General features: G+C 52.9%; 85 protein-coding genes and 1 riboswitch (2 of these 86 only partly in view). Of the genes, 57 read left to right on the top strand and 28 right to left on the bottom strand.

The annotated features are described in order from the left end of the window. The 6 genes in view from R3I13_RS14395 to R3I13_RS14370 are tightly spaced (at most 11 nt apart) and all read left to right on the top strand, a layout consistent with a single transcriptional unit that may run on beyond the window. Window positions 1-202, top strand: the 3' portion of a protein-coding gene (locus tag R3I13_RS14395) for a DUF2062 domain-containing protein (protein WP_346318663.1). 989 nt of this gene lie to the left of the window's left edge; only the last 202 of its 1,191 coding nucleotides appear in the window; the start codon falls outside the window, past its left edge; its stop codon occupies window positions 200-202. A gap of 8 nt (window positions 203-210) precedes the next feature. Further along, window positions 211-4,080, top strand: a complete 3,870-nt coding sequence (locus R3I13_RS14390) for a 1-acyl-sn-glycerol-3-phosphate acyltransferase (RefSeq protein WP_346318662.1) — start codon at window positions 211-213, stop codon at window positions 4,078-4,080. After that, on the top strand, window positions 4,073-5,581 hold the full coding sequence (locus tag R3I13_RS14385) for an NAD(P)/FAD-dependent oxidoreductase (protein ID WP_346318661.1): 1,509 nt from the start codon (window positions 4,073-4,075) through the stop codon (window positions 5,579-5,581). Before R3I13_RS14390 ends, R3I13_RS14385 begins: the two co-directional genes overlap by 8 nt. Before the next feature lies 1 nt (window position 5,582). Continuing rightward, entirely contained in the window at window positions 5,583-7,262 is a 1,680-nt protein-coding gene (locus R3I13_RS14380; RefSeq protein WP_346318660.1) for a C45 family peptidase, read from the top strand. Further along, window positions 7,262-7,624 carry a holo-ACP synthase gene (acpS, locus tag R3I13_RS14375; RefSeq protein ID WP_346318659.1) on the top strand — a complete coding sequence of 121 codons (363 nt, stop codon included), beginning with the start codon at window positions 7,262-7,264 and terminating at the stop codon, window positions 7,622-7,624. The genes R3I13_RS14380 and acpS overlap by 1 nt, the downstream gene beginning before the upstream one ends. A gap of 11 nt (window positions 7,625-7,635) precedes the next feature. Beyond that, complete coding sequence (locus R3I13_RS14370) at window positions 7,636-8,925, top strand: AMP-binding protein (RefSeq protein ID WP_346318658.1); 1,290 nt, start codon at window positions 7,636-7,638, stop codon at window positions 8,923-8,925. On the opposite strand, the gene R3I13_RS14365 is transcribed toward R3I13_RS14370, so the two are convergent. Continuing rightward, the gene (locus R3I13_RS14365; protein ID WP_346318657.1) at window positions 8,922-9,410 is read right to left on the bottom strand and encodes a DUF6702 family protein; all 489 of its coding nucleotides are present in this window, start codon (window positions 9,408-9,410) and stop codon (window positions 8,922-8,924) included. The genes R3I13_RS14370 and R3I13_RS14365 overlap by 4 nt on opposite strands. 69 nt (window positions 9,411-9,479) lie before the next feature. On the opposite strand from R3I13_RS14365, the gene R3I13_RS14360 reads away from it, so the two are divergent. Continuing rightward, a complete protein-coding gene (locus R3I13_RS14360; RefSeq protein WP_346318656.1) occupies window positions 9,480-10,067 on the top strand; it encodes a HupE/UreJ family protein in 588 nt (195 codons plus the stop codon). 10 nt (window positions 10,068-10,077) lie between these two features. Continuing rightward, window positions 10,078-12,399: a M1 family metallopeptidase gene (locus R3I13_RS14355; RefSeq protein ID WP_346318655.1), complete on the top strand. Its 2,322-nt coding sequence runs from the start codon at window positions 10,078-10,080 to the stop codon at window positions 12,397-12,399. Between the two features lie 196 nt (window positions 12,400-12,595). On the opposite strand, the gene R3I13_RS14350 is transcribed toward R3I13_RS14355, so the two are convergent. Then, the gene (locus tag R3I13_RS14350; RefSeq protein ID WP_346318654.1) at window positions 12,596-12,781 is read right to left on the bottom strand and encodes a hypothetical protein; all 186 of its coding nucleotides are present in this window, start codon (window positions 12,779-12,781) and stop codon (window positions 12,596-12,598) included. A gap of 3 nt (window positions 12,782-12,784) precedes the next feature. After that, window positions 12,785-13,657, bottom strand: a complete 873-nt coding sequence (locus R3I13_RS14345; RefSeq protein ID WP_346318653.1) for an SPFH domain-containing protein — start codon at window positions 13,655-13,657, stop codon at window positions 12,785-12,787. Between the two features lie 242 nt (window positions 13,658-13,899). Between R3I13_RS14345 and R3I13_RS14340 the strand changes: the two genes are divergently transcribed. The 4 genes from R3I13_RS14340 (at window position 13,900) to R3I13_RS14325 (ending at window position 20,710) form a co-directional block, all read left to right on the top strand. Continuing rightward, the gene (locus R3I13_RS14340; RefSeq protein ID WP_346318652.1) at window positions 13,900-14,484 is read left to right on the top strand and encodes an RNA polymerase sigma-70 factor; all 585 of its coding nucleotides are present in this window, start codon (window positions 13,900-13,902) and stop codon (window positions 14,482-14,484) included. Window positions 14,485-14,563: 79 nt separating this feature from the next. Beyond that, on the top strand, window positions 14,564-15,592 hold the full coding sequence (locus R3I13_RS14335) for a FecR domain-containing protein (RefSeq protein ID WP_346318651.1): 1,029 nt from the start codon (window positions 14,564-14,566) through the stop codon (window positions 15,590-15,592). 4 nt (window positions 15,593-15,596) lie between these two features. Then, window positions 15,597-19,046 carry a SusC/RagA family TonB-linked outer membrane protein gene (locus R3I13_RS14330; protein ID WP_346318650.1) on the top strand — a complete coding sequence of 1,150 codons (3,450 nt, stop codon included), beginning with the start codon at window positions 15,597-15,599 and terminating at the stop codon, window positions 19,044-19,046. A gap of 29 nt (window positions 19,047-19,075) precedes the next feature. Further along, entirely contained in the window at window positions 19,076-20,710 is a 1,635-nt protein-coding gene (locus R3I13_RS14325; RefSeq protein WP_346318649.1) for a SusD/RagB family nutrient-binding outer membrane lipoprotein, read from the top strand. Between the two features lie 136 nt (window positions 20,711-20,846). On the opposite strand, the gene R3I13_RS14320 is transcribed toward R3I13_RS14325, so the two are convergent. Continuing rightward, window positions 20,847-21,722, bottom strand: coding sequence for an AraC family transcriptional regulator (locus tag R3I13_RS14320; RefSeq protein ID WP_346318648.1), 876 nt, complete (start codon window positions 21,720-21,722; stop codon window positions 20,847-20,849). Window positions 21,723-22,031: 309 nt separating this feature from the next. Here R3I13_RS14320 and R3I13_RS14315 point away from each other — a divergent pair, with 309 nt between their 5' ends. Then, window positions 22,032-23,066: a substrate-binding domain-containing protein gene (locus tag R3I13_RS14315; protein ID WP_346318647.1), complete on the top strand. Its 1,035-nt coding sequence runs from the start codon at window positions 22,032-22,034 to the stop codon at window positions 23,064-23,066. Window positions 23,067-23,168: 102 nt separating this feature from the next. On the opposite strand, the gene R3I13_RS14310 is transcribed toward R3I13_RS14315, so the two are convergent. Together R3I13_RS14310 and R3I13_RS14305 are read right to left on the bottom strand one after the other, a co-directional pair. Next, complete coding sequence (locus R3I13_RS14310) at window positions 23,169-24,755, bottom strand: SusD/RagB family nutrient-binding outer membrane lipoprotein (RefSeq protein WP_346318646.1); 1,587 nt, start codon at window positions 24,753-24,755, stop codon at window positions 23,169-23,171. A gap of 19 nt (window positions 24,756-24,774) precedes the next feature. After that, window positions 24,775-28,023 carry a SusC/RagA family TonB-linked outer membrane protein gene (locus R3I13_RS14305; protein ID WP_346318645.1) on the bottom strand — a complete coding sequence of 1,083 codons (3,249 nt, stop codon included), beginning with the start codon at window positions 28,021-28,023 and terminating at the stop codon, window positions 24,775-24,777. A gap of 1,122 nt (window positions 28,024-29,145) precedes the next feature. Here R3I13_RS14305 and R3I13_RS14300 point away from each other — a divergent pair. Together R3I13_RS14300 and R3I13_RS14295 are read left to right on the top strand one after the other, a co-directional pair. After that, the gene (locus R3I13_RS14300; RefSeq protein WP_346318644.1) at window positions 29,146-32,436 is read left to right on the top strand and encodes a SusC/RagA family TonB-linked outer membrane protein; all 3,291 of its coding nucleotides are present in this window, start codon (window positions 29,146-29,148) and stop codon (window positions 32,434-32,436) included. Between the two features lie 17 nt (window positions 32,437-32,453). Beyond that, window positions 32,454-34,145: a SusD/RagB family nutrient-binding outer membrane lipoprotein gene (locus R3I13_RS14295; protein ID WP_346318643.1), complete on the top strand. Its 1,692-nt coding sequence runs from the start codon at window positions 32,454-32,456 to the stop codon at window positions 34,143-34,145. A 73-nt stretch (window positions 34,146-34,218) separates the two neighbouring features. Here R3I13_RS14295 and mutS read toward each other — a convergent pair whose 3' ends face one another. Continuing rightward, window positions 34,219-36,819 (bottom strand): DNA mismatch repair protein MutS, encoded by a 2,601-nt coding sequence (mutS, locus tag R3I13_RS14290; RefSeq protein WP_346318642.1) that lies wholly within the window; start codon window positions 36,817-36,819, stop codon window positions 34,219-34,221. A 54-nt stretch (window positions 36,820-36,873) separates the two neighbouring features. Between mutS and R3I13_RS14285 the strand changes: the two genes are divergently transcribed. The 7 genes from R3I13_RS14285 to R3I13_RS14255 all read left to right on the top strand — a co-directional run bounded on the left by R3I13_RS14285 (window position 36,874) and on the right by R3I13_RS14255 (window position 41,914). Further along, window positions 36,874-37,407 (top strand): RNA methyltransferase, encoded by a 534-nt coding sequence (locus R3I13_RS14285; protein ID WP_346318641.1) that lies wholly within the window; start codon window positions 36,874-36,876, stop codon window positions 37,405-37,407. Between the two features lie 5 nt (window positions 37,408-37,412). Beyond that, window positions 37,413-38,282, top strand: coding sequence for a UbiA-like polyprenyltransferase (locus R3I13_RS14280; RefSeq protein ID WP_346318640.1), 870 nt, complete (start codon window positions 37,413-37,415; stop codon window positions 38,280-38,282). 3 nt (window positions 38,283-38,285) lie between these two features. After that, the gene (ruvX, locus tag R3I13_RS14275; protein WP_346318639.1) at window positions 38,286-38,702 is read left to right on the top strand and encodes a Holliday junction resolvase RuvX; all 417 of its coding nucleotides are present in this window, start codon (window positions 38,286-38,288) and stop codon (window positions 38,700-38,702) included. 55 nt (window positions 38,703-38,757) lie between these two features. After that, the gene (def, locus tag R3I13_RS14270; RefSeq protein ID WP_346318638.1) at window positions 38,758-39,336 is read left to right on the top strand and encodes a peptide deformylase; all 579 of its coding nucleotides are present in this window, start codon (window positions 38,758-38,760) and stop codon (window positions 39,334-39,336) included. A 103-nt stretch (window positions 39,337-39,439) separates the two neighbouring features. Further along, a complete protein-coding gene (locus tag R3I13_RS14265) occupies window positions 39,440-39,991 on the top strand; it encodes a sigma-70 family RNA polymerase sigma factor (RefSeq protein ID WP_346318637.1) in 552 nt (183 codons plus the stop codon). Window positions 39,992-39,996: 5 nt separating this feature from the next. Further along, a complete protein-coding gene (locus tag R3I13_RS14260; protein WP_346318636.1) occupies window positions 39,997-40,848 on the top strand; it encodes an anti-sigma factor in 852 nt (283 codons plus the stop codon). Between the two features lie 148 nt (window positions 40,849-40,996). Further along, on the top strand, window positions 40,997-41,914 hold the full coding sequence (locus tag R3I13_RS14255) for a hypothetical protein (protein ID WP_346318635.1): 918 nt from the start codon (window positions 40,997-40,999) through the stop codon (window positions 41,912-41,914). 64 nt (window positions 41,915-41,978) lie between these two features. Here R3I13_RS14255 and R3I13_RS14250 read toward each other — a convergent pair whose 3' ends face one another. Both R3I13_RS14250 and R3I13_RS14245 read right to left on the bottom strand, forming a co-directional pair. Next, window positions 41,979-43,583: a RagB/SusD family nutrient uptake outer membrane protein gene (locus R3I13_RS14250; protein ID WP_346318634.1), complete on the bottom strand. Its 1,605-nt coding sequence runs from the start codon at window positions 43,581-43,583 to the stop codon at window positions 41,979-41,981. An 18-nt stretch (window positions 43,584-43,601) separates the two neighbouring features. Then, complete coding sequence (locus R3I13_RS14245) at window positions 43,602-46,508, bottom strand: SusC/RagA family TonB-linked outer membrane protein (RefSeq protein ID WP_346318633.1); 2,907 nt, start codon at window positions 46,506-46,508, stop codon at window positions 43,602-43,604. A gap of 502 nt (window positions 46,509-47,010) precedes the next feature. Between R3I13_RS14245 and R3I13_RS14240 the strand changes: the two genes are divergently transcribed. Continuing rightward, on the top strand, window positions 47,011-48,201 hold the full coding sequence (locus tag R3I13_RS14240) for an ROK family transcriptional regulator (RefSeq protein ID WP_346318632.1): 1,191 nt from the start codon (window positions 47,011-47,013) through the stop codon (window positions 48,199-48,201). A gap of 58 nt (window positions 48,202-48,259) precedes the next feature. On the opposite strand, the gene R3I13_RS14235 is transcribed toward R3I13_RS14240, so the two are convergent. Beyond that, the gene (locus R3I13_RS14235; protein WP_346318631.1) at window positions 48,260-49,903 is read right to left on the bottom strand and encodes a gliding motility-associated C-terminal domain-containing protein; all 1,644 of its coding nucleotides are present in this window, start codon (window positions 49,901-49,903) and stop codon (window positions 48,260-48,262) included. Window positions 49,904-50,126: 223 nt separating this feature from the next. Then, on the bottom strand, window positions 50,127-51,185 hold the full coding sequence (locus tag R3I13_RS14230; RefSeq protein WP_346318630.1) for an RluA family pseudouridine synthase: 1,059 nt from the start codon (window positions 51,183-51,185) through the stop codon (window positions 50,127-50,129). Between the two features lie 45 nt (window positions 51,186-51,230). Here R3I13_RS14230 and lipB point away from each other — a divergent pair, with 45 nt between their 5' ends. Then, the gene (gene lipB / locus R3I13_RS14225; RefSeq protein ID WP_346318629.1) at window positions 51,231-51,947 is read left to right on the top strand and encodes a lipoyl(octanoyl) transferase LipB; all 717 of its coding nucleotides are present in this window, start codon (window positions 51,231-51,233) and stop codon (window positions 51,945-51,947) included. Here the strand turns inward: lipB and R3I13_RS14220 are convergent. The 4 genes from R3I13_RS14220 to R3I13_RS14205 form a co-directional block, all read right to left on the bottom strand. Continuing rightward, the gene (locus tag R3I13_RS14220) at window positions 51,931-52,656 is read right to left on the bottom strand and encodes a hypothetical protein (RefSeq protein ID WP_346318628.1); all 726 of its coding nucleotides are present in this window, start codon (window positions 52,654-52,656) and stop codon (window positions 51,931-51,933) included. The genes lipB and R3I13_RS14220 overlap by 17 nt on opposite strands. Window positions 52,657-52,724: 68 nt before the next feature. Further along, window positions 52,725-53,540, bottom strand: a complete 816-nt coding sequence (locus tag R3I13_RS14215) for a pyridoxal-phosphate dependent enzyme (protein WP_346318627.1) — start codon at window positions 53,538-53,540, stop codon at window positions 52,725-52,727. Between the two features lie 55 nt (window positions 53,541-53,595). Continuing rightward, window positions 53,596-55,848: a family 20 glycosylhydrolase gene (locus tag R3I13_RS14210; RefSeq protein ID WP_346318626.1), complete on the bottom strand. Its 2,253-nt coding sequence runs from the start codon at window positions 55,846-55,848 to the stop codon at window positions 53,596-53,598. 30 nt (window positions 55,849-55,878) lie between these two features. Further along, window positions 55,879-57,213 (bottom strand): alpha-L-fucosidase, encoded by a 1,335-nt coding sequence (locus tag R3I13_RS14205; protein WP_346318625.1) that lies wholly within the window; start codon window positions 57,211-57,213, stop codon window positions 55,879-55,881. A gap of 293 nt (window positions 57,214-57,506) precedes the next feature. On the opposite strand from R3I13_RS14205, the gene R3I13_RS14200 reads away from it, so the two are divergent. The 9 genes from R3I13_RS14200 (at window position 57,507) to R3I13_RS14160 (ending at window position 68,507) form a co-directional block, all read left to right on the top strand. Beyond that, window positions 57,507-58,403, top strand: coding sequence for a sugar phosphate nucleotidyltransferase (locus R3I13_RS14200; protein WP_346318624.1), 897 nt, complete (start codon window positions 57,507-57,509; stop codon window positions 58,401-58,403). Window positions 58,404-58,410: 7 nt separating this feature from the next. Next, window positions 58,411-59,478 carry an aminoglycoside phosphotransferase family protein gene (locus R3I13_RS14195; protein WP_346318623.1) on the top strand — a complete coding sequence of 356 codons (1,068 nt, stop codon included), beginning with the start codon at window positions 58,411-58,413 and terminating at the stop codon, window positions 59,476-59,478. A gap of 429 nt (window positions 59,479-59,907) precedes the next feature. Further along, window positions 59,908-60,810 (top strand): branched-chain amino acid transaminase, encoded by a 903-nt coding sequence (locus R3I13_RS14190; RefSeq protein WP_346318622.1) that lies wholly within the window; start codon window positions 59,908-59,910, stop codon window positions 60,808-60,810. Between the two features lie 256 nt (window positions 60,811-61,066). Continuing rightward, window positions 61,067-62,746 (top strand): dihydroxy-acid dehydratase, encoded by a 1,680-nt coding sequence (gene ilvD, locus R3I13_RS14185; RefSeq protein WP_346318621.1) that lies wholly within the window; start codon window positions 61,067-61,069, stop codon window positions 62,744-62,746. After that, a complete protein-coding gene (gene ilvB, locus R3I13_RS14180) occupies window positions 62,712-64,463 on the top strand; it encodes a biosynthetic-type acetolactate synthase large subunit (RefSeq protein ID WP_346318620.1) in 1,752 nt (583 codons plus the stop codon). The genes ilvD and ilvB overlap by 35 nt, the downstream gene beginning before the upstream one ends. A gap of 28 nt (window positions 64,464-64,491) precedes the next feature. After that, complete coding sequence (ilvN, locus tag R3I13_RS14175; protein WP_346318619.1) at window positions 64,492-65,034, top strand: acetolactate synthase small subunit; 543 nt, start codon at window positions 64,492-64,494, stop codon at window positions 65,032-65,034. A gap of 59 nt (window positions 65,035-65,093) precedes the next feature. Further along, window positions 65,094-66,137 (top strand): ketol-acid reductoisomerase, encoded by a 1,044-nt coding sequence (ilvC, locus tag R3I13_RS14170; protein WP_346318618.1) that lies wholly within the window; start codon window positions 65,094-65,096, stop codon window positions 66,135-66,137. A gap of 129 nt (window positions 66,138-66,266) precedes the next feature. Beyond that, window positions 66,267-67,523: a threonine ammonia-lyase IlvA gene (gene ilvA, locus R3I13_RS14165; protein ID WP_346318617.1), complete on the top strand. Its 1,257-nt coding sequence runs from the start codon at window positions 66,267-66,269 to the stop codon at window positions 67,521-67,523. A gap of 114 nt (window positions 67,524-67,637) precedes the next feature. After that, on the top strand, window positions 67,638-68,507 hold the full coding sequence (locus R3I13_RS14160; RefSeq protein ID WP_346318616.1) for a hypothetical protein: 870 nt from the start codon (window positions 67,638-67,640) through the stop codon (window positions 68,505-68,507). Here the strand turns inward: R3I13_RS14160 and R3I13_RS14155 are convergent. Next, window positions 68,504-68,848: a HigA family addiction module antitoxin gene (locus tag R3I13_RS14155; protein ID WP_346318615.1), complete on the bottom strand. Its 345-nt coding sequence runs from the start codon at window positions 68,846-68,848 to the stop codon at window positions 68,504-68,506. The genes R3I13_RS14160 and R3I13_RS14155 overlap by 4 nt on opposite strands. A gap of 26 nt (window positions 68,849-68,874) precedes the next feature. Next, entirely contained in the window at window positions 68,875-69,315 is a 441-nt protein-coding gene (locus tag R3I13_RS14150) for a type II toxin-antitoxin system RelE/ParE family toxin (RefSeq protein WP_346318614.1), read from the bottom strand. Window positions 69,316-69,425: 110 nt separating this feature from the next. On the opposite strand from R3I13_RS14150, the gene R3I13_RS14145 reads away from it, so the two are divergent. The 9 genes from R3I13_RS14145 to R3I13_RS14105 all read left to right on the top strand — a co-directional run bounded on the left by R3I13_RS14145 (window position 69,426) and on the right by R3I13_RS14105 (window position 81,356). Beyond that, window positions 69,426-70,535 (top strand): FAD-dependent oxidoreductase, encoded by a 1,110-nt coding sequence (locus R3I13_RS14145; protein ID WP_346318613.1) that lies wholly within the window; start codon window positions 69,426-69,428, stop codon window positions 70,533-70,535. Between the two features lie 92 nt (window positions 70,536-70,627). Continuing rightward, window positions 70,628-73,009 carry a glycoside hydrolase family 95 protein gene (locus R3I13_RS14140; RefSeq protein WP_346318612.1) on the top strand — a complete coding sequence of 794 codons (2,382 nt, stop codon included), beginning with the start codon at window positions 70,628-70,630 and terminating at the stop codon, window positions 73,007-73,009. Window positions 73,010-73,024: 15 nt separating this feature from the next. Beyond that, a complete protein-coding gene (locus R3I13_RS14135) occupies window positions 73,025-74,500 on the top strand; it encodes an alpha-L-fucosidase (RefSeq protein WP_346318611.1) in 1,476 nt (491 codons plus the stop codon). Window positions 74,501-74,646: 146 nt separating this feature from the next. Continuing rightward, complete coding sequence (locus R3I13_RS14130) at window positions 74,647-76,287, top strand: sodium/sugar symporter (RefSeq protein ID WP_346318610.1); 1,641 nt, start codon at window positions 74,647-74,649, stop codon at window positions 76,285-76,287. Between the two features lie 41 nt (window positions 76,288-76,328). Next, on the top strand, window positions 76,329-77,816 hold the full coding sequence (locus R3I13_RS14125) for an FGGY family carbohydrate kinase (RefSeq protein ID WP_346318609.1): 1,488 nt from the start codon (window positions 76,329-76,331) through the stop codon (window positions 77,814-77,816). Between the two features lie 11 nt (window positions 77,817-77,827). After that, window positions 77,828-79,156 (top strand): xylose isomerase, encoded by a 1,329-nt coding sequence (xylA, locus tag R3I13_RS14120; RefSeq protein WP_346318608.1) that lies wholly within the window; start codon window positions 77,828-77,830, stop codon window positions 79,154-79,156. Between the two features lie 103 nt (window positions 79,157-79,259). Then, window positions 79,260-80,189, top strand: coding sequence for an aldose 1-epimerase (locus R3I13_RS14115; protein WP_346318607.1), 930 nt, complete (start codon window positions 79,260-79,262; stop codon window positions 80,187-80,189). 96 nt (window positions 80,190-80,285) lie between these two features. Next, window positions 80,286-80,471 carry a CsbD family protein gene (locus tag R3I13_RS14110; protein WP_209143006.1) on the top strand — a complete coding sequence of 62 codons (186 nt, stop codon included), beginning with the start codon at window positions 80,286-80,288 and terminating at the stop codon, window positions 80,469-80,471. A 108-nt stretch (window positions 80,472-80,579) separates the two neighbouring features. Then, complete coding sequence (locus tag R3I13_RS14105; RefSeq protein WP_346318606.1) at window positions 80,580-81,356, top strand: carboxypeptidase-like regulatory domain-containing protein; 777 nt, start codon at window positions 80,580-80,582, stop codon at window positions 81,354-81,356. A gap of 63 nt (window positions 81,357-81,419) precedes the next feature. Here the strand turns inward: R3I13_RS14105 and R3I13_RS14100 are convergent, their stop codons facing one another. Together R3I13_RS14100 and R3I13_RS14095 are read right to left on the bottom strand one after the other, a co-directional pair. Further along, the gene (locus R3I13_RS14100; protein ID WP_346318605.1) at window positions 81,420-82,532 is read right to left on the bottom strand and encodes a trypsin-like peptidase domain-containing protein; all 1,113 of its coding nucleotides are present in this window, start codon (window positions 82,530-82,532) and stop codon (window positions 81,420-81,422) included. Next, window positions 82,516-83,070, bottom strand: a complete 555-nt coding sequence (locus R3I13_RS14095) for a sigma-70 family RNA polymerase sigma factor (protein ID WP_346318604.1) — start codon at window positions 83,068-83,070, stop codon at window positions 82,516-82,518. Before R3I13_RS14095 ends, R3I13_RS14100 begins: the two co-directional genes overlap by 17 nt. A 146-nt stretch (window positions 83,071-83,216) precedes the next feature. Here R3I13_RS14095 and R3I13_RS14090 point away from each other — a divergent pair, with 146 nt between their 5' ends. The 8 genes from R3I13_RS14090 (at window position 83,217) to R3I13_RS14055 (ending at window position 91,487) form a co-directional block, all read left to right on the top strand. Next, window positions 83,217-83,423, top strand: coding sequence for a hypothetical protein (locus R3I13_RS14090; protein ID WP_346318603.1), 207 nt, complete (start codon window positions 83,217-83,219; stop codon window positions 83,421-83,423). A gap of 745 nt (window positions 83,424-84,168) precedes the next feature. After that, window positions 84,169-84,999, top strand: coding sequence for a prephenate dehydratase (locus R3I13_RS14085; RefSeq protein ID WP_346318602.1), 831 nt, complete (start codon window positions 84,169-84,171; stop codon window positions 84,997-84,999). Window positions 85,000-85,018: 19 nt separating this feature from the next. Next, entirely contained in the window at window positions 85,019-86,203 is a 1,185-nt protein-coding gene (locus tag R3I13_RS14080) for an aminotransferase class I/II-fold pyridoxal phosphate-dependent enzyme (protein WP_346318601.1), read from the top strand. Further along, window positions 86,200-87,042 (top strand): prephenate dehydrogenase, encoded by an 843-nt coding sequence (locus R3I13_RS14075; RefSeq protein WP_346318600.1) that lies wholly within the window; start codon window positions 86,200-86,202, stop codon window positions 87,040-87,042. Before R3I13_RS14080 ends, R3I13_RS14075 begins: the two co-directional genes overlap by 4 nt. A gap of 36 nt (window positions 87,043-87,078) precedes the next feature. After that, window positions 87,079-88,164, top strand: a complete 1,086-nt coding sequence (locus tag R3I13_RS14070; protein ID WP_346318599.1) for a chorismate mutase — start codon at window positions 87,079-87,081, stop codon at window positions 88,162-88,164. Between the two features lie 19 nt (window positions 88,165-88,183). Further along, window positions 88,184-89,209, top strand: coding sequence for a 3-dehydroquinate synthase (gene aroB, locus R3I13_RS14065; RefSeq protein WP_346318598.1), 1,026 nt, complete (start codon window positions 88,184-88,186; stop codon window positions 89,207-89,209). Next, the gene (aroA, locus tag R3I13_RS14060) at window positions 89,206-90,480 is read left to right on the top strand and encodes a 3-phosphoshikimate 1-carboxyvinyltransferase (protein ID WP_346318597.1); all 1,275 of its coding nucleotides are present in this window, start codon (window positions 89,206-89,208) and stop codon (window positions 90,478-90,480) included. Before aroB ends, aroA begins: the two co-directional genes overlap by 4 nt. Before the next feature lie 11 nt (window positions 90,481-90,491). Then, window positions 90,492-91,487 carry a chorismate synthase gene (locus R3I13_RS14055; RefSeq protein WP_346318596.1) on the top strand — a complete coding sequence of 332 codons (996 nt, stop codon included), beginning with the start codon at window positions 90,492-90,494 and terminating at the stop codon, window positions 91,485-91,487. A 51-nt stretch (window positions 91,488-91,538) separates the two neighbouring features. On the opposite strand, the gene R3I13_RS14050 is transcribed toward R3I13_RS14055, so the two are convergent. The 3 genes from R3I13_RS14050 to R3I13_RS14040 all read right to left on the bottom strand — a co-directional run bounded on the left by R3I13_RS14050 (window position 91,539) and on the right by R3I13_RS14040 (window position 95,138). Continuing rightward, window positions 91,539-93,482, bottom strand: coding sequence for an ATP-binding protein (locus R3I13_RS14050; protein WP_346318595.1), 1,944 nt, complete (start codon window positions 93,480-93,482; stop codon window positions 91,539-91,541). A 175-nt stretch (window positions 93,483-93,657) separates the two neighbouring features. Then, window positions 93,658-94,401 (bottom strand): FKBP-type peptidyl-prolyl cis-trans isomerase, encoded by a 744-nt coding sequence (locus tag R3I13_RS14045; RefSeq protein WP_346318594.1) that lies wholly within the window; start codon window positions 94,399-94,401, stop codon window positions 93,658-93,660. Between the two features lie 35 nt (window positions 94,402-94,436). After that, window positions 94,437-95,138 carry a hypothetical protein gene (locus R3I13_RS14040; RefSeq protein WP_346318593.1) on the bottom strand — a complete coding sequence of 234 codons (702 nt, stop codon included), beginning with the start codon at window positions 95,136-95,138 and terminating at the stop codon, window positions 94,437-94,439. Between the two features lie 94 nt (window positions 95,139-95,232). Between R3I13_RS14040 and R3I13_RS14035 the strand changes: the two genes are divergently transcribed. Beyond that, entirely contained in the window at window positions 95,233-95,742 is a 510-nt protein-coding gene (locus tag R3I13_RS14035; RefSeq protein ID WP_346318592.1) for a DinB family protein, read from the top strand. 233 nt (window positions 95,743-95,975) lie between these two features. Continuing rightward, window positions 95,976-98,945, top strand: a complete 2,970-nt coding sequence (locus tag R3I13_RS14030; protein WP_346318591.1) for a hypothetical protein — start codon at window positions 95,976-95,978, stop codon at window positions 98,943-98,945. A 64-nt stretch (window positions 98,946-99,009) separates the two neighbouring features. On the opposite strand, the gene R3I13_RS14025 is transcribed toward R3I13_RS14030, so the two are convergent. After that, window positions 99,010-101,793: an outer membrane beta-barrel protein gene (locus tag R3I13_RS14025; RefSeq protein WP_346318590.1), complete on the bottom strand. Its 2,784-nt coding sequence runs from the start codon at window positions 101,791-101,793 to the stop codon at window positions 99,010-99,012. Between the two features lie 221 nt (window positions 101,794-102,014). Beyond that, window positions 102,015-104,897 (bottom strand): aminomethyl-transferring glycine dehydrogenase, encoded by a 2,883-nt coding sequence (gene gcvP / locus R3I13_RS14020; protein WP_346318589.1) that lies wholly within the window; start codon window positions 104,895-104,897, stop codon window positions 102,015-102,017. 173 nt (window positions 104,898-105,070) lie between these two features. Between gcvP and R3I13_RS14015 the strand changes: the two genes are divergently transcribed. Further along, complete coding sequence (locus tag R3I13_RS14015) at window positions 105,071-105,562, top strand: YkgJ family cysteine cluster protein (RefSeq protein WP_346318588.1); 492 nt, start codon at window positions 105,071-105,073, stop codon at window positions 105,560-105,562. 71 nt (window positions 105,563-105,633) lie between these two features. Here the strand turns inward: R3I13_RS14015 and R3I13_RS14010 are convergent, their stop codons facing one another. After that, window positions 105,634-106,890: an MFS transporter gene (locus R3I13_RS14010; RefSeq protein ID WP_346318587.1), complete on the bottom strand. Its 1,257-nt coding sequence runs from the start codon at window positions 106,888-106,890 to the stop codon at window positions 105,634-105,636. 128 nt (window positions 106,891-107,018) lie between these two features. On the opposite strand from R3I13_RS14010, the gene R3I13_RS14005 reads away from it, so the two are divergent. After that, on the top strand, window positions 107,019-108,200 hold the full coding sequence (locus R3I13_RS14005) for a PQQ-dependent sugar dehydrogenase (RefSeq protein ID WP_346318586.1): 1,182 nt from the start codon (window positions 107,019-107,021) through the stop codon (window positions 108,198-108,200). A gap of 220 nt (window positions 108,201-108,420) precedes the next feature. Next, window positions 108,421-110,559, top strand: coding sequence for a carboxy terminal-processing peptidase (locus R3I13_RS14000; protein WP_346318585.1), 2,139 nt, complete (start codon window positions 108,421-108,423; stop codon window positions 110,557-110,559). 72 nt (window positions 110,560-110,631) lie between these two features. Here the strand turns inward: R3I13_RS14000 and R3I13_RS13995 are convergent, their stop codons facing one another. After that, window positions 110,632-111,582, bottom strand: a complete 951-nt coding sequence (locus R3I13_RS13995) for a LysR substrate-binding domain-containing protein (protein WP_346318584.1) — start codon at window positions 111,580-111,582, stop codon at window positions 110,632-110,634. Between the two features lie 145 nt (window positions 111,583-111,727). After that, window positions 111,728-112,948, bottom strand: a complete 1,221-nt coding sequence (locus R3I13_RS13990) for a hypothetical protein (protein ID WP_346318583.1) — start codon at window positions 112,946-112,948, stop codon at window positions 111,728-111,730. 172 nt (window positions 112,949-113,120) lie between these two features. Between R3I13_RS13990 and R3I13_RS13985 the strand changes: the two genes are divergently transcribed. Together R3I13_RS13985 and R3I13_RS13980 are read left to right on the top strand one after the other, a co-directional pair. Next, on the top strand, window positions 113,121-113,858 hold the full coding sequence (locus R3I13_RS13985; protein WP_346318582.1) for a glycosyltransferase family 2 protein: 738 nt from the start codon (window positions 113,121-113,123) through the stop codon (window positions 113,856-113,858). Between the two features lie 3 nt (window positions 113,859-113,861). Continuing rightward, complete coding sequence (locus tag R3I13_RS13980) at window positions 113,862-114,653, top strand: class I SAM-dependent methyltransferase (RefSeq protein WP_346318581.1); 792 nt, start codon at window positions 113,862-113,864, stop codon at window positions 114,651-114,653. 39 nt (window positions 114,654-114,692) lie between these two features. After that, window positions 114,693-114,788: riboswitch (TPP riboswitch) on the bottom strand. Between the two features lie 11 nt (window positions 114,789-114,799). On the opposite strand, the gene R3I13_RS13975 is transcribed toward R3I13_RS13980, so the two are convergent. Then, window positions 114,800-115,343, bottom strand: partial view of a DUF4142 domain-containing protein gene (locus tag R3I13_RS13975; protein WP_346318580.1) — the 3' portion only. 53 nt of this gene lie beyond the right edge of the window; the window shows 544 of its 597 coding nt (coding positions 54-597); its start codon lies off the right edge, out of view; the stop codon is at window positions 114,800-114,802.

Here is a 115,343-nt window from a genome sequence, read left to right as displayed (position 1 = left end):
CACCGGGCGCATATATGTGGCGGAAGACGCTACCTGGGTGATCTTCAGCAAAGACCTTACGATCGAATCTATGCGGCAGAACCTGTTCCAGTACGTCACCGGCGCCATTACGCTGGCCGTGATCGCGGGGCTGCTGGCGGGAACGGTAACGTACCTGCTGCTGTCTGTTTTCCGGAAAAAACGCGTGGCGGTTAACCAGTAATATTGACCATGGGAACATTCTTTATATCCATCTATAATTTTTTTAACGCCCGTAAATGGCTGCTGTGGCTGTTTACGCTGGCTTTGTTTGCCGTGGCCGGCGTGCTGGCCTCGCAGGTAAAGCTGGAAGAAGATATCACCCGCATCCTTCCCAGGGATAAAAAAATTGACCGGCTGAGCCAGTTCCTACAGAACTCGAAGTTTGCAGACAAGCTGGTGATCATGGTGTCGCAGAAAGATACCACCGCGCAGGCGGAGCCGGACAGCCTTACCGCCACGGCGCAGGAATTCCTTGCCGGGCTGCAGAATGAACAGCTGGCGGCAGATATCAAAGCCGTGCAGGGCCAGTCGGACGACGGGATGATCATGGGCCTGGTGAGCACCGTGCAGAAGCATCTGCCGGTTTTCCTTGAAGAAAAAGATTATGCGCAGATCGATTCGCTGACTGCCCCGGAAAAAATAAAGCAAACGGTTGAATCGAATTACAATACATTGATCTCGCCTGCGGGCATGGTGTTGAAACAGGTGATACAGGCGGACCCTGTGGGTATTTCATGGCTGGGCGTTAAGAAGTTGCAGGCTTTGCAGGTAGACGACCAGTTTGAGCTGTACGACGGGTTTGTGATGAGCAAAGATCATCGCAACATCCTGTTGTTCATCACGCCCGTGCATCCGCCGAATGAAACGGGGAAAAACAAAGAATTCCTTGGTAACCTTGACCATTGGATAGACACTGTGCAAATGGTTCACAAAACCACCGGCATCAGCTATTTCGGCGCAACGGCGGTATCCGTCGGCAACGCCATGCAGCTGCGCCAGGATACTTATCTCACGCAAGGCATTACCGTGCTGCTGCTGATCGTGCTGATCGCGCTGTTCTTCAGGCGAAAACGCGCGCCGTTATTGGTGATGCTGCCTGTTGTGTTTGGCGCGGTGTTCTCCGTAGCCATGGTATACCTCGTACAAGGCGGCATTTCCGTGATCGCGCTGGGCGCTGGCTGCGTGGTGCTGGGCATTGCCGTGAATTATTCCCTGCACGTGTTCAACCACTACCGTCATTTGCCGGACATCCGGCAGGTGATCCGCGACCTGGCCATGCCCATGACAGTGGGCAGCTTCACGACCGTGGGCGGTTTTCTCTGCCTGCAATTCGTGAAATCGCCCATGCTGCAAGACGTTGGACTGTTTGCCGCATTCAGCCTCATTGGCGCTTCGCTGTTTTCCCTCATCATCCTGCCGCACCTGATCGTGCTTGGCAGGCCCGCACAGGAGAAAGCGCCTCATCATAACATCATCGACAGGCTGAGCCAGTGGCGGCCTGAGCGTAATAAATACCTCGTTGGCGGCATCCTGCTGCTCACGGTCGTGTTCTTTTTCTCCGCCAAAAAGGTGACGTTCGAAAGCGATATGATGCGGATGAACTTCATGCCGGAGCATTTGAAGAAAGCGGAAGAACAATTGAACCGGCTGAATGCGTACACCGCGCAGAGCGTCTACATGCTGTCTGAAGGCAAGGACCTGGACGAAGCCCTGCGGCACCGCGAACAGGCGGACACCGTGTTGCAGCGCCTTATCCGGACCGGCGCTATCAAAAAAGTAGCCGGTACCGGCGGGCTGTTGCTGTCTGAAAAGGAACAGGCTGAAAGGATCGCCCGCTGGAAAGCTTACTGGACGCCGGAGAAACAGCAAAGGCTGATGCAGCAACTGCGGGCGGAAGGACAGGTATACAAATTCAAACCCACGGCCTTCGACCCGTTCGAACAATTGATCACAAAAGATTACGGGGTGATCTCCCCTGAAAAGTCAGCGCTGCTGGAAGTGAACATGATCAACGACCTGGTGACGCTGAAGCCGCAATCCGCTTCCGTTTCCAGCCTGCTGAAGGTGGACCCGGCCCGGAAAGCAGTGGTGTACGCAGCCCTGGAAAAACAACCGGGCACCGTAGTGATAGACAAACAATACACCGCCAACCGCCTGGCTGAGCTGATCAAAGAGGAATTCAATACGATAGCATGGATGACCTCCCTGCTCGTGTTCTTCGCGCTGCTGCTGTCTTACGGCAGGATAGAACTTGCGCTCATCACCTTCATTCCCATGCTCATCAGCTGGGTCTGGATACTCGGCATCATGGGCCTTTTCGGCATACCGTTCAATATTGTCAATATCATCCTCTCCACCTTCATTTTCGGCCTGGGCGACGATTACAGCATTTTCACGATGGACGGGCTGCAACAGGAATACAAGACCGGCAGCAAACATCTGCCGTCTTTTAAATCTTCCATCTTTTTCTCCGCCATCACCACCATACTGGGGCTGGGCGTGCTTATTTTCGCGCAACATCCCTCCCTGCGTTCCATCGCGCTGATAGCGGTGATCGGGATCAGCTGCGTAGTAGTTACTTCGCAGGTGCTCATTCCTTTCTTTTTTAACTTCCTGATCACCAACCGCGTAAACAAAGGGAAGCGCCCACCATGGACGCTTTGGAGCTGGTCCAAGTCTATGTTCGCTTTTACCTATTACACGGTGGGCGCCATTTTGCTGACGGTGATCGGTGTGATACTGACCCGCATCAACTTCATCCATCTCGAAAAAGGAAAGAAGATCTATCACTGGATATTGTCCAAGTTCACGTGGAGCCTGCTGCACATCATGGGCAACATCAAAAAGGTGACGATCAACACTTCCGGGGAAGATTTTAAGAAACCCGCGGTGATCATCAGCAACCACCAATCGTTCCTGGACATCCTGATGTCTACCGCCATGACGCCCAACGTGGTGTTGCTCACCAATCAATGGGTATACAACTCGCCGCTGTTCGGCTACGTGGTGAAGATGGCGGACTATTATCCCGTGGCCGAAGGCGCGGAAGCCAGCATTGATAAGCTACGAGACAGGGTGGAGCATGGTTATTCCATCGTCATCTATCCCGAAGGCACCCGTTCCACCGACGCCAGCATCAAACGTTTTCATAAAGGCGCTTTCTACCTGGCGGAAGAACTGAACCTGGATATTATTCCCGTGGTGCTTCACGGTACCGCCTACACGATGTCTAAAGGCGACTTCCTGCTCAAGAACGGCACCATTTCACAAAAAATATTACCACGCATAAAACCTGACGATACCCGCTGGGGCGATAATTACAGCACGCGCACCAAGCTCGTGAGCCGTTATTTCAGGCAGGAGTACGAGCAGATGCGGAAGTCCATCGAAACGCCCGCCTGGTGGCGCGAGCAGCTGGTGTACCAGTATCTTTACAAAGGGCCTGTGCTGGAATGGTACATGCGCATCAAAACGAAGCTGGAAAACAATTACGCGCTTTTTCATGAACTACTGCCCGCGAAAGGGAACATCATGGACATTGGCTGCGGCTACGGTTTCATGAGCTATATGCTGCACTTCCTGAGCCCTGAAAGAACCATGCTGGGCGTGGATTACGACGAAGATAAGATCGCTACCGCGCAGCATTGTTACATCCGCAACGAACATGTGCGCTTTGAAGCGGCAGACATCACACAGTACCAGCTCCCGCACCAGGACGCATTCGTGATACTGGACGTGTTGCATTACCTGCAGCCCGAAGCGCAGGAAAAGCTGATCCGCCAGTGCCTGCAAAAACTGAATCCCGGCGGCGTGATCATCGTGCGGGACGGCGATGCAGACCTTACCGAAAGGCATAAAGGCACCCGTTTAACTGAACTTTTCAGCACACGTTTGCTGGGTTTCAACAAAACAGGCAATAAGCTGTCTTTCTTTTCTTCGTCCACCCTGCGCAGCATCGTGGAGAAAAGCGGGGGTACCGTGGAACAGATCGATAACACGAAGTTCACTTCCAATGTTATTTTCATTATCAAACATTCATTCAGCGAGCAATATGCATAATTACGATGTAGTGATCATTGGCAGTGGCCTGGGCGGCTTAACCTGTGGGGCGATCCTCAGCAAGAACGGCTACAAAGTGTGTGTACTGGAAAAAAACAAACAGATAGGCGGATGCCTGCAAACGTTTACCCGCGACCGGACCATTTTCGATTCCGGCGTTCATTACGTGGGCGGGCTGGAGCCGGGGCAGAACATGTACCAGATATTCAAATACCTGGGCATCATGGAAAAGCTCAATCTGAAGCGGCTGGACATGGATTGTTTCGACCGCATCGCGTTTGCGGGGGATAACAAGGAATACAAAATGGCGCAGGGATACGAGCTTTTCATAGAAGGGCTGCTGAAAGATTTCCCCGGTGAAGAAAAGGCCCTGCGTGAATATTGCGAAATGCTGCAATACATCTGCACCAAGTTCCCGCTGTACAACCTGCGCATGGGCGGCTTCGACGAAAAGGAATCCGTGCTCAGCATCAATGCCGCCGAATATATCAACAGCCTCAGCTCCAACCGCCGCCTTACGCAGGTGCTGGCGGCCAACAACCCGCTATATGCAGGTGTGGAAAGCAAAACGCCGATGTACGTGCATGCGCTGGTGCTGAACAGCTACATCGAAAGCTCCTGGAAATGCGTGAACGGCGGGTCGCAGATCGGCAAGTGGCTGGGCCGCGTGATCCTTGAGAACGGCGGCACGCTCATCAAACACCAGGAAGTGAAACGCATCGTTGCGGAAGGCCATGACGTGAAGTTCGTAGAAACCGCTACAGGACAGCAATATACGGGCAAACACTTCATTTCCAACGTTCACCCGGCCAACACGCTGGACATGCTGGAGGCCGACGTGATCCGCCAGGCTTACCGCTCCCGCATCAAATCGCTGGAGAACGGCAACTCCACCCTTATGCTGAACGCCGTGCTGAAGCCGGGCATGTTCCCACATATGAATTACAACTACTACTACCACGGTGTGGAGAGCGTTTGGGGTGGGCATGACTATACGGAAGAAACCTGGCCCACCGGTTATGCCATGTTCATTTCTCCCGATGCGAAAGATCACCGTTTTGCCAACGGCCTTTCTATTATGGCGTACATGAACATCAAAGACGTTGCGCCCTGGATAGACACGTTCAACACCGTTTCCCGGGAAAGCGACCGTGGCGCGGATTATGAGGCATTCAAAAAAGAAAAAGCAGAGAAACTGCTGGACATCGTAGAGAAACGTTTCCCCGTGATCAGGCAGTGCATACAGAGCTATTACGTGGCCACGCCGTTGTCTTTCCGCGATTACATCGGCACGTCGGACGGCTCGATGTACGGTGTGCTGAAGGACAGTAACGATCCTTTGCGTACCTTCATCTCTTCCCGGACGAAGCTGAACAACCTGTTCCTCACCGGGCAGAACCTGAACATGCACGGCATACTTGGCGTGAGCATGAGTTCCGTAGTAACCTGCTCCGAGCTGCTGGACATGGAAAAATTATTACACGATATCAAGATGGCATAAAATGGCTGTGAAGAAAAGATCGATATGGAAGAAATTGCTGAGGTTCTTTTTATTTACCCTCGGCTTTTTCGTGTTGCTGCTGGCGGGCCTGGCTGTTTACCTTTACATTGTTGCCCGCATGCATCCGCCGGAGATAGCGGACAAAAGCAGCCTGCAATGGAAGCGCAGCCAGGTGGATTCCACCGCTTTCACGCTGAACAACAGCTGGTTCAGGAAAAGCCGCAGCGGCCTGTATGAGATGTACATTGAAGGAAAGCCGTTCGAGAGAGGCGTGGTGTACGGCAAGCTGGCGGAAGAGCTGGTGCAGCGGCAGGAAGACCATTTCACGGAACAGATCGGCAAAATGATCCCTTCCAAAGCTTACCAGCATTTCCTGAAATACCTTATCGGCTGGTTCAACCGCCATATGGACGAAAACGTTCCCGAAGAATACAAAGAAGAAATTTACGGCGTGTCTTTCGCCGCCAGCTCCCAATACGAATTCATCGGTTCCAACTACCAGCGTATCATGAACTATCATGCCGCGCACGACATCGGTCATGCCCTGCAAAGCATGGCCCTGGTAGGTTGTACGTCTTTCGCCACCTGGAACGACCGCTCGGAAGACAGCTCGCTGATCATCGGCCGCAATTTCGATTTTTATGTGGGCGACAAGTTTGCGGAAGAGAAGATCGTCGCGTTTTACAAGCCGGATAAAGGATACCGTTTCATGTTCATCACCTGGGCGGGCTTTACCGGCGTGGTTTCCGGCATGAACGAGCAGGGACTTACCGTTACCATCAACGCCGCCAAATCCAGCATGCCTTCCGGCTCTGCTACGCCGGTGTCGCTCGTGGCGAGGGAAATATTGCAGTACGCGAAGAATATTGATGAAGCATATGCCATTGCGCGGAAAAGGAAAATGTTCGTATCAGAATCTTTCCTGATCGGCTCCGCGAACGACAACCGCGCCGCCATCATCGAGAAAACGCCGGAAGAGCTGGCGCTGTACGATCCCAAAGACAACGAAATATCCTGCGCCAACCACTTCCAGAGCAAAACGCTGGGTGCTTCCGCTCCCAACAAAGAGCAGCTGGACGAAAGCGCATCGCCTTACAGGTATAAACGTTTGCAGGAACTGCTGCAACGCAACGGCAAAAACTCCGTTACCAAAACCATTGCCATCCTACGCGACCAGAAAGGCCTGAACGATGCGGACATCGGCATGGGCAACGAAAAAGCGTTGAACCAGCTGATCGCCCATCACTCCGTAGTGTTTGAGCCGAAGCAGCTGAAAGTGTGGGTGAGCACAGCGCCCTGGCAGCTGGGTGAATTTGTGGCGTATGACCTGAAAAAAGTATTTGCCATGAACGGCCTGCAAACCGACCACGAGATCTGCGACAGTGCGCTGACCGTACCGGCAGACAGTTTCCTGCAAACCGCCGACTACCGCAAGTTCGTGGACTTCCGGGCGCTGAAGGCCGCGGTGATGGATAAACAGGCCGTTGATGTGGAGCGCCTGGTAGCGGATAATCCCGCCTATTATCATGCCTATGTGCTGGCAGGTGATTATCTTTACCGGCAGAAAGATTACAGCAAAGCCAAACAATATTACCAGCAGGCGCTGACAAAAGAAATAGCCACCAAGGCAGAGAAAGACCACGTGCTAAAGCGCATTGCGGATTGTGATAAAAAAATATAATGCGAGGCATCGGAACAGATATCGTTGAAGTAGACCGCATAGCCGCCAAGATCGGGAAAGGGCAGGGCTTCCGCGAGCTGGTGTTTACACCGCTCGAGATAGACTATTGCGAAAAGCTGGTGAATAAATTCGAAAGCTACGCCGCAAGGTTCGCTGCCAAGGAAGCATTCCTGAAAGCCCTGGGATTGGGTTACGGCGGAAGCGGCATTCATTTCAACGAGATCGAGGTGAGGAACGATGCGGCCGGTAAACCGGAACTGTTCCTTATCGGCAATGCAGCAGCGAAGATGGAGGGTTTGAACGTACTGCTGTCCATGTCTCACATAAAAGCCGTGGCCATGGCCACTGTTGTGATTTTCTAACCGGAAGAACTATGTACATACCTGATATAGAATTGCAATCCCCCGCCGCCATCCGGCAGTTCCAGGAAAAGGCCCTGCAGCACCTGCTGGGTTACCTGCGGCAGTTCTCGCCCTTTTACAGGGAATGGTTTACCCGCCACGGCCTGGATACAGACAGCATCCGCACGATAGACGACCTGCGCCGCATTCCCGTGGTCGGCAAAGAAGACCTGCAGCAGCGGAACTGGGATTTTTTGTGCGTAGATAAAAGCAGGATCGCGGAGTATACCTCCACCTCAGGCACTTTGGGCAAACCGGTGATCATTCCTTTAACGGAGAAAGACCTGGAGCGCCTTACCTATAATGAATTTATTTCCTTCAGCTGCGCCGGTGGTACCGACGAAGATATTTACCAGCTGATGCTCACGCTGGACCGGCAATTCATGGCCGGGATGGCGTATTATTCCGGTATCCGGAAAATAGGTGCGGGTGTGCTGAGAGTGGGGCCTGGCGTGCCTTCCATGCAATGGGAGAACATCAGCCGCATACAACCCACCACCATCGTGGCCGTTCCTTCCTTCATCCTCAAACTGATCGCGTTCGCGGAAGAACATGGCATCGATATCAATGCATCGTCCGTCAAAAAAGCGGTTTGCATCGGCGAGAACATCCGCAATACCGATTATACCTACAACGTACTGGGTAAAAAGATCACGGATAAATGGAACATCCGGCTCTTTTCCACCTATGCTTCCACCGAAATGCAGACCGCCTTTACGGAATGCAAAGCCGGCAGGGGAGGGCACCATCACCCCGAACTGCTGATCGTGGAGCTGCTGGACGAGAACGACCAGCCAGTGCCTCCCGGCGCCCCCGGCGAAGTGACCATCACCACGCTGGGCGTGGAAGCCATGCCGCTGCTGCGTTACAAGACCGGCGACATCTGCCAGTACGATACAACTCCCTGCAGCTGCGGCCGCCAGACGCTCCGCCTTTCCCCCGTGATAGGCCGCCGCAAGCAAATGATCAAATACAAAGGCACCACGCTGTACCCGCCCGCGCTCTACGACCTGCTGAGCGATATGGAAGAAGTGAAAGAGTTTATCGTGGAAGTGTTTTCCAACGAGATCGGCACGGACGAAATACTGCTGCACCTCAGTCCCGCGGAAGTGACGGAAGACGTGGACCGCAGGATCAAATCCTACCTCCAGGCCAAGCTCAGGGTAATCCCGCAGGTGAAGTACTGCACCATGCAGGAGATACTCAAAATGCAGTTCCCCGAAGGCAGCCGCAAACCCGTAAAATTCCTGGATAACCGTTAAAGATCGAAGCTGGCAGCAGCTTTAGGGTTATCGATCTTCGTGCTTTTCCGCTGGCCGTTCACGACCAGGTGGATCATATGCCCCTGCGTGTCATGCTCCGCGTAAAGCACGTCATTCTGAATATCAAGATGCCTGAAAGGCGCCATAGGCGTTACTTCCAGGAAACACCAGGCAGCGTCTTCGGAGACCTGGTAGCCGAGATACTTCAGCGCAAGTGTTTTACCGTCTGCGCTCAGCGCAAAATGCTGGCGGAGATACCGGGCGATCATGGTATCTACCGCGGGGCGGTCTTTGGGTTTGATAATGTCCAGGCTGGTCTTATTGTACTTTTTGAGCGCATTCTCCAGGTCGTCCGTAAAGATGCGGCAGCTCACCTCCAGGCTCTTACGCGGCTGGTTGTACCTGATCTCCGTTACGCTCATATAAAAGGGATGCACTGCGCTCATCCATATGGGCAACAACCATTTGCATAATAATACTCCCATTTGCCACCAAAAATTTTATTTTTAAACTTGTCTTGCTTATACTTACGAAGTTACACAAAAATCTACGCCATGGAGGAGTTCAGCTTGTATTTTGCAGAGGGCTGGAAACATATCGCGGATCTGAACGGTTATGATCATATTCTTTTTGTGATGGCGCTGTGCGCCGTTTACCTGGTGAAAGACTGGAAAAAAGTGCTGGTGCTCGTTACAGCGTTCACGGTCGGGCATTCCGTTACACTCGCGCTCAGCGTGCTGAACATCATCAGGGTACCTACTGCGCTCATCGAGTTCCTGATACCCGTTACCATCGTGATCACCGCGCTGGTGAACATTATCCGGCGCGATCAACCCGGCAGCGCCCTGCAGCTGAATTATCTCCTGGCGCTGTTTTTCGGCCTCATACACGGGATGGGCTTTTCCAATTACCTGAAAAGTATGCTGGGCACGCAGACCAATGTCGTAAAACCTTTGCTGGCCTTCAACCTTGGGCTTGAATTTGGGCAGGTGTTGATCGTAGCCGTGATCCTGCTGCTGGCACAGATCGTAGTGAACCTTACCAGTATGGCGCGCCGGGATTGGATCATGTTCCTTTCCTCCGCCATCTTCGGCTCTGCTTTTATTATGAGCATTGAAAGACTCAGAGAATTAATGAATTGAATATATGAATATGAGGAAGCAACTAACCATTTGCCTGCTGGCCGCCGCCCCGGCGATGCTCCGGGCACAGAACCCGGGCTCCAATCATGGCAACCGCTTTGAGCAGCTCAGTTACCTGCTGGCGGACCCAAACATGTACCGGTCCGCTTCCGGCGTGCCGGGGCCGAAATACTGGCAGCAGAAAGCCGATTACGACATCACCGCCGAGCTGGATGAAGCCAAACGCAGGCTCAATGGCACAGAGACCATCACCTATTACAACAACTCGCCCGACCCGCTCACCTATATCTGGCTGCAGCTGGACGAAAACGAGCACGACCCGAAAAGCGACAACAACAGCTTCGACGGCAGCAGCATGAAAGACAGGATGACCTCCCGAGCCATCACCCGGATGCTCGGCATGGAAGCAGGCCATGGCGTGAACATCGAAAAATGCACCGATGCGGCAGGCAATGCCCTGAAATACACCATCAACCAGACCATGATGCGCATTGAGCTGCCCAAAACGCTCATGCCCGGCGAAAAGATCCGTTTCAATGTGAGCTGGTGGTACAACATCGCCAACCGCCTGACCCTCGGCGGCCGCGGCGGGTACGAAAATTTCCCGGAAGACAATAACGACCTTTATACCATGGCCCAGTGGTACCCGCGGCTGGCTGTGTATTCAGATTTCCAGGGCTGGCAGAACAAGCAGTTCACCGGCAGGGGAGAGTTCGCCCTCACATTCGGCGATTTCAAAGTGAAAATGACCGTTCCGGCAGATCATGTGGTGGGCGCTACCGGCGAATGCCGCAACTACAAGGAAACGCTGACGCCCGCGCAATACCAGCGCTGGCAGCAGGCCCAGGGCGCGAAAGAGCCGCTGGAGATCGTTACGCTGGACGAAGCAAACAACGCGATAAAAAACAAAGCTACGGGTAAAAAGACCTGGATCTTCGAAGCGCAGAACGTGCGCGACTTTGCCTGGGTAAGTTCCCGCCGCCTCGTATGGGACGCGATGGGCACCAACGTGGAAGGCAAAAAAGTAATGGCCATGAGCTATTACGGTCCTGAAGCATACCCGCTTTACCGCCGTTATTCCACCAAAGTAGTGGCGCATACCCTGCGGGTGTATTCCAAACATACCATCGCATATCCTTACCCCGTGGCCATTTCCGTGGAAGCGGCCAACGGCATGGAATACCCGATGATCTGTTTCAACTTCGGCCGCGCTGAAAAAGACGGCACCTATTCAGAAGCTACCAAAAACGGCATGATCGGCGTGATCATCCACGAAGTGGGGCACAACTTCTTCCCCATGATCGTGAACTCAGACGAGCGCCAGTGGAGCTGGATGGATGAGGGATTGAACACATTCTGCCAGTTCCTCGCAGAGCAGGAATGGGACAACAACTTCCCTTCACGCCGCGGGCCAGCGCAAAAGATCACAGAGTATATGTCGCTGCCGAAAGACCAGCTGGAGCCCATCATGAGCAATTCGGAAAACATCATACAGTTTGGCCCGAATGCCTATGCAAAACCGGCCACCGCGCTGAATATTCTCCGCGAGACCGTCATGGGGCGCGAGCTGTTCGACTATGCTTTCAAAGAATATTCCCGCCGCTGGGCCTTCAAACATCCCACGCCGAGCGATTTCTTCAGGACCATGGAAGATGCCTCTGCGGTAGACCTGGACTGGTTCTGGCGCGGGTGGTTCTTCGGTACCGAGCCCGTTGATATTTCTCTTGATTCCGTAAAGTGGTACCGCATGGATACGAAGAACCCTGCCGTGGAGAACAAGCTGAAACAGCAGGCCGCCAATGCGGATGACGCGCACATCGCGCAGGCGCGCAACAAAGCGGCAGGCGTGAAATTCGCCGTGGAGCAGGATACCAGCCTGCAGGACTTCTACAACAAATGGGACCGCTATGCTGTAACGCCCGACCAGACCGAGGCTTACAATAAAATACAGGCAAGCCTCACGCCCGAAGAAAAACGTTTGTACGAAAGCAAAAAGAATTTCTACGAACTGACTTTCTCCAACGTAGGCGGCAACGTAATGCCCCTGATCATCGAATGGACGTTTGCAGACGGCACAAAAGAAGTGGAGCGCATTTCCGCCTACATCTGGCGGCACGACGAGTTGAAAGTGACGAAAGTATTCGCGAAAGATAAGCAGGTAACCGCCATCCGCCTGGACCCTTACAGGGAGACTGCGGACATTGACGAACTGAATAACTCCTGGCCGCGCCAGGCTGTGCCTTCAAGGTTCGAGCTGTTCAAAATGGAAGGCGGGGGAGGCCCAAGAGGCAGCAACAACAGCGGCAACCCGATGCAGCGGGCAAGGCAGTAGGTAAACCCCGGTCAAGCCCGGGTCAAAGGCGACTCAAAGGCAAGGATAAAGCTACTTTGGCAGTACTTTGAGGCGTCGTATATCACATCTGATACAGGTTTGTAACACATTTGATACAGGTCTGTATCACTTCTGATACCTGTATCACTTTTGATACCCGGAAAGCAAAAAAAGCTGGTCATTGGACCAGCTTTTTTTATGACTTTTTATTGTTGGGGTCTTTCTTTTTTTCTCCCCTGCCAGCCTCTTTCAGCGCCTTCGCGATGATCCACTCCATCTGCCCGTTCACGCTGCGGAACTCATCCGCAGCCCAGCGTTCCAGGGCTTCGTAAGTGGCATTATCTATGCGCAGCACAAAAGATTTTTTTTCCTTCCCGGCCATGGATCAATGATATAAGGAACCAGCGTTTAATACAGGCGTGGCGGCCTTCTCGCCGCAAAGCACCACCATCAGGTTGCTCACCATGGCTGCTTTTTTCTCTTCGTCCAGCTCCACGATCTGTTTTTTCGATAATTGTTCAAGGGCCATTTCTACCATGCCCACGGCGCCTTCCACGATCTTGGAGCGGGCGGCTACGATGGCGGTGGCTTGCTGGCGTTGCAGCATGGCGCCTGCAATTTCAGGGGCGTAGGCGAGGTGGCTGATGCGCGCTTCCTTCACCAGGATGCCCGCGGCGAACAGTCTTTCGTTCAGCTCCTGCTCCAGCAGCTCGTTCACTTTCTCGCCGCCGTCGCGCAGGGTGATCTCCGCATGCTCGGCTTCCATGCGGTCGTAGGGACAGCTGGTGGCCAGGTGGCGCACTGCGGCCTCGCTTTGTATCTGCACATATTGATTATACCCTTCCACTTCAAACGCCGCCTTGTACGTGTCTTTCACCTGCCATACGATCACCGCGGCGATCTCGATGGGGTTGCCCATCTTGTCGTTCACTTTCAGCGTTTGCCCGTTCAGGTTATTGGAGCGCAGGGAAATATTCTGCGAGCGGAACAGCGGGTTCACCCACAACAGCCCGTTCTGTTTCACGCTGCCTACATACTTGCCGAAGAAAGTGAGCACGCGGGAGTGGTTGGGGTTTACGATCATGATGCCTTTGGAAATAAAGATGAAGGCGATAAAAAGCACAACGGCAAGGGCAATCCAGGAACCGGTGTCTTCCTTACCTGCTGCCTGTACAAAGGCGTAAATGCAGCCGAGAAAAGTGAGGATGCTCAGTACAAATGCAAGGTAGCCGCTCATGGGCTTGACGATCTTTTCCATATGGGGATAATTTAAAGTAATATCAATTTGATATCAAAAATAATAAACTTTCCCTAATTTCCAAAAATGATAGTGTACAACGGACACCATCAGGGATTTAAAAAATTGCTTCGTAAAAAAGTTTTAATTTTAAAGAGAATTACTATTTTCAGACCCGGTTAACCGGATCATGACACGTTAGCATAAGCAAAGAATTTCAGTACAACCAGGATCGACGCCGTTTTATCAACCTTAATCTTTTTATGTACAATAGCTATTCAGACGAGCAATTGTTATCGTTATTGCGTGATGGCGACGGTGCGGCTTTCAATACCATTTACGACCGGTACAGCAGGCCTTTGTACCTTTACATCCTCAGCAAAACGGACCGCGGCGAAACCAGCAAGGACGTGCTGCAGGACCTTTTTGCGACCCTCTGGGAGAAACGCTGCTCGCTGGATATCCACCAATCCCTCCGCTCTTACCTGTACCAGTCTGTGCGCCACAAGATCATAGACCTTTACCGCAAAGACATTACCTACCGAAAATACCTTCAGCAGCTGATCGAGCATTTCGATGCGCAGCCGCATAATATTTCAGAGACGTACGACTACAAGGCCAAAGCCGCCGAAGTGTTTGAGGCCATCAACCGGCTGCCGGAGAAAATGAAGGAGATATTCATGCTCAGCCGCTTCGAAAACCTTAGTATTGAACAGATTGCATGCCGTTTGGACCTCTCCCAGCAAACGGTGAAGAACCAGATATCCAAAGCGCTTAAGATACTCCGCACCCATTATACCCAAACGGACCTGCTGGTGCTGGCCGTAGCCCTTTCCATCCTCCGCTGAAATTTCTTTTGATCCCGATGGTACTTTTCTGAAGCTGGCCCGACTTCCTTATATCACCAACTTCTAAAAACTTACCGCTGTGGATATTGAACAGATCAGGAAAGTCCTGGAGCGTTATACGCAGGGAAAATGTACCCGGGAAGAAATCCGCATTATAGAACAATGGTTTGCAAGCATTAACCAGCACCGTTCCGCCATGATAGAGGATGATTTCCTCAAGGAGCAGCTGGAGGAAGTACGCGTGCGCATCCAGGAGCAGATCGCGTTGCCTGCTGCCCGGCCGCCGGCCCGCAGGCGCCGCCTCCGCGCATGGATCTACACCGGCGCCGCAGCCATGATCACGGGAGCGATCGCATTTACCCTGCTATATCAACCTATGCCGGCCACTCATCCGGCAAACCCAGGCCATCCGGCAGTACAATCTACAGTGGCTAAAACAAACAAGGTGATCAGGAACGGCTACGTAGAAATTTCCACCACCAGGGGCTCCACAGAAAAGGTTGTACTTGCTGATGGTTCTACCATCATGGTGAACGCTTCTTCAAAACTCCGTTATCCCGAACATTTCAACGGCGATACCCGCAGCATTTATTTAGAAGAAGGCGAAGCTTTCTTTAAAGTGGCCAGCGACCCGAAACGCCCGTTCATCGTGCATTCCGGCAACATCGCCACCACCGCGCTGGGCACTTCCTTCAACATCCGCGCCTATAGCCGCGAGCACCGCATTACGGTCGCGTTATTGACCGGTAAAGTGAAAGTGGATCACGCGGAAACCCAACAGCCCGTGATACTGTTGCCCAGCGAACAGGTGAGTATCGACAAGCAGTCGATGGCCATGGCGAAATCTGTGTTCGATAAGGAAGATGATATCATCGGCTGGAAGAACGGCTACATCGCCTTTAAAGATGCAAGCTACGACGAGGTGGCGACGGAACTGGAGAACCGCTATAATGTAACAGTGATCAACGAATCAGGCGTTACGGAGTGGACTTATACGGGCTTTTTCAAGGATGAAAGCCTGCAGGAGATCATGGAAACCATTTGTCTGACCAAAAACATCAGCTACACGCTCAAGAACGACACAATATTCCTTACCCGCAAAAACTAGATGTATGAAAAAATGCCTACGCCTTGTTTCCCTGGTTTTGCTTGCGATGGCCATTACACTGGCGGCTCCTTACACCGCCAGTGCTCGTGCCGAGTCGCAGGACACCAAGAACGTCAGTATCACCATCCAGGTCAAGAACAAAAACATGGAGGATGTGTTTACTGAAATTTCTGCTAAAACAGGCCTCAGTTTCCATTACGACAAATCCGATCTGAATCTCAAAAAGAAGATCAACCTGAATTGCGTGAAGCAGCCTATTGACGAGGTGCTTCAGCTGCTTACAGAACAAACCGGACTGAAATTTACGAGAAAAAGTAATAAGATCATAGTAAATCAGGAACAACATGCCGCCGGCTCCTTAACGACGGTTGCCCTGATGAGCGGCGCGGGCGTTCCCGAAAAGGAAGTGCGCGGCACCGTAAAAGATGCTAAAGGCGGCGCCCTCCCCGGCGTTACCGTAACCATCAAAAACACACAAAAAGGCACACAAACGGGCGCTAACGGCAGTTTTACCATTGCCGCCAATCCCGGGGATATACTTGTTTTCCGTTTTTTGGGATTTTCCACCCAGGAGGTGACGGTGGGAAACGCGGACGAGTACAATGTCGTACTCGCTGAAAACACACAATCCTTAAGCGAATTCGTGGTTACCGCCCTGGGCGTTCAGCGCAAGGCCAAGGAATTGTCATACGCTACCCAGCAGCTCAATAACGACGACCTCTCCCGGGTAAAAGACGCAAACGTGATCAACAGCCTGGCAGGTAAAGCCGCCGGCGTAACCATTAGCAGGAGCGCTTCCGGCCTCGGCGGCACTGCCCGCGTGATCATGCGCGGCAACAAATCTACCCGCGAGAACCAGCCGCTGTATGTGATAGACGGCGTGCCCATGGCCAACTACTCGCCCTCGCAGCCGGCGAACGTATACGGCCAGTCGTCAGACATCCAGTCCGGCGCAGGCCGCGACGGTGGCGACGGTATTTCCAATATCAATCCAGACGACATCGAATCCATCAACATCCTCAAAGGCGCTTCCGCAGCCGCGCAATACGGCAGCCAGGCCGCCAACGGCGTGATCCTGATCACCACCAAACGCGGCCGCGCAGGCAGGATGAGGATAGATTTTTCTTCAGACCTCACCATGGACAAAGTGATGCTGCTGCCCAAGCTCCAGTGGCGTTACGGGCAAACCAACGACCCCGCGCCCGGCGCAGACAGCTGGGGCCCGAAAGTGAACGCGACAGACCATGTGAAGGATTTTTTCAACACCGGCAACACCTGGACCAATTCCCTCGGCGTGAGCGGAGGCACTGAAATAGCGCAGTCCTATTTTTCCTATTCCAACACCAGCAGCAAAGGCGTGATCCCCACGAGCCGCTTCAACAGGCATACCTTTAATTTCAGGGAAACCCTCAAACTGCTGAACGATAAGCTGAGCCTCGATGCGAACATCACCTTTATATCGCAGAACGCACGCAACAGGCCGGTAAGCGGCTTGTATTTCAACCCGCTGGTAAGCGTGTACATGTTTCCCCGCGGCCTCAATTTTAACCAGTATAAAGACCAGTTCGAGACCTTTTCACAATCCCGCAACATGTACACCCAGAACTGGTGGAACATCAATGCAGACCAGGGCCTGAGCGGCGACGCGGAACTGGCGAACCCTTACTGGATACTGAACAGGAATGTGCGCGAAGAAGAACGTACCCGCGGCATGGCTTCGCTGGCGATAAAATACCAGTTGCTGGACTGGCTCTCTATCCAGGCGAGAGGCAACTTCGACCGCTCATACGATGAGTATGAAATGAAAGCCAACGCTACCACGCATCCTTCACAGGCGCCCCTCAACGGGCGCTACACGCTGGAAAAAGAATTCAATACCCAGATGTATGCAGACCTGATGCTGAACGCCAATAAGCAGCTGTCTGACAACTTCCGCATTTCGGGCATACTCGGTACCAGCGTAACCGACTTCAAGCTGCGCGATCGTACGCTGAACGACGTGAACGTGGGCAGCATCAAAGGCCTGTTCTACGCCAACGTATTCCAGCTTGCCAACATCGATCCCACGGCTATGACCGTGCAGCAGGGGCTGGACCGCAAACAGATCCAGGCCGTGTTTGCCAGTGCCAACCTGGGTTACAAAGATTACCTGTTCCTGGACCTTACCGGCCGCAACGACTGGTCCAGCACCTTCGCTTTCACGCCCACCAAAAGCAAGGGATATTTCTACTACTCCGCCGGCCTCACCGCCGTTTTAAGCGAAATGCTCAAGTTGCCGGAAGCATGGAACTTTGCCAAGCTGCGGCTGTCTTACGCGAAAGTGGGTAACGACCTGCCGTCTTACATCACCAGGCCCGCCACCTACACCCTGCGCGTTCTCGGCGGCGTGAAACAGCTCACCTTCAACACCCGCGTGCCCTTCCCGGGAGAATACATCCAGCCTGAAGACAACCGTTCCTTCGAAACCGGTATTGAGACCCGTTTCCTGAACGACCGTATAGGCGTTGACGTTACCTATTATAACAACAACAACTACCGCCAGTACATCGAGATTCCGGCCCCGAACGGTTCCGGCTATGCCTCTTATTATCTCAACCTCGGCAACATCCGCAACACCGGTGTGGAAGCCATGCTTACCATCGTGCCCGTGAAATCGAAGAGCCTGACCTGGACCTCCAATATCAACTTCTCCACCAACCGCAACAAAGTGGTGAAGCTGTCAGATGGTGACAAAGTGGTATCCAGCAACAAATTCGTGCTTACTGAATTTGGTTCCAACATGTACGGCTCCGGTATGCAGGAAGGCGGCGAGTGGGGCGATATCTACACGCCCACCATTACCAAACGCAATGCAGCAGGGCAGATCGTGCTGAGTGCAGACGGTTTTGTGCAGGACTCCGTGTCCGGCAACGGTTTCGTTGTGGGCAACCCCAACCCTGATTTTAATTTGGGCTGGAACAACCGTTTCGATTATAAGGGCTTTACGCTCACATTCTTAATAGACGGCCGTTTTGGCGGTGAAGTAATGAGCCTCACACAAGCCGTGCTGGATGCTTACGGCGTGAGCGAAGCCAGCGCACAGGCAAGGGATAACGGTGGGGTGACCTTAGACGACGCGGTGAAAGCAGACGGCTCCAAATTCACCGGCAAGCTGGATCCGAAGATCTATTACCAGAATACGGGCGGCCGCAACGGCAACGGCGACATGTACATGTACGACGCGACCACTATCAGGCTGCGCGAACTTGCGCTTAGCTACAACATACCGGTGAAGTCCAAAGCCTTCCGCAGCCTGCGTGTAGGGCTGATAGGCCGCAACCTTTTCTTCCTGAAACGCGAAGCGCCGTTTGACCCGGAAGTATCTGCCGGAGGCGACAACAGGCTGCAGGGCATAGACGTGTTCGGCCTGCCTGCCACGCGCAGCTTCGGGGCCAGCCTGAAAGTAGGATTCTGATCCAGTTAATCACCTAACAAGCAAAGACAATGAAACCATTCAAACATATATTCACCCGCAAAACCCTTGCAGCAGGGCTGGCCGCTTCGATATTCATGGCTTCCTGCACGAAGGATTTTGAAAGGCTCAATACAAATCCTTATGGTGTATCTGAAGACGATCTGAAAAAAGATTTCCAGTACATCGGGGAACCGTTCAAGCAGATCCAGATGAGCATCTTCGCCGCGAATCCCAGCTGGGTGTTCCAGGTACAGCAAAACCTCATGGGAGATCTGTATTCCGGTTACATGGCCGTGCCAAACCCATTCGGCAACTTCGGCAACAACAACACCACATACAACCTGCAGGACGGCTGGAACCAGGTACTCTGGGGCTGTGCTTACGGTACTTACGCTCCTTCGCTGGATAACTCGGTGATGCCGGTTTGCCGTTACGTGGGCAATCTCACCAAAACCGATTATCCCAACTTCTACGCCTGGAGCCTGCTGCTGAAGGTGCTCACCATGCACCGCCTGGCAGACGTTTACGGGCCGATCATCTACACCAAATACGGCGTGCAGAACCCTGACGGGAGCATCGACTACGACAGCCAGCAGGAGGCTTACAATGCGTTCTTCAAAGACCTTGCAGAAGCCATTACCACACTTACCAAATATCATAACGACGGCGCTCCGAAAAACTTTGCCGAGTTCGACCTTTCCCCGTACCAGGGCGATTATTCCAAATGGGTGCAGGTAGCCAACACGCTGCGTTTGCGCCTGGCCATCCGCATCAGCAAGGCGGATCCCGCGAAGGCAAAGACAGAAGGAGAAGCGGCGCTTGCCCATCCTCTTGGTTTATTGACGGCCGCCGCGGATAATTTCACCATCAATATCGCGCCGCTGGAACACCCGCTCCGTACCTTCTCGGAAGGCTGGGGGGATATCAGGATGAGCGCGCCGATGGAATCTATCCTGAAAGGGCTGAAAGATCCCAGGCTGGTGAAATACTTTTCGCCGTCCGATGAGTTCCCGGGCCAGTACAAAGGTATCCGCAACGGCATCAACCTGCCTGCAAAAGAAGTATATGTAAACTTCTCCAAGCTCAATAAAGACCTGCTCGGCAACAGCAAAATACAGGTAATGACGGCTGCTGAAGCCTGGTTCCTGAAAGCTGAAGCCAACCTCCTGGGCTGGACGGGTGCCGGCGCTGCCCAGCAGAACTATGAAAAAGGCGTGGAAGCATCCTTTGCCCAGCACGGCGTATCCGGCAACCTGGCTGAGTACCTCGCTGATAATACCAGCACTGCCGCGCCTTACGTGGATCCAAAGAATGCCGCGAACAACATCAATACCGGGAGCCCCTGGCTCAGTACCATCACCGTTAAATGGAATGATGTGGACGCACCGGCGCGCAAGCTGGAAAGGATCATCACGCAGAAATGGATAGCAGGCTTCCCCGAAGGGCAGGAAGCATGGGCGGAATTCCGCCGCACAGGCTATCCCAAACAATTCCCGGTGATGATCAACAACAGCGGCGGAAAAATTTCCACCACCGCATTCATCCGCAGGATCAACTTCTCCAGCACGGAATACCAGGCCAACCCGAAAGGGGTGGAACGCGCAGTTACTTTACTAGGTGGACCTGATAACGGGGGCACCCGCCTCTGGTGGGACAAACCATAGCATTAATAGACATAGCTCATCTAAGAATGACCGGCCGGCCCTTTTGGGCCGGCTTTTTTGTGGGGAAAACAGTTCGCATAAAAAAAGCGCAGGCCCTGTGGCAGCCTGCGCTTAAAAAACATATGGTGTAAGGGATCTATGCTTCCTTCAGCCTCAGTTCATTCTTGTATTCCTTGGGCGTTTTGCCGACGATCTCCTTAAAGAAGCGGTTGAAATTGGAAAGGTTCTTAAACCCGCATGAATAGGCTATTTCAGCGATCGACCAGTCTTCTTCCGTAAGGCGTTTGCAGGCATGGCCGATGCGTACTTCGTTGAGGAACTGCACGAAGGATTTTTTGGTCCTGTTCTTGAAAAAGCGGCAGAAGCTCTGCGGGGAGAGGTTGGTGATGCTGGCAACGTCCTGCAGGGAAATTTCCTTGGAGAAATTGTTCATCACATATTTGAACACCTCGTCGATCTTATGGTTGTCTTTTACGTTGTAAGCGTGCGAATAGCCGGTGCTGGCCAGGAAGTAGCAGTCTTTGGTCTCCGAAAGCGTCTTGAGTATCTGCAGCAGTGAAATGATGCGCTCCAGGCCGTCTTTTTTCGGCAGCGACAATATCTCGTCCTTCAGCTTCTCCTGCGTGCTGCCAATGATCTTCATGCCGCGCTGGGCACGGTGGAAAAGATCGGTAAGCGCCTTGGTTTCCGGCAGGCCGTAGAATTTGTCGCCAAAGATGTCTTTAGGGAAATAGATCACCACCGAACGGGCTTTGAGCGACTCATCATTTTTATGATAGGCCTCGTCGTTGTACCACACATGCGGTATGTTCGGCCCCAGGAATACCATGTCGCCTACGTCAAAACTTTCAATGCTGTCTCCTACGATGCGTTTACCCTGGCTTTCAGTAACGTACACCAGCTCGCATTCGGGATGAAAATGGAAAGGTGTGTTGAAATAAGGATCACAGCGTTCGATGATGGTGATCTGGTTGTCGGCAAAGGCCCCCACTTTTATCAGAATGGGTTTCATATTTGCTTCCTTGTTGGTTTAGTCCTATGAAAATATTAGCAGGTAGTAATTCTGCCATTTTGAATTCTATTTTGCCAAATTATTAAATTTCGGTTAAAAAAATACTAGTCGGCACTATTTTCCCATAATATTTAAGGGGCTTGAAAATTATGACCTGCGGTAAACATGCCGGGGCCGTTGCAGTGGCCGGTTTGCCGCCAAAACCGGCCCTCTGGCGGCATCCGGGCGGGGAATTCTTTTTTGTTTTATCGAATTTTCCGTACCTTGTTTATGCTAAATCGTTATAGCGCGTACGACCTATAATTCCATATGAAGGGTATATCAATCAAAGATATTGCAAAACAAGCCGGCGTTTCGCCTACCACCGTTTCATTTGTACTGAACGGCAAAGCCAAGGAAAAACGCATCAGCGACCAGGTGAGCAAAAAGATACTGAAGCTCGCTGCTAAACTCAAGTACAAACCGAACCAGCTCGCGCGCGGGCTCAGAACCGGCAAAACCAAGACCATCGGCCTTATCGTGGAAGATATCGCTAACCACTTCTTTGCCAATGTTGCTAAAATAGTGGAAGAAGAAGCGGATAAATTCGGCTACAAAGTACTGTATGGCTCCACGGAAGACAATCTTACCAAAGCCCGCGGCCTGCTCGAAGTGCTGGAATACCGGCAGGTAGACGGCTATATCATTACGCCCACGCCCAACCTCGACAAAGAGATAGAAGTGCTGAAGAACTCCCGGAAACCCATGGTGCTCATGGACCGTTATCTGCCGCAGATACCCACCAATTACGTGATGGTGAACAACTTCCAGGGCTCTTACGATGCGGCGGAATACCTGCTGGAACTGGGCTACCAGAAGATCGCGCTGGTTACCACCACTTCGGAGCAGATACAGATGAAGGAGCGTTTCAACGGCTTCACAGCCGCTATGAAAGCCCACCGCGCCAGCCTTCCCCGCAAAATGTGCAAAAAGATACCGTTCGGCGCCAGCAAAGAGGAAGCGGTAAGCCAGATCATGGAGTTCATCAAAGGCCTGCCCGGGCTGGACGCCATTTTCTTCACCACCAACTACCTCGGCATTTACGGCATCGAAAGCGTGAAGGAGCTGGGCATGAAGATCGGGGAAGATGTTGCCCTCATCAGCTTCGACGACCATGATCTCTTCCGCCTGCATACCCCCGGCATCACCTGCGTGGCGCAACCTATCCACGACATTGCCCGCAACGTGATACAGGTGCTGATGAACGAGCTGAACCAGCACAATAACCAGATCAACCAGGTGGTGCTGCCTGCAACGCTCATCAAGCGGGAAAGCTGCCGGAAAAGGGCTAAAACAGTGGCTTAAAAAGATTTTTCACAGGTGTACATACAAAAAGGCGGAGCCAGGGGCTGCCGCCTTTTCTTTTGAAAAGAAGTAAAAGAGGCCGCAGCCTCTTTTTGGAAATAATTACCTGCCCGTCCACCAAACCGGGGTGGTGTAGTTGTTGGCGGCTTTCACAGCCTGGAAGTTTGCCGGGTTGTTCAGCTCTTCACTGGTCGGGTATACGGTTCTCTCCATCATCCGGATATTGCTCGGCGCTTTGCGCACCCTTGCGCCCAGCTCTTTCATCAGCCTGCGCGTATCCGCCCATAGCTCGTAAGGTTTGAGCATGTTGTAGTGGATATACCGCTGGTCGTAGATCAGCCCGATCTTTTCATTGCCCGCTGCCGTGTTGAACTCGGCCACTTTCTGGTCGAGGAAAGTGTTGATCACGGCGTCTGAAGGCTTGGTGGCCTTGGAGGCGGGAATGAAACCGGTGTAATTCTGGTCCTGGTTGAGCGCGTTGATCTCGTAATAAATATCGATGGACTCTTTGATGGCCGCACGGTATTCGTCTGCCGCGGTGATCGTAAGGTCTGCCCAGCGCAGCTTCGCTTCCGCTTTCAGGAGATGTATCTCCGAAGACGTAATGATCTGGTAAGGCATGCCGAAGTTGCGTTCGAAAGTAGTGCGGTTATAAAAAGAAGGGAAAGTGGCCGCCAGGTTGCTGGTAGTGATCTGGCCTGAAATTGCGGTTACATCCGGCGCTTCAGTCGGCATGGCGGTGTAGTTGCCGTCTTTGTCGGGCTGGAACAGTACGGGGATGCGAGGATCGTCCGCAAAACCGGGCTTGCGCATTAGATTCAGCATGTTTGCCGGCACGAAGAGGCGCGCTGTCATCCTTTCTGAAAGCGAGCGGAAAATGAGCAGCTCCATGGCCCTGTCCTGCTGTTTGTCTACCAGCGTGATGGAAGTAGCCCTGTCTTTTGCATACACATCATCGGCCAGCACTTCCTGGATAGTGCTTTTTGCCAGCGCGGGCGATACATTGGTAAGGCGCAACGCCAGGCGCATCCGCAGGCTGTTGATGAACACCCGCCATTTGGTGATATCGCCGCCGAAATAGATGTCGTTGCGGGGAAACTGCTGTTGTATAAAACTACTGTTCAGCGTGTATCCCTTCAGGTTAGTGGATATTTCTTTCAGGCTTGCCAGCATGGCCGGGTATATGTCCGATTGTTTGTCGAACGGGGGCGTGAAATTAAGCTCCGCTCCCTGCATGGCTTTGAAGTAGGGCACATCGCCGCAGATGTCCGTCAGCTGGTGGTAGATGTACTCTTTCACCGCGCCGCCCGTCCACATAAAGATCTCGTAATCTTTCTTGTCCTGCTCGGGCAGGGTGTTGTACAACTGCTGCATGGCTGCATAGGATCGCAGCTTGCCGAATGCGTCGGAATACGGGTCGTGCACCCATGAAAAGCTGCTGGGCGCGCCGTCGTTCTGGAAACCGCCGGAGCCCAGGATGGGATTGAGCGTATTGAAATTATGGAACATTTCCCCGTAGGAATACCTGAAGATACCAAGCTGTTGCTGCAGGTTCGTATAAAAACCTTCTATGGTCGGGTCGGTGAATCCGTCGGGATCCAGGTAAAGGTCTTCCAGTTTGCTTTTGCAGGAAACGACCGATAGCAGCAGCAACCCGGCTAGTATGTTGAATATGTTTTTCTTTTTCATGTTGTTCAGTTTTGTGCTGTTAAAACGATGCCCTGATGCTTGCGCCGTAGCTCCTGGTAGTGGGGAATGCGTTGTTTTCGTAGAATACGTTCGTGCCGTTCAGCGCTTCCGCATCTACGTTCGGCATTGTTTTGTAGATATACCAGAGGTTATTGGCAAACAGCGATACTGCAAGCCTCTCAAAACCGATCCTGCCAATGGTCTTCTTCGGCAGCTCGTAAGTGAGCACAATGTTGCGCAGCTTGATGTAATCGTTTTTATACACGATGTCCGGCTGGATGTCCATGAACGTTTGCCAGTAGTAAGAGTGCTTGTCTGCCGCGGTAATGATGGTCTCATTCTGTTTCCCGTCCGCATCTACGCCTGGCAGTATCACGCCGTCGTGCATGATGAACGGATACTTGGAATCGCCCGGTACCGGCGAAGTGTGGCTGGGCAGCAATACCAGTGTGCTGTTGTTGTTGATGTAGTAGGGGAGGCCGCCGTGCGCTTCGTCGCGGTACGCGGTGGTGGAAGCCGCGGAGCCGTTGCCCACCATGTACATATTGGTTTGGGAAACGAGCGTGGAACCGAACTGGTAATCGATGTTGAAGTCGAGTGAGAAACCTTTGTAGGCAATGGTGTTGTTGAAACCGCCGGCAATGTCTGGCAGCACTTTGCCGATCACTTCTTCCTTGGTGGGATCGGTGGAATAATAACCTGCTTCGGTGATCCTCACGCCGTTTTCATTCACTTTATAAGGTCTTACCACCACCTGGCCCCATGGCTGGCCTTCTACCGCCACCACTTTGGCGCCGGACATGCCCCAGAGGTTTTGCGAGGTAATACCCTGCGCCAGCTTTTTCACTTTCGGTTTGTCGCTGTGGAAGTTCAGCACGGTATTCCAGTTGAAATCCGCAGTTTTGAGCGGTGTGGCGTTGATGAATACTTCAATGCCTTTGTTGGAGATCTGCCCGGCATTGATCCTGGTGGAGTTATAGCCGGAAGAGGGGGATACACTCAGCCCCATGATCTGGTCGTAGGTGTTGCCGTTGTAATAGTTCACTTCCAGGCCCAGGCGGTTGTTGAGGAATTTGGTCTCAAGCCCCAGTTCAACTTCGCGTTTGCGTTCCGGCTTCAGGTCTTCAGGCGGGCGCGCATCGCGCGGAGCGTAGGTGATCACCCCGCCGTAGTTGCTGATGTCGTATACGTTGTTGGAAAAGTATTCCGGGCCGGGGCGGCCAACGTCTGCCCAGGCGATCCTGAACTTACCGAAGCTGACCCAGGACGGCATTTTCAGTTGTTCGCTGAATAACCAGGATACGCTGGCCCCGGGGTAGAAGTAGGAGTTGTTGGCCGGCGGAAGGATGGACGACCAGTCGTTCCTGCCCTGCAATTCCAGGTACAGCCATTCCTTAAATCCTATCTGCACAGAGCCAAATGCTCCGTACAGCAGGCTGTAGCGGCGGAAACCGTCACTTTCGGTAGGCGTATTTTTTGAATTCTTAAAGGAGAACCAATCCCGGGTGATGAAACCGTTTCTCGTGGTCCTGCTGGTCCAGTCGCTGGTGCGCTTCTGTATCACGCCGCCTACGAATGCATTCAGGCTGAAGTTGGGATTGAGTTGTTTCTCGTAGTTCAGCAGCGCCTGGCCATTGTAATATACGTCGGTGCTGTTGTAGAGGTAATACTTGCCGCCTTCGCCCATGGCGAGCGGCCTGCGGAGTTTTTCCTTCTGCTCGTTCTTATTCGTTATCCAGTCGAAACCGCCCAGCAGCTGGAATTTCAAGCCCTTGGCGATATCCACATCGATGGTGGCGGAATTGATGAAGTGATTGCGGGTATTGTCGTAATCATTTTGCATCTGGTTCCAGAAATAATTGCCTGCAAGCCCTTCACGTACGATACCGCCGGTAGGGTAGCGGCTCTGCCGGTTGTCCATAGCCCACCAGAAGTAGTCGTCGTTCGCATGGTCCACGATCTGCGTGCGCAGCAGGTCAACATCCAGCTGCCGGGGCACGCCGTAGGTCACAAACACGTCCTGGTTGGTAGGCGGCGAGTTGTGGTTGAAGGTATTTGCATAAGTGCTCACCAGCTTGAAGTTCACGCGGTTGGTGATCTTAATGTTGCCGTTGAAGGTGAAGTTGTTGTCGTGCAGCTTAAATCCTTCGAAGATGCCTTTGTAATCCTTGCGGGTATAGGAAACGCGGAAGCCGCCGTTTTCGCCGCCGCCCTGCAGGGAAACGTTGGCGGTGCTGGTGTTGCCGTTGCGGTAGAATTTGCGGATGTTATCCGGCTGGGGCGCGTAGGGTCTCATCACGCTGTCGTACCAGAGTATCTGGCGGCCGTCCATTTTGGGGCCGAAGTTGTAGTTGGTGGGATAGTAGGCTTGTTTGCCGAAACGCTGGTAAAAGCCTTCTCCGTCTACTACGCCGGGGTTCACCCATGCGGCGGGGAAACCGGAGCCGAATTCGTTCTGGAATTCCTGCATGATCCATACACGGTCCATGGAATTGGAAAGATTTACGTCCACGCCGAAGCCTTTCTTTTTAGCGCCGCTTTTGGTGGTGATGAGTATCACGCCATTGGCGCCCTGTGAGCCGTAAAGCACAGCGGCTTTGGCGCCTTTCAGCACGTCGAACGTGGCAATGTCGTCCATATTGAGGTCGTTGAGCCCGTTGCCGGTGCTGCGGTTGATCTCCGTCGGCCCGTCCACCATGGGGATGCCATCTATCACAATGAGCGGCCTGGTGCTGGATTGCTCGGTGAGGGCCACGGCATTGCGGACGTTGATGCTGATGCCGCCTGCGGGCCCGAGCGCGGTGCCGGTGATCTTAAGACCGGCCACCTGGCCATAAAGCGCGCTGAAGGCGTTCACGGACGAACCGATATTTTCCAGCTGCTCTGCTTTCACGGTGCCCTGTGAGTAGCCCAGGGCTTTGCGGGCGCGGGGAATGTTGAGGCCGGTCACCACCACTTCGTCCAGGCCGGTTACGTCTTCCTGGAGAGTGATGTTGTAGGAAGCGGATTCACCGGTCCTGACCTCCTGGCGGAGGAAGCCGATGTAATTAAATACAAGGGTAGCGTTGGGCGCTACGCTGAGGCGGTAGCTGCCGTCTGCCTGGGAGATGGCGCCGTTGCTGGTGCCTTTTTCGGTGACGGTAACACCGGGAATGCCTTCCCCGCTGGCGTTACGCACGGTTCCGGTCACGGTCTTTTTAGCCTGTGCAAAGGAGATCTGGTTGCACAGGCTAATGAAGACCGCTAAAAGTAGTAGCGTTCTTTTCATTGTACTCTGTTTTAGTTTAAATGCGTAAAAAGATATATCCCGGGGCTCAATGCCGGGTTGGTTGAATGGGGAAATAGAGGACCCAGGTGCTGATGATCCTTATTCGTTCAAGCGATTTTTGGTTTACGATGCTGTTAGTGTACTGTGTTGCGTTATTCGTGTTTTGGTTGTTTGTTGCTTCAAAAATGGCCTGTTTATAGTTTAGATCTGGTTCACTGCTGACGTTATCTTGCCGGTATATATTTTGGTTGACCACATGGAATTTCACTGTCTGCGGGGCCGCTGTCCGGGCTCAACACTAAAACGTTTTAGCCTCTCTTTCAAAAAAAAGAACCCGGGTGAGTAGTTTGCCCTGTTCTGAGATTATTTCCTAACGTTTCATTTAATTGTTACCCAAACTTACCTAATTTTTTGAAAACGGCCATAGCCGTTTATCAAATTTTTAAGGGAGGGCGTAACAAGATGAGATTACCCTCTTCGCTATACGAAATCGGTTGCATGATGCTGCCGAAACTGAGTGTTGGCCAGATTTTGCAAGCGATGCAAAAAGATTTGCATAGGATATTCGCGCGGAGTGATATTTTTTTCCGGATTGTTAGCGTAATCTTAAGAGCATATCAAAAAAAAGTTAAATTTTCTTTTGTGACCTTGTAAAGTTTAACTAAGTTGCAGGCGTTCGTTTTTTCCGAACCAAATCTGTGCGAGTTGAAAGAAAATGAAGCGCCCCGGAACGTCACAGGTTTTTTTTATTGGTAAAATGCTAAAACGTTTTATGCAATAAATTAAAACCCCTGACCCGTGAAAATGAAGGAGGAGCAAAGGATGCACAGTTTTTTTATTGATAAAATGCTAAAACGTTTTATCTGGTGCCGGGAAAAACGGAGAAAAGTGAACATCGCTGGCTTTAGAGAACAAAAAATGGTAGCAACGAACTAAATCGATCTCTTTTTTACAGCCACACTATATGTAAACCAGCCCTGACAGGGCAGGAAGGAATTGTATTGCATTGTAACTGATGCGAACGGGCTTGTTATGCCCTGCCCGCAACATCAGCTTCAAACAATAATGGATAACTATTAACTATTTGTTTTCACGTTTCAAAACTTAAAATCTAAGGAAGCTATGCGAAGAATTCTTCTGCTCGCCACGCTGCTGTCTTTCTGCTTCGCCCCGCTCGCATGGGCACAGAACCAAAAAGCAGTGACCGGCACTGTCAAGGATGTTAACGGTCAGCTGTTACCAGGCGTAACAGTCATGGAAAAAGGAACACAGAAAGGCACCGTGACCGCTGCGGATGGTTCCTTCAAGATCAGTGCAGACCCCGCCGGCACACTGGTTTTCACGTTTATGGGATACGCCCAGCAGGAAGTGCCCGTTTCCTCCGCTTCTTTCGACATCATCCTGAAAGAAGATTCAAAGAATCTCAATGAAGTAGTGGTAACCGCCCTCGGCTTCAAACGCGAACAGCGGAAACTCGGCTACGCCGTTACAGAACTGAAAGGCTCCGAAGTAGCCAAAACCAATGCCATCAACCCCGTTGCAGCGCTCCAGGGTAAAGTGGCCGGCCTGGATATTTCCGGCGCGGCAGGCGGTCCGCAGGCTGCCAACCGCATCGTGTTGCGCGGCGCCAAATCGCTGAATGGTAAAGACCAGCCCATCTTCGTGATAGACGGTACCATCTTCGAAAACGATGATGCGGACAACGCAGTGAACTTCGGTAACGTGCTCAAAAACTTCAACCCTGACGATTTTGAATCCGTGACCGTGCTCAAAGGTGCAGCCGCTACCGCTCTTTACGGTACCCGTGCCATCAACGGCGCCATCCTCATCACCACCAAAAAAGGCACTACCCGCAAAGGCCTCGGCGTAGACTTCAGCCAGACCGTGCAGTTCGAGCAGGTATACCGCACGCCCATCGCATTGCAGAATACGTATGGCGCAGGCTACAATCCTTTCTTCAACACGGACGCTGACGGCAATGTAGTGCAGTGGGCCGGCGCATACAGCTTTGGCCCGAAAATGGACGGCACCATGGCCAAGATCATCAATGGCGATATTGTGCCATTCAGCGCACAGCCCAACAACTGGAAAAACACTTACCAGACCGGTAAATATTTTAATACCAACGTGGCCGTGGAAGGCGGCAACGAAAAAGCGAACTTCCGCTTTTCTTACTCCCACGTGGACAATAACAGCGTGATGCCGAACAACGGTTTCAAGAGAGACGCATTCTCCCTGAAATCATCCGCCGTTATTTCCAAATTCCTCTCCGCTGAGGGCGGCGTGGCCTTCACTTCCAGCGAAACCACCAATCCCACCCGCCAGGGCGGTGATTACACCAACGAAAACGTTGGCCGCAAATGGATCTACATCTTCCCGCGCAACTACGATCCCGGTTACTGGCAGGCACGCTACATGGGCCCGGACCCCGGCAAGCAGGACCTGAGCAATTACCTGGGCCAGTATCCCGGCGCAGATTATTGGTTCTCCCTGGAAAACGACAACTGGGTGCGCAAGGAAAAGCTCCTCATGGGTAATCTCTCCCTCACCGGCACGGCTACCGACTGGCTGAAATTCATCGCACGCGGTAACTTCAGCTACGAGCAGCAGGCAGACGACCGCCGCCAGCTGGGCTGGGGACCTAACTACACCGGGAGCCGCGGCCTGTTCGTGCTTTCCGGCCAGAACAAAACGCAGTACACCTTCACCGGTATGGCGGTGATCACCCCGAAACTGGGTTCAGACTTTACCGCCAGCCTCAACCTGGGTGCTGAAACCTGGACCTCCGGCATCGGCAACAGCTTCCGCACCAGCACCTCCGGCGGCCTTCGCATCCCCGGCATGTACGCCATGACCAACAGCGTAAACCCGCTGGAAGCACAGGCAAAAACGCTCGCGCAGAAAAGGATCAACTCGCTTTTCTTCGCAGCCAGCTTCTCTTATAAGAACGCATGGTTCCTGGATGTGACCGGCCGTAACGACTGGTCTTCCGCGCTCATGTACCCTGATGGCCACGGAACGCCTTCTTACTTCTATCCGTCAGTGGGCGCAGCATGGGAATTCACTGAAAGCCTGAAGAGCAGCATGCCTTCCTGGATCAGTTACGGTAAGCTCCGCGCTTCTTACGCCTTTGTAGGCGGCGACATGGTGCCCTGGGAAAACAACGCCGGCTTTGTCACTTCCTCCCTCTGGAATGGCGCCGGTTCCGGCAGCGTGCCCATCAACGAATACTACCAGTCCAACACCCTGCCCAACATGAACCTGAAACCGTCCACTTCCAGCTCTGTTGAGGTGGGTGCTGACGTGCGTTTCCTCAATAACCGCCTCGGCCTGGATGTGGCCTGGTACCGTTCCACCATCAAAGACCAGATCATCAAGATCCCGGTAACGATGGAATCGGGCGTGAGAGAGCGTTTCATTAATGCAGGCAAATTCAGTAACAGCGGTATCGAGATAGCCATCAACGCGAAAGCCATCGAATCCAAGAACTTTAACTGGGACGTAACCCTGAATGGCAGCAAGAACAATAACAAGATCATTTCCCTTTTCGGTAACGAGAAAGAATATGAAATGGCTAACGACCAGGACGTGAGAGTGCTGGCAATGGTTGGCGCCGCGTATGGCGTGATCCAGACCAACTATGGCTACACCCGCTACGTTGGCAAAGACGCGAACGACCCGAACAACGGCAAACCCATCATTTCACCCAACAGCGCGGACCAGCCCTATAAATTCAAGCGCGGCGCCGCAGTGGTGGGTAATATCACGCCTGACTTCAACCTGGGCCTGAGCAACAATTTCAACTACAAGAACTGGAGCCTTGGCTTCCTCGTACAGGCAAGGATCGGCGGCGACATGTTCTCCGCTTCCCACCAGTATGGCACGGGCCGCGGTACGGTAGCCAGCACCATCAACGGCCGTGATGCAGAGCACGGCGGTCTTGCATGGACGGACAACTCAGGCCGCCAGCGCAACGACGGTATTCTCCCCGAAGGCGTATTTGAAGACGGTTATAAGATCACCCACAACGGCCAGGAAGTGAATCTCGGCGGCATGAGTTACCGGGATGCATACGATAAAGGGTATGTGAAGCCATTGAGCCCGTACCAGTATTACAGCATGGTGGGCGATTGGGGTATCGGTATCCGCGAGGCATCCGTGTTCGACGCATCTTATGTTGCACTGCGCGAAGTGTCCATCGGTTATACTATGCCCAGCAGCATTGCTGAAAAGATCCGCATGAATAAAGTGCGTGTGCTGCTCATCGGCCGTAACCTCGGTTACCTCTACAACAACCTGCCCGACCACATCAACCCGGAAAGCCTCCGGAACAACAGCACCAGCGCATTTTCTGAATACGGCGGCGCGCCGTTCGTGCGGAATATGGCAGTAACCCTTCAACTTGGCTTCTAATTTCAAAACAGACAATCATGAAAGCGATTCATAAATTTGGAATAGGCGCGCTGGCCCTCGCAACACTGGTCAGCTCCTGCACAAAGGACTTCGAGAACATCAATAAAAATCCCGAGATCACGGACGATATTTCACCCGAACAGCTCATTACCACGTCCCAGAAAGCAATGGTAGACCGCGATTTTGACTGGTTCTACGAGCACTACCAGTACCTCATGCGTTACATGCAGTTCACCGTAAGCTATGCAGACGGTAATACCGGCGGCATGTTTTCCAACCCCCGCGTGAATGAGTATTACAACGGGTTTTACACCAACATCGGCCGCAACCTGTCTGCCATCCAGCAGATCGTGGACAAGAAAACGGGAGATGATAAAACGTATTATTCCCAGGTAAGGGCGGTTGCCACTGTGAACAAAGTATACGCAGCCTTCCGCGTGATGGATGTGAACGGCAGCATTCCCTACACCGAGGCTTTCCAGGCCCGTGTGGGCGAAGGCAGCTTCCTGCCGGCTTACGATAACCAGGAAAAACTCTTTGGCGTATTCGACGCGGAGCTGAAAGCGGCTGTCACGGCGCTAACCACTCCGGGCCAGTATATGTCTATTGGTTCCATGGACCTGTTTTACAACGGCGATGCCGCCAAGTGGGCCAAAGCCGCCAACGTGCTGCGCCTGAAGATCGCGATGCGCCTGAGCAAACGCAATCCCGACAGGCTGAAAGCGATCGCTGCCGAAGTAATGGCCAGCCCGGCCGGTCTGTTTGCAGGCAATGCGGAGGAATGGAAATTCATTTCCACTACCAACTTCGCAAGAGGCGGCAACTGGAATGCGCAGGGCAACCCTACCAGGGGCGGCAAAACTTTGATAGACTTCATGTACGATACCCAGGACCCGCGCCTGAGCCTGTTCTTCAAAAAGAACGCTTTCACGCTGGCTACCTTTAACCGTCTGAAAGCCGGCGGCGCATTCCCTGCATCAGCGGTGTACAATCCCCGCCAGTATGTAGGCATGCCCGAAAGCCCGGATGACCAGAACAATGCGGTTTATAAGCCTTTGTTCGGCGTGAAACGTTACAACATCGTGGAAGGCGGTAAAAACGTAACGGTGGAAGTGGATACGCTTTCCTCGTTCCAGAACCGCATCTTCGACCTTGGTTCAGACGGCAACCTGGACGGTAAATACACCCAGCCGATGATCACTTACGCAGAAATGTGTTTCATGCTCTCAGAACTTTCCCTCAAGGGCATCATCACCGGCGATGCGGCAGACTGGTACAACAAAGGCGTAACGGCTTCCGTGAATGCCTACAGCGCCATCGCTACGCTGGCTGCAGCCGTGGAATTTGTGCCTGCAACGCCTGAGGCCATTACCGCGTACCTGGCCAAACCAGCCATCGCCTTTACCGGCACAAATGCGGAGAAGCTGGAAAAGATCGGTATCCAGCAATATATTAACAGCTTTAAAACTCCCTGGGAAGCATGGGGTTATTACAAGCTGCTGGGCTACCCGAAAGTTGGGGGCATCCTCAACCGCAGGGAATTCATCGCGAGTGGTGTGAAGCTGGAAGTTCCGCGCCGCTGGCCTCTGCCCGTTTCCAACCAGAATATCGACAACTACAATAAAGCAGTAGCTGAGATGAAGGCATCCGGCGAATACGGCAACGCGGTGGAAGATATCACCGGCCGTGTTTGGTGGGATAAAAAATAGTGAAGAATGAAATAATAGCTGAAAAAGCCCCGGTGGTTTGCCGGGGCTTTTTATTTTAGTATATACGTTACCGTTATTGCAGCAGGTCCTTGATCTCGCTCAGCTTCATTAAAGCCTCCACGGGTGTGAGCCGGTTGATGTCCACCGCGGTGAGTTTCTCGCGGATGTGCTGGAAGGTGTCGCTGTGCGCGTCAAAGATGCTGAGCTGTACTTTCTGCACGGGCGCCGCGATCTGCTGCATAGGCGCTTCGATGTGCTGGCTTTCCAGCTGGGAGAGTATTTCGTTGGCCCGGTTGATCAGCTGAGGCGGCATGCCCGCGATCTTCGCTACATGGATACCGAAGCTGTGCCTGCTGCCGCCCGGCGCCAGCTTACGCAGGAAGATGATCTTGTTGCCTACTTCTTTGTTGGTGATGTGGAAATTCTTCACGCGGGAATGCGTGTTCTCCAGCTCGTTTAGCTCATGGTAGTGCGTGGCAAACAAAGTTTTCGGGCGGTGATCGGTCATGTCGTGCAGGTACTCCACGATGCTCCAGGCGATGGAGATGCCGTCGTAAGTACTGGTGCCACGGCCTATTTCGTCGAGGATGATGAGGCTGCGCGGAGTGATGTTGTTGATGATGCTGGCGGTTTCGTTCATTTCCACCATGAAGGTACTTTCGCCGCCGCTCAGGTTGTCTGACGCGCCCACGCGGGTAAATATCTTGTCCGTAAGCCCGATCTCCGCTGCGGAAGCGGGTACGAAGCTGCCCATGTGCGCCATGAGCGTGATGAGCGCCGTTTGCCGCAACAGGGCCGATTTACCGCTCATGTTGGGCCCGGTGAGAATAATTACCTGCTGTTCGTCGCGGTGCAGCAGCAGGTCGTTCGTTACATAACTTTCGCCGGCAGGCAGGCCCTGTTCGATCACGGGGTGACGGCCTTCTTTGATATCGATGTTATAAGATTCGTTCACTACAGGACGGCGGTATTTGAACTGCACGGCGTTGTGCGCGAAGCACAGCAGGCAGTCCAGCCGGGCGAGCGCCTGCGCATTGCGCTGGATGGGCACGATGTATTCCTGCAAAGCCAGCAGCAGCGCATCGTACAGCTGCATTTCCAGCGAGAGTATCTTTTCTTCCGCGCCGGTGATCTTTTCCTCGTATTCCTTCAGCTCGGGCGTGATGTAACGTTCGGCGTTGGCCAGCGTTTGCTTGCGTATCCAGGTGTTCGGCACTTTGTTCTTGTGCGTGTTGGTCACTTCCAGATAATAACCGAACACGTTGTTGAAGGCCACTTTTAGCGAAGGGATGCCGGTGGCTTCGGATTCCTGCTGCTGGATGCGCAGCAGGTATTCTTTGCCGGAAGTGGCAATGGCACGGAGGTCGTCCAGCGCGGCGTCTGTGCCTTCGCGGATCACGCCGCCCTTGTTGGCCAGTACGGGCGGGTTGTCCGCTATCTCGCTCAGGATCCTGTCCAGGATGGGCTGGCAGGGATCGAGCTGCTCCTGCAGCTGGCGGAGCAATGTATTGTCGGTGGCCGATAATGTATTGGCTATTTCGCTTACCTGTTGCAGGGCTTTGGCCAGCTGCATCACTTCGCGCGGGTTGATCTTTTTGAGCGGTATCTTGGATACCAGCCTTTCGAGGTCTCCCACGATCTTGAGGTGTGTTTGCAGCAGGCGGGTGTTGTCTGCCTCGCGGATGAGCGTTTCCACGGCATCCAGCCGCTCGTTGATCTTCGTGATATCGCGCAGCGGGAAAATGATCCAGCGTTTCAGCAGGCGTGCGCCCATGGGGGAGAGGGTATTGTCCAGCGTGCCGATCAGCGATTTGCCCTGCTCCACGGTGCTTTGCAGCAGTTCGAGGTTGCGGATGGTGAACCGGTCCATCCAGAGGAAATCTTCCTGGTCTATCCGCGTGAGCGCGGTGATGTGCTGGAGGTTCGGATGCTCGGTATCTTTCAGGTAATGCATGGTGGCGCCCGCCGCGATGATCGCGTCGTTCAGCTCTTCCACGCCAAAACCTTTCAGTGAATGCGTTTCGAAATGTTTATGCAGGATCTCCCTCGCGTAAGTATTGGTAAATATCCACTCTTCAAGGTTATACGTATAAAACCGGCTGCCGAAGGTCTGCCGGAAATGTTTCTGCTGCTGTTTGGCAAACACCACTTCCTGCGGGCGGAAACTTTGCAGGAGCTTGTCGACATACTCCAGGGTACCCTGGGCCACGAAAAATTCCCCGGTGGAAATATCGAGGAAAGCCACGCCGGCCTGGTCGTTTTGCCCGAAATGCACGGCGGCGAGGAAGTTGTTGGTACTGTTGTCCAGCAGCTTGTCGTTTACGGCCACGCCGGGCGTTACCATTTCGGTCACGCCGCGTTTCACGATGCCTTTCACCATTTTCGGGTCTTCCAGCTGGTCGCAGATGGCTACGCGGTGGCCGGCTTTTACAAGTTTGTGCAGGTAAGTATCCAGCGAATGGTGGGGGAACCCTGCAAGGTCTACATAAGAAGCGCTGCCGTTGGCCCTTTTGGTGAGTACAATGCCGAGCACTTTGGATGCGATCACCGCATCCGCGTTGAAAGTTTCATAAAAATCCCCGACCCTGAAAAGCAGCACCGCGTCCGGGTATCGGGCTTTGATAGCGTTGTGCTGCTGCATCAGGGGCGTTTCTTCCGATTTACTTTTAGCCATGCGGCAAATATAAGAACCTGCGGGCATTTACTTACTTCAACTATCTTTGCACCCATGCGGAAGTTAAACATGCAGGAGCTGGGCCGTAAAACGGTGGCTGAGTTTAAGGCGGCGGACAAAACGCCGCTGGTGCTGGTGCTGGACAATGTGCGCAGCATGCACAACGTGGGGTCTGTGTTCAGAACGGCGGATGCTTTCCTGCTGCAGGGCATTGCGCTGTGCGGCTACACGCCCGTGCCCCCGCACCGGGATATCCAGAAAACGGCGTTGGGCGCCACGGAAACGGTGGAATGGCAGTATTTTTCCACCACGGTGGAAGCCGTGCAGGCCCTCAAATCGCAGGGTTATGCCATCATTGCCATCGAGCAGGCGGCGCAAAGCGTGATGCTGGATGTTTTCCGGCCCGGGAATCAGCCGCTTGCGCTGGTGTTTGGCAACGAAGTGTCTGGCGTGGACCCCGCGGTGATGCAGCTGGCAGACGGCTGCATAGAAATTCCCCAGCTGGGCATGAAACATTCCCTCAATATCTCCGTGAGCACGGGCATCGTGATCTGGGACCTGTTTTGTAAACTGAAACCTGTAAATTAGCGGCCATGTCCTCAACTGTTAAGAACTATTTGTCACTGGTAAAGTTCAGCCACACGATCTTCGCCATGCCCTTTGCCATGACGGGTTTTTTTATGGCGGTGGCCTGGGCCGGGCATTCCTTCAGCTGGACGCTGTTGCTGCTCGTGGTGCTCTGCATGGTGTTTGCCCGCAGTGCGGCCATGGCCTTCAACCGCTGGCTGGATGCTGAATTCGACAAAAAGAACCCGCGTACCGCGCAAAGGGAGATACCCGCCGGTATTATTTCCGCTTCAAACGCCCTCTGGTTTGTGATCGGCAACGTGCTGCTTTTTATGGCCACCACCTGGTTCATCAATCCCCTGTGTTTCTTTTTATCCCCCGTTGCCATGCTGGTAGTGCTGGGGTACAGTTATACCAAACGTTTCACCGCCCTCTGCCACCTGGTGCTGGGCGTGGGCCTGAGCCTGGCGCCCATCGGCGCTTTCCTGGCGGTTACCGGGTATTTCAGCCTGCTGCCCGTATTGCTGAGCGTGATGGTGCTGTGCTGGGTGAGCGGCTTCGATATTATTTATGCTTTGCAGGATGAAGAGTTTGACCGCTCCCAGCAACTGCATTCCATTCCCGCCTGGCTGGGCAAGGCCGGCGGCCTGCGTTTTTCGGAAGGGCTGCACCTGGTAGCCGCTGCCATGGCCATTACCATCGGGGTGATGGGGCATTTCAGCTGGCTGTACTGGATCGGCGCGGGTGTTTTTATTTTAATGCTTTTCATGCAGCACAGGCTGGTGAAACCGCATGACCTTTCCCGCGTGAACCTCGCGTTTATGACCACCAACGGCATCGCCAGCGTAGTGTACGCGGTATTCGCGATTGCGGACATGCTGATCTTCAAACCATAAGATATGCCCAGGATACTTGCCATCGATTATGGGAAAAAGCGCACGGGCCTGGCGGTAACGGACCCCCTGAAGATCATTGCCAGCGGCCTGGGCACCGTTCCCTCGCATGAACTGATCCCTTTCCTCAAAAAATATTTCGCCGCCGAACCCGTGGAGCTGATCCTGATAGGCCTGCCCCGCAACCTGGACGGCAGCGCGACGGACGCTACCGCGCTGGTGGAGGAATGCATCAGGATACTGGGGAAACATTTCCCGGATATGCCGCTGAAAAAAGTAGATGAGCGCTTTACCTCCAAAATGGCGTTCAGGAGTATGATAGACAGCGGGATGAAGAAGAAGGACCGGCAGAACAAAGGGCTGGTGGACGAGATCAGCGCGACGATCATTTTGCAGGAATATCTCCAGCACAGCGGCGGGTAAGCCCTTCGCGGAAAAAAAACTAACTTTGCATTTTTCCATTTTTGACTGATAACAGATGATTTTACCAATCGTAGCCTATGGGGCGCCCGTTTTAAGAGAAGTAAGCCAGGACATCACGCCTGATTACCCCGATCTGCAAAAGCTGATCGACAATATGTGGGAAACCATGTACGCCTCCAGCGGGGTAGGCCTGGCCGCACCGCAGATCAACAAGCCCATCCGCCTTTTCGTGGTGGACAGCGAACAGATCATCAACAATCTTGAAGAAGACGAGGAAAACCTCTACCCCGGCGACCATGGCATCAAGCAGGTGTTCATCAACGCGAAGATCGTGGAAACGGAAGGAGACGACTGGTCGTATAACGAAGGCTGCCTGAGCATCCCCAAGATCCGGGAAGACGTGTACCGTCCTGAAAAACTGAAGATCAAATACCTGGATGAGAATTTCCAGCCCCATGAACGCACTTTCCATGGCATTACTGCACGTGTTATTTTCCATGAATATGATCATATAGAAGGCAAACTTTTCATCGATTACCTTAAACCTTTGAAGAAGAGAATGATCAAAGGCAAGCTGGATGACATTTCCAAGGGAAAAGTGAGGGTGGACTACAAAATGTCATTCCCTAAATAGTTGATGGATTTTTCGGGCATTAAAAAAAATAAATATGCCTAAGAATTTCATATTGTAAGTTTTTTCATTATTTTAGTGCCACTATATTTTTTGCTAAGTACACTTGGGAACTGAAAATACATATACCGAACAAGAACTGGTGCAGGGCTTAAAGTCCCGGGACCAGCAGATATTCGGCTACCTGTACGACCATTACTCTCCTGCGCTTTACGGCGTGATCCTCAAGGTACTGAACGACGAAAACTCGGCAAGCGACGTGCTCCAGGAAGTCTTCCTGAAAATCTGGCGGAGCATTGATAAATATGACACAGAAAAAGGGCGCCTCTTCACGTGGATGCTCAACATCGCCAGGAATACCGCAATAGATTCACTCCGCTCCAAAGGTCATAAGCTGGAACAGAAAATCCAGGAGCTTACCAACGACGTATATCTACAAACAAGTCAGTTAACGGTTCAACCTACCGTGGATCACCTGGGCCTCTCGAAGGTGCTGGAAAAGCTCAACAAAGAACAGCGGACTATTATTGATCTTGCATACTACAAGGGATGTACCCAGGAAGAGATCGCCAGGGTACTGGATATTCCTTTGGGCACAGTAAAAACTAGAATGCGAAACGCAATTATACAATTGAGGAATATCTTAAAACAATTGTAAGCAAAGTGGACGTACAACGTTACATATCATCCGGTATCATTGAAAGCTTCGTAGCTGGCTTAGCTACGGACCAGGAGGTCCGTGAGCTGCAGGCTGCGATGGCGCAATACCCGGAAGTAAAAGCTGCGGCGGATGCCGTACAGCTTGATATGGAGCGTTACGTGACCATGCAAAGCATTGCGCCGCCGCCCGCCGTGAGGGACCGCATTTTCCAGCTCATCAATAATGAAGGGGTGGAAACGGCTGTTCCCGTAAGCGCTTACGCCGCTGAAGAACAATCTCTATATGCCGCTGATGAACCCAAAGAGGTGAAACTGGTGAGCCCTGTATGGAGATATGTGGCCGCTGCAGCCATCCTGGGATTGCTGGCCAGCGTTTGGATGAATGTACAGTATTCCAACAGCAGTAACGACTGGAAAGGCAAATACGAGGCGCTGCTGACGGAGAAAGATAAAATGATCGCGGACAACAGCGCTATGCAAACCCGCATGCAAACGTCCGAGCAGATGCTGCAAAGCCTCCGCGGCATGAAGATGGTGCCGATGTATACCGTAACGCCCACCCGCCCGGGCCTGCTGGCAACCGTATACTGGAACCCGAAGTCTGAAGAAGTAATGCTTACGGTAACGAATCTGCCCGCACCCGCTGCAGACCAGCAATACCAGCTCTGGGGCATCGTGAATGGCAAGCCCGTAGACGCCGGCGTGTTTGAAATGGACGCCGCTGTGAAAGGTTTTGCGAAAATGAAATCCATGGTGCCCGGTGCGCAGATGTTCGCCATCACCCTCGAGAAAAAAGGCGGATCCCCCACGCCTACGCTTACCGCCATGTATGTTGCCGGCAAGGTCCAGGGTTGAGGCCCTTTTTTAATTTTCCGTTAAACATCACCGTTATTGCCGTATTCCCGGCGCAACCTGCCGCCCGGCTGCATTTGCCTGTGTTCTGCCGCGCTTCTGGCCTGAATATTGCACTTCCAGAACCCGATGAATTGCTTAAATTTGCCCGATGCGAAAAATCCTGCTACTGTTATACCTGATCCCCTGCATTCCCGCATTGGCGCAGGATACCGCCAGATATAAAGGCATGACCATAAACCTGGACGAACATGTGGTGAAAGCCAAACGTATAGGCTTCGACGTGAATGGTTTTATACAAAGAGTGGAAGAAGACACCACGTTCTACCGCGCATTTAAAAATCTCCGCATCATCGGTTTCACCGCCGACAACGACATCCGGGTAACGGATAAAAAAGGCGGCAAAACACTTGCCTCGCTCAAGTCGCGCACCAAACAGGTGATGACCGGCAACTGCCGGAAAATGGAAGTGCTGGAAGAAAATACCACCGGTAATTTTTACAACCGCAAAGGCGGTTATAATTACTACACTGCCGAATTGTACGCCAACCTGTTCTTCACCCGGGGCACCGTTTGCAACGAAGAAGGCGGCGGCGACAAAGGCAGCCTGGCGCGGCATAAATCGCAGCTCAAGCAACTGATATTCAATCCCGGAAAACCCATATCCGGCGTGCCGGTGGTAGGCAATAAAGTGGCCATTTTCGACCGCAACCTTATGCGTTATTACGACTTTTCCATTACCTCCGAAAAATTCACGGACGGCACGGATTGTTATGTATTCAGCGCCATAATGCGGAAGAACCTCAGCGGGATAGACCGCGCGGAGATCGTGTACGACGAGCTGATCACCTGGTTCAATAAAGAAACGATGGAGATCGTGGGCCGTAAATATTCCCTTTCCTATAAAACCCTCGTGTTCGATTTTAATGTGCGCATGAATGTGCAGATGACCAAGCTCGGCGACCTGCTGCTGCCCGCGCTCATTACTTACGACGGTACCTGGAACGTGCCGTTCAAGAAGCGCGAGACCGCCGTTTTTACTGCCAGGTTCTACGATTTTGGGAAATAAGATATGCAAATAAAAAAAAGGGGCGCCCGGTTTGGGCGCCCCTTTTTTGTTGACGGAGATATGGTTAATATCCTTCGTTTTGCCTGAGTCCCGGCTCCACTTTCAGGCTGTTCTCATGGAACGGCCAGAGGTAATTGTTGGGACGGAAAGCGCGGTCTTCTATCTTGAGGGAGACCTTTTCACCATTCACTATCCGGGTGTGGCCGAGGGCCGGCTGGTTGAGCACCTGCCCGGCGATGCGCCAGCGGATAATGTCGTCGTACCTGCGTCCTTCTCCCGCCAGTTCGATCCTGCGTTCGTTTCTGATCAGGTCTGTCCACTGCTGCTGCGTGTAGGCTGCATATTTTGGCAGGGTTACGTCGGCGAAGTTCATATCAAGGCCGGCGCGGCGGCGGATGTCGTTGATGCACTTTTTCGCGAGGGCGTCTACCTGGTTCTGCATGATCTTGGCTTCGGCGTAGGTCAGCAGCACCTCTGCGTAACGGATGTAGGGGAAGTGCATATTGCCGCCGGACCTGAAGGCGTCCGCCTGGTCTACAAACTTCCGGAACCAGTAACCTGAACTGCTGGCGCGGGGCCTTTCATAATACATTGGGTTGTTGGGATCGTAGATGTTGATCGGTTCCGTCCCGAACATGTCCTCGTGCATGTAAATGCTGGCGGCCAGGCGTGGGTCGCGGTTGAGTTTCGGGTTCAGCTCGTATGCTTCCTTTGTGTGAAGCGGGCTCGCGTCGATCGGGTCGCCCTGCATCGTCCAGTAAGCGTCTATGAGGGATTTGAGGGGCACAACGAAGGATTGCCCGTTGCCTGTGCGGTATTGCGGCGCCAGGTGCTGGAAAGAGTTGGTAGCCGTATTGTTGTGGCTGGCCATATCCATGGTCAGGATGAACTCTTTATTCGTTTTGTCCGCCTTATACTGGAACAGGTCCCCGTATTTAGGATGCAGCTCGTATTTCTGGCTGGTCATGATCTCTTCCGCCAGCCTGGCCGCAACGTCATACCGCTCAAAATAGAGGGCATAGCGCATGATGAGGGCTTTCAGCGAGTAGCGGTTGAACATGTAGGCGTCTGAAGTATATTCGTCCGGGGGCAGGTTGTTGGCAATGTTTTCCGCCATGGGGAAGAGGTCGTTCAATATCTCTTCTTTTGATTTGGCGGGTTGCGTGGCCGATCCGAGGTCCGCCGGCTCCAGGTAATATGGTACGTTGCCCCAGCGGGATACCAGCCAGAAGTAGTGCCAGCAGCGGATGGCTTCCAGCACGCCCTTGTATTTCGCGCGTACGGCCTCGTCTTCCACGTAGGGAACATCGACGTTGGCGATGAACACGTTCAGGCGGCCGAGGTGTTTCATGTGAAGCTCGTAATAATACAGGAACGCCTGGGTGTTGGAGTTGAAGTTGCCGTTGGCGATCAGCTGGTGATGATGGCTTTCGGTGCGGCTGTAGGCATTGTCGCTCTTGCCGTCTTCCATGTACGGGAGCTTTGCCGTGAGGCCGGGGCCGGAATATACGTCCAGCATGCTGGAATATACCACGCGGCGGAGGTCTTCTTCTGTATTGAAGAATTCCGAGAATTTGGTAGCGGTCGGGTCGGTCTTATCGAGAAATTTCTCGCATCCGCTAAGCGCTACAGTGCAGACCAGGGATGCATAAATTAGCTTCTTCATCATATACACGAAATAAATTGATTAGAAAAAGGTGGCTTTGAACCCAAGGCTGTAGATCGCCATGCGCGGGTATCTCCCGCTGCCGCCGTTCCTTTCCGGTTCCAGGCCTTCCCATTTGGTGATAGTGAGCGCATCCTGTGCGTTCACGTAAACGCGTAAGTTGCGGATGGCGCTGCCAATCTTCGGAAAGGTGTAACCCAGCTGGATCATCTTGAACCGGAAGAATGAGGCATCGCTCAGCCATACATCGCTCAGGTAGGTGTTGGTGCTGGCGCCGGTCCATACGCGGGGGAAGCGGCTGTTCTGGTTTTCAGGCGTCCAGCGGTTGTCTGCGTAGTACTGGCGGGGTGCGCCCAGCGCGTTAGTGGCCCCGTCTACGAGAACGGGATAACCTTCCATACCACCCAGGCGGCCGAGGCGTTTGCCCACGCCCTGCCCGATCACGGAGAAATCCCAGCGTTTGTAGCCCAGGTTCAGGTTGATCGCGTAATTCAGGTGCGGGAACGGGTCGCCGAGGTTCACGCGGTCGAGGTTGTTGATCACGCCGTCGCCATTCTGGTCAACGTACCTGATGTCGCCAGGAAGGGTATTAGGCAGTTTTGCCGCGGTATGCTCCACATCATCTGCGTCGCGGAAGAAGCCGTTGGACTGGTATCCGTAATAGTTGTCGATCGCTACGCCGGGGTACCAGATCTTGTCGGTGTTGTCTTTGAAGATAAGGGAGTCGGAGGCAGTGTAACCCGCTTTCAGCACTTCGTTCTTGTTGTCGAACAGCATGCCGCCGATGCTATAGGTAAAGTCGCCGATCTTGTCGTTCCAGATCATGGTGATCTCATATCCCTTGTTGTCAACTTCGCCGATATTCACGGCGGATTCCAGGCTGTAAGAGCCTGTCAGCGGCGGTACGGGGAAGTTGGAGTAAATAAGGTCGAAGGAATGCTTTTTGTAAACCTCCAGGCCCGCGGTCAGCCTGTTGTTCAGCGTGGTCAGTTCCACGCCCACGTTCCACTGCTTCTGTTTTTCCCAGGAGAAGTTGGGGTTGGGCATGCGCATGGTCCATCCCCAGGTGTTCACGATCTCTTCCCAGAGGTAAGGGTCCACGTTTTCGTTGCCGATGCGGCCGTAAGACAGGCGGAACCTGAGGTTGTTAACTGCGCCGCTGCGTACGAGGGGCTCCATGAACTTTTCGTTCGTCGCGTTCCACGCGAGGGCCGCGGAGGGGAAGAAGCCCCAGCGGTTGCCCGGTGCAAACTTGCTGCTGCCGTCCCCGCGGGCGGTAACCTCAAGGATGTAGCGGCTGTCGAATGAATAGTTCAGTTTGCCGAAGAAGGAAGCCTTGCTGATCTCGTTGAAATTGGAGTATGTCCAGTTCATCGTTTCCGCACCGCCTGTAAAGTAGATCTTGTCCTTGTTCTTGCGCAGGTTGCTGGTGTAGTTGACGAGCAGGCGCGAGGTGATCTGGCTCCGGCTTACGTTCTGCGTGGCGTCTACAGCGTTGCCCCAGGTGGTAACAGGTTTGCCGTTCCCATCATAGAATTTGAACGTTTTGCGTTCCCACTTTTCGGCTGATTTGTTGATCAGGTAGGAAATGTTGCCTTCGATGTTGAGATTTTTCGTGATAAAATATTTCGGGCGGAGGTTGATGGTGCTCCAGTCGTGCAGGTAATTCTTGGTGCCGCCGCGGTTGATGGAGGCCACGGGATTGAGGTTGTTGTGCAGCTGGTAATGCTCCGGGATGCTGGAATTCGGGTAATACACCTGCTGGGAGGAGTTCATCTTCCAGGCGTTGGTATAAAGACCGTGCCCGTCGTCGTTGGCGTACAGGCGGTCCACTTCCAGGCGGTGCGCGTAGAAATCGGCCAGCAGCACAAACTTATCGGCGATGTTGATATTTGTGTTGAAGCGTGCGGAATATTTCTGTGAGCCCTCGATGTCGTTGAGGCCGCCTTCATTCAGGTAGCCGAGCATGAGATTGAAGGTGCCCACGCCGCCGCCGCCGGATACGCTCAGGGCAGTGTTGCTGGAGGTGGCTCTCCGCTGTATCACTTCATCCAGCCAGTCAACGCTGGGCATCTGCCCTGTTTCCATCTGGCGGATGGAGTCTTCGGAGAAGGTAGGCGTCTGCCCCTGCATGATCCTGGCTTCGTTGTTGAGGCGCATATAATCGGCGCCGTTCACGAATTTCGGAAGGTCGATGGGTTGCTGAACGGCGAACCAGGAGTTGGCGTCTACCTTGAATTTGCCGGTCTTGCCCCTTTCTGTTTCGATGATGATCACGCCGTTGGCGCCGCGGGAGCCATACATGGAGGCGGAGGCGGCGTCTTTCAGGATAGTGATGCTTTTAACCTGGTTAGGGTCTACGTCCGTGAGGGACATTTCCATCCCGTCCACGATCACCAGCGGTTCGGCATTCTGCAATGTGCTGATGCCGCGGATGGAGATCGTGCCGGGCACGCTGCCGGGCAGGTTGGTGCCCTGCTGCATGGTAACGCCCGGGATAGTGCCGGAAAACGCTTCCTGGAGCTTGGCGATGGGCCGCGTCTTGGCCTGCTTCATGTCCATCTGGGCCACGGAGGAGGCGACGTGACGGCGTTCCACCGTTGAGAAACCCATGACTACAACGCCGTCCAGGTCTTTGCCGCTTTGCATCAACCTTATGTTGATGACGGATTGATTGCCCACGGCCACCTCGCGGTCCTGGAAACCGATGGAAGTGAAAATGAGCGTTACGTTGTTGTTCGGCACTTTGATTTCATAACGCCCGTCGGCGCCGGCTGCGGTCCCGATATTGGTGCCTTTTATCAGGACTGTGGCGCCGGGTACAGGGCTGCCCGCGGAATCTGCGACGCTGCCCGTGATGCTTCGTTGCTGCCCATAGGTTTGCAGCATGCAGAGCATAAACGATGAGATTAAGAGTAAATACTTCATATGTTTGGCTGATTGAAGGTGCGTATTCAGCTAAGCATAGCTCCGCCAGCGCCGCCGGTAACTTCTTTTGCCGGCCGGCAATAAACTGTCTGTAAACTGTACAGGATGAGAGGTAGGGACTCGTTCCCGGAACGCGCTTAGATTATGCCTGGTTTTAAATTAAAGTTTTTGCAACGCTTTAAAAGTATTCGAAATGGCCTTTTGGTGCAATAGATTATTTTTTGATAACCTTTTTTTAATAAAAAGAAAGATTCTTTTTTTGCTTTTCTTTAACTCCTGCCCGTGAAAATCTTCAAATAATTGTTGTATGCATTTCAAATATGCGTACTATTTTCGCTAAAGAGTAAAGTTTTTTGATATTTTATTCAATTGAGAAAACTTATTTAAATTAATAGCAGAAGTTTTGGGTGAGAAGTAAAAAAAATGAAAGAACATGAAAGCAGATTTGTTAAATAGAAAGTTGTTTTGGTTTCAAAAGACAAATAGTAAAAAGCAGGAGCAATTGAAATACAGGATTTTGCAACACCTGTATACTGTCGGCCCGTCTTCTGTTGCCGCACTTTGCGAAACGCTGGGCATATCCACGCCAACGGCGGTGAAGCTGCTTTCAGAAATGAGCAGGGAACGTATCGTCGAAAAAAAGGGGCAGGGAGAATCCATCGGGGGAAGGCGCCCGGATCTTTTTCGTTTACGCAAGCACGTGCTTTTTATTATCTGCATCGATATCGAACTGTTCAGGACCAGCATGGTGATCGTTGATAATAACAATAACTTCATTACTCCCATAAAGTCCCTGCCAATACCGCTTTCACGTAACCGCAACGCATTCTTCGAGGCGTTGCTCGGGCACGTGGAAGAGTTGATCCATTCCGCCAATATCGATTCGGCAAGATTGATCGGGTGCAGTATCGGCATGCCCGGGCTGATCGATACACAATCGGGCGAGAACTTCAGCTACCTGCTGGACGAATCAGGCCGCATCAGCCTGCGTGACGCATTCGAAAACCAGCTGCGCATGCCTGTCGTGATCCAGAACGATGTGAAAGGCTCTGCGCTGGCGGAATTGAGGAATGGTCACGCGAAAGGGAAAAAGAATGTGCTGGTGATCCTGATGGATTGGGGCATTGGCCTGGGTATTATCATGGACGGCAAAGTGCAGCAGGGCAGTTCGGGTTTTTCAGGTGAAATGGGGCACATGCCTTTTGCGGAGAATGGAGAGCTGTGTTATTGCGGGAAGCATGGCTGCCTTGAGACCGTGGCTTCGGGCATGACCTTGTCCAAGATTGCGCGGCAGGGCATTCTTTCAGGGCAAAACTCGATCCTCAATGATCTTTCCAACCAGGAAGTATACCGCATTGAAACGGAGCTGATCATCCGTGCGGCCAACAACGGCGACCAGTATTCGATCCAGCTGCTTTCCAATATCGGTACGAACCTGGGCAAGGGGATCTCCGTGCTCATCCAGCTGTTTAATCCCGAACTGGTGATCCTCAGCGGGAAGATCGCGGCGGCGCGCCAATATATCACGCTGCCGATGCAGCAGGCGATCAACACTTACTGCATGACGCAGATCCGCGAAAAGGCGCAGATCGTAAGCTCCGAGCTGGGTGAACATTCCCGCCTGCTGGGCTATGCGGCCGAAGGCATCAGCCAGTTCTTCGACACGATGATCGCGCAGGCAAAAGCGGCGTGATTGTAATTGTTTTCACGGCGATTGCGCTTTAGAATGGTCTGAAACAGGAACCCTGCGGTTATCTCAGTAAGGTAACCGTGCCCTGCCTGCGGTAATATTTCGCATTCAGCTCGTCCACGTATTCCACTATCCACACATATGTTCCCAAAGACGCAGGCTCCCCGTTATGCTTGCCGTTCCAGGCTACGCCGGGGTCTGTGGTGAAGAAGATGAAATCGCCCCAGCGGTTGTAAATGCTGAGCTTATACTGGCCTATCTGGCACCGGTATTTCGGCCTGAACAGGTCGTTGATGCCATCGCCATTTGGTGAGAAAGCGGTTGGATAAAAGAGCTGGCAATCGCAATTCTGGTAAAAGATGTTCACGGAATCCGTCGCGCGGTTGCACACGTTCTGGGCCACGATGGCGTAAATGCCGGGCTGGGTAACGGGGAAGCTGGCAACGGAACTGCTGTCCTGCCATTTGTAATTGGTGCCCGCGCCCCTCGGCATCAACTGCAGTGTTTCACCCACGCAAAGCACGGAATCCATGCCCAGCGAAACGTGCAGCGAATCCTGGAAATCCACGCGGATGGTATCCATTTCCACGCAACGGCCTATCTGCACGCGCACGTAATAATAACCGGAACTGTCCACATGATACGTTGCCTGGTCGGACCCGTCCTGCCAGAGATAATTGCCCGTACCATAGTCTGCAGAGAGCACGAGGAAGTCGCCGTAACACAGCGTGGTGTCGTTCCCAAGGTTCACCTCTCCCAGGCGGCTGTAACGCACGCCGATGGTGTCCAGCACGTCACAGATGCCGTTGATGTTGACGAATACGGAGAAGTCGCCGCTGCGCCTTACGGTAATGCGCGGCGTGGTGGCGCCGGTGTTCCAGCGGTAGCTCAGGCCTTCGGGGCGCATCGCGTCCAGCACAACGGATTCGCCGGGGCAGAGCAATGTATCAGGACCAAGATTAAAAGGATAAGGCGCGCCGGTGAAGGTGATGGTCACCTGGTCCGGGAAATCCCCGCAACCGGCCACATGCGCCACAACAGAATAGGTTTGCGTAACGCCGGTGGTCAGGATGGTGGGCGTGGTTTCGCCGGTGCTCCAGGTATAGGTGGCGTTCTGTGCCGTTGCATCCAGCGTCATCAGTTCGCCGGTGCAAAGTGTGCGGTCTGGCCCAAGATCGAAATCAGGAATAGGGGAGTAGAAGACGTTCACCGAATCTATTTCCGTGCAACCGTTGATCGCCACGTGATAGGTGGCCATTTCGGTAACGGTGAAGGTATTGACAGTGCCGGTAGACACGGTGTCTTCGAGGTAATACCAGGTGTAGGTGGCGCCCGGTACAGCCGGCGCCGTTAGAACGGTGGTGCCGTTCTCGCAAAGCGTAAGGTCTGGGCCAAGATTGGCATTTTGCCTCGGCACGATGGTGATGGTTTGCGTAGTGATATCTTCCACGCCGTTGCGGTACGCCTTCAGCGTAATGGTGTAGGTGCCGGGCGCAGTGTAAACGTGCCAGGCGTCTTCCACGAGGTCCGATGAATCTTCCGGGAGCAACGGCGGGCTCACGAAATACCATTTCACCGAATCGATGACGGTAATATCGTCTGTGATCGTGAATCTCACCGTATCGTTGAGGCAGGTGGTGCTGTAGGTAAAATTTGTCAGCAAGGGGCGAATGCCTGCTACAGCTGTTGTCGAAGCTGTAAGCATAAATAGTAGGATAAGTGCCTGGAGCCTGGCTAGGTCTTTCATCGGAACCATGGTAGCACTAAATTAGTAGAAATATTGATATGTAGATTGTTTTTAATAAAATAATTAATCCTTAACATCGCGTGGATGCCCGCACAGGAAAGGGCTCATAGGTTTGCGGCCTACAGCTGTAATTCGGTTGAATAAGTAAACGGGGAATTAACAGGGAAAGTATGGATGTGGATTATTCTTCTTTCCGCTTGTACCTGCGCCATTTTTCCAGCACGCCGGTGAAATCTTCCGGCAGCTCGCTTTCGAAGAGCATGGGCTTGCGGGTGCGCGGGTGGATGAACCCGAGGGTTTGCGCATGAAGGGCATGCCGGGGCATGATCTCGAAACAATTATCCACGAACTGCTTGTATTTCGCAAACACGGTGCCTTTCACGATGCGGTCGCCGCCATAGGTATCGTCGTTGAAGAGGGGGTGGCCGATGTGCTGCATATGTACGCGGATCTGGTGCGTGCGGCCCGTTTCCAGCCTGCAGGCGATGAGACTCACGTAGTTAAACCGTTCCAGCACTTCGTAGTGGGTAATGGCTTCTTTGCCATGCTCCCCGTCAGGGTAGGCGGTCATGATCTTGCGGAGCCGCTGGTGGCGGCCTACGTGGGCTACTACGGTACCATTGTTCTCTTCGAAATCGCCCCATACGAGGGCCAGGTAACGGCGCTGAACGGTATGGTCGAAAAATTGTTTGGCCAGGTCCGTCATGGCTTTCTCGGATTTGGCCACTACCAGCAGGCCGCTGGTGTTCTTGTCGATGCGGTGCACCAGCCCGAAACGCGGGATCTCCGGTTCCACGGCGGTTTCGTTGCCATCGCCAAGGTAGAAGGCCAGGGCATTTACCAGTGTGCCGGTATAGTTGCCGCAGCCGGGGTGCACCACCATGCCGGGCGGTTTATTGATGATGAGAATGTCTTCGTCTTCAAAAACGATGTTCAGCGGGATATTCTCCGGTTTAACCTCGGTGGTTTCGGGGTTTTTGGTGGAATACACGATCAAACGGTCCAGCGGGCGGACCTTGTAGTTGGATTTGACGGGCTTGTCGTTTACGAGCACCATGCCCGCTTCGATAGCCTGCTGCACTTTGTTGCGGGTGGCGCCTTCTATCCTGTTCTGGATGAATTTGTCGATCCGCAGGGGCTCCTGGCCTTTATCCACTACCAGGTTCACCCTTTCATACATTTCCTCGCTGCCTTCGCCGTTGTCCAGTTCGTCTTCCAGCTCCAGGATTTGATCGGTCATCAGTAAAAATTTTTGCAAAGATACTTATAGTTATCTTTGCAGGCGATGGCGAAAAAGATTAAAGTGAGCGACCTGGGGGTGATCCCTTACCAGGAAGCGTGGGACCTGCAGGAGCGGTTATTGCAGGAAAGCGTGGCCCTGAAGGCCGACCTCCGCAACGGCCTGGCGGCGCCGGGCGCAAGCGTGCAGCATCACCTGCTGTTTTGTGAACATCCCCCCGTTTATACCATCGGCAAAAGCGGCCACATGGAAAACCTGCTGGTAAACGGCCGGACGCTGGCGCAGAAAGGCATCGGCTTCGTGCACACCAACCGCGGCGGCGACATCACCTTTCACGGCGAAGGCCAGATAGTAGGCTATCCCATCATCGACCTGGAACAATTTTTTACGGATATCGGCCGCTACCTGCGGTTCCTGGAGGAAGTGATCATCCGCACCCTGGCGGATTACGGCCTCAAAGGCGAACGTTCCAAAGGGGAAACCGGCGTGTGGCTGGAGCCGGACGTGCCCGGCAGGGCGCGCAAGATCTGCGCTATGGGCGTGCGTTGCAGCCGCTGGGTCACCATGCACGGCTTTGCCATCAATGTGAATACAGACCTGGATTATTTCTCCAACATTATAGCCTGCGGGATACAGGACAAAGCGGTCACTTCCCTGCAAAAAGAAACCGGGCGCGCCATCCCTTTAGAGGAAGTACAGGCCCGGATCTTATATCATTTCTCCCAGGTATTCGAAGCTGAAATGGTTATGACCGGTAATTGAGCGGGATATAAAGGCTCCATTTCTCCAGCAGCTTCCCGTCTTCATAAATCTCGAAATTAAACCAGCCGGCGTGCATAAAAATGGCCTTTTCCAGTATCAGGAAAGGTTCCATTACCTGCTCCACTTCAAACAGGAATGCACCGGTGGGCTCAAAGAATTTTACGGAATATTTTTTCTGCGGCGCCTGCGGCAGGCGGATGTTCACATTCCCGTCCGCCGTCGTGTAAATATAATTGGACGGTTTCCAGGGAATTACTTCCTTAGTGCCGGTGGCATTGGTATTGGCAGTAGCGGCGGCTACGTCCTGCGCGCTGAGCTTGGTATTGCCCGCAATGGTGGAGTCGGGTACGGCCAGCACGGTCTTGCTGTACATGTACTTGTTGTTCCTGAACAGGATGAAGAGGCGGTAGTAGTTCTTCCCGGGCAGCGGTTTATTGTCGAGGTAAGCGTTGCGCGTTTGGTCGGGGTAGCTGGCGTAGCCGATGGTGGTGAAGTTCAGCACACTGTCCAGCGAGCGCTGGACGCCGATCTGCACGGCGTTCGGGAATCCTGATATCCAGTCCAGCTGGATCTTCCCTGTTTTGATGAGGGCCGAAAAATCGGGCAACACGGGCGTTGGCGGCCCCGGCACTGCATCCTGCGCTTTGGCTGTGGCGATGGTACCTATAAAAATCACGGTGGCGATAATGCATCTAACAGTCTGCTTCATACAGTACATCAAAAACGTCTTAAGTTGGCAAAAATACGATCTGGAGGTCAAATATACGGCTCCGTGTTTTAAAAGCATAGAACGCCCGGGCTTAAAGATTCATTGCCCTGCAATCCGCCGGAATGTATCAGCAATATGCGGCTTCCCGCCGGGAAGTACTGCTGTTGCAGCAATTGCCTGAACGCCAGTACCATCTTGCCCGTATATACACGGTCGGTAGGAATGCCTGTTTCTGTATAAAAATCATTCATCGCATGAATGAGCGCCGGCGTATATTTCGCATACCCGCCTTCGTGAAAGTCATGCAATATCCGCCAGTGTGGAGATGCGGTGTGCAACAGGCTTTCCACTTCTTCTTCCAGCGAAAATGCGCCTTTTAATGCCGATATGCCGGTGACCTGTTGTTGTGTGCCTGCATTGACCAGGCCTGCCAGCGTAGTGCCCGTTCCCACCGCGCAGAGGATGTGGGTGTAAGCTGAAGTGTCTGCCAGCGTGAGTATTTCTTCGCAACCCCTTGCGCCTTCCGCATTATGCCCGCCTTCGGGGATGATCCAGGCATCGTGCAGCAGGTGCTGCATAAGACGGGTCATTTCACCGCCGGTCTTTAATTCAGCATATAATTCGCGGCTTACGTAATGCAGTTCCATGCCCAGTTCTGCCGCTTTCAGCAGGGTATGCCCCGGCTGTGCCGGCTTTTCGCCGCGGATGATGCCCACAGATTGCAGCCCGTACAGCTTGCAGGCTGCCGCCGTGGCTACTATGTGGTTGGAGTATGCGCCGCCGAAGGTCACGATCTTCCGGTTGCCGGCGGCTTCCAGGTTGTATTTCAGCTTGAACCATTTGTTCCCCTGTACCAGCGGATGGATCCGGTCCAAACGCAACATGGCCGCCCGGATATTTTCGGGCAGCCATGTTGTATGGAAAGGTTGTAATATATCCTCAGTGGAAAAGCGCATTCCGCAAGTTAATGCTTTGTTTGCCTTTCAGGCCAAAGCTTACCTGCAATTGCTGTGCGCCCCCCGCATTGAAGTATTGCACACGGATCTTGTGAAATCCTTTCAGGAGCGGCACCATGCCGGTTTTTTCCACCGCGCCGTGCTCCCCGTCGTTGTCCGCGATCACTTCACCGTCTATCGTCAATACCGATCCATCGTCTGAATTGGTCTTGAGCTCATACAGCCCCGTTTCATCGATCCGGATATATCCTTCATAGCTTACGCCGTATTGATCGCGGTGCATGAAGGGGCGGATGGAAAAATCAGGCAGCGTGCCGGTGCTGTCTGCCGTTCCCCCGGTTTGTTTAGCCTGTGTAAAGGTTTTATTATATACGGAAAACTGTACGCCTTTGCGCGTGGGATTCACGGGTTGCGCACTTTTGTAGGGCCTGCGGGTATAAGTGTTGGAATATACGGCGCTGCTGCGGCCGGAAGGCAATACCACGATGTATTTCAGCGTAGCGCTCTCGTTTTGCGCGAGCGATATGGTGAAGGGCCCTGTATAAGCTTTGCCGTTGGGCGAAGGCTGTGTGCCATCCAGCGTATAAAAAATGGACGCGCCGGGTAAGGGCTGCAGGGTGACGGTGGTCTGCGGGCCGGACAGTACAAGGTCTTCCGCTCCTGCAACTTCCGGTATGCGGAAGCTGACCCCTCGTTTGTCAAGGTCCTGCAAAGCGCCCCGCAGCCTGCGGGTAAACGATGCGTAGTCTTTTTTGGAAGCCGGGCTCCAGGCTATTTCAGCCAGCGCCAGCGCACGCGGATAGGTGAAATAATCCACGCCTTTTGCATCGGGAATGTATTCCGTCCACACGTTGCCCTGCACGCCTTTGATATACTTTTGTTCTTCCGCGCTCAGCGAGGAGGGATAAGGCTCGTAGCTGTAGACTTTCTCCAGCGGCAGGTATCCGCCGATGGCCAGCGGCTCGGTGGCCGGGTTGCCCTGGTGATAATCGAGGTAGAGATAGGTGTTCGGCGTCATGATCACATCATGCTTTTGCTTCGCGGCTGCAATGCCGCCGGCTTCGCCGCGCCAGCTCATCACGGTGGCGTCCGGCGCAAGGCCGCCTTCGAGTATCTCGTCCCAGCCAATGATCTTTTTGCCTTTGCTGTTCAGGAATTTTTCCATGCGCTGGATGAAATAACTCTGCAATTCATGTTCGTCTTTCAGGCCCAGCGCCTTCATGCGGGCCTGGCATTTGGGGCATTCTTTCCAGCGGTCCTTCGGGCATTCGTCTCCCCCGATATGTACGTACTGCCCGGGAAAAAGCGGCATCACTTCCGCGAGCACATCTTCCAGGAACGCATATACGGAATCGTTGCCGGCGCAATACACTTCTTTGTGAACGCCCCATTTGGTGGACACTTCATAAGGCCCGCCGGTACAGCCCAGGTTGGGATACGCCGCCAGCGCGGCCTGCGCATGACCGGGCATTTCAATCTCCGGCACTACGGTGATGAACCGTTCCGCGGCATATTTCACCACGTCTTTTACTTCTTCCTGCGTATAAAAACCGCCGTAAGGCTTGCCGTCATATTTGCCGTCGCGGTAAGGGCCCATCATGGTCTCTTTCCGGTTGGAAGCCACGCTTTGCAGCTTCGGGTATTTTTTGATCTCGATGCGCCAGCCCTGGTCTTCGGTAAGGTGCCAGTGGAAGCGGTTGAGCTTGTAATGCGCCATCACGTCTATGAACTGCCTGATGTAAGCCACGGAAAAGAAGTGCCTGCCCACATCGAGCATGAGGCCGCGGTAAGCGAAGCGGGGCGCGTCTTTGATGGTAACGGCCGGAACATAAATGAGCTGTTTGGCCTGGCCTACCAGCTGCTGCAGCGTTTGCACGCCGTAAAACAAACCGGCTTCGTGGCCCTGCAGCACAATTTTATTGCGTGCGGCGGTGAGCTGGTAACCTTCCGCGGGCAGCATGTCATCGTCCGAGAAAATGAGCGTGCTGTTCTGCATGGTGCCTTTTTCGAGACGGATCTTGTAGTTGGCTTCCAGGAATGTGTTGAACAATGCAGCCGCGCGTTCGGCGCTTTCGCTGTTGCTGAAATATTTCATGCGCGCATTGATGGCCACATGACCTTCCGCCGGTTCTACCGACTGCGGTTCGGGAATAATGCCCGGCCGCGATACTTTTACCTGCGCAAAGCCCGCAATGGAAGCCAGCGCCATTGAAATAAATAGGAGCGTTTTTTTCATATGAATGATCTGATAGTATATGCGTTTCCGTTAGCCGTTCAGCCCGCCTTTGCCCCGGTAGAGCTTCACAGGCTTGTCAAGTTTCAGTTCCAGTACCGTCATGTATTCATCCTGCACATTGGCGGGCACAGTGATGTAAACCAGCCCCGGTACGGGGCTCCAGGATATTTTCCCCACGATTTTGTGCTGCAGCTTCGCGCCGTTGCCTACCACGGTGATGTCCTGTATCTTGTTGTCGAGCCCTTTCAGCATGATGTTGCCGCTTACTTTGCCGGGCAGGAAAAGATAGAGGCTGGTGCTGTCTTTACTGAGGGTGGTAGGCCCGTAAAAATGCCCCTGCGGGATGCCGCCGATGGTGCTGAAGATAGCTTTTTCATGTTTTTTATTCCATTTTCCCAGCTCTTTCAACACGTTCACCTGCTCGGGCGGGATGGTGCCGTCTGCCTTCGGGCCAATGTCCAGCAGCATATTGCCGCCGTTGCTGATGGCGTCTGCGAAGATGGTGATGATCTCGTAAGGGGTTTTCCAGTTGGTGTCCTGCGGCTGCCAGCCCCAGTTGTTGTTGATGGTCATGCAAAGCTCCCACCAGTTGTAGTGCGGGCGCTCCACGGGAAAGTTCTGCTCGGGCGTCTCGTAATCGCCATAACCCGTGAGCCTGCCGTTGATGATGGCATTGGGATTGAAGTCCGTCAGCATCTTGCGCACTTTAACCGCCTGCCATTCGTCGGCGCTGCGTTCCCAGTCACCGTCAAACCACCAGAGGTCGGGGTTGAACTGTTTCATCACTTCGGCCATCTGCCCCTGGTAAAAGGCCTGGAATCTGGCCCAGCGCTGCGGCTGCTCGCTGATCTTGTAGCGGCTGCTGTCTTTCAGGAAACCGGGGTAATCGGGCGAGGTCCAGTCCAGCAGGCTGAAATAAGCCCCTGCCTTGATATTATTTTTGCGTAATGCGTTAAAGAAAGGGGCGAGCACATCCCTTTTGGCCGGGGTGCTTTTGGCGGTGCTGAGTTTGTTGAATTTGGTATCCCAGAGGGCAACGCCATCGTGGTGTTTGGTGGTGATCACGGCGTAGCGGGCGCCGGATTCGCTGATGAGGTCCGCCCAGGCCTGCGGGTCGTATTTGTCTGCAGTAAAGCCTTTAAGCTGGGCCATATAGTCTGCGTGACTGATCTTTTTATTATGAAAGCTCCAGCTTTCATCCACTCCTTTCACGGAATAAATGCCCCAGTGGATAAAAATGCCCAGCTTGGCGTCTGCAAACCATTGCATTTTGGACCTGATCTCTTCGGGGCTGGTTTTCTGCTGCGCTTTCGCCGGTATCATACAATGCAATGCCATGGCTCCCGCCACTACGATTCTTTTCATCTGCTTTTTTTTGTTTTGAACTAAGATTAAATTACGTTAAATGCCGGCTGGCGCTTATCATACTCTGGTAGCCGGGCTATTGGGGCGTACGTTGGATCGAAAAAATAAAAATAAAGAAATTACCGTTCCCCGGGGCATTTCTTTTACTGGTTTAAGTAGCTGGTAAAGTTTAATTTCCCCCTAAATTTGGCACATCTCTTAAAATTTAAGATTTACCCGGATTGGGAAAAATTTATGTTTAATTTTAGCCCCCGATATAAAACCGGGTGAAATTTATAAACTAATATCAAAAAATGCAACCGACATTATTGATCCTGGCAGCCGGTATGGCCAGCCGTTACGGAAGTTTAAAGCAAATCCAGCAGTTTGGCCCCAGTGGAGAAACGATCATTGATTATTCTATCTATGACGCTATCCGCGCGGGTTTTGGCAAGATCGTGTTTATCATTCGCGAGAATTTTGCCGAAGAGTTCAAAGAGATATTTGAGCCAAAGCTGAAAGGGAAAGTAGAGACAGCATATGTTTTCCAGAACATGAATGCGTTTACAGACGGATTTGACATCCCGGCAGACCGTACCAAACCCTGGGGCACCGCGCATGCCGTATTATGCGCCAAAGGCGCTATCAATGAGCCTTTCGCGGTGATCAACGCAGACGATTTCTATGGCCGGGACGCATTTGAGAAAATGGCTGCCTTCCTGAAGAATGAATGTGCGGATGACAAGTACAGCGTGGTAGGCTACGAGCTGGGCAAGACCGTGAGCGACTACGGCTCCGTAAGCCGCGGCGTATGCGAAGTGAGCAACGGCAACCTCTCCGGCATCACCGAGCGCACCAAGATCACCGTGGAAGACGGCAAGATCGCTTACGAAGACGGGGACGTAAAAGTGGAACTGGGCCCTAAAACCCCCGTTTCCATGAACTTCTGGGGCTTTGCGCCTTCCGTGTTCCCGATCAGTGAAAAGCTTTTCAGCCAGTTCCTCGAGCAGAACATCAGCAATCCCAAATCCGAATTTTTTATACCCATCGTAGTAGACCAATTCATCGCCGCAGGTATGGGGTCCGTGAAAGTGATACCCACCAGCAGCCAATGGTTCGGCGTAACTTACAAAGAAGACGCGCCCGGCGTACAGGCCAGCCTGTCAGCCCTGGTCCAAAGCGGAGAATATCCGGACAATCTCTGGAAATAATGACATAATGGTGAATACAGACATCCTCCGAGCCTTCGGATTGGAGCCTGCCAGCTTTAGCGTACAGAAATTCGGGAGCGGCCACATCAACAACACGTTCTTATTAGGTGGCCAGAGCGGTGAAAAATACATCCTCCAGAAGATCAACACCTACGTATTCAAAGAACCGGGGGTAATAGCCCGGAACCAAAGGCTGGCGGCCGATTTCCTGGCCGAGAGACACCCAAGCTACCTCTTTATTACTCCCATCCCTACCACCACGGGGGATGAGCTCTTTCATTTTAATGATGAGTACTGGCGCATGATCCCCTTCATACCGGATTCCACTTCGGTAGACCAGGCGGATACGCCCAAACAGGCATTCGAAGCGGCCCGGCAGTTCGGGCTCATGGCCAGGATGTTTCACGGCATAGACCTGCACGACTTCAAAGCCAGCATTCCCAACTTCCATAACCTGACCCTGCGTTACGCTTCCTTCCAGGAGGCGATACGCCAGGCGAAGGAAGACCGGAAGCAGTTTGCGGAAGAGCTGGTAGAGCAGTTCCTGCGCCACAGCGACATTGCCATCACCTTCGAAGCGCTGAAGACCAACCCGGAATTCAGCGACCGCCTCATGCACCACGATACCAAGATCAACAACGTATTGCTGCGCAAAGGCAGCTACGAAGGCATTTGCGTGTGCGACCTCGATACGCTGATGCCCGGCAAGATCATTTCCGACCTCGGCGATATGGTGCGTACCTACGTATGCCCGGTATCGGAGGAAGAGCGCGACTTTTCGCAGATCCATGTGCGCGAGGAGTATTTCGAAGCGCTCATGAAAGGTTATCTTTCCGAAGTGGGCGGCACCCTTTCAGCTACTGAAAAGGCGCACCTGTTCTACGCCGGCAAGTTCATGATCTACATGCAGGGCATCCGCTTCCTGACGGATTACCTGAACGGGGATGTATATTACCCGGTCAAATACCCGGAGCACAACTTCAACCGGGCAAAAAACCAGCTCACACTGCTGGAAAAGCTCATGGAGAAGGAAGCTGCGCTGCAGGCGGTGATAGACAGCTGCCTGAAGAACTGAGGCATTACACCAAAAAAATAGTCAAAAGGCCTCCCCCGGGAGGTCTTTTGCGTTTGACAGGAGTAGGGTGAAATTGTTGTTTTTTGAATATTTTTCAATCAGAAGACTTCTTTTTTCGATATTTTAAAAAATCCCTTAATGGGTTGATTTTTCTCAAAACTTTCCCGCCTGTATTGTTTTTTATTTTAATCACCAATACATTTGTAGTGATAATAAAAAATCAACAGCACCTCCATGTGGGTAAACAAAGACAATAACAAGATCAGTCACATCGTGCCGCAGCTCAATTGGGCTATTACGCTCGTCGTGATCGTCGTTGTCATTATTACCCGCCAGCCGATTGGAGGATAAAACGCGTGTATAATAACAACTCAAAATAAACGCCTTCCTCCACCAGGAAGGCTTTTTTTATGTGCAAATTCCAATTATATGTATAGCTATTACAACGAAAACACGATTCTTTACTTTGATGGGGCTTATATGAAAGCCACAGAAGCCAAAATCGACCTGTACGGTCAGTCGCTTCACTATGGATACGCAGTATTTGAAGGCATCCGCGCTTATAAGACCGCCAGTGGTGAAGTGAAAATCTTCAAACCCAAGGAGCACTTCGACCGCTTCAAGCGCTCCTGCGAGCTGATACATATACCTTACAAGTACAACAACGACGAGCTGATCGCCGCTTGCTATAAAGTGCTGGAGCTGAACAACCTGGAGGAAGCATACATCCGCCCGCTGGTGTTCTGCCCGCCGAACATGACCCTGAAGGCCGCTTCAGATACCCACCTGCTGATCTGCGCATGGGACTGGGGTGCTTACCTGGGTGAGAAACTGCTCCGTGTATGCGTTTCCTCTTACCAGCGCCCGAATCCGAAAGCGTTCAAGATCGAATCCAAAGCGGCCGGCCTGTATGTGAACTCCATCCTGGCTTCGCAAGAGGCGAAAGAGAAAGGGTACGACGAAGCTTTGCTGCTGGATATCAATGGTTTCGTAGCGGAAGGCCCCGGCGCCAACCTGTTCTACGAAAAAGAAGGCACCATCTACACGCCAGCCACCGGCAACATCCTGCCTGGCATTACCCGCGCCACTGTTATCGAGATCTGCGGCGAGCTGGGTATTCCCCTGGTGGAAAAACAAATTACCGTAGAAGAGCTGAAACAGGCTGAAGCGGTGTTCTATTGCGGTACCGCAGCCGAAGTGATCGGATGGGACAGCCTCGATGGCCAGGGCTTCTCCAAACCCTGGGCCCAATCCCTCGGCAAGGTCATCCAGCAGGCTTACAAAGCCAAAGTGCTGGAAAAAGAATTCAAACGCGAGGCAATTCCTGCCTGATCCATACCGGAAGCTCCCCCTTCCGCCGTTGCAACCGGGAGGGGGAATTCCTTAAAAAAAGCGTGCTGCAGCCCGTTGAATGGCGTAAACGCTTTTCTTTCTAACTCACACCCACAGCGGATTTTGGCCACCAAGGCCACCTTTTGAAGACCGGGAACAGCCGGATTATTGGTTTGAATATCAGCCGCACCGGGAATAACTTGTACGATAATTAGAAATTCAGATAGCCGTGACCCGGTATTAACGACCTTTTATTATGGAGTTGAACAAATACAGCAAGACGATTACGCAAGACCCTACACAGCCCGCCGCACAGGCCATGCTGTACGGGATAGGACTGACGGAGGAAGACCTGAAGAAAGCACAGGTGGGCATCGTAAGCATGGGCTACGATGGCAATACCTGCAACATGCACCTGAACGACCTCGCGAAGGAAGTGAAAAAAGGCGTATGGGCCAATGACCTGGTGGGTCTTATTTTCAATACCATCGGCGTGAGTGACGGTATCAGCAACGGTACCGACGGTATGCGTTATTCCCTCGTAAGCCGCGACCTGATTGCAGACTCCATTGAAACCGTTTGCGGCGCGCTTTATTACGACGCCGTGATCACCGTGCCCGGCTGCGATAAGAACATGCCCGGCTCCCTGATCGCCATGGGCCGCCTGAACCGCCCTGCCATCATGGTGTACGGCGGAACGATCGCGCCCGGAAAATACAAAGGACAAGACCTCAACATCATATCCGCATTTGAAGCGCTCGGCCAGAAAATAGCCGGTAACCTCAACGAAGGCGACTTCAAAGGCATCGTGCAGAACTCCTGCCCCGGGGCAGGCGCCTGCGGCGGGATGTACACGGCCAACACCATGAGCTCCGCTATCGAAGCGCTGGGTATGAGCCTGCCATACAGCTCTTCTAATCCCGCCATCAGCAAAGACAAACTGGAAGAATGCCTGGCAGCCGGCAAATATATCCGCCTGCTGCTGGAAAAAGATATCAAGCCGAAAGACATCATGACGCGCGAAGCATTCGAAAATGCCATCGTCGTGATCATGGCCCTCGGCGGCAGCACCAATGCAGTGCTGCATTTCATCGCCATCGCGAAATCTGTAGGGGTGAATATCACCATGGCCGATTTCCAGCGCCTGAGCGATGCCACGCCGCTGCTGGCAGACCTGAAGCCCAGCGGCAAATACCTGATGGAAGACCTCCACAACATAGGAGGCGTTCCCCTGGTGATGAAATACCTGCTGAAACAAGGCAGGCTCCACGGAAACTGTCTTACCGTTACAGGCAAGACCCTGGCGGAAAACCTGGAATCCGTGCCCGACATCGACTTTACAAAACAAGACATTATATACCCGCTGGAAAAGCCGCTCAAAACCACCGGCCACATCCAGATACTGTACGGAAACCTTGCAGAGCAGGGCTCCGTGGCGAAGATCACCGGTAAGGAAGGCGAAAAGTTCGTTGGTCCTGCCCGTGTTTTCGACGGTGAATTTGAACTGATCGCAGGCATACAATCCGGCAAGGTGAAGGCGGGAGACGTCGTCGTCATTCGCTACGTAGGCCCCAAAGGCGGCCCCGGCATGCCTGAGATGCTGAAACCCACTTCCGCCATTATGGGCGTTGGCCTGGGTAAAAGCGTAGCCCTGATCACAGACGGGCGTTTCTCCGGCGGCACCCACGGCTTCGTGGTAGGGCATATCGTACCGGAGGCTTACGAAGGCGGTACCATTGCACTGGTGAAAGATGATGATGTGATAGAACTGGATGCCGTTAACAATATCATCAAGGTTAACCTGACGCCTGAAGAGCTGGCACAAAGAAAAGCAGCATGGAAAAGACCGGCTCTGAAAGCAACGAACGGGATATTATTCAAATACGCAAAACAAGTTAAAAATGCAACAGAAGGATGTGTTACCGATGAAGACTGATGAGTCTGACAAGCGGGCCGCCGCTACCCCCGAGATCATCACCGGCGCGGAAGCAGTGATCCGGTCACTGATTGCGGAAGGCGTGGACACCATTTTTGGTTACCCCGGTGGGGCTATCATGCCTATTTACGATGCACTCTACGATTTCCAGGACCAGGTTCATCATATCCTGGTGCGCCACGAACAAGGCGCTACACACGCAGCACAAGGTTATGCCCGCGCCAACGGCAGGGTAGGCGTGGTGTTCGCCACCTCAGGCCCCGGCGCCACCAACCTGGTGACCGGCCTTGCAGACGCACAGATGGACTCTACCCCCATGGTATGCATCACCGGCCAGGTGGCCGCTGCATTGCTGGGTACAGACGCCTTCCAGGAAACAGACGTGATCGGCATCACCACTCCCATCACCAAATGGAACATACAGGTCACCAGGCCTGAAGATATACCCGGCGCCATTGCCAAAGCATTCTACATTGCCCGCAGCGGCCGCCCCGGCGCCGTGCTGGTAGATATCACCAAGAACGCGCAGTTTGGCAAGCTGGACTTCCAGTACAAAGCCTGCGAAAGCATCCGCAGCTACCACCCGCACCCCGTGCTGAACATGGAGCAGGTGAAAGCCGCCGCAGAACTGATCAACAGTGCGAAACGCCCATACATCCTCTGCGGCCATGGCGTACTGATCTCCGGCGCTGAAAAAGAACTGCTCGCCGTAGCCGAAAAGGCCGACATCGCGATCGCCTCCACGCTGCTGGGTCTTTCAGCGGTTCCCGTAAACCATCCCTGTTATGTGGGTTACACCGGCATGCACGGCAATTACGGGCCGAACATCAACACCAACGAATGCGATGTGCTCATCGCCGTGGGCATGCGCTTCGACGACCGCATTACCGGCGATGTGAACGAATTTGCCCGCCAGGCGAAAGTGATCCACATCGAGATCGATAAAGCGGAGATCAACAAGATCATCCCTGCCGATGTAGCCGTACATGCAGACGCAAAAGAAGCGCTGGCTGCATTGCTGCCGCTCCTCAAAGAAGCGAAACACCCTGAATGGCTGCAGCTGTTCAAGGACGCCGATAAAAAAGAAGATGAAAAAGTACGCCACCGTGAGCTGCACCCCACCGAGGGCCAGATCAAAATGGCGGAAGTGATCCGCATCATTTCAGAGCAGACCAAAGGAAAGGCCATACTCGTAACGGATGTAGGCCAGCACCAGATGATCGCTTCGCGTTATTACCGCTTCGAAGATCCGAACACCAATATCACCAGCGGCGGCATGGGCACCATGGGCTTCGCGCTGCCTGCGGCCATGGGCGCCAAAGTGGGCGCGCCGGAGCGGGAAGTGGTAGCCATTATCGGCGACGGCTGCTTCCAGATGACGCTCCAGGAGCTCGGCACCATTTACCAGTCTGAAATAGGCGTGAAGATCGTGATACTGAACAATAATTTCCTCGGCATGGTACGCCAGTGGCAGCAACTGTTCTTCGACAAACGTTATTCCTCCACCGTGATGATCAATCCCGATTTCGTGCAGATCGCAAAAGGATTTTACGTGCCGGGCCGCAAGGTGACCGAACGCGCGGACCTGGAAGGCGCAGTCAAAGAAATGCTGGACACCAAAGGCGCTTACCTGCTGGAAGTAGTGGTGGAACAGGAAGACAACGTATTCCCGATGGTACCGGCCGGCGCGCCGATCTCATCCATCCGCCTCGAGTAGCAGTTCATCACCATTAATCAGACACAACATGCAAAAGGAATATACAGTTACGGTATACACTGAAGACAGGGTAGGGATCACCAACCGCATCTCTGTAATCTTCACGCGCCGTGGCATCAATATCACCAGTCTTACCACCGCCGAAACAGAAATAACCGGTGTGTACAAATTCATCATCACCGTGATGTCTACGCGCGACAGGCTGGAAAAAGTAGTAGGCCAGATCGAAAAACTCATCGAAGTGCACCGTGCATTTGTGCACGACGAAGATGAAGTGGTGTACCAGGAGCTGGCGTTGTATAAAATATCCACCAAAAGTCTTCACAATGGCGACATTGAGAAGATCATCCGGGACAACAACGCGCGCATCCTCACCATTACGCCTGATTACTTTGTAATCGAAAAAACAGGCCACCAGCAGGAGCTGATTGCCATGCTCCAGAAACTGGAACCATACGGCCTCATAGAATATTCCAAAAGCGGCCGCGTAGCGATCGTGAAATGGAGCCGCCGTTTCCACGAACATCTCAAAGACCTGTCCCTCATTGAGGCAGACAGCCTGAAAGACTGATGCGGCAGAAGAATGCAATAACCTAGAACTTAAAACTTTTTAAAAAACACTATTAAAACATGGCAACGATCAATTTTGGCGGAGTACTGGAAGACGTAGTAACCAGAGAAGAATTCCCCATGGAAAAGGCAAGGGAAGTACTGAAAAATGAAACCATCGCGATCATCGGTTACGGCGTGCAGGGCCCCGGCCAGGCGCTGAACCTGAAAGACAACGGTTTCAACGTGATCATCGGTCAGCGTAAAGATTCCAAAACCTGGGATAAAGCCGTGGCAGACGGTTGGGTTCCCGGCCAGACGCTGTTCGAGATCGAAGAAGCTGCCCAGAAAGGCACCATCATTCAGTACCTGCTGTCTGACGCCGGCCAGATCCAGCTGTGGCCTACACTGAAACCTTTCCTCACCAAAGGTAAAGCCCTGTATTTCTCACATGGTTTCGGCATCACTTTCAAAGAAAAGACCAATATCATTCCTCCTGCAGATGTAGACGTGATCCTGGTGGCTCCCAAAGGCTCCGGTACCTCTCTCCGCAGGCTGTTCCTGGCCGGCCAGGGGCTGAACTCCAGCTTCGCCATCTTCCAGGACGCTACCGGCAAAGCACGTGAGCGTGTGATCGCACTGGGTATCGGCGTGGGTTCCGGCTACCTGTTCGAAACTGATTTCAAAAAAGAAGTATACTCCGACCTCACCGGCGAACGCGGTACCCTGATGGGCGCTATCCAGGGCATTTTTGCTGCACAGTACCAAACGCTGCGCAATAACGGCCACTCTCCCTCAGAAGCATTCAACGAAACCGTTGAAGAACTGACCCAATCCCTGATGCCGCTGGTAGCAGAGAACGGTATGGACTGGATGTACGCCAACTGCTCCACCACTGCCCAACGCGGTGCGCTGGACTGGTGGAAGAAATTCAAAGACGCTACCCAGCCCGTTTTCGACGAGCTGTACGCTTCCGTTGCTACCGGCAAAGAAGCACAGCGCTCCATCGACCTGAACGGTCAGGCAGACTACCGCCCCAAGCTGAACGCTGAGCTGGAAGAGCTGCGCAACAGCGAAATGTGGCAGGCAGGCGCGGCAGTAAGAAAGCTCCGCCCCGGCAAATAATAAGCTATAAAAAATAAAATATGAAAAGTACCAGGATGGATATTGGCAACGGTTGCGGAGGAGTGTGTTCGATTTGAAGCCGATACATGTCCCGGTACTTTTCTTTTTTATTTTTTAATTCCATTCAAAATGTCTGAAGTTCTTCCAACCATCGATACCAACCAGATAAAAGAAGCAGCCGAAAGGCTGCGGTCCGTAGTGATACGCACCCCTTTAACCTACAGCGCCAACCTTTCCCGCAGATACCAGTGCGATGTATATCTCAAAAGAGAGGACATGCAGGTGGTACGTTCCTACAAACTGCGCGGCGCCTACAATCTCATGAGCAGCCTTACGCCCCGTCAGCTGGCCAACGGCGTTACCTGCGCCAGCGCGGGCAACCATGCGCAGGGCTTTGCCTACAGCTGCCGCCTGCTGAAAGTGAAAGGCGTGGTGTTCATGCCCATCATTACACCCAAACAAAAAGTTAATCAAGTCAAAATGTTCGGCGGCGACAACATCGGGATACGGCTCGTCGGCGATACGTTCGACGATTGCTCCGCCGAAGCGCAGGCCTTTACCCGTGAGCAGCGCATGACCTTCATCCCGCCGTTCGACGATCTGAAGATCATCGAAGGGCAGGGTACCGTGGGATTAGAGATACTCGAAGAACAGCCGGAAGTGGATTTCCTCTTCGTGCCCGTCGGGGGCGGCGGGCTGGCTTCCGGAACTGGAGCTTATTTCCGCACATACAGCCCCAAAACGAAGATCATCGGCCTTGAGCCGGAAGGAGCGCCCTCCATGCTGAAAGCGCTGGAAAACGGCAGCCCTGTGACCCTTCCTGAAATAGACAGGTTTGTTGACGGCGCGGCAGTGAAAAGAGTAGGGGAGCTGACCTTCCGCATCTGCAAAGACGTGCTTGATAAGATGAGCCTGGTGCCGGAAGGGCGCGTTTGCTCCACGATCCTGAAGTTGTACAACGAAGATGCGATCGTGGTGGAACCCGCCGGCGCACTGTCTATCGCTGCCCTGGAAGATTTCGCTGACGAGATCAAAGGGAAGAAGGTGGTATGCGTAGTGAGCGGCAGCAACAACGACATAGACCGCATGCAGGAGATCAAAGAGCGGTCGCTGCTGTACGAAGGGCTGAAACATTACTTCATCGTGCGCTTTGCCCAGCGGCCGGGCGCTTTGAAGGAATTTGTGAACCATGTGCTGGGGCCTAACGACGATATCACCCGCTTTGAATTCATCCAGAAACATAACAAAGAAACCGGTCCTGCACTGGTGGGAATTGAGTTGAAGAACAGGGAAGATTATGATGTGCTGCTGACCAATATGACGAAATACAACGTCCATTACACCGAGCTGAATAAAGACGATAATCTTTTCGGCTACCTGGTGTAATGCCAAATGAACTATATAAGTGCGAAAGCTCCGCCCGGTTTGGACGGGGCTTTTCTCTTTTGTATCCCAATATTTTGTAAGTTGCCGGCGTTATTAATATCCAAAATCCGGTCTATGTCGAAAAACCTGCTGCTGTCGGGGTGCTTAGCGGCGCTTGCACTCTGTTCCGCCTGTTCCAAAAAGGAGCAATCTGCCGGCGCGGACGGCCCCAAACTCGTTTTCAAGTACAAGTTCGATCCGAACCAGGAGCGCCTGGGCAACCTGGGCCAGCCGGTATCGGTGCCTGCCGGGAATGCCGCGCAGAGCCCGGTTTTCAGGGCTATGAGCTCTCATTACCTGGAGCTGGCGCCGAATGCGTTTACGGCCCTGGGCAAGGGAGCAGTGCTGTACAGGCACCAGGAGACCAATAAAGGCGGGGAGATGGCGATAGACTTTGCCAGTGCGAAGCTGGCGGCGGACGGGGAAGTATTTTACGAAGTGCCGCTGAAGGATGTGCCGGCCGGGAAATATGAATACCTGCGTGTATCGCTGGCTTACCAGAACTACGATATCCGGTTCAACGCCCTGGGCCAGGAGTGGACGGGGTCTGTGGCCTCTTTCATCGGGTTTAACAGCTATATCGGCAGTTATAAGATCAAAGACAGTACGCTCACGGTGAATGCGAACCGGAAGCAGGGATATTGGGCGCTGGAAACGAAATACAGCGTGGTAAGCGGCCAGGCGCCGGCGGGCGCTACTACGGTGCCTAACCCGATCGCGGTCACTTCGCCGATACCGGCGGGTTCCTGCGTGGTGACGGGGCCCTTCAACAGTGCTTTACAGATCACGGGGCAGGAGAAGGAGGATATTGTGATCACTGTTTCGTTGTCTGTCAATAAAAGCTTTGAATGGAAAGACCTGAACAGCAATGGCAAATATGACCCGCTGGAAGGAGAGGCGGTGGTGGATATGGGTGTTCGCGGGTTGAAGCCGCTGGTGAACTAGGCTTGTGCAACTTTTACTTTACGGTCCCTGCTCGTTTTTTCTTTGACGGGCAGGGACTTTTTTAATTTCGGTTTGTAGCGTTTGAGCTTGAGCTTGGCGATGCGGGGGACTGCTTCCTGGAGATTGTAGCCTGTCTGCATGCGTTGCCACCACTCAGCAGTACCGCCGAATACAATGGACATGCGTATGCTCATATCAACAGAAATATCCGCTTTCCCGTTGGCTACGTTGGAGAGTGCAGTACGTGTAACCTGCAACATCTCTGCTGCATCAGTGATGCTAAGTCCCAGGTAATCCAGTACATCTTCTTTAAAGATGATACCTGGATGTTCAAATTTCATTTTGCGCTCCATGTTTTCGTTTTTAATTAGTGATAATCTAAATAATCCAGATCGTATGCATGTCCGTCGACAAATGCAAAAATTATTCTATAGTTTCCATTAACAACCAGGCTCCAATAGCCTTTAAGAGAACCTTTTAATGCATGTATTTCAAAGCTTATCTCCCTTTTAAGATCATCAGGAATGACCCGTGCATGTTCTATGCTTTGCAACATTCTTTTAATTCTCTTGATACGCTCTGCAGGCAATTTACTGGGATCACCATCCTCCCAGAATAACTTCAATGCTTTGCTTTTAAAACTTTTTATCATCGCTTTTATTTTACTCTTATAAAGAGCCAAAAACGATGTAAAAAGGGGGGATAAAAACCCTGAGAATATCTCCGCTTTTCGATAGCATTTCTCAGTATTTCGAAGGGAAATTTTTCCGTGCAACAAGCTGGAAATTTCCCCATTATTCGGTAACATTTTTCACTATTTCGAAGAGAATATTTCGAAAAGAAAAAGTGTAAAGCGTAAAGTTACGCTTTACACTTTTTCGATCCAAAAATATCCCGGATTTTCAATACATTCGCATCATGCTCAGCTACTGGGAAAAACAAAGCCTGCTCCATTACGACTGCATCCTCCTCGGGAGCGGCATCGTCGGGCTTTCCACAGCTATCAGCCTTAAAGAACGTTTTCCCAGGCAGCGCATCCTCGTACTCGAAAAAGGCCTCCTCCCCACCGGCGCCTCCACCCGCAATGCAGGCTTCGCCTGCATCGGCAGCCTCACGGAAATACTGGACGATCTGCAGCATATGCCCGCCAAAGACGTAGTGGCCCTCGTGCAAATGCGCAGGAAAGGCCTCCAGCTCCTCCGCAGCCGCATTGGCGACGACCGCATGGAATACCGCGAAAATGGCAGTTTCGAACTCATCAGCGAAGCGGAAGCCCCGGCCCTCGAACAGCTTGAGAGAATCAATGAGTTGCTGTTCGATATCCTGCCCGGCCCGGCCTTTTCAATGGCAGACCACCAGATCGCCGCAAAAGGGATCGTTACCAAACACCTCGTGCAGAATAATTACGAAGGCGAGCTGCATACCGGCAAAATGATGCGCACGCTGATAGACGTAGCCATCGAACGCGGCATCGAAATAAAAACAGGCTGCAACGTTACACACTTCGAAGAGACGGCAAACGGCGTGGAAGTAACGGTGAACGATGAACTGACCTTCTTCACCGCACGCATCGCCATCTGCACCAACGCATTTGCAAAAGGCCTGCTCCCGGAACTGGATGTAACGCCGGGCCGCGGCCAGGTGCTGATTACCGCGCCCGTTAAAAACCTGCCTTTTAAAGGCATTTATCATTTCGACCAGGGATATTATTATTTCCGTGAGCTGAATGGCCGCGTACTCTTCGGCGGCGGCCGCAATCTTGACTTTGCAGGTGAAACCACCACAGCATTTGAACTGAACAGGCGCATACAGGACGATCTTGAGACGAAACTCAGCACCATCATCCTTCCCCATCACAAGTTTACCATAGAAGACCGTTGGGCGGGCATTATGGCCTTCGGCAAAACCAAACAGCCCATTGTGCAGGCGCATTCGGCGCGCATCTGGCTGGCAGTACGCATGGGCGGCATGGGCGTAGCCATAGGCTCCGAAGTGGGCAGAACGCTCGCTGCCATGATGCAGGACTAGCTTATAATAGCAAATAGTGGTATTTAATTAACGGGCTTCTTGTAAGCCAGCTCCCCGGTTATTATATTTATTATCCTATATCGTTTACAGTTATGAAACAGTTCCTCCTACTCCTGTTACTCCTCTCCAATGCCGCCATGGCACAGCAATCTATGCAACTGTGGTACAGGCAGCCTGCCGGCAGGTGGGAAGAGGCCCTCCCCGTAGGCAACGGCCGGATGGGCGCCATGGTGTATGGCCGCCCCCAAAAGGAAATACTCCAGGTGAACGAAGAAAGTGTCTGGGCGGGCGTCAAGTTCAATGATGCCAATCCCAATGCGTATAAAGTGCTGGATACCATCCGCCAGCTCCTTTTTGAAGGCAAGAACCAGGAAGCGCTCGTGATCGCGCAGGCCAACTTCCTAGCGGTGGATGCGGAAAATTCAAGCAAGACCGCCCGGGCTTTCCGCTCCCACCAGACGTTGATGAATGTTTATATAGATTACGGTTTCACCGCATACGACGATTATAAACGCAGCCTGAACCTGGAAACCGGCATCGCTGCCACCACCTTCAAAGTGAACGGCGTGGAATACAAACAGGAAGTGCTCGCTTCCGCGCCGGACAACGTGATCGCGGTGCATATCAGCGCATCGAAACCTGGTTCCATCAACGCTGTGTTCAGCATAGACAGGCCTGATACCAGGGACACCGCTTCCCGCTTCACCGATTGCAAAGTGACGGCTGCGGGCAATCAACTGGTGCTCAGCGGCCAGATCAACGACAGGAACGGCAGGGAAGACCGCGGCCCCGAAGGCCTGCATATGAAGTTCGCCGGGATATTGCAGGTAGTCAATAGCGGCGGCAGCAAAACCACAGCCGGCCAGGAAATACAGGTGAAGAACGCGAACGCTGTAACGCTCTACATCCAGGGCGCAACGAATTACAATCATACCAGACAGGATTTCGAGAATGCAGTTTCCGCGCTCAACAAATGTAAAAAGCTGCTGCAGGCCGCTGCTGTAAAAAGTTATGCATCTATCTCCGCCCGCCACATCCAGGATTTGAGGCCAATCATGGAAAGAGTCAGCCTCCGCATCAACGGCGAACATGCGGATGATATACCGACAGACGAACGTTTGAAAAGAACCAGGGAAGGCATTGAAGACCCGCACCTGGTCAGTCTTTTCTTCCAGTACGGCAGGTACCTGCTGGTATCCAGCTCACGCGCGCCGGGCGTTTTACCCGCCAACCTGCAGGGTATCTGGAACCAGCATATCGACGCGCCCTGGAATGCGGACTTCCACACCAATATCAATCTCCAGATGAACTACTGGCCGGCGGAAGTGACGAATCTTTCCTTCACCACAACCCCTTTATTCGACTTCATAGATTACCTCCGGCCGCAGGGGCGCATTACCGCGAAGAAGATGTACAACGCGCGCGGCTGGGTAGTGCATCACGCCACCGATGCGTTCGGGAAAACCGGCGTGCAGAACGGTGTGGCATGGGGCACTTTCCCCATGGCCGCCAGCTGGATGTGCCTTCACTTCTGGGAACATTTTGCATTTACGCACGATTATGCTTTCCTGAAGAACAAGGCATACCCCGTAATGAAGGAGCACGCGCAGTTCGTGGAAGATTACCTGGTGAAGAGCCCGGAAGGATACCTGGTGACCTCGCCCGGCAGCTCTCCTGAAAACCAGTTCGTGCACCCGGTTACCGGCAAACCCACAGGTTTAACTTATGGTCCTGCGATGGACAGCCAGATACTGCGTGAATTCCTCGGCAAATGTATTGCAGCCGCTAAAGCGCTCAAAACGGATTCCGCTGATATCGTGCGCTGGGAAGGCATCGTCGCGCAGCTGCCCCCCACCAAGACCGGCAAGGACGGCCGCATACTGGAATGGATGCAGGAATACCAGGAAGTGGAGCCCGGCCACCGGCACATCTCTCACTTATTCGGCCTGCACCCCGGCACGCAGATCACGGAGCAAACGCCGGCGCTCTACGAAGGCGCATTGCGCACGCTCACCGGCCGTCTTGCCAAAGGCGGCGGCCATACCGGCTGGAGCCGTGCATGGATCATCAATTTCTACGCGCGGCTGAAACAGGCAGACAGCGTGAGAAGTCACCTGCAGGCGCTTTTCGCAAAATCCACCTTGCCTAATCTTTTTGACAACCATCCTCCTTTCCAGATCGATGGCAACTTTGGCGGCACTGCGGGTATCGCTGAAGCATTGCTGCAGAGCCATGGCGATTACGTTGAGCTGCTGCCTGCCGTGCCTGCGCAATGGAGTTCCGGTAAAGTGACGGGCCTTTGCGCCCGCGGCGGTTTTGTGCTGGATATTACCTGGGAAAACGGTACGCTTGCCGGCGTGAAAGTACGCTCCACCACCGGCCGCAACCTTGTGCTGAAATACCGCCAGCACCTGTTGCCGCTGACCGTTGAAAGAGGGAAAGAGATCATTGTGCCCGTTGAGCAATTGTTATAAAACCACGTTTAACATATGAAGCCACTGAAATGTTTGTTATGGCTGCTATTGCCATTTACCGCTGCGGCGCAGCAGTACAAACCCACCTGGGAATCGCTGGACAGCAGGCCGGTTCCCGCATGGTTCGAGAATGCCAAGTTCGGGATCTTTATTCACTGGGGTGTGTATTCCGTTCCTGCATGGGCGCCTAAAGGCGTATATGCCGAATGGTACCAGTACTGGCTGCAATCCAAACGGGTAGGCGGCAACAACAATCCCAAGCCCACCGCTGTATACGATCATCACGCCAAAGTATACGGAGCTGATTTTTCGTACTACAAGTTCGCGGATATGTTCAAAGCCGAAGATTTTGATCCTGATGCATGGGCGAAGCTCCTTGAAAGATCCGGCGCGAAATACATCGTGCTCACCTCCAAACACCACGACGGGTTTGCGCTCTGGCCCAGCAAAGAAGCCACCAAAGCATTCAATACCCCCTGGAACGCGATGGATGCAGGCGCAAAGCGCGACCTGCTGGGAGATCTTACCGCCGCCGTGCGCAAAACGCCGGTGAAGATGGGTTTCTATTATTCGCTTTATGAATGGTATAACCCGCTGTACAAAAACAAACAATACAAGGAATATGTGAATGAACATATGATCCCGCAGCTGAAAGACCTCGTGAACCGCTACGAGCCGGACATCATCTGGCCCGACGGTGAATGGGAGCAGTCGGATACGCTGTGGCAAAGTCGTGAGTTCCTTGCCTGGCTTTACAATGAATCGCCCGTAAAAGATAAAATAGCGGTGAACGACCGCTGGGGCAAAGGTATGCGCCAGAAACACGGCGGTTATTACACCACGGAATACGAAGTAGGCGCCAAATTCGCCCGCCCCTGGGAAGAATGCCGCGGCATGGGCTTTTCATTCGGCTATAACCGCAACGAGGATATAGAAGACTACAACAGCGCCCAATCGCTCATCTACCTGCTGCTGGACATCGTAAGCAGCGGCGGCAACCTGCTGCTGGATATCGGGCCTGATGCGCAGGGGAAGATACCGCCCATTATGCAGGAGCGCCTGCTGCAGATCGGCAAATGGCTGGAGGTGAACGGCGAGGCCATTTACAACACCCGTGCCTGGAAAACGCATGTGCAATGGTCCGCAGGCCGGCAGGACTGGAAACCGCCGCATAGCGGCTACGTCAGCGGCGAAGTGATGCTCAAGCAGACCGTAGACCCGGACCCCGGTTACGCCCGCAAAGAGCTTTTCTTTACCGCAAAGGAAGATACTGTATATGCCATTGCGCCCATCCTTCCCGAAGGAAAGCTGCTGATCAGGAGCATACAGCCCGCGGCCGGCACGAAAGTGCAGCTATTGGGCCTGAAGCGGGACCTGCCCTTTAAAAAGGTGAACGGCGGCATCGAGGTGACCGTGCCGAGGCTGAGCGTGAAAGAGACGCCCTGCGAGCATGCGTTCGCGTTCAGGATCACGAAAGCTAAAGCCATATAATTGATTGTGAATGGATTGAGCCGGCCCGGGACAGACTGTTCCCGGGCCGGATTTTTTTATCCAATATTTTTAAATGTAGATTTAACAATTAAAAATAGTTTGCTATCTTGACACGCTATTGAATTTTCACGTTATTCTGATACAAAATGGAACATAAGCTTCTGAATCTGGATTACTTTGTTTTTGCCATTTACTTCGTGATCGTGGCAGGCTACGGTTATTATATCTATAACCGCAAAAAGAAAGCCTCCGCCGATACGAAAGATTTCTTCCTGGCTGAAGGATCCCTTACCTGGTGGGCTATCGGCGCCTCGCTGATCGCTTCTAACATTTCTGCGGAACAGTTCATCGGCATGAGCGGTTCCGGTTTTAAAATGGGCCTTGCCATCAGCACCTATGAATGGATGGCGGCTGCCACCCTGCTGGTAGTGGCCATTTTCTTCCTGCCTATTTACCTGAAGAACAAGATCTACACCATGCCGCAATTCCTGCTGCAACGGTACGATTCGAGGGTAAGTACGGTAATGGCCGTGTTCTGGCTGCTGCTGTACGTGTTCGTAAACCTCACGTCTATCCTGTACCTTGGCGCGCTCGCGGTGTCCACCATCTCCGGTTTCAGCTTTACGGCGTGTATGATCGGCCTGGCGATATTTGCAGTGATCATTACGCTTGGCGGCATGAAGGTGATCGGGTTCACAGACGTGATACAGGTATTCTTCCTGATACTGGGCGGCCTGGCCACAACTTACCTCGCGCTGAACCTCGTTTCGCAAAACGTGGGTACCGGCGGCGATTCCTATTCCATTAACGGCATGATGGAAGGCCTGGGCCTGCTGCGGCAGAAAGCACCGGAGCATTTCCACATGATATTCGATAAAAGCAATGAGAACTACATGGAGCTGCCCGGCCTGGCCGTGCTGATCGGCGGCATGTGGATCGTGAACCTGAACTACTGGGGCTGCAACCAATACATCACGCAACGCGCACTGGGCGCCGATCTGCGGACAGCGCGCAGGGGCCTGCTGTTCGCCGGTTTCCTCAAGCTCCTCATGCCCATCATCGTTGTGCTTCCCGGCATCGCAACTTACGTGCTGTGGAGAAACGGCATGTTCCAGGAAGAAATGCAGGGCATGGTAGACGGTGTGAAAAAAGTGAAGCCCGACCAGGCTTATCCCATCCTGCTGAACCTGCTGCCCGCCGGCCTCAAAGGCCTGTCGTTCGCAGCGCTCACCGCCGCCATTGTGGCTTCGCTGGCAGGTAAGGCCAACAGTATTGCAACGATCTTTACACTGGATATTTACAAACATTTCTTCAAGAAAGATGCTACCGAACAGGACCAGGTGAAAGTGGGCCGCATCGTGATCATCGTTTCCTGCATCATTGCAGCGATCGTGGCGCCCGCGCTGAAGAGCCTGGACCAGGGCTTCCAGTTCATCCAGGAATACACCGGCTTCATTTCTCCCGGCGTATTCGCGATATTCATCCTTGGCTTCTTCTGGAAGCGCACTACCGCCAATGCCGCACTGGCAGGCGCTGCGCTGGCGATTCCTTTGTCTGTATGGCTTAAATTCCAGTTCACCACATTGCCTTTCATCAACAGGATGGGCTGGGTGTTCCTGATCATCGTGGCGGTGATGGCTGTGATTAGCCTGGCAGACCCGCGCAGCAAAGACAATCCGAAAGCGCTCAGGATCGACGCTTCCATGTTCAGGCTTGATACCGCATTTACCATCGGCGCCATCCTGATCTGTGGGATACTGGCGGCCTTATACACGGTGTTCTGGTAAAACGAAACAACATTTTTTAGTTCTACGTATACGATAGTATTATGTTCCTGATAGGTTATGATATAGGATCTTCTTCCATCAAGGCTGCCCTGCTGGATGCTGAAACAGGCCGGTGCCTGGCGGCATCCACAGGGTCTGCCGGGGAGCTGGTCATGAATGTGCCCCGCTCCGGCTGGGCTGAGCAGGACCCCGAAATGTGGTGGCAGGAAGTGATCAAAGCTACCCACGGGCTTCGCCGGCAATACGATTTCGATCCTGCCGCGGTAAAAGGTATTGGCATTGCTTACCAGATGCACGGTCTTGTATGCGTGGATGAAAATCAGCAGGTACTGCGGCCGTCCATCATCTGGTGCGACAGCCGGGCTGTGGCCATCGGCGACAAAGCCGCGCAGGAACTGGGCAACGATTATACCCTTCCCCACCTGCTGAATTCTCCCGGTAATTTCACCGCGTCCAAACTGAAATGGGTGCAGCTGAACCAGCCCGGGATCTACGCCCGCATCAGGCATATCATGCTGCCGGGCGATTTCATCGGCATGCGGCTAACCGGTCAGCCTGCTACCACGCTCTCGGGCCTGTCTGAAGGTATTTTCTGGGACTTCGCGGAGCAGCAGGTTTCAAAACGTTTACTCGATCATTATGGTATAGACCGCAGCCTGCTGTCGCCCATAGTGCCCACTTTCGGCGAACAGGGGCGCGTAACGGAAAAGGCGGCGGAACTGCTTGGTTTACGTGCAGGCATTCCCGTTACCTACCGCTCCGGCGACCAGCCCAACAACGCGTTTTCGCTGAACGTGCTGCAACCCGGCGAAGCCGCTACCACGGCGGGCACATCAGGAGTGGTATACGCCGTTCACGACACTGCGGCCTACGATGCAGAAAGCAGGGTGAACACTTTTATGCACGTGAATCAAACGGAAACGGATATACGCAACGGTGTGCTGATGTGCCTCAACGGTACCGGCATTCTCAACAGCTGGCTGCGCGGCATTACCGGCGGGCTTTCATACGAGAGTATGAATGAGCTCGCTGCCAAAGCGCCGGTAGGATCGGAAGGATTGCAGATATTTCCTTTCGGCAACGGCGCGGAGCGCATCCTGGCAAACCGCCAGCCCGGCGCGAGAGTGGAAGGCCTGGAATTCGGCGTTCATCACCAGCAGCACCTGCTGCGCGCAGGGCAGGAGGGGATCGTGTTTGCGCTCACCTACGGCGTAGACATCATGCGGCAGATGGGCCTGCAGATCAGCCGCGTAAGAGCAGGCAAAGCCAATATGTTCCTCAGCCCGCTGTTCAGGGAAGCATTTGCCAATACAGTTGGCGTTACGATCGAATTATACAATACGGACGGCGCTTTGGGCGCTGCGAGAGGCGCCGGCATTGGCGCGGGCGTTTACAACAGCTTCCCCGAAGCATTTATTGGCATGGAATGCCTGGCGTCCATTGAGCCGGAACCTGCCCTCAGCAAGGCTTATGGCGAATCGTACGCTGCCTGGAAGAACCGCCTTGACGAGATACTTTCTATATTATAAAACTTTGAACAATGAATATCGTTACAGGAAACAAGACCTACTTCCCGACCGTGGGAAAGATCAGCTTTGAAGGCCCGCAGTCGGACAATCCATTTGCCTACAAATGGTACGACGAAACCAAAGTGATCAACGGCAAACCTCTTAAAGAACTTTTCCGTTTCGCAGTATCCTACTGGCACACCTTCTGCGGCACCGGCGGTGATCCTTTCGGTCCGGGTACGAAAGCATTTCCCTGGCTGACGGCCACAGATCCCGTACAGCAGGCGAAAGACAAAATGGATGCTGCATTTGAGTTCATCACCAAACTGGGCGTTCCTTATTACTGTTTCCACGACATCGACCTGGTGGACGAAAGAAGCAGTCTTGCACAATATGAAAGCCATCTGCAGCAGATCGTTGAATACGCAAAAGAGAAACAGAAAGCCAGCGGCGTGAAACTGCTCTGGGGCACTGCAAACGTGTTCAGCAACCCCCGTTATATGAACGGCGCCTCCACCAATCCTGATTTCGCCGTGCTGGCCTATGCCGGCACACAGGTCAAAAATGCGCTGGACGCAACGATCGCGCTGGGCGGTGAAAACTATGTGTTCTGGGGCGGCCGCGAAGGTTACATGACCCTGCTGAACACCAATATGAAAAGAGAGCTGGACCACCTGGCCCGCTTCCTCACCATGGCGCGCGATTACGCCCGCAAACAGGGTTTCAAAGGCACGTTCTTCATCGAGCCCAAGCCTTGCGAGCCCACCAAACACCAATACGACTACGACAGTGCAACCGTGATCGGCTTCCTGCGCGAATACGGCCTAGATAAAGATTTTAAACTGAACATCGAAGTGAACCATGCTACCCTGGCAGGCCATACCTTCCAGCATGAATTGCAGGTGGCGGCAGACGCTGGCATGCTGGGCAGCATAGACGCGAACCGCGGCGATTACCAGAACGGCTGGGATACAGACCAGTTCCCCATGAACCTTAACGAGCTGGTGGAAACCATGCTCGTGATCCTGGAATCCGGCGGCTTTGCAGGTGGCGGTGTGAACTTCGACGCAAAAGCGCGCCGCAACTCCACCGACCTGGAAGATATTTTCCACGCACACATCGGCGGTATGGACGCATTTGCCCGCGCAGCTATCGTAGCGGACAAAGTGCTGAGAGAATCTCCCTACCGCAAATTCCGCACGGAGCGCTACGCTTCCTTCGACAGTGGCCAGGGTAAAGCCTTTGAAGAAGGCAAGCTGCAGCTGGAAGACCTCCGCGCTTTCGCCGTTGCCAATGGCGAACCGAAGCAGACCAGCGGCAGGCAGGAATGGCTGGAGAACATCATCAACCAGTACATTTAACAATAACAGGAATTATCAATAGCAATAAAAGGGCGTCGCAACAGCGGCGCCTTTTTCGTTGAACTTTTTAATGCCATTTTGTATTTTACCGCAAATTGACAGCATGGGATTTAGCATAGAACACCTGGAGGAGAACGGTTTCTCCATTATTGCCCTGAAAGACGATGCAGGAGCGGAAGTGCAGGTCATTCCCGCATATGGCGCGCTCCTTCATGCATTCATTGTGCCGCTCGGGGAGGGGAAACTGAATGTGATAGACAGTTATAAGAACATAGGCGACCTCAACGCCGGCGTTACCGGCAGTTTCAAAAGCGTAAAGCTCAGCCCTTTCGCCTGCCGCATCAAAGACGCGCATTTCAGCTGGCAAGGCAAAGAATATACCGTGCAGAAATCGCCCATCCACGGCCTGCTGTACGACCAGGCATTTGCCATCACCAAAGAGGAAGTGACGGACAGCTATGCGGAGATCTCCCTGGAACATCATTACCCGGGCACAGACGCGGGTTATCCCTTCCCGTACAGCTGTGAGGTGCAATACCGCCTGCTGCCTGATCAAACGCTGCAGGTAACCACCGCCATCCTGAACCAGCACTCGGCGCCCATCCCTATGATGGACGGCTGGCACCCGTATTACAGCACCGGCACCCCGGTAGACCAGCTGGAGCTGCAATTCTGGTCCAAAGAGATCGTGGAATTCGACGAAAAGCTGATCCCCACCGGAAAAGTGCTTCCTTTCAATGGCTTCAGCACAAGCAAAAGCCTCAGCGGCGTGAACCTGGATAATTCCTTCCTGCTGGACTTCAACCGCCAGGCGCCGCTCTGCACCCTGAGAGACCCTGTGAAAGGCGTGCAGATCGAGTTTTATCCTGAACAGTCTTACCCCGTACTGCAGGTATACACGCCGCCTCACCGCAACAGCATTGCCATCGAAAACCTGACCGGCGCCCCCAATGCCTTTAATAATGGCATGGGTCTGGTAACCCTGGAAGCCGGCGAAAGCATGCTGTTTACCACAGCTGTGCGTGTAAAATAGCTACCATGGCTGATCTTGATTAAAAACAGCCGTTTGGCACAAACTTTGGAATTCATATCATGAACCCCTCATTTTTCACAATTAAAATGTCATGATATGGACATCCTGATGATCAAGGACCGGTGGACGGAGATTAAGAGCAAGCTGAAACAAATGTTTGATGATCTGACAGATAAGGACCTGTATTACGAACAGGGAAAGGACGACCGGCTGATCGGGCAGATACAGATCAAGCTGGGCAAATCCAGGGATGAGGTAATATCACTCATCCGGTCCTTGTAAAAAAACAGTATAACGGCAATTCCCGGGAGAACGGCGCACTCCCGGGAATTGATATTTATATTACATTCGTGTATTAACTATTCTCAAGGCACAATTGTTAGTAAATACATGATCAACAGACTGTTATTAGTTACCATGCTTTCCTTCCTGCTTGCGGGAAGCACGCTGCACGAGGCCCGGGCGCAGGAATTGCAAAACCCTGTTACCCTCCGTGGCCAGATCACCAGTACAGACGGGCAACTGGTACTTTACCCCGCAACGATCCGGAATAAAAACACCGGCGCCAGGGTGTTTTCGGACCAGGGCGGTTATTACCGCATCAACGCCAACCCGGGAGACCAGGTATTGATCTCGTTCATCGGTTATGTGTCTGACAGTGTAACGGTTACCAACGTGGCCGGCACGCAGATTTATAATGCACGCCTGAAAATGAAGGAACGTTTCCTTCCCCAGGTGGAAGTATCCGGCCGGTGGAACCCTTACCAGCTGGACTCTATAGCGCGTTATGAAGAATTCAGGCCTTTCCTCGAAGAAAAAAGCCATACCCTGGTGGATACTTCCAAACGCAGCAGCGGCGGTTTCGGGATCACATTCAGTCCTTTTACACGAGGTTCCCGGCAGCAGAAAGACCTGCGGAAATTCAAAAAGCTGTATGAGCAGAACGAAGTGCAGCAGTATATAGACTACCGGTATTCCAAGAGTTTTGTGAGCCGGGTAACCGGGTTCACCGGCGATACCCTGCTGCAGTTCATGCGGGTGTACACGCCGTCTTATGGCCTGCTGCGCAGGATTCCCAACGAAGACCTGATCGTATGGATATCCGTCAGGGCAAAGCAGTGGCGCGAGAATCCGAAGGTAATACTGAAAGAGAACGACTTGCAATAGAATAAAGAAAGGGCCGGATCACTCCGGCCCTTTTCTTTTTATTTTTCATTTCTAATCTGCGGATCAGTTATACACTTTTACCATATACACGAACTCTTCCAGTTTCTTAGCCTGTTCTACACGGTTGAGGCCGTTCAGCTGGCTTTTCTGTTTCAGGTCCTTGCGGCTGAATTTTTCTTTCGGTAATTCATCCAGCAGGCGTTTCAGGTGGCCGGACTTCACGGCAAACGCGATGCCGTCTGAAGAAGATTGTTTGCCGGTGATGATACCCACCACTTCGCCGCTGTTATCCAGCAGCGGGGCGCCGCTGTTGCCGGGGTTTACGGGGATGCTCACCTGGTAAGCGAGGGTATCGCCGTTGAAGCCGGTCTGTGCGCTGATATATCCCATGCCGTAAACGATCTCATCTCTGGGGAAGCCCATGCTGAATACTTCCTGGCCGAGGCGGGAAGATTGCAGCTTGAGGGAATACGGGAGCGGCGAGGTCCGGAACCCGGAATCCGCCACGCGGAGCACTGCCAGGTCGCTGGAAACATCTTCGAAGATGCTCACCGCTTTGAAGGCTTCTCCTTTGTTGTTTTGGATATAAATAGAATCTGCCCCTGCGATGACGTGGTAATTGGTTACCATATAGCCGTTCCGGCTGATGGCAAAGCAGGTGCCGCCATAGGTGCCGGGGTTGAGGGGAGGATTGTTTTTGCTGTTGATATCGCGGATGAGGGCGTTCTGCGAGCGCTGGATGTTGTTCAGCACGCGGCGTACGTCTTCATACTTGGATGTGTAGGATCTTTTGGCCGAATTCTGCATAACGGCCATGGTGGCAAGGGAAGTAACCAGGGCTATGGAAGCTGCGGCGGCAAGGTCCAGCCAGGTACGGCGGCCGCGCATCTGCACTACCGGTGTTTTGGCGGGCGCTGCGGCAGGTATCCCGGCCCGGGCATGGATGGCATCCATGCGGCGGAGAAGGTCTTTCCGCATGCCGTTGGCCCTAAGCTGCTGCAACAGCTGCTGGTGCTCGGTAACCTGCCGGTCTATTGCGGAATCCCTGCGGCGGAGGGATTCAAACGCCTCTTTTTCGGGGGCGCTCATCTCACCGTCGAGGTAGCGTTCAATTTCCTGTATTAAATGTATATCGTTCATCACATCAGCCTCCGTGGCTCTATTTATATGGTGCAAAGAATAATTTCTTCAGTCTCATCAGGCATTTGTACTTCTGGTTCTTGGCGTTTTCGGCGTTGGTATACCCGAAACTCTCCGCGATCTCCTGCATGCTCTTACGATGGATATAATACTCTTCCAGGATGGTTTTGCAGGGCTCGCCGATCTTTCCCATGGCCTCTTCCATCTGCCGGAACTGCTGATCCCGCTCCAGGTGGGCTTCCAGGGCTTCTTCCGCGGCGGTGGTCTTTTCCAGTTCCTCGTGAATGGGGCCGTTGAAGGCCGAACTCTGTAACTTCTTGAGCCACAATCTCCTGCAAACGGCGTAGAGGAAGGTTTTCAGGCGGGAACTTAACACAAATCCCCCCTCGCGGACCTTTTCGTACAGCACGATCATTGCTTCCTGGAAGATGTCTTTGGCATCGTCCTCCGACCCATTGTTCTGCAGGACCATCTTGGCGATCATCGGGAAATTCTCTAAATAGATGGTTTCCAGTGACTTGTCGTCATTTGCAGCCAGTCCGTGCAGTAATTCCTGATCCCTTTCTATGTGCAAAAGATTATTCACTTATTAATACAATTAGCGGCTTTTAGTAACCCAAAGTAGGAAAAAAATATTTTTTTCAAATGGCGGGTTACCTTTTAAGGATTCCCGGAATAAAGAATAAATCTCATTTCAAATAAACCTTAAAAACATTCAAAATGAAAAAAGTTGGTTTCTTAGCACTCGCTCTCGGTCTGTTTGTTGCAGCTTGTAACAACGCTGGTACTAAAACTGAAGGTGATTCTACCGCTATCGACAGCACTATCAACCAGAGCGTAGACACAACTCCGGTTGTTGATTCTGCCGCCCTGGCTCCTGTAGACTCTGCAGCTGCTCCTGCTGCTGACTCTGCTGCTAAACACTAATTATAGGCAAGCAAGAAGGATATTCTATCCGAAGCCTCCTGTTGAAAAACAGGAGGCTTTTTTTATTATTGCGGAACACACCAAAAATTTAAAGGAAAGAAACTAGGGCTGTGCCATTTCGGGGCTATGGGCTCAGCTTTCCTTTAAATTTTTGGTGTGTTCCTTCATTTGCAGTAATAAAATGGTACTTCCTTTCCTGGATTTAATGTTTTCGTCTTATTCTTATCAAATTCCTCTCCGTTTTTCTTTTCCCAAAATATTTGCTATAGCACCCAATCAGGCGCTTTGCTGCTGATATTTTACTTTCTTATTGGTGTTTTTAAATAATATCTATGATAATGAGTATTTTATTTGATGTTTTTTATATTTTTATGCTCCTCTTTGAATAATTGGAATCCTGCCTTACTTTTGTTCTATCAAACAAACAACAATGCAACAACGCGCTTTCGGTTACTTTTACGGCTTTTACTTTTTCTGGTACCAGAAATAGGAGGTTCGTTTGTGCTGAAAATGCTGAAAAAATATAACGGGCCTCCTGGAAAGGGGGCCTTTCTTATTCACATGATATCCGGTAAACAAATTATATGTCACAAAAGAGCTTTAGCCTGTATTTCTTTTACTTTTTCTTTTATCACGAAGAAAGCGGGACTCTCTTGTAACAACGGTTTATCATAAACGAACAAACGAAGGGTCCCGCGGAAAGGGGGCCCTTTTTTATTGACTCAATTATTCATATTCACAGCTCATGCGTATAGCCATACAAGGATTTGAAGGGTGTTTTCACCAGATCGCCGCAAGGAAATACTTCGGCAAACAAACTGAGATCGAAGCCTGCGCGTCGTTCCCGGAACTGGTAAGGAAAGTAGTGAACGCCGACGGCGCCGCGGACGCCGGCATGATGGCCATTGAAAATTCCATCGCCGGAAGCATCCTGCCCAACTATAGCCTGCTCAAGAACTCCGGCCTGCACGTGATCGGGGAAGTATACCTCCAGATCAACCAGCAACTGATGGTACTGCCGGGCCAAACCATCGAAGACGTCAAGGAAGTGCACAGCCACCCCATGGCCTTGCTGCAATGCATGGACTTCCTGGCCAAATACCCGCACATCAAGCTGGTGGAAACGGAAGACACGGCGCTGAGCGCAAAACACGTGCGCCAGAAGAAGCTGAAAAGCACCGCAGCCATCGCGGGAGACCTTGCAGCGGAGATCTACGAGCTGGACATCATCGGCCGGAACATCCATACCGCCAAGAACAATTACACCCGCTTCCTGGCGATCTCAAAAAATGGCGTGCAGCCGCCCGCGGATGCAAACAAATCTTCCGTATATTTCCAAACTTCCAACGAGAGCGGAAGCCTGGCCAAAGTGCTTACCCGGATAGCGGCGGAAGGCATCAACCTGAGCAAGATCCAGAGCTTCCCGATCCCGGCGAAAGAGTGGCATTATTACTTCCATGCAGACATGGAATTTGAATCCCTGGATCATTTCCAGCAGGCGCTGAAAAAGATCACACCGCTCACGGAGCATCTCACGGTGCTGGGTATTTACAAAAAAGGCAATACGCATACCTGATACCTGAAATCATAAACCAATGCAACCATCCGTAGCCAAACGATTACAACACACTGAAGAGTACTACTTTTCACGGAAGCTCCGCGAGATCGACGATATGAACAAAGCGGGCGCCAACGTGATCAATCTTGGCATAGGCAGTCCGGACCTCCCCCCGCACCCCTCTGTAACCGCAGCGCTCAACGAGCATGCCGCAAAACCTAACACCCACGCCTACCAGGGCTACAAAGGCATTCCCGCCCTCAGGCAGGCCATTGCCGGCTGGTATGGCCGTTATTATAACGTTCCGCTCAACCCCGATACGGAAGTGCTGCCCCTCATCGGCTCCAAAGAAGGCATCATGCATATCTGCATGACCTTCCTCCAGGAAGGCGACGAAGCACTCATTCCCGACCCGGGCTACCCCACTTACCGCTCAGCCGTGCAGCTCTCCGGCGCCACGCCCGTAACCTACGCGCTGGATGCCGCCAACGACTGGCAGCCCGACCTGGACGCGCTCGAAAAGCAGGACCTCTCCAAAGTGAAGCTCATGTGGGTGAACTACCCGCATATGCCCACCGGTGCGGAAGCTAAAAAAGGAACTTTCGAAAAACTGGTGGCCTTTGCCACGAAACATAATATCCTCCTGTGCCACGACAACCCGTACAGCTTCATCCTGAACGACAATCCCGCCAGCCTCATGGCTACGCCGGGCGCGAAGGAAGTGGCGCTGGAGCTGAATTCTCTCAGCAAAAGCGGCAACATGGCCGGATGGCGTGTAGGCATGCTCGTTGGAAAGGCTGAATTCCTGAACGACATCCTGCGGTTCAAAAGCAATATGGACTCAGGCATGTTTCAGCCCGTGCAAATGGCTGCTGTGGCTGCCCTGGAGCTTGGCCCCGAATGGTACGCACAGCTGAATGCCATTTACGCCGGCCGCCGCAAAAAGGTGTTCGAGCTGCTGAACCTGCTGGGCGCACAGTTCGACCAGCAACAGGTAGGCATGTTCGTTTGGGCAAAGATTCCCGCGGGATATGCAGACGGCTATGCCGTAAGCGACGCCGTGCTGCAGAAAGCGCAGGTGTTCATCACTCCCGGCGGCATCTTTGGCGCCAACGGTCAGCAATACATCCGCGTGAGCCTTTGCAGGGACGAGCAGGTGTTTGCCGAAGCGATAGAGCGGGTGAGGAAAAACATTGTTCAACCTCAAACCGCCGCCATATGATAGCAGCTGTAGTAGGAGTGGGGCTTATAGGCGGCTCCCTGGCCCTCAGCCTGAAGGAAAAAGGCGTTGCCAACTGGATCATCGGTGTGGATTACAACCAGGAAAACCTTGCGAAGGCGCAGGAACTGAAGATCATAGACGAAGGCTCTACCCTGGAAGACGCACTGGAACGCAGCCAGCTGGTCGTACTGGCCATCCCCGTAGATGCGCTGCTGCAAACGCTGACTTCCATCCTGGATAAGGTAAAGCCCCACCATGTGATCATGGACGTAGGCTCTACCAAACAAAAATTATTGCAACTCGTTGCCGGTCATCCACAGAGAGGCCGTTTCGTTGCCGCCCACCCGATGGCCGGCACCGAGTATTCCGGCCCCGAAGCCGCCGTGCGCAACCTGTTCCAGCAGAAGACCATGGTGCTCTGCGATGTGAAGAACAGCGACGAAGACGCGCTGGAACTGGTAGAAACGATGGTAGACAAGCTGAACATGCGCATCGTGTACATGAACGCCGAAGAGCATGACCTGCACACGGCCTATGTAAGCCACATTTCGCACATCACTTCTTTCGCGCTGGCGCTCACTGTGCTGAAGAAGGAAAAAGAGCAGGGCCGCATATTCGAACTGGCCAGCGGCGGTTTTGAATCCACCGTAAGGCTTGCCAAAAGCTCGCCCGACATGTGGGTGCCCATCTTCAAACATAACAGGAACAATGTGCTGGACGTGCTGGAAGAACACATCAACCAGCTGGAGCAGATGAAACAGCTGCTGCAGGCGGAAGATTACGATACCTTCTACAAGCTCATCCAGAAAAGCAATAAGATCAGGAAGATCCTGAAATAATAATCATTTGTAAACTCTTAACACGTCACGATAACAATGGAACAGATCTTAGCAAAAACAAAATTCGCCGATCCGGCTTCAGACAAAAAGCCGCTGATCATTTCCGGCCCGTGCTCTGCCGAAACTGAAGAGCAAACATTGGCCACTGCGCTTGCGCTGGCTAAAACCGGTAAAGTGGATGTGCTGCGCGCCGGCATCTGGAAGCCCCGTACCCGCCCCGGCTCTTTCGAAGGCATTGGTGCAAAAGGCCTGCCCTGGCTGCAGAAAGCCAAAGAGCTGACCGGTATGCCCACTACTGTTGAAGTAGCAACCGCCAAGCAAGTGGAAGACGCGCTGCACTTCGGTGTAGACATCCTCTGGATCGGTGCGCGCACCACCGTGAACCCGTTCTCCGTGCAGGATGTGGCCGATGCGCTGAAAGGCGTGAAGATCCCGGTGCTGATCAAAAACCCGATCAACCCCGACCTGGAACTGTGGATCGGCGCAGTGGAGCGTATCGCGAAAGCCGGTATTGAAAAGATCGGTTTGATCCACCGCGGCTTTTCCAGCTACGGCAACACCGAATACCGCAACGCCCCCATGTGGCACCTGGCCATTGAGCTGAAACGCCGCCATCCTGAGTTGCCGATGATCTGCGACCCGAGCCACATCAGCGGCCGCCGCGACATCCTGCAGGCAGTGGCACAGGAAGCGATCGACCTGGACTACGACGGCCTCATGCTGGAAACCCACGTGGATCCGGACAATGCATGGAGCGACGCCAAACAGCAGATCACGCCCGAGAAATTCGGCGAAATGCTGGACAACATCACCTGGAGGCACGAACGCACCGATCAGAAAGATTTTAATACCGCGCTGGAAAAACTGCGTAACCAGATCAACGGCATCGACGACGAGATCCTGCTGCTGCTGGGCAACCGCATGAAGATCGCGGAAAAGATCGGGCAGTATAAAAAAGATAACAACATCACGATCCTGCAGACCAACCGCTGGAACGAGATACTGGACCGCGGCATCCGCGCCGGCGAAAAGCTCGGCCTCACCAAAGATTTCATCCTGAAATACTTTGACGCGGTGCACCTGGAATCCATCAACCGCCAGAACAAAGTGATGAACGACTAAGCCCTTTTTTTCAGTACATATGATCAAACAGTCACACCGTTTTCAACATACCGCCACCGATTATTATCTCGGTGAAAGTCTTGCCAACCTTGGCAACTACGTGGATAAAAGCCGTACCATCCTGCTGGTGGACGAAAATGTGGACCAGCATTATGCAGAACAGCTGCAGGGATGGAAAAAACTCGTGATCCCGGATGGGGAAGAGAACAAGAACATGGACGTGATGGACCAGATCATCGACGGGCTGATCGAGCTGGAAGCAGACCGCAAAACCATGCTGGTAGGCATTGGCGGGGGCATGCTCACAGACATGACTGGTTTTGCCGCCAGCATTTACATGCGCGGCATTCCCTTCGGGTTTGTGCCTTCCACTTTGCTGGCGCAGGTAGATGCTTCCATCGGCGGGAAAAACGGCGTCAGTCACGGCATGCACAAGAACATGCTGGGCACCATCAACCAGCCGGCATTCATCCTGTTCGATTATTCCCTGCCCGCCACCATGCCTGATAGCGAATGGTGCAACGGGTTTGCGGAGATCATCAAATATGCCTGCATCTACGACGAGCAGTTGTTCGGATACCTGGAAGCCAATAAGGAAAAGGCTTTGGCCAAGGATGTGGAAACACTGCAATTTTTAGTGCAGCGGTCGGTGGAGATCAAAACGAAATTTGTACTGGAAGACGAGTTTGAAAGCGGCGTCCGCCGCTGGCTGAACTTCGGCCATACCCTTGGGCATGCCGTGGAAAAGCTGGAGAGTATTGCGCACGGACAAGCGGTGGCCATCGGGATGGTAGCAGCTGCTAAGATCTCCGAAAAATACAATTTGCTGCCGGCCGAACAAACCAACCGGTTGATCCGTTTGATCAATGACTACCGCCTGCCGGTAACCATGACCTCGGACAAGGAGGCGGTATTCTCCATCTTCAAACTGGACAAAAAAAGGGAGAAAGATCACATTCACTTTGTGCTGCTTGAAAAGATCGGCCAGGCCAGGACCCAGCCGATACTGCTCGATGAATTGAAACAAATCTTACAAGAACTATGATGCAAGTAACCATACAGCCTGCGCCGGTGAACGGCGCCGTTACCGCCAATCCATCCAAAAGCGCGATGCAGCGGGCGGTGGCAGCGGCGCTGCTGGCCAAAGGCAAAACCATCATCCGCAACCCGGGGCTTAGCAACGATTGCCTTGCCGCCCTTGAAGTGGCCGAAAACCTCGGCGCAATGGTAAAGCGGGTGGATGAGGAGATACACATCACCAGCAACGGCGTAAAACCTTTTTACGACGAGATCAACTGCGGCGAATCAGGCCTGGGCATCCGCATGTTCACGCCCATTGCCGCGCTGGCTGAAACGCCCATCACCATCAACGGTCATGGCAGCCTCGTAACGCGCCCCATGCACTTTTTCGAAGAAGTGCTGCCGCAGCTGGGCGTGGAGATCAAAAGCAGGGACGGCAAGCTGCCCCTGGAGATCAAGGGACCCTTGCAGGCGAAGAACATTACGATAGACGGCAGCCTTTCTTCCCAATTCCTCACCGGCCTGCTCATGGCCTTCGGAAGCGTGGCAGACAAAGCGGCCATCACCGTAAAAGACCTCAAAAGCAAACCCTATATCGCGCTTACGCTCCAGCTCATGGAACTGTTTGGCGTGAAGGTGCGCAACGAGAACTTTGAAGTGTTCCACTTCGACGCGCCACAGCAGTACAAAGCCGTGGAATACACCGTGGAAGGGGATTGGAGCGGCGCGGCCTTTTTGCTGGTAGCCGCGGCTGTGGCCGGTAAAGCGGAAGTGCATCACCTGAACACACAATCCGCACAGTCGGACAAAGTGATCATGGAAGCGCTGGAAAAAGCGGGCGCGGAGATACTGCCGGGCGTGTATACCATCATTGTGCAGAAGAACGGGCTGAAGGCTTTCGAGCTGGATGCTACGGACTGCCCCGACCTGTTTCCGCCGCTGGTAGCCCTGGCTGCTAACTGCAACGGCACAACGAAAATTAAGGGCGTGAGCCGCCTGGCGCACAAAGAAAGCGACCGTGGCGTCACCCTTCAGCAGGAATTCGGTAAAATGGGCATCAAAATAGACCTGGACGGCGATCACATGTACGTGCATGGCGGCACCGGTATCAAGGGCGCTACCGTGCATTCGCACAACGACCACCGCATTGCCATGGCATGCGCCGTGGCGGCGCTCAACGCCAGCGGGGCCGTTACCATCGAAAATGCAGAAGCCATCAACAAATCATATCCCGAGTTCTACGATCACCTGGAATTGCTGGGTGTGGCCGTGCAACGGCAGGAACAAACGGTGTAAAAAACAGTAACATGAACAGTTTTGGCAGAATATTCAGGGTGAATGTTTTCGGCGAATCGCACGGGGAAAGCGTAGGTGTGAATATCGACGGCATTCCCGCAGGCATACCGCTGAAGCAGGAAGACTTTTTGCCCGACCTGGAACGCCGGAAAGGCGGCGCCAGGGGCACTACGCCGCGCAAGGAAGAAGACCTGCCTTTCCTGAAATCCGGCGTTTTTAATGACCGTACCACCGGCGCGCCTATCACCATCCTTTTTGAAAACAACAATACCCGCAGCTCCGATTACGCCAAGCTCCGCGAATTTCCCAGGCCCGGCCATGCGGATTTCGTAGCGGCCAAAAAGTTCGGCGGGTTTGAAGATTACCGCGGCGGCGGCCACTTCAGCGGCAGGCTTACGCTCAACCTCGTGGCTGCCGGCGTGATCGCCAAAAAGATACTGGGAGAAAATATCCGCGTCAATGCGGTGATCAAAGAAGTAGGCGGTTTTGCGGACGCTGAGGAAGGGCTGGAAGAAGCCATCAAAGCGAAAGATTCCGTAGGCGGTATCGTGGAATGCACGGTAGATGGACTGCCGATCGGCCTGGGCGAACCGTTCTTCGATTCCGTGGAGTCTGCATTGGCGCATGCTGCCTTTGCAATCCCCGCCATTAAAGGGATCGAATTCGGCGCAGGATTCGCGGCGGCTAAAATGAAAGGGCTGGAGCATAACGACCCGATCGTGGACGCTACCGGCAAAACGGCCACCAATCATGCTGGCGGCGTGGTAGGGGGCATCACCAATGGCAACCAGCTGGTGTTCCGCGTAGCGGTGAAACCCACGTCCAGCACGCCGAAAGAGCAGCAAACGCTGAATATCGCGAGCGGGCAGGTGGAAACATTCTCAGTGAAAGGCCGACATGATCTTTGCATCGCATTGCGTGTGCCGGTAGTGCTGGAAGCCGTAACAGCGATGGTGCTGGCGGATTTTATGCTGCTGGAAATGCGCGTGCCGAGAGTGTTCCAATAATATGCATACCATCAAATAACAAAGGGCTGTTCATCATGAGCAGCCCTTTTTTTATTTAATGTCCATCTTCCGCACCTGCGCGATCTTCAGTAAAGTGGTCAGCATTTCGCGCGGCAGGAAAGGTTTGTTCAGGATGTCGAAAATGCCTTTGCGGGCGAAATTTCTTCTTACTTCAGGCATGATATCGGCCGTGAAGATCACGATATGCGTTTCGGGGTAATGACTGCGGATCAGCTCTGAGAGCGCGAATCCGTCCATGCCGGGCATATGCAGGTCCAGGAAGGCGATATCGTATTTGTTGTCTCTCAGCAGCTCCGTCGCTTCGTTGCCATTCAGCGCGCAATCAGGCTGTATGCCGAAATATTCCAGCTGCCTTTTGGCTACCATCACGTTGATGGGATTGTCTTCCACGAACAGCAGGCTCAGGCCTTTGAACTTCTTTTGATAAGCGGATAGTTCCGATACCTGCGCGCGCTTGGGCGGACTGTTCTTTTTGGTGGGAATGGCGAAGGTCAGGTCGAAATAAAACTCCGTGCCCACGCCCGGCTTGCTTCTCAGGTATATCTGGCTGTTGTGGAGCTGTACCAGTTTTTGCGTGATGGTAAGGCCCAGGCCGGTGCCGGACTGTTTGCCGGGGATGGGCTGTTCCACCTGCCGGAAGCTTTCGAACACGAGGCCGTGATATTCCTCGGGGATGCCGATGCCGGTATCTCTCACCGAAAAATGAATATGCACCTTCTCGGTTTGTTTTTTGATGAGATGGGCAGATACGACCACTTCTCCCTGTTCCGTGTAATGGATCGCGTTGCTGATAAGATTGTTCAGTATCTGGCTCACACGTATCACATCGGCCAGTAATTTCTTCGGGATGTCTTTATCAATATCGCTGATCAGGGCTACCTTCTTGGCATCCGCCAGCGACTTGAACTGGTTGTGGATGTTGCGGTGCAGTTCGTGCAGGTTCACGACGGAATAAGTGAGGTCGAACTGTTCCTTTTCGATCTTATTAAGATCGAGGATGTCGTTGATAAGCCGCAGCAGGTGATCGGCGGAAAACATCAGGTTGCTGATGTATTCTTCCTGCTCTTCGGAATAATTCAGCTTGAGCAGGTTGGCAATGCCGATGATGCCGTTGAGCGGCGTGCGTATCTCGTGGCTCATGATGGACAGGAAATCCGATTTTGCCCTGGAAGCCTCTTCCGCGGCGTTTTTTGCGGCCAGCAGCTCCTGTTCAGCTATCCATTGCGGCGTAAAATCCTTGACACTGACGATGAGGATGTATTTTTCCGGATCGGCAGACCTGATCACCGGTTTGACCCTTGCTTTGAACCATTGGTTCACCGATGGGTCCATGTGTTTGTACACGGTCTCGCGTTCTTCGCCGAGGCTTACTACTTCTGAGATCAGCTGGCTGAACATTTCGGCCTGCGGGCCCATCACCTCGCTCACTTTTTTGCCCAGAAAGGCTTCTTTAGGCATGTACAGCTTGGTTTCATCCTGTATCCATACATTGAGGAATACCTGGTTGGCGTTGATCTCGAATACGATATCTTCCAGCGAAGCGATCAGCGCTTTGAGATGGGTGGTTTCTTCCAGCTGTTTACTTTCCGCTTGTTTTTCCGCGGTGATATCCCGTACGTAGCCGAGATAAAAATCCTTTCCCGGCGCGTCTTTCACGGAGCGCATATCGACCTTGCAATAACGCAGGCCGGCTGAAGGATGTATAATACGGTAAGAGCAGGTGAGCGGTACCTGTGGTGACTGTTGTGCTGCATGCTGCAGGAAGGCTACGATACCCGGGATGTCTTCTTCCACAACGATCGTTTGCCAGCCTTTGCCCATTGATTCATCGAAAGTAAGGCCGGAGATCTTTTCCCATTCATCATTGACAAAAAAACAATTCCCGTCCATGTCTGCCAGAAAGGCCCCAATAGGTGCTATCTGCAATGCTTTCTCGATATAGGTACCCTCTCCGCCAATTAGTTTGTTAGCCATTGGAGTGGTTTAAGAATGACTCTGGCATTAAATATAGCGTTTTCCATAAAATTATCTCCGGTATTAACGTATATTCTTATGCAATATGTTAGGGTTCCTGATTTGTTTGTGATACATATAAACAAAAAGGGCCGCCGGTCGGCAGCCCCCTTTGTGAAAAGTAATTTCAGAACGTTTATTGTGCAGGCTGCGTAGCCGGGGCAGGTGTGTTCGGTACAATTTCCAGCAGCTCTACATCAAACACCAGCGTGCTGTTGGGCGTGATCTTCGCGCCAGCCTGGCGTTCGCCATAGGCGAGGTTGGAGGGAATGAAGAGCTTCCATTTTGAGCCTACGGGCATCATCTGTAATGCTTCCGTCCAGCCGGCGATTACGCCGCTTACGGCCAGGGTGATGGGTTCGCCGCGATCTATGCTGCTGTCGAACGTAGTGCCGTCTATCAGCATGCCGTGGTAGTGAACCTTCACTTTATCCTGCAGCGTGGGTTTCGGGCCGTTGCCTTCTTTCAGGACCTGGAACTGGAGGCCGCTGGGCAGCACGCCAATACCGGGTTTGGTCTTATTGGCGGCAAGGAACGCTTCCCCGGCTGCCTTGTTTTTAGCGGATTTCTGAGCCTTTAATTGCTGGATGTGGGTGCTTACCACTCCCCTGCACTGTTCGGCCGTAAGAATGGGCTTATTGCCCTTGAATGCGTCTTCCAGGGCGGCCATGAACAGCTTCAGGTTCAGGGAATCTATGCCCTGGCTTTTCATCATCTCTCCCATGTCGTTGCCGATGGCATAACTCACGGAATCGAGGGTGGTCGCCACAACGGGACCGGCGGGCGGAGGCGGCGTTTTGCTTTTTTTCTTCTGGCTATAGGCAGTTTGCAGGCTGAGCATGCTCAATGTGCAGATAAACAGGATTTTTTTGAAACTCATACAGATATGTAAAATTTGAGCTGCAATATAGCATATTATTCAATCCTGCTCCATATTTCACTGATCGGGTCGCCCTTGGAGCTTTTGCCGCTGTGATGCCATTGTTTGCCGTCCACTTTCCCGTCGAAGGCAAGTGAAGCGCCTACACGGCTGTTGTCGCGGGAAAAGAACGTGATATTCTCGGTGTATTTCCCGTTCTCGAAGGTATACGTGCCGCCGCCGGTGCCGAAAAATTCTTTGGTCTCGGTATTAATGGCCGCCCATTGAAAACGTGTACCGGAGAGGATCTTCAGCGTTTTACGCGGGCCGGGCCGCATAGGTACCATGCTGCCGCCGTTTTCCCGGGCGGTAATGCGCCAGGCGCCTGCAAGGGGAGCCTTCCCTTCGTCTACCCGCTGCCAGGTGGTGGCCTCGCCGTTGCAGGTGATCACCAACTGGTTGTTGTCCAGCTTATAACTGCAGTCGTTCACCGTGCCTACTTTCTCTTTATCAGCCGTATGGAACTCGATAGTTTCCTTCAGGCCGCTGCCGCTGGTTTCCAGCTTTCCCCCATGGGTGCTGATGAACTGTTTGCCTTTTTCGTCGAAGTGGGTCTGCATGAAATAGTTGTCTTCGATGATCCTCACGGTCTGTGGTTCTCCGTTTGCCGGCGCCAGCTTCCATGCGCCATTGAGGTTTTGCTGCGCGAAGCTGTACTGCGAAAGCAGTAAAAGCGCCGCGGAAATAAGTGCTTTCATATTGCGTATGTTTTAACGTGTGGAATTGATATAAATATAAGCCATTGGCCTGATAAACGGGATTTATCCTAACTTCCGGGAAATTTTTGAACCTATGGCCAGACCATCACAGGGCGACTATGGCGCTTTCTATGAAACCTATGTGAGCAAAGTGCCCGAACACGACATTCTCGAAGCCTTCAAAAAACATACGGCGGAAGTGTTGGAATTCCTGGAAAGCATTCCTGCCCACAAGCTCAATTTCGCTTACGCCACCGGAAAATGGACGGTGAAACAGGTGTTGCAGCATATGACGGATGCAGAAAGGATATTCGCTTACCGCGCCCTGCGTTTTGCCCGTAAAGACAATACCCCCCTGGCTTCGTTCGACGAGAACAGCTTTGCCGCGGAAGCGCGGGTAGAGCACCGCGATTGGATGGATATGGTGGAAGAGTTCCAGCTGGTGCGCCTTTCATCAGAGCACCTCTTCAAATCGCTGCATGAAGAAGAGCTGAAACGCAGCGGCATGGCGAGCGGCGTGCCTGTGAGCGTGCTCAGCCTGGGATACATCCTGGTCGGCCACGCCATCCACCACATGGGGGTGCTGAAAGAACGGTACCTTTAAATAATTTTCAACAGTTTATAACGGGGCCGGGCCAAAAAGTACGATTAGGAAGGAAAAGGCCGGCCCGTCCTTTTTTAAAATACCTAGAAAAGAGTATTTTTTTATCAAGCCCCAAACAAGTATTTTTACCTAACCACCATTCCTCAATGGTGTTGTTGCCCTGATTTTAATCATACTTTTTGCCAGGCCCCATTTTCAGAGAATAAATTCTGTCAACCAAAAGCAATTATTGCATGTCATTTTTTATCCCCAAACGACGATCGTTCCTTTTCACGATCTCCTTTGCCTGTATGTCCTTTTTCCTGTTGAATTTCACGGCTAAAGCGCAGAAGAGCGCTTATATGCTGGCAAGGGACCTGTATTACTACGCCGATATCGATACTACCCTGGGTGTTGATTCTATGCGCAAAAAACAGGAAGAGGTGCTGGCCAACCTGCTTTGGTATGCCCGTAAACCCAATATTAAGTTTGCATTGGATAGTCTTCCCGGGAAAAGTGTTCTCAAACGGTATGCGGAAATGATCTACCTCCATACCACTTCCCGGGAGGTGATTTTCTCTAAATCCGCCGAATGGCGCCACACCCACCTGGATACTGCGAAGCCGGCGGAGAGAGAGCTGCTGCGTTTGCTCGACTCATGGCAAAGCCATCTCGACGCCCAGGCATCGCAGTTACTGATCTCCAGTAATGCGGATATATCCGCGGCCTTAATAGTTGATACTTTCACCTACAGGCATCAACTTGATTCGATAAGGGAGGTAAGTGCAAAATCAAAAGGTTGTGCCGATGATTTAGGAAAGGAGGCACAGCAACTTAAAAAAGATGTATTGAAAATGCTCGAAAATAAATCGCTGAATGAATTTTGCATTAAACATCTCGGGAAATATATCGCAGCGGCGGGGGTAGACCGCCAGGTTTCTTCTCAGGTCCAGGTAATCCAGAAAAACGTGATGGCCCAGGAAGCGGTCGCGCAGGCGACATCGCAAACCGTGAGCCTCCCACTGTCATTCCGCATGCCTTCTCAAACGGAGATGATCGATGCACTGGCAATCTATCTGGCTAAACGCGTCAAGCAGGAAACGGTGCTTTGGTTCTTTGAGACGATCCGCAAGAGCGCCGGTAGGGAAAGTCTTATCCGCGAATGTTTCCCGGAAACGGTCAAACTGCTCGAAAGCGGAGCCATCTATGAAACGCCTAATCTGGGCGCGGCCTGGCGCTACGCGCTGTCGAAAGACTTCATCACCTTCCCCGACCATGCACTGCAAAGCACCTGGCTCCGGGAAAGGATCCCACCGGGCAAACATAATATACTCGCTGACCTGGGCACAGGTGTCACGATCGCCCGTCTTATCGCACAGCAGTACAACTTCGACGACATTATCCGCCATCTTTATATGGACCAGCCGCTCACCAGGCCCACCGAGATAAGCCAAGCCATCACCCTGTTATATGCTGTGCGACAGGAACTGAATGTCTTCAAAGAAGGTGCCATGCCCGAGTTCAGGCTGAGTTACGAAAACCTGGTGAATATGCCTGACTCATCTTTTGTTATTATGTTGGAGCTGATCAACCTCCGTTACAGGAATTGCATAGACGGTATCCTGGGCGGAAACGTATTTGCGAGAAGCACACTGGACTATGAAGCGATGCGAAACTGGCTGGGGAGGATACAGATCACCATGCAGCAGGTGGAAAAAGCGCGGGCGGAATTCAACGAGGCGGTAAAACTATTTGAAAACAATCCGCCTAAAAACTTCGATTTTACGCATTACTCAGCATGGAATTTTCTGCGGGAGCTCATTAAAAACGTTGTGCCTGACAGTACGTTATCGAATATATCCCGGAAAGCCCGCTTGTCTTTCGAATATCTCGCAGATGCCCAGGAGATCTACGCATTGCTCGAGAAAAAGAACTACAGCGGTGCTATCAGTGCAACTTTTGAGGTACTTGATTCCATCGTTGCCCGGGAGGAGATCGCACCGGAGCTGATGAGCACCCTGCGGTTCATAAGCGATCCCACCGAGTTTGCATTGGCCACGGACAAACAGCTGGGCGCCTTAAAGCTGGAGCAACGATGGGCGGCGACTTACAAACAATCGCTGGATGTGATTGCCCCGATCGTCAGCCATCAGCTTCGCACCATGCTGTACGGAGAGAAAACGCCCTCGCCCACAGCAGATACAACGCTGTATTTCTGCAACGCGCGCATGACGATTCAACGAGACGGTAAGGTAAACTTTGTCTTCAACGAGCGGCGTGATACGCTGGTATTGGCAGACACCTTGCTGTTTGAAATTGGTGCTGCTCAATTTGAAAGCCTGGCAGCTTTCAATGAAAAGATCACCGGAGCCGCCCTTAAACACAATGTTTGGATGGACTCCATCTGGAGACGCGCATTACGAACCGATCTGTCAGACCTGGTTGGTCAGCGAACCGGCTTATATCAGAAAGACTATTATAACGCCCGGCAGACGGTTACCCGCCTCGCCAGTTTTCTCAGCGACGTAGCCCTGGCAGGCGACAGCAAGCAGTTGGCTCAGGTGGTGGAATCGTACGCCATGCCACCCGGTTCTTACAAGCGTAAGCGCCATGTGTGGCATTCATTGGACCTGAGCGCTTTCGTCGGCGGTTACCTGGGTTACGAATTTCCACTGCGTACGTTCAATAGCGAGCTTCCTAAGAGCGATGCCAATGGCTTGGTATATGGCCTCTCCGCACCGGTCGGTATAACCTGGAGCATCACCGGGAAAACGAAAGTCCCTCCAAAAGAAATGCGGAAAGCCGGCCATTTCAAGACCAAGGAAAATGCTCTGTACAAACCGTCCGGCAATACGCTGTCGCTGACGTTCAGCCTTATCGACCCGGCCGCTGTCGTATCATACCGGCTAACCAATACACAACACGTGGCGCCGCAGGAATTCAAATGGGATCAGATCATCAGTCCAGGTCTGCATGTCGGGCATTCTATCAGAGGCACGCCGCTTGTGGTCAATCTCGGCGCAGCATTTACCCCGCAATTGCGCAGAATTACCAACGTATTACCGGAAACCGGCACTGTTGACCGGCAGCTCAATACTATCCGCCTGTATGCGGGCATCTTCTTCGACCTGCCATTGCTTAATCTTTGGGAAAAGAAAGACGTATCCCGGAATAAATGGTACGACAAAAACGACTTCAACCTGCAACAACGCATCAAATTATAAAGAAAAAGGCCGGGTAAAAAATGAGTTTTACTTTAGCCGGCCCCTGGTTCCGTTCAAAAAGGATTTAGTATATCATGATCCCGCCGCTGTTATTGAACCGCCGGGGAGCTTTTATTTTCCCGAATTTGGAAATGTTGTAGCTGAGGGTGAGCATGAAATATTGTTCCACCAGGTCCGTCTGTGTATCAAATGTGCCCAGCTCCGTTACGTTGCGGCGGATCGTGGTGTTCTGGCGCAGCAGGTCGTAGGCGTAGAGCTTCACCTGCGCGCGTTTTTCCTTCAGGAACTCGTAGCCGATGGCCGCGCTGTATACGGTGATACCCTTCCTGAAACCCGGCGCGGTATTGGCGTTGTAGTTGTATTGCAGGTCATTTTCCAGGAAGAAGTTGAGCGGCAGGTAAGCCGTAGCACCCACCTGCAGCCGTTGCGTGAAATTGCTGGTGGTCACGTTGTTAAGCCTGCTTTTTACCTGGTTGTAGTTGGGGCGGTAAAATATGTTCATCTCCAGTATTTCTTTATACGAGTAGGAGAAGTTAAGCATCGGGCCCACCATCAGCGATTGTGATACGTTCTCGCGCAGGCTGGTGTCTCCCTTGGGATTGTTGATGTTGGAATAATTCACCTGCCGCGACATATTCCCGAAGAAGCCGCCGTTCACACGCAGTTGCCAATCTTTCAGTTTTTTGTTGAAGCTGGCGTTTATATTGGCGTTCACGGTATAAGTGCCATTTACGTTCGCGTTCTGTACTGTCTGCCCGCCCTGCGCATTCACTTTGGTGATGGTAGAGATCCTGTTCGTGGTAGGCGTGATGCCAATGGACGAGAAAAGACCGATACCGGTGGGAGAGAAACGGTTGTAACCCAGGCTGATGCTGTGGCTGAAGGATGCCTTCAGGTCCGGGTTGCCGATGCGTATGTTCAGCGGGTTGGTATTGTCTCTCACCGGCTGCAGCTGCTCTATCGTGGGCTGCTGCATGTAACCGTTGTAGTTGAAAGACAGCTGGCCCTTGTTTTTAAAGGTGTATGCTATGCGGCTGTTGGGCGCCAGGTTGGTCTGGCGCTGGCGGATGCTGGTGTTGTCCATGAACGAGCGGTTGTCCAGCGTATTGAAATACACGGAGCCGCCGAAGCTGGCGGTGAATTTTTTGTTGCTGTTGTTGTGCACAAAACGGATGGCTGGCTGCTGCGTGGTCATGATGGTGCGGAAGCGGTTGGAATACAGGCTGTCCAGGTCTGTATAGCCTTTCATATCCTCGTCGAAATTATAGGTGTTGCGGTTGGAGGTACTGATGCCGTAAGAGTACTTATAATCGAAGTGCATCTTCCAGGTCTTGGTGATCGGCTGGCCGTAATAAAGGCTGATGTCGTACCGTTCGTTGCGGCTGTTCATCTCGCTTTTCTGGTCCAGCACCTGCGTGGAATCCAGCAGGTTGTTCTCGAAGAACTGCTGGGTAGAGTTGTTGAAGGCATTCCCATCCTGCGTGTTGTACATGTTGCTGAAGGTAAGGCCGATGGCCTGGCCGTTTTTGTTGAGGATGCGGTTCAGCGTGATGCTGTTCTCGAAACTCACGCGGTTGCTGCGCAGGAGGTTGCTGTTCTTGTTGGTGTTGCCAAGCTCGCCGGGACCAAAATATGTTGAATCTACGCTGCTGGTGTTGGAGGTCTGGCGGGTGTAGCCGAATTTAGGCGCCACGTTAAGCGTGGTCATGGAATCCAGTTGGATATCGAACGAGAAATTGACATTGTGGCTGTAATTGCGGCCGTTGCCGGTGCGTTTGCCGATGATGTTCCGCCCGTCGTTGTACAGGCTGTTGCTAAGCGTGGTGAAGCGGGAATCGGTGTTGTTGAAGAAGTAGCTGTTATTCACATCTACATTTTTACCCCATTTGTCGTTGTAGTTGTAACCCGCCATGGAAGCCGTTCTGATGCCTTCCCCGCTGGCGCTGAAGTTGATGCCGTTCATATTCAGGCCGCCGTCTGACGAAACAGACATGTACATGCCGCCGCCTTTTCGTTCCGATGCAACAGACATCTCGTTTTGGGTAAACCCGATCTTGTTCAGGTTGTTGGAAGAACCCAGCAGGCTGATCTGGCGGGAACCTTCGAAGGCATTCAGCATGCCGCTAAGCTCAAACCGGCTGTCTGTACCGCCGCCGGCAGACAGGCGGCCGAAGAGGCCTTTCTTTTTATCGGCTTTGAGGGTCACATTGATCGTGCGGTCTTCGCCGTCTTTTTCAACGCCCATCCTGGCTTCCAGTTTGGTTTTGGTGTCTACCACCTGCACTTTATCCACGATGGCGGAAGGAAGATTTTTGGTGGCGAGCTTAGGATCGTTGCCGAAGAATTCTTTTCCATCTACCAGTATGCGGCTTACTTTTTTGCCGTTTACGGTAATGTTGCCGTTCTCGTCTATGTCCACGCCGGGCAGTTTTTTCAGGAGGTCCTCCACCACGGCATTGGGCCGGGTTTTAAAGGCTGCCGCATTGAATTCAATGGTATCTTTCCGGATGGCGATGGGCGGACGGTCTCCCTCCACTACCACCGTGTTCAGCTCACGGGCGGAAGTGGCCAGCATGATGCTGCCCAGGTCTTCAGGCCGGTCTGCACCCAGTATCCTGGAATAGGTACGGTAGCCAGTATAGGAGATCAGCAGGCGCACCGGTTTATCGGCCGGCAGGCCTGTGAGGTGGAAGGCGCCTTTTTTATCTGTAAGGGTGTAAGTGATAAGGCTGCTGTCTTTGGCATTCTGAACAGTAACCGTGGCCATTTCCAGCATTTCCCTGCTGGCCGAGTCTGCCACGGCGCCCCTGAGCTGGTTGCGTTGCTGGGCGCTGGCAGCGCTTATCATACATGAACATAAAAGGGTTAGTAAAATTGCATTACGTAACATGGTGATATTGGTTTCAGGAATCAAAATACGAAAGTTTCGTAGAAAGACGAATTATCTAGTTAAAATGTGGTTCAAAGGAGAAAAAAGGGGGTTGGACGGTTGAAGTTTCCGGAAGGTCGATAAAAAAAGCAGCGGCTGGTTGAGCCGCTGCCTGTATGTTTCTTTGATGAATGACTGTCTTATGCTTCTGCTTCCGCGTAGGAGCTGGCGGGCTCGCAGGTGCAGATCAGGTTACGGTCTCCGAAGGTGTTGTTGATACGGCTTACGGAAGGCCAGAACTTATTCAGCGTCACATATTCCAGCGGGAAAGCAGCCTGCTGGCGGCTGTAGGGGCGCGTCCATTCGTCGGCGGTGATCACCGCCTGGGTGTGGGGCGCGTGTTTCAGCACATTGTTCGTTTTATCTGCTTTGCCTTCTTCCACTGCGCGGATCTCTTCGCGGATGGCCAGCAGTGCGTCGCAGAAGCGGTCCAGCTCGGCTTTGTCCTCGCTTTCGGTCGGCTCTATCATGATGGTGCCCGGTACGGGGAAACTCATGGTAGGAGCGTGGAAGCCATAGTCCATCAGGCGTTTGGCCACATCTTCCGCTTCAACGCCGGCGGTGTTCTTGAACGGCCGCAGGTCCACGATGAATTCGTGGGCGCAGGTGCCGCTTACGCCGGTGTAAAGAATATCAAAAGCATTTTCCAGGCGAGCCTTCATGTAGTTGGCGTTCAGGATGGCAAATTCAGTGGATTTGCGCACTCCGGAGCGGCCCAGCATGCGGATATATGCATAAGAGATCAGCAGGATGCTGGCGCTGCCGTAAGGCGCTGCGGATACCGCGTGAGCCTGTTTGCTGCCGTTGCCGGTGGCCTGCTGGTTCACATGCCCGGGCAGGAATGGTGCGAGGTGCTTGGCCACGCAGATGGGCCCCATGCCGGGACCGCCGCCGCCATGCGGGATGGCGAAGGTCTTGTGCAGGTTCAGGTGGCAAACGTCTGCGCCAATGAGGCCGGGAGCGGTAAGGCCCACCTGCGCGTTCATGTTGGCGCCGTCCATGTACACCTGTCCGCCATTGGCGTGGATGATGTCGCAGGCGTCTTTCACGCCTTCTTCGTATACCCCGTAGGTGGAAGGATAGGTGATCATCACACCGGCGAGGTTGTCTTTATATTGTTCTGCCTTTGCTTTCAGGTCTGCTACGTCGATGTAGCCGTTTTCCAGCGCTTTTACGATCACGACCTTGTAACCTGCCATCACGGCGCTGGCGGGATTGGTGCCGTGCGCGGAAATGGGGATCAGGATCACGTTGCGGTGATGGTCGCCGCGGCTTTCGTGATAAGCCCTGATGGTGAGCAGGCCGGCGTATTCGCCCTGTGCGCCTGAGTTGGGCTGCAGGCTGCATGCGTCAAACGCGGTGATCTTGCAGAGGTATTCGCCCAGTTCTTTCACGATCTGCTCGTAACCTGCCACCTGCGCCAGCGGGGCGAAGGGATGTATCTTGCTCCAGTGGCTCCAGCTGAGCGGGATCATTTCGGTGGCTGCATTCAGTTTCATAGTACAGCTGCCGAGGGAGATCATGGAAGTGTTGAGTGAAAGGTCTTTGTTCTCCAGCATCTTGATGTAACGCATCATCTCAGTTTCGCTGTGATGGCTGTTGAACACGGGGTGCAGCAGGTAAGCGGAACTGCGTTGCAGCGCAGCGGGGATGCCGCTCTGCGCGTTCTCCACATCGGCTTCGCTGATGCTGCCCGCGCCGAATACGGAGAGGATAACGTTCACATCGTCCACACCGGTGGTCTCATCCAGCGAAATGCCGGCGAGGGTGTTGCTGATGCTGCGGAAGTTGATGCCGGCTGCGTTGGCCTTGGCATGCAGGGCGGCAGCGTCCGCGGTTTCGACGGTGATGGTGTCGAACTGGCCGTTGTTGCTGAGCTTCACGCCGGCGGCCTGCAGTTTGGCGGAAAGCGCGGCGGCGAGCAGCGCGGTCTTGAGCGCGATGTTCTTCAGGCCCTGCGGACCATGGTACACGGCGTACATCGCAGCCATATTGGCCAGCAATGCCTGCGCGGTGCAGATATTGGAAGTGGCTTTTTCACGTTTGATGTGCTGCTCGCGGGTTTGCAGCGCCATGCGCAGCGCGCGTTTGTTCTGCGCGTCGATGCTTACGCCGATGATGCGGCCGGGGATGGCGCGTTTGAACTCGTCTTTACAGGAAAAGAATGCAGCATGCGGGCCGCCGAAGCCCAGGGGAACGCCGAAACGCTGGGCGCTGCCCAATGCAGCGTCTGCCCCCAGTTCGCCCGGAGGGGTGAGCAGGGTAAGCGCCAGCAGGTCTGTTGCCATGGCCACGTAAGCGCCAACGGCATGCACCTTTTCGATGAACTGGCGGTAATCGGCCACGGTACCGTCTGCGGCGGGGTATTGCACCAGCGCGCCGAAGTACTCTGCGGTAATGTCTGCCTTCGCAAAGTCGCCAAACACCACTTCGATCTGGAGCGGGGTAGCGCGGGTAAGCACTACATCTTTGGTTTGCGGGAACACGTTCTGGTCTACGAAGAACTTGCCGCGGGTAATATGGTCGTGATCTTTATTGAGTGCGTTGAAGAACATGGTCATCGCCTCTGCCGCGGCGGTTGCTTCATCCAGCAGGGAGGCGTTGGCGATGGGGAGGTCTGTGAGGTCGCTCACCATGGTCTGGAAGTTGAGCAGGCTTTCGAGGCGGCCCTGGGAGATCTCAGCCTGGTAAGGCGTGTATTGGGTATACCATCCCGGGTTCTCGAAAACGTTGCGGAGAATGACGCTGGGGGTAATGGTGTCGTAGTAACCCTGGCCGATATAGGATTTGAATACTTTGTTCTTCAGGGAGATTTCTTTCAGCTGGCTGAGGTAGGTGAATTCGCTTACAGCTTCGGGGATGTCCAGGTCCTTCTTCATGCGGATGGCCGAAGGCACCGTTTTGTCTATCAGTTCTTCCAGCGATCCGATGCCGATCTTGCCAAGCATGGCGCGGGTCTCCGCTTCATTGGGCCCGATGTGGCGGCCAATGAACTCATTCTTGAAAGTATTCAAAAGATTCATGATGTAAGCAGGTATTTATAAAAGAATGCGCAAAGCTATGATGTTTTTCAGCAACAGCCAAACCCGCAGGGGGATAGGGAAAGTAGACTGATATTCGGCCGGTCTTTGTAGCGGGTATTGTCATGGGATATTCATCTGCCGGGATATTGTTAGCTTTGCGGAAAATCAGCGGCATGACCGATCTACTCACCGACTGGGAGAAAAAGGCGAAGGAACAGCAAAAATCTTATAAACAATTTTTGCAGAAGATGCAGACCAAGAAAGGCAAGGGGGCGGAAAAGCTCCTGCCGGACCTGCATGAGGAGGCGTTTGAGAAGATCGACTGCCTGCAATGCGCCGGCTGCTGCAAAACCATCAGCCCCCGGTTCAAAACACCGGATATTAAGAAAGTATCCAAATACCTGGGCCTGCGCGAGTCCGTATTCATCGAAACCTACCTGCGGCTGGATGAGGACGGGGATTACGTGGTGAAACGCAGCCCCTGCCCGTTCCTCGGCAGCGACAACTACTGCTCCATTTACGACGTGCGCCCCGGCGACTGCCGTAATTACCCGTATACAGACAGCGGTGAATTCTTCAAACGCCCCAATACCACGCTGCTCAACTCCACGATCTGCCCGGCGGTGTATTATGTGCTGGAAAGGCTAAAGGCGGTGGTGGGATAAGGAGCGAGTTTGAACGCTTGCATCCAGTTGGGGCAGCTTTTAGCCGGATGAAGCACGATAAGCATTGATTATCAGGCCTTCAATTCCAGCTTGCGCATCGCGGGCGAAATAACGTAGGTGGTGATCACCACTGCCAGCGTCATACAGCCGCCAAACACCACGGAACCTACCGGCCCCATGATCCTCGCGGCCACGCCGCTCTCGAAAGAGCCAAGCTCGTTGGAACTGCCGATGAATATGGAACTGACAGACGAAACCCGCCCGCGCATATCGTCAGGCGTTTTCAACTGGAGGATGGTTTGCCGTATGATCACGCTCACCCCGTCCATCATACCGCTGAAGAACAGTGCGGCCAGGGAAAGCAGGAAGTTTTTGGATAACCCGAAAATGATGATGCATACCCCGAATGCAAACACCGCGGTCAGGAGTTTGATGCCGGGCCTGGTAATGATAGGCTTGTACGCCAGTATCAGCAACGTGAGGAATGCGCCCACAGCGGGCGCCGCGCGCATGGCGCCAAAGCCCGCAGGGCCTATGTGCAGGATGTCGTTCGCATAGATCGTCATCATCGCTACCGAACCGCCGAACAGCACGGCGAACATATCCAGCGCCATCGCATTCAGCAGTACTTTGGTGTTCCACACGAATTTCAGCCCCTTGGTCAGCCTTTCTTTCACCGTTTCCCCTATTTCCTTGTAAAAAACAGGTTTGGGAGAGATCTGCAATATGCAGAACAGGGCCAGCAGCACAAAACCGATCACCAGCAGCATGCTCCAGTGGATGCCCAGCCAGCCCATGCAAAGCCCGCCCAACGCAGGGCCCGCAATAGCCCCGATCTGCCAGGCAGACGTGCTCCAGGTAGTGGCATTCGGGTATAAAGGCCTTGGAACAAGGAGAGACAGCAGGCTGAAGTTGCTCGGCCCCGTAAACGCACGGATAACGCCTCCGCAGAACACGAGCAGGTAGATAAGCAGCAGCACAGTGCCGGTGGGAATGCCGGCCATCAGCTGGTCCCAGGTGAGCAGGAACAGTCCCGTGCCGGTGAACAGGTAACCGCTGATGCATTTGAGGATCATGCCTCTTTTTTCACGTTTATCTACAATATTGCCGGCGAACAATGCCAGGCTGATGGCGGGAACGAACTCTGCAAGGCCGATAAGCCCCAGGTTCAGCGGGTCGCGGGTGAGCTGGTACACCTTCCATTCCACGATGGCAAACTGCATGGCCAGCGCAAAGATCAGGGCAAAACGGATGACCAGGAAAAACCTGAATTCCTTATATCGCAGCGATGCATACGGATCATTCGGCAGGGTAGCGGCTTCGTCCAATCTGTCAGTTTTTTATGCTGCCCAAAATTAAAGCATTCCGGTTAAACAGTGCATGCTCCGGCGGTCAACTTTTTATAACAAGTATGCGCGCAATGTTTATTTTTAATACCTAAAATTCCAACAAACGTATGAAGCTAGCTCAATTATTATTGGCAGGGGCGCTCCTGGTTCCGGCAGCCGGCAACCTGTATGCGCAAACGGTGAAAGTGCAACTTGTAACCGACAGGGTGCAGTCCCCCGTATGCATGGCCACCCCCGCCGATGGCTCCAACAGACAATTCATTGTACAGAAAGAGGGAAGGGTGTGGGTGATCGAGAACGGCAAATTGCTGGACCAGCCGTTCATAGACGTGAGCGCGGACATGGTGAGGGTGAATCCCGCCTACGACGAACGCGGCCTGCTGGGCATGGCCTTTCACCCGAAATTCAGGACCAACGGCAAATTCTACCTCTATTTCAGCGCTCCCGCGGCCAATGCGGGCAAAGGGCTGAACCATAAAAGCGTGATCGCGGAATACAGCGTCAATAAAGCGTCAGACAATGTGGCGGCGCCTTCCACCAAAAGGGTAGTGCTGGAATTCAACCAGCCGGAAAGCAATCACAACGGCGGCGACATCATCTTTGGCCGCGATGGCTATCTCTACATTACTTCCGGCGATGGCGGCGGCGCCGGGGACAAACATGGTACTACCGGCAATGGCCAGGACCTCAACACCTTGCTGGGAAAGATACTCCGTATAGACGTGAACGGAAACCCTTACTCCGTACCGAAAGACAATCCTTTTGTGGGCAAAGAAGGTGTCAGGCCCGAGATATGGGCGTATGGCCTGCGCAATGCATGGCGCATTTCGTTCGACAAGGCTACGGGCCGCCTCTGGGCCGGCGATGTGGGGCAGAACAAGTACGAGGAAGTGGACATCATCGTGAAAGGCGGCAATTACGGCTGGAGGATCATGGAAGGATACCATGATTTCAACGTGCCTGAAGGCGCCGATAAAACAAAACTGATCGCGCCTGTGCACGAGTACGATCATGACGACGGCATCAGCATTACCGGCGGTTACGTGTATCGCGGCAAAGCAATTCCCGCGCTGGCCGGCAAATATGTTTTCGGCGATTACAACGGCAAAACCTGGACGCTGACCCAAAAAGGCAACAAATGGGAGCGTTCCGACCTCGTTTTCGAGAACAAACCGCAAGGAAACCTCCAGCTGCTGAGCTGGGGCCAGGATGACGCCGGCGAGATCTACATGCTGGTGACCATTGCGGGCGCGAGCAACAAGGGCGGCGTGTACAAGCTGGTGAAATAAAGTACGGACGACCGATTACAGGTTACGAATGGCGCAATGTTTGTTCCAGTGGTAACCAGCGTGGAAAAGAAGCGCTTATTTGCCGGTAATAATATGTTAAAATGCGCAGCCGGCCTCAGGCCGTTGAACGCCCGCTGCGCGATAAGGCTTATATTTGAATAGAATTTCGGAACAACTGTTCGTAATTCGTAATTGATATTCTGTAATTGATCTTTGGGTTATGAAGATGAAATTGAAAGTGATAGTTCCCGTAATGCTGATCAGCATTTCGGCAGGCATATTTGCATTTACAAAAATCGCTGCAAAAGACGATCCCCCGGGCCGGTACGAAGCCATTATTTCCCTGGTAGGCCAGATATTGAAAGAAGGCCATTACCAGCCGAAACCAATAGATGATGCGTTTTCCCGGGAAGTATTTGCCAAATACCTCAAAAACCTGGACGGAGAAAAGAAGTTTTTCCTGAAAAGCGATATACAGGCCCTCAAACCGCTTGAAACGCATGTGGACGATGAGCTGAACGGCGCATCGCTCGACTTTTTCAACCGCACCACTGAAATCATTAAAAAGCGCACAGCTGAAGTAGCTTCCATTTACCCGGAAATACTCGCCAAACCATTCGATTTTTCGAAGCAGGAAACGGTAGTGATAGACCCGGAAAGCACCGACTGGCCGGCCGATGAAGCCGCCCGCAAGGAAGCATGGCGCAAATCGCTGAAGTACCGCACCCTGGAGAAATACGCGGAACTGCTGGACCAGCGCGACAAGGAAAAGAACGGTAAGACCGACGCCGCGCTGGAAGAAGAAGCCCGCGCCAAGGTGAAAAAGATCTACGACCGGTATTTCGACCGGCTGAAGAACCGCACCAAGGAAGACGACCGCTTTTCCCTCTACGTGAACGCCATCACCACCACCATGGACCCGCATACCGATTACATGCCTCCCATCGAGAAACGTTCCTTCCAGGAATCGATGGCCGGTAAGTTCTACGGTATCGGCGCTCAGCTGCGGGAAGAAGAAGGCCGCATCAAGATCGTGAACATCGTGGCCGGCAGCCCCAGCTGGAAAGACGGCAGGCTGAAGGCGGATGATGTGATCCTGAAAGTAGGCGAGGGCAACAAGGAGCCGATCGATATCAGCGGCTATGCCGTTGAAGAGGCCGTGACCATTATCCGCGGCACCAAAGGCTCAGAAGTGAAGCTCACCGTAAAAAGCGTGGACGGTACCACCAAAGTGGTGTCGCTCATCCGCGATGAAGTAAAGCTGGACGATACCTTTGCCAAATCCGCCATCATCAACGGCCCGCATAAGATCGGCTACATTTACCTTCCGGAGTTCTACGCAGACTTCAACGACCGCGAAGGCGCATTTTCTTACGACGATGTGGCCGCCGAGATCAAGAAGCTGAAAGATGAAAAAGTGGAAGGCATCATTCTCGACCTCCGCTTCAACGGCGGCGGCTCACTGCCCGACGTGATCAAAATGGCCGGCCTGTTTGTGCCGGAAGGCACCATGGTGCAGGTACGCTCCCGCGGCGGGGAAATACAGCAGCAAAAAGACCGCGATAAATCCGTGCAGTACGACGGCCCGCTTGCCATTATGGTGAACGAGTTCAGCGCTTCCGCTTCCGAGATCATGGCAGCGGCCATGCAGGACTACAAGCGCGCCGTGATCATCGGCAGCCCCAACTCCTTCGGGAAAGGCACCGTGCAGCGCCTGCTGGAACTGGATAATTTCGTACGCGGCGACGTCGGTGGCAGCCTCGGCGCCATTAAGCTCACCGTGCAGAAGTTCTACCGCGCCAACGGCGGCTCTACCCAGCTGAAAGGCGTGGAATCTGATGTAGTGCTGCCTTCGCCTTACTACGAAGTAGGCGAGAAGCGCGACAAGGACGCCCTGAAATGGGACGTGATCCCCAAAGCGAATTACGAAGTATGGCAGGACCCTGTAGACGTTGAACCGCTGAAACGCAACAGCGCCCAGCGCCTGGCCAGCAGCGAAGCGTTCAAAATGATCAACGAGAACATCGCTACCCTCAAAAAGCTGGATGAGCAGAAAACCTACCCGCTGGACATCACCAATTACAGGGCGGATGTGAAAAAGAACGCAGCCGCTTCCAAACGCTACGACGCGGTGAACGACAAAGTTGCGCCGCTGAACATCACCAGCCTGAAAGTAGACCTGGCCAAGATCCAGAACGATACCGTGAAAGTGGCCCGCAACAAGGACTGGATCAAGGCGCGTTACAAAGACCCATACCTGAGCGAAGCGGTGAACGTGATGAACGACCTCATCATGCAAACCAACTTCCCGAAACTGAAGAATAACTACACCGATGCCAAAGTACCTGCGCAGAAGTAGGAACGGGCATAACGAATAATAAAAAAGGGTAAAGCAGCTGCTTTACCCTTTTTTATCAGTATGGTTCCAGGCTCAGGATTTATCGAGCAGGATGTCTATCACTTTCCTGGTTTTCTTCGCCTTCATCTTCTCCGGCACATGCGCCAGGATTTCCTTCTTAAATGCCTCAATTACGGCCTGTTTGATAAAATAGCGGTGAGTGACCAGGCTGATCTCCCTGACGGGCTCAGGGGCCTTAAAAAAGCGCACCATGTTCATTTGTTTGGCGCTCAGGTCCTGGAGGGAAAGCTCGGGGAGGATGGTATACCCCTCGTTTAGCTCCACCATGCGTTTGAGCGTTTCCACGCTGCCGGTATTGTATTCCAGGTTCTTGAACTCGCCCATGCTGAACTTGTCGCGGCAGATGTTGAGCACCTGGTTGCGCATGCAATGGCCTTCGTTCAGCACCCATATGTCTTTGGTTTCCAGGTCCTCCGGCACTATGAGCTTCTTATCGGAGAGTTTATTGCTTTTGGCGGTGAATATCACGAAGTTCTCGTAGAAAAGAGGGTGTTCCTCCAGGTGATTGTTGTGCAGCGGGGTGGCCAGCAGCCCGCAGTCCAGCTGCTCCTGCCGCAACAGCTGTATGATCTGCTCGGTGGAATATTCCCATACTTCAAGCTTCACCTTCGGGTATTTTTTCATGAAGGCCGTGAGCACGCGCGGCAGCAGGTAAGGCGCCAGGGTGGGGATGATGCCTACTTTCAGGGTGCCCTGCACTTCCTTCTTCTGGTCTGCAATGATCTCGCGGATGCGGGCGGTCTCTTTCAATATCACCCTTCCCTGCGCTATCACGGCAGTGCCTATTTCCGTAGGTACGACGGGCAGCTTGCTCCTGTCGAATATCTTAATGCCGAGCTCATCTTCCAGTTTCTGGATCTGCATGCTGAGGGTGGGTTGTGTTACAAAGCACTTTTCCGCGGCTGTAACAAAGCTCCTGTAGGTGTCCACCGCTACAACATATTCTAATTGTACCGTAGTCATATTCGTCTGTGATAAATAGTTGGAATCAATTGCAAGTTAGGACAGTATAGGTAATTTCTATAAAAAGAATTACGAACGGGTATGAGCCGTTCGTAATTCCGTTTGGGGCGTACAATGAACACAATTGGGGCTGCAATGGATAATATTAAAATATCCTGTAGCGGTATTTGATCTTGTCTACGTTCAGGGTCAGTTCCCGCATGTTGATGGAAGCCTGTATCTCTTTCACGGCATCATCTTTCAGCGCGCGGAACTCCGCCTGTTTGGCTTCCACGATGGGCCTTTCCGCCAGGGCATTATCCTGCGCGAGGCGCAGGGAATGGTTCACCTTGGTGTAGTAGGAATCCAGGAGGCTGAAATATTCGTTATAAAGGTTCTCGAAGCGTTTGGTCTGCAGCACAAGGTCTTCCAGCTGGTTGTTGGCTTCCTTGAGGTTCGGGTTATCCCGCAGCAGCGCTTCGTAGTTGATCTTGTTGTTCTTCGTGTACTGTGTTTCGAGCTTCTGGAAAAAATCGATCACTTTATCTTTCCTGAAATCGATGAAATACTCATTCAGCGTTTCCGCGATGGTTTTGTTGCCGCGCGCGGGCAGGGGCATTTTCAGTACGTTGGATGTGAAGGCCAGGTGGTCGTACATATTGTCCTGCAGCAGGGAAAGCTGGTCTTTATTGAAGTTCAGGCCGAATTCGAATTTCTGGTTCGCATCGTTGAGCGCGGTGTAGTAGATCACGTATTTATTCAGCTCTTTCTCGAATTCCTGGAGCAGCTTGTGGTTGATGGCCTTGTTGCTCTGGCTTACGCTGTGCAGGAAGTTCATCACCGAGCTGGCAATGGCCAGCGGCGGCGTGAGGGAAGTGAAGCTCTTGAATATCGGGCTGTTGATGATGGATTTGGTAGATTCCACCAGCTTGGTATTCCGCTCGTTCTTGTCCGATTTCCCTTTCAGGATGATCTTTTCCACCAGTTCCACCACACGGTCGCTGAGGGAGAAACCGAGTTCCTTGCTCTCCGGGTTGTTGAGCGAGGTGATGAATACGTCCAGGTTGCTGGTGGTGGTCCTGGACTTGAGGTCTATTATCTTTTTGTTAAGTAGATAGTAGGTTTCGGATGCCTGGATCAGGTTGTTCTTGATCAGGTCGTATTTGGTAATGTTGTCTAATTCCCTGCCGAGCGAGAGTTGTTCGATGGCTTTGGCGTTCTGCTTATCACTGTCTGCCACCCGCTGAAGATCATCCATGATCTTCTTGATGGTGGTATCTGCAGTGCGCACCGGTGGCGGTTTTACCTCCGGGTCCTGCGCAGCGGCAGTCATTGTCACAAATCCCGTCAACAACAGTGGCATCATCCATCTGATTAGCTTGAGCATGCTTGAATGTCCTTTTTTTATGTTAAGAAAACCTTAAAGAAAATATAATGCCAAAAATTCCCCAAGAGACAAAGATAACATTTTTATCTACTGCATAACCCAAAGGGCTGTAAAAGCAATGAACGTATTAGGAGTATTTTTATACCTTTGCCGCTCAAAGACCCTATATTTCATGTTGAATAACAAAAAGGTAGTCGTGGTACTGCCTGCCTACAACGCAGCGCTGACGCTGGAAAAAACTTATCTGGAAATACCTGTGGATGTTGTGGATGAAGTAGTATTGGTAGACGATTGCAGCAAGGATGATACGGTAGAAGTAGCCCGCAGGCTGGGCATCCGCCACATCATCCGCCATGATGCCAACAAAGGCTACGGCGGCAATCAGAAATCCTGCTACAACAAAGCCCTTGAACTGGGAGCGGATATCGTGATCATGGTGCATCCTGATTATCAATATACGCCCAAGCTGATCACGCCGATGTGCAGCATTATTGCCAACGGCGTATACCCGGCGGTGTTCGGGTCCAGGATCCTGGGGAACGGGGCTTTGAGAGGCGGCATGCCGGTATACAAATATGTTTTTAACCGTATGCTGACGCTGTTCCAGAATATACTGCTGGGGCAGAAGCTGAGTGAATACCACACAGGCTACCGGGCGTTTTCAGCGGAAGTATTGAGGAATATCAAATACATGGCTAACGACGATGATTTTGTTTTCGACAATGAAATGATCAGCCAGGTATTCATGAAAGGGTACGAGATAGCGGAGGTGACCTGCCCGACGAAGTATTTCGAAGAAGCGTCCAGCATCAACTTTGCGCGCAGCAGCAAGTATGGGCTGGGAGTGCTCCGGGTTTCGGTACAGCACCGCATGCATAAATGGGGATTGATCAAGGCTAAAATTTATTAAATAGTGAGTGTAAGGCACCAGGCGGAATTGGCAAAAAAATATATCCGTTATTATTTTTCGGCGGGCAACCGGCACAGCGTGCATTCCCCTTTCGTATATACGTTGGTGGAAGAAGTACTGAACAGGCGCGGGCAGCTTCCCGCATATGCACCCATAGAAACGCTGCGGGCCAGCCTGCTGAAAAGCGACGAGGTGCTGAACGTGACAGACCTGGGTGCGGGCTCGCTGATGGGCGCCACCAACGTCCGGAAAGTAAAGGACATCGTTAAACATGCCGCCAAGCCGCCGAAGTTCGGCCAGTTGTTTTACCGGCTGGTGCAGTATTTAAAAGCGGGCACGGTGCTGGAGCTGGGCACTTCCATGGGTCTTTCCACGGCATACATAGCCGCTGCGGGCGCCACCGTCCACACCATCGAAGGCTGCCCCAATATTGCAGCGCGCGCAGCAGAAAATTTCAAAGCGCTGGGTCTGCAAAATATCCATCAATACGTCGGTAACTTCGATACAGAGCTGCTCAAAGTACTGCAGCAAATCGCTTCACCCGATATTGTGTACATAGACGGCAACCACCGCGAAGCCCCCACGGTTCAATATTTCCTGGAATGTGTCCCGCACCTCAAACCCACGTCCCTCCTCATCTTCGACGATATCCACTGGACGGAAGGGATGGAGCGTGCCTGGGAAACCATCAAAGCACATCCGGCGGTCACTACTTCCATCGACCTGTTCTTTATCGGGCTGGTGTTTGTTAGTCCTGATTTCAAGGAGAAGCAGGCGTTTGAGTTGAAGTTTTAGAAAACGAAAACTCCGGCCCCTAAGGACCGGAGTCTCTACTTCACAATCTCATCTTTCCCTGCGCCGGCATTACCCGGATCAGGTTCTAAAGGTTTACAATCTCAGGCTTTGAAGTTGCCACCCTTTTAGAGAAAAATTGTGAGTAATTATTTCAGCTTTGCCTGTTCCTGTTTGATCATATCCAGGTGCTTGCGTAACTCTGGTAATGTTTTACCGAACCATGCCTTCACTTCCGGGTCATTAGCGTCGGCCGCTGTTTTGTCGAACAGCCGAATGGCTCGTTCATGCGCGTCTGCCAATTCTTCTAAGAAAGCTTTATCGAAATCCGTGCCGCTTTTTTCGAACAGCTGTGATACGTCTTTCGCTTTCGCATCCGTAATGGCTGTAGGAAGGATCACGTTTTTCTTAGTGGCAAGGTCCAGCAGTTCCTTGTTTGCTTTTTCATGAGCTTCCTGCATGTGTTTGGCTACAGCTTTCACGCCGGCATTCGTGGATTTGGTCTGTGCGTCTGTGGAAACTTTCACTTCCCATAACCCGTCTTCTGCTGCTTCGGTCATGGCTTTGGAATCGCCGCGGAGACTGTCGCCCTGCAGCATATCCTTATTCACATCCTGCGCCAGGTCCTGCGTAATGCCGGTGTCCGCGGCCGTTGTGGTGTCGCTTGCATTCCGGTTGGCGCCGCTGTTGCAG

This window comes from Chitinophaga sp. YIM B06452, assembly GCF_039655965.1.
GTDB lineage: Bacteria > Bacteroidota > Bacteroidia > Chitinophagales > Chitinophagaceae > Chitinophaga.
This window is presented reverse-complemented; position numbering and strand designations above follow the sequence as displayed.

What these genes read in the sequence shown, in the direction of transcription:
- R3I13_RS14390 (WP_346318662.1), top strand. Translation starts at nt 211, where the DNA reads ATGGGAACATTCTTTATATCCATCTATAATTTTTTTAACGCCCGTAAA.
- R3I13_RS14385 (WP_346318661.1), top strand. Translation starts at nt 4,073, where the DNA reads ATGCATAATTACGATGTAGTGATCATTGGCAGTGGCCTGGGCGGCTTA.
- R3I13_RS14380 (WP_346318660.1), top strand. Translation starts at nt 5,583, where the DNA reads ATGGCTGTGAAGAAAAGATCGATATGGAAGAAATTGCTGAGGTTCTTT.
- acpS (WP_346318659.1), top strand. Translation starts at nt 7,262, where the DNA reads ATGCGAGGCATCGGAACAGATATCGTTGAAGTAGACCGCATAGCCGCC.
- R3I13_RS14370 (WP_346318658.1), top strand. Translation starts at nt 7,636, where the DNA reads ATGTACATACCTGATATAGAATTGCAATCCCCCGCCGCCATCCGGCAG.
- R3I13_RS14365 (WP_346318657.1), bottom strand. Translation starts at nt 9,410, where the DNA reads ATGGGAGTATTATTATGCAAATGGTTGTTGCCCATATGGATGAGCGCA.
- R3I13_RS14360 (WP_346318656.1), top strand. Translation starts at nt 9,480, where the DNA reads ATGGAGGAGTTCAGCTTGTATTTTGCAGAGGGCTGGAAACATATCGCG.
- R3I13_RS14355 (WP_346318655.1), top strand. Translation starts at nt 10,078, where the DNA reads ATGAGGAAGCAACTAACCATTTGCCTGCTGGCCGCCGCCCCGGCGATG.
- R3I13_RS14350 (WP_346318654.1), bottom strand. Translation starts at nt 12,781, where the DNA reads ATGGCCGGGAAGGAAAAAAAATCTTTTGTGCTGCGCATAGATAATGCC.
- R3I13_RS14345 (WP_346318653.1), bottom strand. Translation starts at nt 13,657, where the DNA reads ATGGAAAAGATCGTCAAGCCCATGAGCGGCTACCTTGCATTTGTACTG.
- R3I13_RS14340 (WP_346318652.1), top strand. Translation starts at nt 13,900, where the DNA reads ATGTACAATAGCTATTCAGACGAGCAATTGTTATCGTTATTGCGTGAT.
- R3I13_RS14330 (WP_346318650.1), top strand. Translation starts at nt 15,597, where the DNA reads ATGAAAAAATGCCTACGCCTTGTTTCCCTGGTTTTGCTTGCGATGGCC.
- R3I13_RS14325 (WP_346318649.1), top strand. Translation starts at nt 19,076, where the DNA reads ATGAAACCATTCAAACATATATTCACCCGCAAAACCCTTGCAGCAGGG.
- R3I13_RS14320 (WP_346318648.1), bottom strand. Translation starts at nt 21,722, where the DNA reads ATGAAACCCATTCTGATAAAAGTGGGGGCCTTTGCCGACAACCAGATC.
- R3I13_RS14315 (WP_346318647.1), top strand. Translation starts at nt 22,032, where the DNA reads ATGAAGGGTATATCAATCAAAGATATTGCAAAACAAGCCGGCGTTTCG.
- R3I13_RS14310 (WP_346318646.1), bottom strand. Translation starts at nt 24,755, where the DNA reads ATGAAAAAGAAAAACATATTCAACATACTAGCCGGGTTGCTGCTGCTA.
- R3I13_RS14305 (WP_346318645.1), bottom strand. Translation starts at nt 28,023, where the DNA reads ATGAAAAGAACGCTACTACTTTTAGCGGTCTTCATTAGCCTGTGCAAC.
- R3I13_RS14300 (WP_346318644.1), top strand. Translation starts at nt 29,146, where the DNA reads ATGCGAAGAATTCTTCTGCTCGCCACGCTGCTGTCTTTCTGCTTCGCC.
- R3I13_RS14295 (WP_346318643.1), top strand. Translation starts at nt 32,454, where the DNA reads ATGAAAGCGATTCATAAATTTGGAATAGGCGCGCTGGCCCTCGCAACA.
- mutS (WP_346318642.1), bottom strand. Translation starts at nt 36,819, where the DNA reads ATGGCTAAAAGTAAATCGGAAGAAACGCCCCTGATGCAGCAGCACAAC.
- R3I13_RS14285 (WP_346318641.1), top strand. Translation starts at nt 36,874, where the DNA reads ATGCGGAAGTTAAACATGCAGGAGCTGGGCCGTAAAACGGTGGCTGAG.
- R3I13_RS14280 (WP_346318640.1), top strand. Translation starts at nt 37,413, where the DNA reads ATGTCCTCAACTGTTAAGAACTATTTGTCACTGGTAAAGTTCAGCCAC.
- ruvX (WP_346318639.1), top strand. Translation starts at nt 38,286, where the DNA reads ATGCCCAGGATACTTGCCATCGATTATGGGAAAAAGCGCACGGGCCTG.
- def (WP_346318638.1), top strand. Translation starts at nt 38,758, where the DNA reads ATGATTTTACCAATCGTAGCCTATGGGGCGCCCGTTTTAAGAGAAGTA.
- R3I13_RS14255 (WP_346318635.1), top strand. Translation starts at nt 40,997, where the DNA reads ATGCGAAAAATCCTGCTACTGTTATACCTGATCCCCTGCATTCCCGCA.
- R3I13_RS14250 (WP_346318634.1), bottom strand. Translation starts at nt 43,583, where the DNA reads ATGATGAAGAAGCTAATTTATGCATCCCTGGTCTGCACTGTAGCGCTT.
- R3I13_RS14245 (WP_346318633.1), bottom strand. Translation starts at nt 46,508, where the DNA reads ATGAAGTATTTACTCTTAATCTCATCGTTTATGCTCTGCATGCTGCAA.
- R3I13_RS14235 (WP_346318631.1), bottom strand. Translation starts at nt 49,903, where the DNA reads ATGCTTACAGCTTCGACAACAGCTGTAGCAGGCATTCGCCCCTTGCTG.
- R3I13_RS14230 (WP_346318630.1), bottom strand. Translation starts at nt 51,185, where the DNA reads ATGACCGATCAAATCCTGGAGCTGGAAGACGAACTGGACAACGGCGAA.
- lipB (WP_346318629.1), top strand. Translation starts at nt 51,231, where the DNA reads ATGGCGAAAAAGATTAAAGTGAGCGACCTGGGGGTGATCCCTTACCAG.
- R3I13_RS14220 (WP_346318628.1), bottom strand. Translation starts at nt 52,656, where the DNA reads ATGAAGCAGACTGTTAGATGCATTATCGCCACCGTGATTTTTATAGGT.
- R3I13_RS14215 (WP_346318627.1), bottom strand. Translation starts at nt 53,540, where the DNA reads ATGTTGCGTTTGGACCGGATCCATCCGCTGGTACAGGGGAACAAATGG.
- R3I13_RS14210 (WP_346318626.1), bottom strand. Translation starts at nt 55,848, where the DNA reads ATGAAAAAAACGCTCCTATTTATTTCAATGGCGCTGGCTTCCATTGCG.
- R3I13_RS14205 (WP_346318625.1), bottom strand. Translation starts at nt 57,213, where the DNA reads ATGAAAAGAATCGTAGTGGCGGGAGCCATGGCATTGCATTGTATGATA.
- R3I13_RS14200 (WP_346318624.1), top strand. Translation starts at nt 57,507, where the DNA reads ATGCAACCGACATTATTGATCCTGGCAGCCGGTATGGCCAGCCGTTAC.
- R3I13_RS14195 (WP_346318623.1), top strand. Translation starts at nt 58,411, where the DNA reads ATGGTGAATACAGACATCCTCCGAGCCTTCGGATTGGAGCCTGCCAGC.
- R3I13_RS14190 (WP_346318622.1), top strand. Translation starts at nt 59,908, where the DNA reads ATGTATAGCTATTACAACGAAAACACGATTCTTTACTTTGATGGGGCT.
- ilvD (WP_346318621.1), top strand. Translation starts at nt 61,067, where the DNA reads ATGGAGTTGAACAAATACAGCAAGACGATTACGCAAGACCCTACACAG.
- ilvB (WP_346318620.1), top strand. Translation starts at nt 62,712, where the DNA reads ATGCAACAGAAGGATGTGTTACCGATGAAGACTGATGAGTCTGACAAG.
- ilvN (WP_346318619.1), top strand. Translation starts at nt 64,492, where the DNA reads ATGCAAAAGGAATATACAGTTACGGTATACACTGAAGACAGGGTAGGG.
- ilvC (WP_346318618.1), top strand. Translation starts at nt 65,094, where the DNA reads ATGGCAACGATCAATTTTGGCGGAGTACTGGAAGACGTAGTAACCAGA.
- ilvA (WP_346318617.1), top strand. Translation starts at nt 66,267, where the DNA reads ATGTCTGAAGTTCTTCCAACCATCGATACCAACCAGATAAAAGAAGCA.
- R3I13_RS14160 (WP_346318616.1), top strand. Translation starts at nt 67,638, where the DNA reads ATGTCGAAAAACCTGCTGCTGTCGGGGTGCTTAGCGGCGCTTGCACTC.
- R3I13_RS14155 (WP_346318615.1), bottom strand. Translation starts at nt 68,848, where the DNA reads ATGAAATTTGAACATCCAGGTATCATCTTTAAAGAAGATGTACTGGAT.
- R3I13_RS14150 (WP_346318614.1), bottom strand. Translation starts at nt 69,315, where the DNA reads ATGTTACCGAATAATGGGGAAATTTCCAGCTTGTTGCACGGAAAAATT.
- R3I13_RS14145 (WP_346318613.1), top strand. Translation starts at nt 69,426, where the DNA reads ATGCTCAGCTACTGGGAAAAACAAAGCCTGCTCCATTACGACTGCATC.
- R3I13_RS14140 (WP_346318612.1), top strand. Translation starts at nt 70,628, where the DNA reads ATGAAACAGTTCCTCCTACTCCTGTTACTCCTCTCCAATGCCGCCATG.
- R3I13_RS14135 (WP_346318611.1), top strand. Translation starts at nt 73,025, where the DNA reads ATGAAGCCACTGAAATGTTTGTTATGGCTGCTATTGCCATTTACCGCT.
- R3I13_RS14130 (WP_346318610.1), top strand. Translation starts at nt 74,647, where the DNA reads ATGGAACATAAGCTTCTGAATCTGGATTACTTTGTTTTTGCCATTTAC.
- R3I13_RS14125 (WP_346318609.1), top strand. Translation starts at nt 76,329, where the DNA reads ATGTTCCTGATAGGTTATGATATAGGATCTTCTTCCATCAAGGCTGCC.
- xylA (WP_346318608.1), top strand. Translation starts at nt 77,828, where the DNA reads ATGAATATCGTTACAGGAAACAAGACCTACTTCCCGACCGTGGGAAAG.
- R3I13_RS14115 (WP_346318607.1), top strand. Translation starts at nt 79,260, where the DNA reads ATGGGATTTAGCATAGAACACCTGGAGGAGAACGGTTTCTCCATTATT.
- R3I13_RS14110 (WP_209143006.1), top strand. Translation starts at nt 80,286, where the DNA reads ATGGACATCCTGATGATCAAGGACCGGTGGACGGAGATTAAGAGCAAG.
- R3I13_RS14105 (WP_346318606.1), top strand. Translation starts at nt 80,580, where the DNA reads ATGATCAACAGACTGTTATTAGTTACCATGCTTTCCTTCCTGCTTGCG.
- R3I13_RS14090 (WP_346318603.1), top strand. Translation starts at nt 83,217, where the DNA reads ATGAAAAAAGTTGGTTTCTTAGCACTCGCTCTCGGTCTGTTTGTTGCA.
- R3I13_RS14085 (WP_346318602.1), top strand. Translation starts at nt 84,169, where the DNA reads ATGCGTATAGCCATACAAGGATTTGAAGGGTGTTTTCACCAGATCGCC.
- R3I13_RS14080 (WP_346318601.1), top strand. Translation starts at nt 85,019, where the DNA reads ATGCAACCATCCGTAGCCAAACGATTACAACACACTGAAGAGTACTAC.
- R3I13_RS14075 (WP_346318600.1), top strand. Translation starts at nt 86,200, where the DNA reads ATGATAGCAGCTGTAGTAGGAGTGGGGCTTATAGGCGGCTCCCTGGCC.
- R3I13_RS14070 (WP_346318599.1), top strand. Translation starts at nt 87,079, where the DNA reads ATGGAACAGATCTTAGCAAAAACAAAATTCGCCGATCCGGCTTCAGAC.
- aroB (WP_346318598.1), top strand. Translation starts at nt 88,184, where the DNA reads ATGATCAAACAGTCACACCGTTTTCAACATACCGCCACCGATTATTAT.
- aroA (WP_346318597.1), top strand. Translation starts at nt 89,206, where the DNA reads ATGATGCAAGTAACCATACAGCCTGCGCCGGTGAACGGCGCCGTTACC.
- R3I13_RS14055 (WP_346318596.1), top strand. Translation starts at nt 90,492, where the DNA reads ATGAACAGTTTTGGCAGAATATTCAGGGTGAATGTTTTCGGCGAATCG.
- R3I13_RS14050 (WP_346318595.1), bottom strand. Translation starts at nt 93,482, where the DNA reads ATGGCTAACAAACTAATTGGCGGAGAGGGTACCTATATCGAGAAAGCA.
- R3I13_RS14045 (WP_346318594.1), bottom strand. Translation starts at nt 94,401, where the DNA reads ATGAGTTTCAAAAAAATCCTGTTTATCTGCACATTGAGCATGCTCAGC.
- R3I13_RS14040 (WP_346318593.1), bottom strand. Translation starts at nt 95,138, where the DNA reads ATGAAAGCACTTATTTCCGCGGCGCTTTTACTGCTTTCGCAGTACAGC.
- R3I13_RS14035 (WP_346318592.1), top strand. Translation starts at nt 95,233, where the DNA reads ATGGCCAGACCATCACAGGGCGACTATGGCGCTTTCTATGAAACCTAT.
- R3I13_RS14030 (WP_346318591.1), top strand. Translation starts at nt 95,976, where the DNA reads ATGTCATTTTTTATCCCCAAACGACGATCGTTCCTTTTCACGATCTCC.
- R3I13_RS14025 (WP_346318590.1), bottom strand. Translation starts at nt 101,793, where the DNA reads ATGATAAGCGCTGCCAGCGCCCAGCAACGCAACCAGCTCAGGGGCGCC.
- gcvP (WP_346318589.1), bottom strand. Translation starts at nt 104,897, where the DNA reads ATGAATCTTTTGAATACTTTCAAGAATGAGTTCATTGGCCGCCACATC.
- R3I13_RS14015 (WP_346318588.1), top strand. Translation starts at nt 105,071, where the DNA reads ATGACCGATCTACTCACCGACTGGGAGAAAAAGGCGAAGGAACAGCAA.
- R3I13_RS14005 (WP_346318586.1), top strand. Translation starts at nt 107,019, where the DNA reads ATGAAGCTAGCTCAATTATTATTGGCAGGGGCGCTCCTGGTTCCGGCA.
- R3I13_RS14000 (WP_346318585.1), top strand. Translation starts at nt 108,421, where the DNA reads ATGAAGATGAAATTGAAAGTGATAGTTCCCGTAATGCTGATCAGCATT.
- R3I13_RS13995 (WP_346318584.1), bottom strand. Translation starts at nt 111,582, where the DNA reads ATGACTACGGTACAATTAGAATATGTTGTAGCGGTGGACACCTACAGG.
- R3I13_RS13990 (WP_346318583.1), bottom strand. Translation starts at nt 112,948, where the DNA reads ATGCTCAAGCTAATCAGATGGATGATGCCACTGTTGTTGACGGGATTT.
- R3I13_RS13985 (WP_346318582.1), top strand. Translation starts at nt 113,121, where the DNA reads ATGTTGAATAACAAAAAGGTAGTCGTGGTACTGCCTGCCTACAACGCA.